This window comes from Ensifer sp. B1-9, from assembly GCF_050474445.1.
Lineage (GTDB): Bacteria > Pseudomonadota > Alphaproteobacteria > Rhizobiales > Rhizobiaceae > Ensifer.
This window is the reverse complement of the sequence record NZ_JBCHVG010000005.1, coordinates 55,566-165,977: the sequence shown is the minus strand read 5'-3', so window position 1 is coordinate 165,977 and position 110,412 is coordinate 55,566. Positions and strand designations below refer to the sequence as shown.

Sequence of the window (110,412 nt, the reverse complement as noted above, 5' to 3'; positions counted from 1 at the left end):
GCAGCATCGGCCTCTCGGCCATGGCGGGCTGCGTGCTCGCGATAGCGGGCAAGCCAGGTGGGGTCGAGCCGGTTGATCGTATCCGGGAAGGCGCGGTTCCAATCCTCGACCAGGTGCGTGTCCGCCTCGAAATGGAATTGAGTGCCATAGGCGGCGCGGCCGATGCGGAAGGCCTGATGGGTGGTGGCGGCGTTTTCGGCGAGATGCACGGCCCCATCAGGCAGTGTGAAGGTGTCGCCGTGCCATTGGAAGATCGGGAAGCTCTGGCCGACGCTGGACAGCACCGGGTCCTCGGCGCCTTCGCTGCGCACCTGGATCTGGCACCAGCCGAACTCCCTGGCGGCGCCCAGCAGATTTTCTGCGCCATAGGCCCGCGCGAGAAGCTGGCTTCCGAGGCAGATGCCAAGCACGGAGCGGCCGCTGTCGCCGAAAGCGCGCATCAGCGCGGCAAGATCAGGCAGATAGGGATAGGCGGCATCATCGAGCGCGGTCTGCTCGCCACCGAGCACGACCAGCGCATCATAACCGTCGGGCGTTGCCGGCATGGTATCGCCAAGATAGGCGCGAACGATCTCGATCTGCGCCTTGACCTCGCGAAGCGCCGTGCCGACCTGGCCGAGCTCGGTCTTCGCCATGTTTTCAACCACCAATACCCGCATCGTCACCTTCCCTTCGCCGTCGCGAACCGAGATTGACCACGAGCGCGGCCGCCGTTCAAGAGGCACGATGATCCGCGCCCCGCGCTTTGCCGCGCCCCGGTACGGGTCTTGACTTCCTGGTCAAACTTTCCGACCCTTGCGGCATCATGATGTCGACGACTTCTTCCTCTCACTGCTTCCGGGTGTGCCCGATCGCAGGAACCTGACCCCGGCCCGGATGTTTGCGCTCTCCGGGTGAGGGGAGCCCTTTCGCGTCGGCAGAAGAAATTTCAGACGCGGTGAAACGAGCGCCGAATTCCCAGAAAATCGATTCCGAGCGCGCCCGCAGGCGCCACGGCCGAACACGGCAGGTCACATCATGGCGGCATCCCGCAAGAAACTTCCCCCCATCATCATCAATGCCGAGGACCACAAGCGGCTGACGGCATTGGCCTCATCGGCGCTCGAGCGCGTGCCCGACGTGGCCGAATCGCTTCTCTCCGAGCTCGACCGCGCTCGCATCGGCGCGCCGGGCGCACTGCCGGCCGACAGCGTGCAGATGGGTTCCATCGTTGCCTTTGAAGCCGACAACGGCTTTGCCAAGCAGGTGACGCTCGTCTATCCCGGCGAGGCCGATATCGAGGCCGGGCGCATCTCGGTGCTGACGCCTATTGGAGCGGCCTTGATCGGCCTTTCCGTCGGCCAGTCGATCGACTGGCAGGACCGGTCCGGCAAGGTGCATCGCATGACCATCCGCAGCGTGACGCCCCAAGCAATTCCAGGAAAAGTGTGAAACGGTTTTCCGTCCGGAATTGCGTATTCTATGAGGGCGAACCGGCATTCCATGCCGCCAAAGGAAAAACGGGGAGGCCGGTTTTCGCCGCCTCCCCGTTTCCCTGTTCATCGTTCGATCGATCAGAACTGCTTGCCGAGCTTGGCGTCGACGGACTGGCCATTGGCGCCGCGGATGGCGAAGAAGAACAGGATCGCCGTCCAGAGGATCGACTTCTCGGCACCGAACAGGCCCTCGCCCTGCACGATGCCGTGGAAATAGACGGTGACGAGCAGAACGATCATGCCGGCGAAAGCCGCCGGGCGGGTCAGTAGCCCGATCGCAACCAGGATGCCGCCGAAGAATTCGGTGGCAGCGAGAAGCGGCGACCAGAAGACACCGGGATAGAAGCCCAGGCCTTCGACCATGCCGATCGCGCCGAAGGGATCCGTGATCTTGCCGAAGCCGTGGACAGCCAGCAGGGCACCGGCGAGTACGCGCAGCAGCGTCTCGGCAAAACCATCGAGCGGCAGATAGATCTTTTCCAGCACCGGCAGGATGGCGCGCGGGCGGGAACTGGAAACGGTGACGTCGGTCATGAAGGGCCTCTCCGGCGGTTGGGGTGCGACAATTTGTGCAATGCCGCATCTCTCGCCACGAGCGCGGATCAAAGCAAGCTACCCGCCGATAAAAACATGACTAAATTGGTTGACAATTATGTGAGCACGGCGTGAGCAACTACAGCGCCGCGCGTCTTATCGGACGCGCAAAGGTCGCCGTAGCACTTTGAATTGCTGCATGTTTTGCTAGGATTAAAGGAAACATGCAGCAAGCGCGACGACGCAGTTGTTTCCGCCAGACGCCGCCGGTATGGTCGCCGGCCCGAGACATGTCCGAGACCAAGCCATGGACCAGAAGCCGCGCATTACCATCCTCTATTGCACCCAGTGCAACTGGCTCCTGCGCGCCGGCTGGATGGCGCAGGAATTGCTGCAGACATTCGGACAATCGCTTGGCGAAGTGGCGCTCATTCCCGGTACCGGCGGAAATTTCGAAATCCGGGTCGATGACGCGCTCGTCTGGGAGCGCAAGCGCGACGGCGGCTTTCCCGGCCCCAAGGAACTGAAGCAGCGTATCCGCGATATCATCGAGCCGGAGCGCGATCTCGGCCATACGGACAGGAGCTGATCCTGGATTTCGGAATTCTCGCCGGCGTCTTTTCCGCTGCATTCCTGTCGGCCACGCTGCTCTTCGGCATGTCCGAGGCTGCGATCGTTGCCGCGGCCTTGCACGGAGAGGCGGGTCGATCCGCCCTCTTCGTCGCGGCGACGCTCGGCAACGTGCTCGGCGCCGTCGTCAATTTTGTCCTGGGGCGCTTTCTCATCCGCTTCGAAGGGCGGCGCTGGTTTCCGGTTTCGGTGGCCAGCCGGCAAAAGGCGGAAGCACTCTTTGCCCGCTACGGTCAGCCTGTGCTGCTGCTCTCCTGGCTTCCTGTCATCGGCGACCCGTTGACGCTGGCTGCCGGCCTGCTGCGTATGCCGCTGCCGCTGTTCCTGCTGTTCGTCTCGATCGGCAAGGCGGCGCGCTATGCCGTCATCCTCTACCTGACGCCCTGACGCCAGGCCGCCACAACGCTGCGGTCGCCGGCTTAGCTGTGCGCGAAGATATCCGTCTCGTCCCAGCCCAGCAGGTCGAGCTTGGAGCGCGTCGGCAGGAAGGCAAAGCAGGCGTCGGCAAGCTCCAGACGGCCGTCGCGGATGAGGCGCGCCGTCAGCTTGTCGCGCAGCGCATGCAGGTGCAGGACATCGGAAGCCGCATATTCGAGCTGCGCCGGCGACAGGATATCCGCCGCCCAATCGGACGACTGCTGCTGCTTGGAGATGTCGACGTCGAGCATCTCCTTGAGATTGTCCTTGAGGCCGTGGCGATCGGTGTAGGTCCGGGTCAGCCGCGAGGCGATCTTGGTGCAGAAGACCGGCGTCGTCGTCACCCCGAAGGTGTGGAACAGCACGGCGATATCGAAGCGGCCGAAATGGAAGATCTTCTGGCGGGCCGGATCGGCAAGCATGGAGACGAGGTTCGGCGCTTGCCTCTGGCCGGCGGCGATGCGGATCACGTCGGCGGTGCCGTCACCGGGCGAAAGCTGCACGACACAGAGACGGTCACGGCGGGGGATGAGGCCGAGCGTTTCAGTGTCGATGGCGATCGCGCCCGTATAGCGCGCAGCGTCAGCCGCGGAAATGTCGCCTTCATGGACCCGTATTGCATTCGCCATCGAAAATCCCCAGATCAAACGAAGTGGTGTCGCCTATAGCGCAAGTTTGGCGCCGGCGATACCGTTACCGTGTGCTACCAACCGGTCGCCCGTCCGAAAGTCCTGACAATGACGTCTCTTCGCTCCGCTCTCACCCTTTCGGCCCTTGCGCTGACTTTGGGGTTCTCCGCCATCCCGGCACCGGCACAGACCTACCGCGATCTGCCCGGCGTGCGCCAGATGGACCCGCTGAACGGCGGCGGCGATCATATTGTATGCGAACAGACTTTCGTCGACCGCAATTATCCGTTCGAATCGACGGCTCGCGGCCGCCCCGTCTACGACACGATCTACAATTGCCGCCGCGGTGATGGACCGGTCTTCCAGGGCAGCGATCTGCCGCCGTCGCTCTATCGGCAGAAACGCGGCCTCGGCTACTGAGGCAATCCATCGTCGGCCCCGACGGCCGCTCGTATGCTCCACGCCCCGACGACCGCGCCGCTTGGCAGGGCGCGGATTTGTTCCTAGCCTGACGGCACAAAGCGGGGCTACCTCCGGCTACGGCGCCGCGCACCCTACCGGACGCGCAAAGATCGCTGTAGCACTTTGAATTGCTGCATGTTTTCATCCCTTAATCAGTTACGATCAAAGGAAACATGCAGTGGGAGGAACCATGTCCGATACGAAGCCGCTCGCCATCAGCGCACCCGCTCCGCGCACGCTCGACCTGATCTTCACGCCGGAGGCGTTGGAGGACCTGCATCGGCGCTACCGGATTGTCGAAGCCGATCCGGACGACATCGCCGGGCTCGGCGACGCTGTCTTGTCTGAAGCGCGTTACATCATCGGCCAGCCGCCGCTCGATCACGCCACGCTGCAGCGCATGGGCCAACTCCGGGCGATCCTCAATGTCGAAAGCAACCTGATCAACAACATGCCCTACGAGGTGTTGTTCGAACGCGGCATCCATGTGGTGACCACCGGCCAGGTATTTGCCGAGCCGGTCGCCGAACTCGGCCTCGCCATGGCGCTCAACATCGCTCGCGGCATCGTCGACGCCGACCTTGCCTTCCGCGAGGGCCGCGAGCTCTGGGGCGGCGACGGCAACCGCTCGGCGCGGCTTCTCTCCGGCGCCGATATCGGCATCATCGGTTTCGGCGACCTCGGCAAGGCGCTGAACCGCGTGCTCTCCGGCTTCCGCGCCAGGATCCGCGTCTTCGACCCCTGGATGCCGGCCTCGATCCTCCGAGACAACGGCGTCGAGCCGGCGTCGCTCGATCGGGTGCTTGGCGACAGCGACTTCGTCTTCGTCGTCGCTGCGGTCACCAGCGAGAACGAAGGCTTCCTCGGCGAGAAGGCCTTTGCCCGTATGCGGCCGGGTGCCGCCTTCATCCTGCTCAGCCGCGCCGGCGTCGTCGACTTCGACGCGCTGATGGCCGCCGTCGCACGCGGCCATATCGTAGCGGCCAGCGACGTCTTTCCGGAAGAGCCCCTGCCGCTCGATCATCCGGTTCGCCGCCTGCCGGGCTTCCTGCGTTCGGCCCATCGCGCCGGCGCGCTCGACAGCGCCTTCAAGAAGATGGGCGACATGGTGCTCGAGGACATGGAGCTGATGGACCGCAACCTGCCGCCGATGCGCTGCAAGCGGGCCGAGCGGGAAACCGTCGCCCGTATGCGCTCGAAGCCAGTGTCGGTGAACTGAACCACCGATTTTTCGCGACACCTGTCGGCGGGGGCGTGCATCCCGCCGATTAACGTGTTTTATGGGATTGGCATTTAACTTCCCTTGCACACACGACCGCCATTGCAACGTTAAGGTGGTCGCCGGTTGATCGGTACGGAAGCAGAGATTCGCAATGGCAGACACGGCGCCCGGTGCTCGGCAAAGCGGAAAGCGCGATGGCTGGAACAGCTCGCTGCGGTCGCTGTTCAGCCTGGTCATGGTCGCGATGCTGATCGTCGTCTCCGCCACGCTCGTCGGGCTCGATTATCATCGCTCGCGCAATGCCGCCATTGCCGATGCCGAGGCCAACATGCGCGGCTTCATGGACCGCCTCGTCGACCGGCTGGGCGTTCTCTCGGGTGACACGACCGCCCTCGTCAATCTCGTTTCCTCGGTCGCCAACTCCTTCCTGGTACCACCGCCCGAACGCATGAACGACAAGGTCGCGGTCCTGCGCGAAGGCATCACCCGCTCGCCGCACATCGACGGGGTCTATGTCGGCTACCCCAACGGCGCCTTCTTCCACGTGGTCGACCTCAAGCAGATCGCCTGGCGCATGGCGCTCGACGCGCCGCGGGGTGCCGCCATTGCCGTGCGCTCGATGGAAAAGGATTCAAGCGGCAAACCTCTTCAGCGCGTGCTTTTCCTCGATAAGGACGGCATGCAATTTTCGGAACGGCGTCTGCCGCCCTCCAGCTTCGATCCGCGGACCCGTCCGTGGTACCGCGCCGCGGTCAATGGAACGGCAGCGGTTTCAACGGGCCCCTACGAAAGCGCTACGACCGAAACGCCCGGGATGACGATCTCGCAGGCACATCGCGGCAACCCGAAGATCGTCATCGGCGCCGACGTCGTGCTCGACACGATCACCGATTTCCTCGCCCGCGAACGGCTGACCGCCGGCTCGGTCTCGTTCATCCTCGATTCCGTCGGGCGTCCGATCATCCATTCGGACCGCGTGATGATGCGACGCATCATGGCGGCGAAAGACAAGGACGCGCCGATCGTACAGGCCGAGAGCGACCCCTTGATCCAGAGCATTCGCCTCAATCCGCCGGCGCCCGGCAAGGCCGATTTCGTCGAGGTCGGAGACCGAACCTATCTCGTCATGGTGACGCCGCTCGAATCCGCACTGCTTCTCTCCGGCAACCGCGCCGTGGTGGCGGCACCGCTCGACGAGTTGATGGCCGAGGCCAACCAGACGCTCGTGCAAGGGCTCGCGATTTCCGGCTCGGTCGTCGCGCTCGCGGTGCTCGCCTCGCTGGTGCTTGCGCATTTGATCACCAAGGGGCTCAACCAGTTGACCGCCAGCGCCAACCGGCTGCAGGATCTCGACTTCACGACGCCCATCGACGTCTCGTCCCATGTCAGCGAAATCTCCACGCTCGGCGGCGCCATGAACCGGGCGCGCGATGCGATCTTCACCTTCGCGCTTTACGTGCCCAAGGAACTGGTGCGCAAGGGCATCGAATCGGGCCAGTTCAGCGGCCGTTCCGCCTGGCGGCAGGAGGTGACGGCACTCTTCACCGACATCTACGATTTCACCACGCTCAGCGAAAAATATCCGCCGGAAGAGGTCGTGGCGATGCTGTCGGAGTATTTCGACATCTTCAGCGAGACGGTGGGAGAGCACGAGGGAACGATCATCCAGTTCCTCGGCGATTCGGTGTTCGCCATGTGGAACGCGCCGGCCGCCGATGAAAAGCACGCCGAACATGCCTGTCGGTGCGCGCTGGCCGTCGAGGATCGACTCAGCGCCTTCAACGAAACCCAGCGCAAGAAGGGGCTGCCGGAGTTTCGCACCCGTTTCGGCATCCACACCGGCACCGCCGTCGTCGGCAATGTCGGCGCCAGGGAGCGGCTACAATATACGGCGATGGGCGACACGGTGAACGTCGCCTCCCGCCTCGAGGGCATGAACAAGAACTACGACACGACGATCATGGCGAGTGGCGCCGTCGTCGCCCAGGCCGGCGCCGCGATCCGCTTCCGGCCGCTGGGCTCGGCGCAGGCGAAAGGGCGCGCCTCAGCGCTGGAGATCTACGAGGTGCTCGGCGCCGAACCGGAAGAAAAGGCACCCATGGGCACTCCGCCGATCAGCCCGGAAGAGGCTGAGGGCGGTTCTCGCGAAGGCACGTGACGTGCCTCATGGCCCGACGCTACGGCGCTGACGGGTCACCCAGCGGATACCGGCGATGACAGCAAAGGCGAGCAGCGGCCAGACGGCCCAGAACACGCCGCGCCACGTCAGCAGGTTGATGGCAAGGACCACCAGCCCCGCAAGGGCCAGCACGCCGATGCCGCGATCGACCCTCGGATTTGCCCTGAGCCAGGCGAGACCCGATAGAATGCCGAACCCGAGCAGTGGCCAAACGGACCAGAGCACACCATTCCAGGTGAGAAGGTTCAGCGCGACCAGCCCTGCGGCGATGATAGCGAGCACGGGAAGAGATCCTCGCTTGGCTGCCGCAACCGCCCCCTCGACATCCTTTGCCTCGGCCCTGGATCGGCCGGTATCTCCGCTCGCCTGGCCAGCGGAGCGTCCGAAGGCCTGGGCGCCTGGCGCCGGGCGGGCATCGGCCGTGCCGATGCGCACCGCGTAGCTCGGCACGCCGCCATCGATGTTCTTCACTTCGAGCGGTCCCAGAAAATCGAAGCCGACGGCGACCTTGTTGCGCACCTGGTCGTAGACCGTGCTGGAAATGACGATGCCGCCGGCGGGTGCTGAGGCCTGCAGGCGCGCCGCGACATTGACGCCGTCTCCATAGAGGTCATCTCCCTCGGCAATCACGTCGCCAAGATTGATGCCAATGCGAAAGAGCATCTGTTCCTCGGCAGGGCATTGGGCGTTGCGCCCCGCCAGGTCGTTCTGCACATCGATCGCCGTCCGCACGGCTTCCACGACACTCGGGAACTCGGCAATCAGACCGTCGCCCCAGGTGTTGACGACGCGCCCCTCATGCGCCTCGATCAGCCGCCCCATGGCGTCGCGATAGCGCTTCAACGTGGCGAGCGTGCCCTCCTCGTCGGCACGCATCAGCCGGGTGTAGTCCTGGACATCCGCGGATAGGATTGTCGTCAGCTTGCGACGCGTCTCAGACATCGCCTTGTCCTCGCTCGAGTTCCGCCGCCACGGCGGACAATTGCATGGTACCGCATTTGCGCGACCCGCACGCCTTCGTTGCGGATAGAATATCAATGTTGACGGTCAAGGCTTCAAGGCACGTTGCGCGAAAATGGCGACAGCGTACAACCAGAATGAGGGAAAGAGAGTGCCGCCCGGCGGGAAACCAGCTCGAATTCCGGCCAAACGCCAGAAACGAAAAAACCCCGGTTGATCGGGGTTTTTCAAAACCAAATCAAGGATTTGGCTTAGGGAATTTGGTGCCCAGAAGAGGACTCGAACCTCCACGCCTCGCGGCACAGGTACCTGAAACCTGCGCGTCTACCAATTCCGCCATCTGGGCGACGAGCGGGGGTGTAAAAGGCCAGAGCTGAAGTGTCAACAGGCTTTTTGAAGTTTTCGTGTCGGATTGAAAAAAACTCAGTTCGACGCGGTTCCTGCCCAACGGCGGATTGTGGATAGACCTCTTGAGAGCAGCGCTTCGGCAGCCTCCGACGTCTCGGCCTCGACGTAGCACCGCATCTCCGGCGCATTGCCCGAAGGCCGGAAATGGATGATCCGGCCATCGTCGAGCGTCACCCTGAGTCCATCGATGTCGCTGACGTGAGAGACGCCACCGATCGGCGACAGGAACTCCGCAAGATTTGCCGCGTCTCCGCGCAGATGGGCCATCAGCCGGGCGCTTGTTTCGACCGGAAAGTTCTCAAGCCGATCGCTGAGCGCCACAGGCAACCGGTAGGAAGCGGCGAGTGCGGAAAGCGAAAGCTTGGCCTCGGCCGCGGCGGCAAGTGCGGCAACGATCGGCAGGACGCTGTCGCGCGTGGGCAGGGCCTCGAGTGTTGTGCCGTTGACGACGAAGGGGCTCGCGGTCAGCGTCCCCCCATTGGCCTCGAAGCCGGCGACCTTCTGCGCACCCTCTTTCAGCGCCTGCTGCATGCCGGCGATGACGAAGGGCGAGCCGACGCGGGTGCGCAGAACCGAAAGCCCTTCCCTGCCCTCCAGGCCGGAGTTCGAGGTGACCGGAGTGACTGTAAGTCTGGCACCGAGGAAACCGCAGGCCATCAGGCCCAGCATGTCGCCGCGCATGGGCAGCCCGTTCTCGTCGGCGACCAGCGGCCGGTCGCCGTCGCCATCCGCCGACACGATGGCATCCAGGCGATGTTCGCGAGCCCAATCCTGGAGCCGCTCGATCGTCTCCGCCGAAACTGCCTCTGTATCAACCGGAACGAAATGTTCCGAGCGCCCAAGGGCCACGACATCGGCACCAAAGTGAGCCAGCAGTTCGGCGATCAGGTCGCGAGCGACGGTGCTATGCTGGTAGACACCGACCTTGAGTCCGGACAGCGCGCCGGCCGGCAGCAATTGCCGGTTCCTTTCCATGAAAAGCGCGGCAGCCCGGGCCGCGTGATCCTCGCCAGTGCCGGCATCGGCAACCGGGGCGATCTGATTCGCGATACCGTCGGCGATGCGGCTGATCGCAACCTCGTCCTCCTTGTCGATCTCGCCGTCCGGGCGATAGAACTTGATGCCGTTGCGATCGGCCGGAATATGCGAGCCGGTGATCATCAACCCCGCCGCCTTGTTGGCGAGACCGTAAAGCGCCAGCGCAGGGGTCGGCACCGCGCCGCAATCGAAGACACGCAGCCCCGCGCGCGACAGAGCAGCGGCGCAAACGGCCGCGATCTCAGGGCTCGAATCGCGAAAATCGCGGGCGATCAGGATGGGATCGCCGGGCTTGCTGTGCCCTGCCGCCATCAGGTGCCGGGCAAAGGCGGTCGCATAGCGGGCGGAGGGCTCTCCCTTCAGTTCCTCCGAGAGGCCGCGCAAACCACTGGTGCCAAACTTCAATTGCATCGCGTACCTCGTTGAAATGGGATTGAATCACAAAAGAACCACAGCCACACGGCCGAAGGATCGGCGCATCGTGCTGCGGGGGGATGAACGGACAGAAATCCAGCGGCTCCAGTAACGACCCGCCACGTCCGTCGCCATGAATAAACCAAGAAAAACAAACGTAATAGGGGGCAGGGACACAAGCGGAAGGCCTCGCCTTCTGAAAGTGAGGACAAAATGACGGGATTTCGCAATTTCGTTATCGGCTGCAGCTTGGCCGCCACCTCCCTGATCACCCCCATCGGGCCTGTTGAGGCAATGCCTATCCAGGCGCCCGATCTCCAGATCAAGGCACAGGGCGACGTCCAGAATGTGCAATACTACCACCGGCGCCACTGGGGCGGCGGTTGGGGCCATGGATGGGGGTCTGGCTGGGGCCCCTACTACCGTCACGGTTGGGGCGGACCGTACTATGGCTCGGGGCTGAGCTTCTACTTCGGCTCCGGCGGCTACTACGGTGGTGGTTATTATGGCGGCTATTACCCCCGCTATGGCTACTACCCACGTTACGGCTACTACCCGCGCTATGGCTACTACCGCGACTACTACCCGCGTCGCTACTACGGCGGTAACTACTACCATCGCGACCGATATGTGCACGGCGGCTCACATGTGAGCTGGTGCATGTCGCGCTACCGCTCCTACGATCCGGCAACCAACCGGTTCCTGAGCTACGGTGGGGCCTACAGGGTCTGCTACTCGCCTTACCGATAGGCGAAACGCAACGCGACGTGAGGGCGATTGCGGCTCACGCGTATCTCCGTGCGCAATCGCGGAGAGAGCTGGCTTCGTGTGGCAGGCCCGTCCCGATTTGTGGGAGACCACGGTTAAGCCGCCATTAACCGCAACGACCTAACTTTCGGAAAGCTCCACGATGCTGTCCGGGATTGAAACATGCTGCTTCCGACCCAGCAATCGACCGCCACCGCAACGACCAGCCTGGTCGGCTCGATCCTCAAGGACATCGAAAAGCGGCAGGCGGAAGAAGAAGAAAAGGCCAGAGGTGCCAAGGACGACAAGGTCCTGAAGGCGCAGGTCCAGTCCGATGGCGCCCGCAAGGCGGCCAATGACAAGATCAACGCCCATTTCTTCGATCGCACCCGGAACGATCCCAACAGCAATCGCGCGGCTCTCATTCGTCAGGTGGGAGAGTTCTTCGACCTTGACCGCGAGACGTTCAAATCCGACGCCGCCTTCGCCAGAGCGCTCGAAAACGAGATCAAGGCCCTGGATCCCGGCGATATCGCCAAGGTCGAGAAGCAGCTTGGGCTCGATAAGCTCGGCGTCTCCCTCACCGACCTGACTGAAGCGCTCAAAAATCCGGGCGGCCGGGAGAACGAGACGTTGAAGGCGGCGCTTGGAGAGACGAGCGGCAATGGGTCCCAAAGCCAGGCACAGGCTGCCAAGGCGGTGGATCGGCTGAAGAGCGCAGCGGAACCCGGGTCACTCGAGGAAGCCCAGGTCGACAGCCTGCGCAACGATCCCACCCGCAGCACCGACAAGCAGTCGCTGGTCGAACAGGACGAGCAGCTACGCGCACTCCGCCTCAAGGATGAACTGAAAAATGTCGCCGAGCGCCGCGAAACCGAGCTGCAGCCTTTGGTCCGCTTCGACGAGAACGGCCTCTACAGCCTGACGGCGCAGAGTTTCTGATCATTTCCTGCGCACGATCCCCAGCCGCGCCATGACCTCCTTGGGGATGCCGTAGCGGCGAACGGCATCGCGGCTGTCGCGCAGCCCGCAGATCTCGCGTTGGATGAAGAAGGCCCAGACGGCATCGGCTGCTTCATCGAGAAGCCGCTCGCGCAAATCCGGGACCACCTCCCCCTTTAATTCCGACAGTGCGGCAAGGGCCTTTTCCACCTTCAGCCCATGCCGGCCGAGCGCATCGGCGCGCTCGGACATGAGCTCATATTCGAGCACGTTGAAGGCGCCGGTGGTCGAGAAGGTCGGGCTCAGGGCTTTTGGGGGACGAACGGTCATCCGGAACTCCTCAGAAGTCCTGAAGATGGCGCTGTTGATGTCCACAGGCAAGGGCGGTCGACCGCCGCAGCCAGCGAAACATGGTTAAGATTTCATAAACCTCTTTCACCTAACCTCGAACATCATGCCGATTCCCCTGTCCGCGACGTTGTCGCGGTCGTTCGGCCATTGGCCTGCCGCATGCTTCTTCAAGAACATGCAGCAACCCAAAGAGCGACAGCGACCTTTGCGCGCCTCATAGGACGCGCGGCGCTGTAGACGCGCATGAGGCGCCAACCCGTAAGTGACGAAGAAAACAGTCCGCGCGCGAGCCGGAGATCGGTCCGTGTTCAAGCGTGCAACCGCGTATCGTCGGTCAACGACGATTGGTCAACCCGAGGTCAAGCGAGATGGAGACCAGAATGCTGATACCCATCCAGACGGGCCGAGCGGCAGCCGCCTCCGCAGAAGACACGAGCACCAAGACGCAGCAGCCGGCAGCGCTGTTGCCCGCCGGCCAGCGCGGTGAAGCCATACAAAAGATCCTGGACGCGCTGACCCGACATCTCTCGGGCCGCGAAATCCTCTCCAAGGACGCGTTGGTACGGCTGATGGAGGACCTGGCGCGCATCCTGAAGTTCCCGCCCCTGCCGCAGGAAGGCGGGCGGGATTTCGTTCGCCGCCTCGTCGCCTTCCTCGAATCGATGCCTGCCTCCGATCGGCTGCTGCTCGAACGTCAGCTCGGCGGGCGCAGCCTCGCCATTCGGGTCGGCTTGCTTGCGGAACTGCCGGCGATCCGCAATGGCGCGAGCGCGTCGGGCAGCACCGCCACTCCGATGCCCGCCCAGGCACGCGACGTCATCCTGCGTAACCCCTCTCTCCAGCCGGCGATGCCTCTCAACCCGGTTGCCGCACGCATGCCGGTTGCCGGCGAGGTCGCGCTGCTGCAAGCGGTGCTGCGGAAAACCTTTGGCGTCGGCAACGACACCGACGTGCTCGAACCCCGGGATGATGAATTGGACCCCGGAACGACAGAGGCGCGGCCAAAAGGCCGAAACGCAACGCCGGTCGAGCGAAGCGAAACGCGTGCGAGCACAGGCAAATCCACGTCCGCGGAAGGCACGCCGGTCGAAAACACCGCCGCCCTGCTTGCAGGCGAAGGCGAAGTCGAGGAAACATCTCCGCAAGCGGTTCCCGGGGCCGAGCCTGAGCAAACCGTCCCATCGGCCGATGCCGGGCAAGTCGAAAGCGAGGCGTCCGCGAGCGAGAGCACGGCGGCGCCGGGCGAAGCCGATGCGACAGCCGAATCCGCCGAGGACGCGGATCCCGATGGCACCTATGGGCCGATGCCGGATGCAGACGAGGAGAAGGCTGCCAAGACAGCGATGGCGGCCGGACGAGGCAATCCCGAGACCCGGCCGGTGCGGGTGCTTTTCGAGGCGATCAAGACGCTCATTCGCGACAGCGTGACCCCGCCCGGAAGCATTGCCGGCACCGAGACCAAGCCGGTGGCCGAGCACGCCGATGGAGCGGATGCGCCGACGCCCGCCTCGGCAAAGGAAAGCGCCGCGCAAGCACGCGCTATCGACGGCGCGGGCCGCCCGCGCGAGACGCCGGATGGCGGCAACACCTTGCCATCCTTGCTCGACGAGCAGGCCGAGGACGCAAAGGCAACTCAACGCACGCCTGCGGACACGCGGCCGCAAGGTGCAACAGACGAACAGACGATGCAGCAGGTCATCGCCAGACTGGTCGAAAACGGTCTGCCGCGCGAAGCCATTCCCTTTGCCATGATCCCCTACCCGCCGGCCGCCGGGGATGCGGCGGAAGCCGAAAACCTCAGCCATGAAATGCCGGGCGGATCGGAAGATCAGGCATCGGACGAAGAGCAGGGCGCAGAAGAGGGCGACGGCCACGATCAAGCGGACGGGGCGGAGCCAACGGACGAGGCCGCGCTCAACGACAGGGCGGCGGAAGCACCCGACGCCTATGACCTTTATCGCAGGCTCGGCGGCCTCGGCTGAAAGTCCAAGCCGAACAAGCATTCGGCCAAAGAAAAACCCGCGGAGATCGCTCTCCGCGGGTTTTCCAGTTCAGATGTCAGGCAACGATTACTCGTTGTTCTGGCGGTTCTTCAGAGCCGCGCCAAGGATGTCGCCGAGCGACGCGCCCGAGTCGGACGAACCGAACTGAGCAACGGCTTCCTTCTCTTCGGCGATTTCCAGAGCCTTGATCGACAGCTGGATCTTGCGGTCCTTCTTGGAGAAGTTGGTGACGCGAGCGTCGACAACCTGACCAACCGAGAAACGCTCCGGACGCTGTTCGTCACGGTCACGCGCGAGGTCAGCGCGGCGGATGAACGAGGTGATGTCTTCGTGGTTGACGAGCTTCACTTCGATGCCGCCATCGTTGATCGCGATGACTTCAGCCGAAACAACGGCGTTCTTGCGCAGTTCGCCGGAAGCGGCGGCATCGCCGACCGAGTCCTTGCCGAGCTGCTTGATGCCGAGCGAGATGCGCTCCTTCTCGACGTCGACGTCGAGAACAACAGCGCGAACGACGTCGCCCTTGTTGTACTCTTCGATGACCTGCTCGCCCGGACGGTTCCAGTCGAGGTCGGAAAGGTGGACCATGCCGTCGACATCGCCGTCGAGGCCGATGAACAGGCCGAATTCGGTCTTGTTCTTGACTTCGCCTTCGACTTCGGTGCCAGCCGGATGGCTATGCGCGAATGCCTGCCACGGGTTCTCGAGCGTCTGCTTGAGGCCGAGCGAGATACGACGCTTGGTCGGATCGACTTCGAGAACGACGACGTCGACTTCCTGGCTCGTGGACAGGATCTTGCCGGGGTGTACGTTCTTCTTGGTCCAGGACATTTCGGAGATGTGGATCAGGCCTTCGATGCCCGGCTCCAGCTCGACGAACGCACCGTAGTCGGTGATGTTCGTGACGGTACCGGAGATCTTCTTGCCGACCGGGTACTTCGCACCGATGCCATCCCACGGATCCGACTCGAGCTGCTTCATGCCGAGCGAGATGCGGTGGGTTTCCTGGTTGATGCGGATGATCTGAACCTTGACCTGCTGGCCGATGTTCAGGATCTCCGACGGATGGTTCACACGGCGCCATGCCATGTCGGTGACATGGAGCAGACCGTCGATGCCGCCGAGGTCGACGAACGCACCGTAATCGGTGATGTTCTTGACGACGCCTTCGACAACCTGGCCTTCTTCGAGGTTCTGAACGATTTCAGAACGCTGCTCGGCGCGGGACTCTTCGAGAACCGTACGGCGCGATACGACGATGTTGCCGCGGCGCTTGTCCATCTTGAGGATTTCGAAGGGCTGCGGGTTGTGCATCAGCGGGGTGACGTCGCGGATCGGACGGATGTCGACCTGCGAGCGCGGCAGGAAGGCAACGGCGCCGTCGAGATCGACGGTGAAGCCACCCTTGACCTGGTTGAAGATGATGCCTTCGACGCGTTCGCCGGCTTCGAACTTCACTTCCAGGCGCTGCCAGCTCTCTTCGCGGCGAGCCTTTTCGCGCGACAGAACAGCTTCGCCGAGCGCGTTTTCGATGCGCTCAACATAGACTTCGACTTCGTCGCCGACCTTGAGCGAGCCGTCCTTGGCCTTCGCGCCGAATTCCTTCAGAGCGATGCGGCCCTCGACCTTCAGACCGACGTCGACAACGGCGACGTCCTTTTCGATGGCCGTAACGATGCCCTTGGCAACATAGCCTTCGGCGAGATCGGTCTTCGCGAAGGATTCTTCGAGAAGGGCGGCGAAATCGTCACGGGTTGGATTGGTAGCAGACATGGAATCTCCTGCATGCATCTCATTCGAGACGCACATGCGCCGGGGGCTGGTGTTGAACAGGCCTGAACCCAGTCCGCTCCATTTGAAGGAGCAATCCGGCGCGTGGACGGAATTTCAGGCTATGCAAGAAGAGCGTTTCAAACGAGGTTTATGAAAGGGCTCTTCTTCAGATCTTCTTCATCAGGGCCGCATCGATCAAAGTCTTCGCGGCCTGAAACGCCGCCTCTATACTCATTTCGGACGTATCAAGCAAGTGCGCGTCGTTGGCCGGCCGCAAAGGACTGTCGGCGCGGCCCATATCGCGCTCGTCGCGCTTCTTCACGTCCTCGAAGATCGCCGCATAGTCGGCCGGTTGGCCGTTGCCGATGATCTCGTCATAACGTCGCTTCGCCCGCACTTCCGGCGAGGCGGTGACATAAAGCTTCACCGGCGCATCCGGGCAGACGACCGTGCCGATGTCGCGGCCGTCGAGAACGGTTCCGGGCTCGCGCAGCGAAAAGGCGCGCTGCGCCTCGACCAGCGCCCGCCGCACCGCCGGCATGACCGCGATCTTCGACGCCGCCTCGCCGATCGCGTGCGCGGAGAGGACCGAGCGATCGAGACCGGCGAGTTCGACGTCACGCGCCATCTTTTCAGCCACCGCCTCGTCGTCGAGCGGCAGGCCCGCATCCAGCAGTGCCTTGGCGGTGGCGCGATAGGTCAGCCCCGTATCGAGATGATGAAAGCCGTATTCCTCGGCGATCCGGCGCGAGAGCGTGCCCTTGCCGGCCGCGGCCGGCCCGTCGATGGCGATGGTGAACGTCATTTTCCAACCTGCATATGTATATGGTCGTCGTGCCTGGCGGCCCTGCAACCCTGAAACCTAATGGACTCGGCCTCAACGCCAAGTCTTTGCGCCAGATGCGGCTCCACGAATATCTTCTCGATACCGAAGCTGCTCCCCTCGCCGGAGAGCCAGCGGAGCGCCTCGCCGGTCCGGCCCTCCTCCAGCGACAAGGACCGCCACAGCGACTGCAAGAAGTCCAAGTCCCACCGCAAGGTCAAGAGGTCTTCGCGATCCCGGCACGGAAGAATGCTACCCGGGCGCGGCTGCTCGAAGGCGAAATAGCCGATCGGCGAACGGGTCGCCTTGTCCAGATAGCCGCCAGCGGCATCCTGATGGAAGAACGCGATATCGAGCTTCCGGCCGTCCGAATGAGACAGATGCGGGAATAGCGGAAAGCCATTGAAGAAGGGAAAATTGGCGTCGAGCGCCAAGGTCGTCGTTCCGGGGAAAGCCTGATCCATATGCCGCGACAGGGCAGCGACCGCTTCCTTCAGTTCCGGAACGACATATTGGCGGTTCAGGACGCAGAATAAAGGCGACTGCATCCTGAGCCGCGACGTGCCGGCGTCGAAACAGGGCAGCGGAACCCGGCCGAAGATCGGTGCCACGGCATGGCTAAGCGCGCTTCCCGTCGCATAGAGACCCAGAAAGAGTGCAAGAAACACGGGAATACCCGCCCTTCTTCGGCGCGTAAGACCAAGAGCAACAAGCCAGACAAGGCCGCCGATCTGCGTCAGCAGCGTCAGGAGAACGACGACCGCAATTGTCAGCAGCCATTTGAGCTTTGCCGCCAGCGTCGTCGGCTTCACGCGATCCTTGCCCCCAGCCCGGTCATCAGATCCGTGAACCCCGGAAAGCTCGTCGCAATCATCGACACGTCATCGACCTGAACCGGGTGCTCCGAGCCAAGCCCCAGGACAAGGAAGCTCATGGCGATGCGATGATCGAGATGGGTCTTCACGACCTCGCCTGAAGCAGCGCCTAATCCTTTGCCGCCGGGACGGCCGCGGACAACAAGCGAGGATTTGCCTTCGTCGCAATCGACGCCGTTGAGTTTCAGACCCGCGGCGATCGCGGCGAGGCGATCGGACTCCTTCACGCGCAGCTCATCGAGACCGCTCATGACGGTTGCGCCTTCAGCAAAGGCGGCGGCGACAGCGAGAACAGGATACTCGTCGATCATCGAGGCTGCACGCTCATCGGGCACCGTGACGCCTTTCAGTTCGGAATGGCGCACCCTCAGATCCGCCACGTCTTCTCCGCCGGCCTGCCGGATGTCGATCACCTCTATGTCGGCGCCCATCTCCTGCAAGGTCTGGACCAGGCCCGTGCGGGTCGGGTTCATCAGCACGTTGCGGATCGTGATGTCCGAGCCCGGAACGACGAGTGCCGCAACCAGCGGGAAAGCCGCCGAGGACGGATCGCCCGGCACCTCGATCTCCTGGCCGACGAGCCGGCCACGGCCTTCGAGCCGGATGGTCCGGACACCGGCGGCATCGGCCTCCACCGAGAGCTCGGCACCGAACCCGCGGAGCATGCGCTCCGTATGGTCGCGGGCCAGTACCGGTTCGATGACGGTGGTGATGCCCGGCGCATTGAGACCGGCAAGCAGCACCGCCGATTTCACCTGGGCGGATGCGACCGGCACCCGATAGGTGATCGGCGTCGGCGTCTTCGGTCCGCGAAACGTCACCGGCAGGTGATCACCGGCAGCCGCCTTTACCTGCACGCCCATCTCGCGCAAGGGGTCGAGCACGCGCGCCATCGGCCGCCGGCCGAGCGAGGCATCACCGATGAAGGTCGTTTCGAAATCATAGACGCCGGCGAGGCCCATGATGAGCCGGCAACCCGTGCCGGCATTGCCGAAATCGAGCGGCGCTTCCGGCGCAAGCAATGCGCCGTTGCCGACGCCGTTGACGATCCAGGCGTCGCCGTCCTTGCGAAGCCTGGCCCCCATGGCCTGCATGGCCCGGCCGGTGGCGATCACGTCGTCACCCTCGAGCAGGCCGGTGATGCGCGTCTCGCCGGCGGCAAGGCCACCCAGCATCAACGACCGATGCGAAATCGACTTGTCGCCGGGAATGCGGATCGATCCCTTGAGGCCGTCGGATTTGCGGGCGGTGGCGGGGCTTTGGCCCAATCCTTGCGACATGCGGTATCCTCGAAACAAGCAAGTCAGTGTCGTGCGCTCGAAGCGCACCAAAGTCGCGGCAGCACGTGAACGGCTGTCCGTTTTTATTCTTAGACCGGATAGGATTGAAGAAAACAATGCAGGCCGGCGCCTGCTTTCCGCAGCACCGCGACCACAACCCCTGCTGCATGCCTTCACAAATCACGGCGGGTGGGTATGCTTGCACGCGCCGGAACGCCCGGGACATAGGCGCTTGCAAGTTTTGTCTTTGACAGATGCTGTCAAGATGATTATGGGGACCGGCTAATCATCATAAGCTTGATACCCTTTCCACCCGCCGGCTTTCCGGCAAGCGCCGGCACGGCCGGCCATTCAAGAGGCTTTGACTGTGGCAAAACCGGAACTTGGAACAAAGCGCATCGACCCGGAAACGGGGCGCAAATTCTACGATCTGAACCGTGATCCGATCGTTTCGCCTTACACCGGCAAGTCCTACCCGCTGTCCTTCTTCGAAGAAAGCTCGGTCGCCAAGGTGCTCGAGAAGGAAGAAGAAGAAGACGTCACGGAAGTCGATGCAGAGAACACCGAAGTCGAACTCGTTTCGCTCGAGGATGCCGATGATGAGGCAGCGGGCAGCGACGACCTGCCGGATCTCGGCGACGACGATGTCGAAATCGACGGTGACGACGACGACACCTTCCTCGAAGCCGACGAGGACGAAGACGACGACGACATGAGCGGCCTCATCGGCGTGTCCGATGACGAAGAAGACGTCTAAGCGCTTCAAATGACATAGGAATGCTCCCGTCCTCGGCCTTTACGGCCCGGACGGGAGAAAATCGGCCCGGACTGAAAATAAATCCACAGGCCACGCATTTTTCGGCTTGCCATCCTCAAAAAGGGGAAGTAATAAGCCGCCACTCGCCGGGCACAACAGCCCGATGAACTTCCCGGACCGGCCTAGCCGGAACCCGATATGGGGCTATAGCTCAGCTGGGAGAGCGCTTGCATGGCATGCAAGAGGTCAGCGGTTCGATCCCGCTTAGCTCCACCAAACTTCTCCTTCGATTGAACACTCTTGGACCGTCAGGGTCCCTCGCCGCTTCCCAATTCGTCCAGCGAATCCAGGATCATGGTCAGCAGGCGGATGATGTCGGCCGACTCGAGCAGGGCGTTGCGGATTTCGCGTTCCGACCGGTTCGGCACGGAGGCGGCAATGTCGAGCAGGACATTGGTGACATCGGGCGCTTCGGTGTTCGGTTCCATGCCGGTCTGTTCGCGCATGCAGCGGATCAACGCCACTGCGCCTTCGAGCAGCCGTTGTGCCTGTAATGGGGTGAGTTCATGGACCTCATTGGCGGCACGAAACAACTGGGATCTGAAGCCCGATATCGTGGTCATCTCCCGGATGATACTCCTTTCGGCTTCAAATGAAAGTGGTGGCCACAGCCACCCGTGCAACGTTCGGATGAGCATGTTACGCGCGCGACCTTGCGCGAACACGAACAGGAGCTGATCCGCACAGCCACGCATCGGGTCAGCCGGGCCGCTCCGATGCGCGTTTATGATTTGTTAAGCATCGAAACGCAGAAGCTGATGCCCATGTTCCTGATCTCGAAAATCTTCTGGCTGGTCGCGCAGCCGCTGTCGTTCTCGTTCTTCGCCATCTTTGCCGGCCTGCTGACGACGGGTGCGGGCTTGCGCCGCACCGGCACTGTCTTTTGCGGCCTCGGCGCGCTGGTACTCTTTGTTTCGCTGTTCACCACTGCCGGCCCCTATGCCCTGCAAGCACTGGAGGATCGCTTTCCTCGCCCGGCGCCACCCGCCTCGCTCTCCTGCATCATCGTGCTCGGCGGCGCCTTCGAGAACGAAGTGATGGCAGGCCGCGGCGGCGCGGAGTTCAACCAGGCGGCGGACCGTTTCATCGAGACCCTGGCGCTCGCCAAGCGCTATCCCGAGGCACGTATCCTCGTGTCCGGCGGCGACGGCTCGTTCAGCGGCGCCTATGCCGGCGATGCCGAGGCATCGGAAAGCTTCCTCGCGGCGTTCGACGCCGGCGGCGAGCGGCTGATTCGTGAAAAGCAATCGCGCACGACCTTCGAGAACGCCCGCAACACCAAAGAATTGCTGGAGATGCACGGGCTTTCGAATTGCGCGCTCGTCACCTCCGCCTTCCACATGCCGCGTTCGGTCGGGCTCTTCCGCGCCCTCGATATCCCCGTCATCCCCTGGCCGACGGATTACCGCACCAGCGGCAAGCTTGGCCTCGGCTTCGACTTCACCCAGCCGTCGCTCAACGCCCAGCTGACGACGACGGCGGTGCGCGAATGGATCGGGCTCATCGGCTACTACCTCGCGGGCCGGACAGCCTCGATCCTGCCGGCGCCCTGAGAGTTGACGCCGGGGCACGAGATAGCCCAGCTTCAAAGCGAACCGCCGATTCTAGTCCGGAGCGCCCATGCCGATCCTCGAAATCCTCGACTATGCCGGTGTCGCCGTCTTTGCAGCGACCGGAGCGTTGTCGGCGTCACGCAAGCAGCTCGACATCATCGGCCATCTCTTCCTCGCCTCCGTGACCGGCATCGGCGGCGGCACGATGCGCGACGTCGTTTTGGGCGCGACACCGGTCTTCTGGGTTACCAATCCGACCTATCTGCTGGTTTGCGCCACGGTGGCGGTCATCCTCTTCTTCACGGCCCATCTCTTCGACTCGCGCTACCGGGTCCTTGTGTGGCTCGATGCGATCGGCCTTGCGGCCTATTGCGTCATGGGTGCTGCGAAGGGATTTGCGGCCACGGGCTCCGCGGGTGTCGCGCTCGTTACCGGCATGCTGACGGCCACCTTCGGCGGCATCTTGCGCGATCTGCTCGCCGGAGAGCCTTCAGTGCTGCTCAGGCCGGAAGTCTACGTCACAGCGGCGTTGATCGGCGCCGGCGCCTTCGTGCTTGCGACGATGGCCGGCTTGCCGCTTGCGGCGGCATCGACGCTCGGCGTGCTTTCGGCATTCGTCGTGCGCGGCGGCGCACTCAAATACGGCTGGACGCTGCCGACGGGCAAGGCGCTGCCGGGCAGAGATCCGGACGATGTGATGTGAATTGGGGCACGATCGACACGAAGCCGCGATCAACTTATTTTGAAGATCGCCCTGCGGGCCAGTTTGAAGCCTCCGCCGCTCCGGATGGAACACCGCTTCACACTTTTCCCGGAACCGTGCCGATGTCAGCGGCCGTTCTTGCGACGCAGACGGATCACGACGTCGACATGCGAAATCTCCATGCCCTCGGGCGGCGCCGGGAGATTGTCGATCTGGATGTTGCTGACGGGGATATCGAGAACCTCGTTCTGGCCCTCAATGAAGAAGTGATGATGATCCGATACGTTGGTGTCGAAATAGGTCTTGGCACTTTCGACCGCCAGGACGCGGATCATTCCGGCTTCCGTGAACTGGTGCAGCGTGTTGTAGACGGTTGCCAGCGAAACCGGCACCCCGGCCATGACGGCTTCTTCGTGCAATTCCTCGACGGTCAGATGGCGATCACCCTTGGCAAAGATCAAATCGGCGAGGGCAACGCGCTGACGGGTCGGACGGAGGCCTGAGTGGCGCAGCCTTTCTTCCGAACTCACTTCTGTTGCTTTCGTCATCAAGGGTCGTTCCATGTATCCCGGCGAAATTCACAATACTTCCGTTGCGATATAACTTTTGCGCCCCGCGCTTTCAATAGATTCTCATCCAGACATGCGTTGCAAAGCCTGAAAAACCGGTCAAACTCGGGGAAGGCTGGCAATTAACTCTGGTCGCGCCCACATTGATCCTGTAAGCGACGGCGGAACGAAAATGCCATCTGAGGCGGCGGTGACCGGGCCGGAAACGAGAAGATCCGGGTTCCCCGCGCTTCATTTCAAGCCGAACTTGCTCTAAAGCAGATCGGATAACACGTTAAGTCATTCGGGGAAGCACCTATTCATGACCACCAGACAATCCAGCTTCAGCTACGAGGAAATCCTGGCCTGCGGCCGTGGCGAGCTGTTTGGCCCCGGCAACGCGCAGCTGCCGCTGCCGCCGATGCTGATGGTTCATCGCATCACCGAGATTTCCGAAACGGGCGGCGCCTTCGACAAGGGCTTCATCCGCGCTGAATACGACGTGCGTCCCGACGACTGGTACTTCCCCTGCCACTTCCAGGGCAATCCGATCATGCCGGGCTGCCTCGGCCTCGACGGCATGTGGCAATTGACGGGTTTCTTCCTGGGTTGGCTCGGTGAGCCCGGCCGCGGCATGGCGCTCTCGACGGGCGAAGTGAAATTCAAGGGCATGGTTCGCCCCGAAACCAAGCTGCTGCAGTACGGCATCGACTTCAAGCGCGTCATGCGTGGCCGGCTCGTGCTCGGCACTGCCGACGGCTGGCTGAAGGCCGATGGCGAAACTATCTATCAGGCAACCGACCTGCGTGTCGGGCTGTCGAAGGATAAGGCCGAGTAAAGACCAGGCCTGCCTGCACCGAACGAAATAAAGAAAAGGTCAGTATCATGAGACGGGTTGTTGTCACGGGCCTCGGCATCGTTTCCTCGATCGGAAACAACGCCGACGAAGTCACGGCGTCGCTGCGCGATGCAAAGTCGGGCATCACGTTTTCTCCCGATTTCGCAGAAAACGGCTTCAAGTGCCAGGTCTGGGGCGCTCCGTCGCTCGACCCGACCGAGCTCGTCGACCGCCGCGCCATGCGCTTCCTGTCGCAGGGCGGCGCCTGGAACCACGTGGCGATGAAGCAGGCGATCGCCGACTCCGGCCTCGAAGAGTCGGTCGTTGCTCGCAACGAGCGCACCGGCATCATCATGGGCTCGGGCGGCCCGTCCACCCGCACGATCGTCGACGCCGCCGACGTCACTCGCAAAAACGTCAGCCCGAAGCGCATCGGCCCGTTCGCCGTTCCGAAGGCCATGTCGTCCACGGCTTCCGCAACGCTTGCGACCTGGTTCCAGATCCACGGTGTCAACTACTCGATCTCTTCGGCCTGCTCGACCTCGGCGCACTGCATCGGCAATGCGGCCGAGATGATCCAGTGGGGCAAGCAGGACGTGATGTTCGCCGGCGGCCACGAGGATCTCGACTGGACCATGTCGAACCTCTTCGACGCCATGGGCGCCATGTCCTCGAAGTACAACGAAACGCCGGCGACGGCATCGCGTGCCTATGACGTCAACCGCGACGGCTTCGTCATTGCCGGCGGCGCGGGCGTTCTCGTTCTCGAAGAACTGGAGCATGCCAAGGCCCGTGGCGCCAAGATCTATGCCGAGATCGTCGGCTATGGCGCGACCTCTGACGGTTACGACATGGTGGCCCCTTCGGGCGAGGGCGCGATCCGCTGCATGCGCCAGGCGCTTTCGACGGTGAAGGGCGACGTCGACTACATCAACACCCACGGCACCTCGACTCCGGTTGGCGACAGCAAGGAGATCGGCGCGATCCGCGAAGTGTTCGGCAGCAAGATGCCGCACATCCAGTCGACGAAGTCGCTGACCGGTCACTCGCTGGGTGCTGCCGGCGTGCAGGAATCCATCTACGGCCTCTTGATGATGCAGGCCGGCTTCATCGGCGAAAGCGCGCATATCAGCGAACTCGACCCCGAATTCGAGGGCGTTCCGATCGTTCGCAAACGCATCGACAACGCCAAGATCGATACGGTTCTTTCGAACTCCTTCGGCTTCGGCGGCACCAATGCCACGCTCGTTTTCCAGCGCTACAACGGATAACACGATGACGGGACTGATGACTGGAAAGCGTGGCCTCATCATGGGTGTGGCCAACAACCACTCTATTGCCTGGGGCATTGCCAAGGCGCTCGCGGCGCAGGGTGCCGAACTCGCCTTCACCTACCAGGGCGAGGCCCTCGGCAAGCGTGTCAAGCCGCTGGCCGCCGAACTCGGCTCCGACTTCCTGCTCCCCTGCGACGTCGAAGACATCGAGTCCGTCGATGCCGTGATCTCTGCGATCAAGGAGCGCTGGGGCAAGCTCGATTTCGTCGTGCATGCCATCGGCTTCTCCGACAAGAACGAGTTGAAGGGCCTCTATGCCGACACCTCGCGCGACAATTTCAGCCGCACGATGGTGATCTCCTGCTTCTCCTTCACCGAGATCGCCAAGCGCGCGGCCGAGCTGATGAACGACGGCGGCTCGATGCTGACGCTCACCTACGGCGGCTCGATGCGCGTCATGCCGAACTACAACGTCATGGGCGTCGCCAAGGCCGCGCTCGAGGCTTCCGTACGCTACCTCGCCGCCGATTACGGCGCGCGCGGCATCCGCGTCAACGCGATCTCCGCCGGCCCGATCCGTACACTTGCCGGCGCCGGCATTTCCGACGCCCGGGCGATGCTGTCCTGGCAGCAGAAGAACTCGCCGCTGCGCCGCACCGTCACGATCGACGACGTCGGCAACTCGGCTCTCTATCTGCTGTCGGATCTGTCGCGCGGCGTCACCGGCGAGATCCATTACGTCGACTCCGGCTACAACATTACCTCGATGCCGGTCCTCGACACGCTCAGGACAGCCGACACCGAGTAAGGCGTTCAAGCGGAAACGCATGACAAAGCCCACGGACTACAGCGACCTTTGCGCGTCTGATAAGACGCGCGGCGCTGTAGTCCGTGGGCTTTGTCATTGATGGGGCGGTTCAAACCAATACGAACAGCACGAACAAGGCGGCGATGACCGCCAGCACGACAAATCCCGTATGGGTGCGCCGCCCCGAATCCAGCGGCAGATGATAGAGGCTTTTCAGGAACGACATGGGCACTTCGGAGGTGGCCCCATGTCCCTCGGCATGCTTGATGTCCCTGGCGACAGCCTCGGCCGCATCCTCGGACAAGGGCGGCCTGTTCACTCCCGACGTCATCGCGCTCATCCTCCGACGAGAAACACCGACGGCGTCATGGTGGGCCCGAACAGGGGCGATGGCAACAGGCAAACTGTCGCTGCTCGCCGGCCGGAGCGAAGGCCCCAGAAAGCAAGGAGCCGGGCGAATGGCCCGGCTCCTTGCTTGATCCTCGATGGTCTTCAGCGCTTCGCCCAGAGCACCTTGAAGCGGGCGTTGCGGTAGGTTTCGCCGTATTCCCTAGCGTTCTCAGCCAGTACCTGCTCGTAGGGCAGGCCGCGATTGGCGACCAGCATCAGCTTGCCGCCCTGCTTCAGCGCCTTCAGCGCCGTCTTGATGATGGCAATGCCGAGCGCCGGCTCGGCGGCGTGGGCCTCATGGAAGGGCGGGTTCATGACGATGAGATCATACTTGTCGCGCGGCTCTTCGCTCGTCAGGTCGAACCAGTAGAAGCGCGCCGGCGTCGACGGGGCATTTGCCATCATGTTGACGCGGGCAGCCTCCAGTGCCTCGTGATCGGCCTCGAAGAGATCGACGCCCTTGAGGCCCGGCGAGGCTTCGGCAAGCTTGACGGCGAGATAGCCCCAGCCGGCGCCGAAATCGGCAGCATGGCCGTGGAAATCGTTCGGCAGGCGCGAGGCGAGCAGTTCCGAGCCCGCATCGACGCGGTCGTGCGAGAACATGCCAGGTGACGCCTCGAACAGGCCTTCGACGCGTACCGGCGCCTTGGCGAGCTTGTGCACGGCATCCGTGACATCGTCGGGGCGGGTGAACCAGAAGGCGACGCCATGATATTTCGGCAGGTGGTCGCCCTCCCACTCGAACTTGGCGATCCGCTTCTTCAGCGACTGGATGCCGTCTTCCTTGCCGCCGGCAACGACGATCAGGCCGCCCTGACGCGTGCGCTTCAACGCCTCCGCGATCCGGTCCTCGTTCTCGCCCTTGTGCTTGCCGCAGAGCACCAGCGTGACGTCGTAGTCCTCGCCGGTGATCTCCGGTGTCACATCGGCGCCTACGGCCTCCAGGGCGCGATAGAGCGGCCTCAGCGGCTGCACGGCCGCGACCGAGGCTTCGAAGCCCTGGGGCAGATTGTAGCCAGCCTCGGCGCCGAGAAAGAGAACGCGCTCGCCTTCGCCCGGCGGGTCGATCACGCCGCTATCGAACGGGTAAAACAGGGTCTTCAACGCATCTCGGCTCATCGGTCTATCCGTCTCTTCCTACAAGAAAGGGGCGCGGAGCGATCCGCCCCGCGCCCCGAATGCATTCGGGTGAAGCCTGCTTATTCGGCGGCTTCGCCGTCGCCCTTCTTCTCAGACTTCTCGGCAACGATTTCCTTGCCGGTCGCCTGGTCGACAACCTTCATCGACAGGCGAACCTTGCCGCGCTCGTCGAAGCCCATGAGCTTGACCCAGACCTTGTCGCCCTCCTTGACGACGTCGGTCGTCTTGGCAACACGCTCGGCGGCGAGCTGCGAGATGTGGACGAGGCCGTCACGGGCGCCGAAGAAGTTGACGAAGGCGCCGAAGTCGGCGGTCTTGACGACCGTGCCTTCATAGATCTGGCCAACTTCCGGCTCGGCGACGATCGAGTGGATCCACTTGCGGGCCGCTTCGATTTCCTTGCCGGACGAGGAGGCGATCTTCACGGTGCCGTCGTCTTCGATGTTGATCTTGGCGCCGGTCTTTTCGACGATTTCGCGGATGACCTTGCCGCCGGAGCCGATGACTTCGCGGATCTTGTCGACCGGGATGTTCATGACTTCGATGCGCGGAGCGAACTCGCCGAGCTGGCCGCGGCTTTCGGAGATGGCCTTGGCCATTTCGCCGAGGATGTGGAGACGGCCGCCCTTGGCCTGGTTGAGCGCGATGCCCATGATCTCTTCGGTGATGCCCTCGATCTTGATGTCCATCTGGAGCGAGGTGATGCCGGCTTCCGTGCCGGCGACCTTGAAGTCCATGTCGCCGAGGTGGTCTTCGTCGCCGAGGATGTCGGAGAGAACGGCGAAGCGCTCATCTTCCTTGATCAGGCCCATGGCGATACCGGCAACCGGCTTTGCCAGCGGAACGCCGGCATCCATCAGCGCCAGCGAGGTGCCGCAGACGGTGGCCATCGAGGACGAGCCGTTCGACTCGGTGATTTCCGAGACGACGCGCAACGTGTAGGGGAACTGTTCCGCCGTCGGCAGCATCGGGTGGATGGCGCGCCAAGCGAGCTTGCCATGGCCGATTTCGCGGCGGCCCGGGGAACCCATGCGGCCCGTTTCACCGACCGAGAAGGGCGGGAAGTTGTAGTGCAGCATGAAGTTTTCCTTGTACATGCCCGTCAAGGAATCAACGTACTGCTCGTCTTCGCCGGTGCCGAGCGTGGCAACGACGATCGCCTGGGTTTCACCGCGGGTGAAGAGCGAGGAGCCGTGGGTGCGCGGCAGAACGCCGACTTCGGCGACGATCGGGCGAACGGTTTCGAGATCGCGGCCGTCGATGCGGCTCTTGGTGTCGAGGATGTTCCAGCGAACGATCTTGGCCTGCAGGTGCTTGAAGACGGCGCCGATTTCTTCCGCCGTATGGGCCGGATTCTCGATGCCCTCGGGCAGGAAGTGTTCCTTCACCTTGGCCTTGACGGCGTCGACGGCAGCGTAGCGGGCAGCCTTCTCGGTGATCTTGTAGGCATTGCGCAGCTCGTCTTCGGCGATCGAGAGCATGGCGTTCTCGAGAGCGGAATGATCTTCCGGCTCGAATTCGCGCGGCTCCTTGGCGGCAACTTCAGCAAGCTTGATGATCGCGTCGATGACCGGCTGGAAGCCCTTCTGGCCGAAGACGACGGCGCCGAGCATGATGTCTTCCGGCAGTTCCTTGGCTTCGGATTCGACCATCAGCACCGCGTCCTGGGTGCCGGCGACGACGAGGTCGAGGGTCGATTCGTCCATCTCGTCGAGATGCGGGTTCAGAACGTACTGGCCGTTGATGTAGCCGACGCGCGCGCCACCGATCGGGCCCATGAAGGGGATGCCCGACAGCGTCAGCGCAGCCGAAGCGGCGACCATCGACAGGATGTCCGGATTGTTCTCGAGGTCATGCTGCATGACCGTGACGATCACCTGGGTGTCGTTCTTGTAGCCTTCCGGGAAGAGCGGGCGGATCGGACGGTCGATCAGGCGCGAGACGAGCGTTTCGTTTTCGCTCGGACGGCCTTCGCGCTTGAAGTAGCCACCCGGGATCTTGCCGGCGGCATAGGTCTTTTCCTGGTAGTTGACGGTCAGCGGGAAGAAGTCCTGGCCCGGCTTCGGCGCCTTGGCCGAAACGACGGTGGCGAGAACGACGGTTTCGCCGTAGGTGGCGAGAACGGCGCCATCAGCCTGGCGGGCGATCTTGCCGGTTTCGAGCTTGAGCGGACGCCCAGCCCATTCGATTTCAACCTTGTGGGTATCGAACATGTTCTGTCCTTCGTGTGCGGCGGACCTTTCCGCGGCTGTTGCAGCGCGGGTGGTCGAGGGGCCGCATGGAATGGCGCATCACGGGCAAGACAACGGGAGGCTTCACGCTTGAAATCGGCTTGTTTCCGCTTCACCGGGCCGCTCATCGGCGACGTTCCGGCAAGCAGGGCCGAAGCATCCTGCAATCCTGCCCCATGACGGGCCATCGGTTGATCCGCGAAACCGGCCCATCCGGTTCGCTGGATTCTCTCCTGAAGCCACGCTTCCTAGGCGGCCGGAGAGTTTATTCGTCGAGCGTGCACCGCTCCATAAAAAAGCCGGCGGGTCGCAAAGACCCGCCGGACAAGTCGCTTAGCGACGGATGCCCAGGGCACCGATCAGCTTGCTGTAGCGCGCTTCGTCTTTCTTCTTCAGATAGTCGAGGAGCGAACGACGGCTGGAAACCATTGCGAGCAGACCACGGCGGGAATGGTTATCCTTCTTGTGGCCCTTGAAGTGTTCGGTCAGGTTGTTGATCCGTTCGGTCAGGATAGCAACCTGGACTTCCGGGGAACCGGTATCGCCTTCGACGGTTGCAAATTCCTTGATGAGCTGAGCCTTACGCTCTGCAGTAATCGACATCGGATGATCCTTTCGATTTCGAGGATTTCGGGACGCCTTCAGCCGGGATGTCGTCCAGCTGCGGCCGTGAACGCAACGGGCATGCGCCTTTTGCTGGCGTGCCTATAAACGAAATGGATGAAAAAGGAAAGGGTCATGAACTGGCACTCCGGAAGGCCGGTGGGACGCATCAGTTGCTCGTCGGGCGCGGTCGCATCGGCGCGGATTTCTGCAGGTCGCGATTGACCGAAACGCAGTCGAGATAGGCGGAGAAAGCCCAGCCAAGCGCTCCGGCCTCGTTGGCGACCAGAGACCAGCGCTTGCCCCCGAGATTGCGCTCGCCCGCCCTCTTCACCCTCGTGCCGTTTGACAACGTCATCACGACCCGACCGTTCGGCGCGTCGCGGATATTGAGCGGCGTCCCGGTCGGGTCCGCGATGGTGCAAGCGATATCCGTACCGCGCGCCGGCCCGCCCGTCAAAAGGAGGAGCGCCGGGATCGCGGCCAGCAGAGACAAGCGACCGAACGACCGTTTCATCGCGTGCGCCCTCCCCCGGGTTGCCTTCATGACCCTTCTTCCTTCGCATCGCGGGGAATGGTGATCCGCCACTCAATGCCGTCGGCATGCATTACCCGCTCCAGTGCAGCGTTCAGCGCCATGCCGAGCATGCGCTCCAGTACCAGGGTCCCGAAGCCCTTGCGGACCGCATCCGCAGGCTTGCCCGCGAGATCTGCGCCCTCCTCCCGCCAGCGAATGGCAATGCCGTCATCCTCCAGCGACCAGCTCAGCTTGACGACCCCGGTGGTGTTGGCAAGCGCACCGTATTTGGTGGCATTCGTCGCAAGTTCGTGCAGGGCCATGCCGAGCGTCTGGGAGATCTGCGTGTCGAGCCTGAGCGCGGGGCCGGAAAGGATCATGCGTTTCGGATCGTCGGGCGTAAACGGCTGCAGCTGGTTCTGGGCGAGCTCGCGGAAATCGACGCCTTGCGCCGCGTTGGCAATCATCAGATCCGTCGAGCGCGCAAGCCCGGCAATACGCTTGCGGAAGGATTCGGCGAAGTCCGCGGCACTCTCGGCCGAATAGACCGACTGGTTCAGCATGGACTGGATGACGGTCAGCTGGTTCTTCGAGCGGTGCGCCACCTCGCGCATGAGGAAGCGGATCTCGTTTTCCGCCTTGCCGCGCGCCGCGGCGGCGCGTGCCAGCGCCGTCGAGACCTGCTCGACCTCGGAGATCATGTGCGGCCGCGATTCAATCCGTTCGCCGGCACCGAGACGGCGCGCATCCTGCGCCACCAGCTTGACGCCCTGCGACAACAGCCGCGCGATCGCCAGCGAGCCGGCGATCGCGATACCGGCGAAGAGGATGCCGCCGAGCGACAGCCAGAGGAACGACCAGACGGCCGGCGCATCGACGGTTGCGCGCGGCGCCCAGGCAATGATCCGCCATCCCGTGACGACGGAGAACTCGGTCGCGACGCGATATTCCGTGCCGTTTTCCTTGATGTTGCGGACGCCGATGCTGATCGCCGGCACCTTGTCGAGGAAGAACGGTTCGCCAGCCTTCACGGCCGCATCCGACGAGATGATGACCTTGCCTGCGCTATCGACCAGCGCTGCGTTCCAGCCGGGGGAGAGCGTATCGCGGTTGACGGCCTTGGCCATGTTCTCGGCGTTTTGCGTCAACGTCAGCACATACTCCTCGCCGGTCGACAACTTCGCCGGCAGGTAAACGTTGAACACCCATTTTCCCGCGGTCTGGCCGAAGAAGACGTTGGAGACGAGTGGCGCGCCATTGTTGGTGAAGGCGCGCTCGACGGAGTCCGGATCCGAGGCCTTGTTGAGCTTCGTGCCGAAAGGCACGCGAGTGTTGAGCAACTGGTTGTGCTTCCGGTCGATGACGATCAGGTAGGAATCCGTATCGGCAAGTGCAGTCGAGGCCCTGCCGTAGAAGGCCTCCATGTTGCCGTCTTCGATTTCTTGCGATGTCGACAGCACCTTCAGCGTCGTCAGCATGCCTTCGATGTCACGCTCGACGATACGCGTGACCGACCCGGTCGAGGCCTGCAGCAGCGCCGTGATCACCTGCTCCTGCTGATCGACGCTGCGCTTCAGTACCACGAGCGAAAAAATGAAGGCCGGAACGATGGCTACCAGCAGAAGCGATGTCAGGTAGAAGCTGAAGGGCCGGGTCAGGCGATGACGAAGGAGATCGGCGATCGCCGACAGGCCATTCGCCACCCTTCGCTTTCCTTCTTCCGACACGCCCGTCACCTCAGTCGTCCGTCTTCATTCCGAGCCAGCGGGCACAGCCGCGTTCGGCGGACGCTGTCGAAGGCGGCGTGAACGCCAATCGGGTCTGGAGCACGGCAAGGAAACGGAATCACCTCGGACGGATTAGAAGCCCATGCCGGGGATCATGCGTCAAGGATGGGGCAAAGGCAAACGCTTCCGGGCGTTTAGCCGGTGGCGAAAACACGCTTCGGCCGGAACTCGCCCTCGGCGATCTCGCCGATGGCAACCAGCTTGCCGCGTGCCGTCGCATAGGCTTCAGGCGTCGCAAGCGGAGCATCGCGGCCGCGCAGAATGATCGGGTTGCCCATTCTCAGGCGATGCGCCTGATCGTCGTTGACGGCGACATGCGGCAGGTTGGAAAGCGCCTCGCCAGTCTCGATCAGATACGCGTCGAGCGCAGCCAGGCGTTCTTCGTCACTCTCGATTTTTTCCAGCGCCACCAGATCGGCGAGCGGCACCATGTCCTCTTCGCCAAACGGCGCGACGAAGGTGCGGCGCAGCGAGGCGATATGGCCGAAACAGCCGAGGTCGCGTCCCATGTCGCGGGCGAGCGAGCGCACATAGGTGCCCTTGCCGCATTCGATTTCGAAATGCGCGAGATTGGGGGCGGCCCCCAAGAGCGTCAGGCGGTGCACCTCGACCTCGCGGGCCGGGATCTCGACCGTCTCGCCCTCGCGGGCGAGATCATAGGCGCGCTCGCCGTCGATCTTGATCGCCGAGAATTGCGGCGGCACCTGGCTGATGACGCCGGTATATTTCGGCAGCAGCGCGCGGATCGCCTCTTTGTTCGGCCGTTCGCTCGACGAGTGCGTGACCTCGCCTTCGAGATCGTCGGTCGAGCGTTCCTCGCCCCAGGCAACGGTGAATTCGTAGATCTTGCGGCCGTCCATCACGTAGGGAACGGTCTTCGTCGCATCACCGAGCGCGATCGGCAGCATGCCGGAGGCCAACGGGTCGAGCGTGCCGGCATGGCCGGCCTTCTGGGCCTTGAACAGCCACTTGATCTTCGAGACGGCTTCGGTGGAGCCGAAGTCGAGCGGCTTGTCGAGGATCAGCCAGCCTGAGATCGGGCGGCCCTTGGGCTTACGCGGTTTGGACATGAAATCTACTATTCTTCGTCTTCGCTGGTCTGGTCGAGATCGCGGCTGACTTCCGGCGAGCGCAGGAGCGCGTCGATCTTCTTGTAGTTGTCGAAGCTCGTATCGTCGCGGAAACGAACGTCGGGCATGTATTTCATCTGCCTGAGCTGCGGGCCGAGGCGGCCGCGAATGTACTTGGCATTGCGGTTGAGCGCCGCGATGACTTCGGCATGATTGGGCACGCCGAGCGGCGTGACATAGGCGGTGGCAATCTTCAGATCGGGGGACATGCGCACTTCCGAGATCGCGATGACGGTCTTTTCGATCACGGGATCGCGGACCTCGCCACGCTGCAGAACCTGGGTAATGGCGGCACGCACCTGTTCACCGACGCGCAGCATGCGCTGGGAGGGGGCAGAGGATGTGGCTTTGCTCATGGACGGTACCTCAAAAAAATGCGAGCGCCGAAGGATAACCCGGCGCCCGCATAATCTCTAATCGGACGGATCTTAAAGCGTCCGCGTGATGTGCTCGACGCGGAAGCACTCGATCGTGTCGCCGGCGCGGATGTCTTCGTAGTTCTCGAAGGCCATGCCGCACTCCTGACCGACGTTGACTTCCGAGACCTCGTCCTTGAAGCGCTTGAGGGTCTTGAGCTTGCCTTCGTGGATAACGACGTTGTCGCGAACCAGACGGACGCCGACGCCACGCTCGACCTTGCCTTCGGTGACACGGCAACCCGCGACCTTGCCGACCTTGGTGATGTTGAACACCTCCAGGATCTCGGCGTTGCCGAGGAAGGTTTCGCGGCGCTCCGGCGAGAGCAGACCGGACATCGCCGCCTTCACGTCATCCACCAGATCGTAGATGATGTTGTAGTAGCGGATCTCGATGCCGGCACGCTCGGCGGCCGAACGGGCCTGCGCGTTGGCGCGGACGTTGAAGCCGATGATCGCGGCGTCCGACGCTTCGGCGAGCGAAATGTCGGACTCGGTGATACCGCCGGCACCCGAATGCACGATGCGCGCACGCACTTCGTCGGTTCCGAGCTTTTCGAGAGCACCGGCGATCGCTTCGATCGAACCCTGCACGTCGCCCTTGATGACCAGCGGGAACTCCTTGAGACCGGAGGTCTGGAGCTGGCTCATCATCTGCTCGAGCGAACCGCGCGAGCCGGACTGGCGAGCAACCGCCTTCTCGCGGGCAAGCCGCTGGCGATATTCGGAGATCTCGCGGGCGCGGCCCTCGTTTTCGACCACGGCGAACTTGTCACCGGCAGCCGGCGTGCCCGAAAGGCCGAGAACCTCGACCGGCATCGAAGGACCGGCTTCCTTGACGTGTTCGCCCTTGTCGTTGACGAGTGCGCGCACACGGCCCCACTGATCACCTGCAACGATGATCTGGCCGGGCTTCAGCGTACCCTTCTGGACGAGGACGGTCGCAACCGCACCGCGGCCGCGGTCAAGCTCGGCTTCGACCACCGTACCTTCCGCCGTCCGGTTCGGATTGGCGCGCAGGTCGAGGATTTCGGCCTGAAGCAGGATCGCTTCCAGGAGCTTGTCGAGGTTGGTGCCGTTCTTCGCGGACACTTCCACGTCGAGAACTTCACCGCCCATGGATTCGACGAAGACTTCGTGCTGCAACAGTTCGGTGCGAACCTTCTGCGCATTCGCCGTCGGCTTGTCGATCTTGTTGATCGCCACGATGATCGGGACGCCGGCCGCCTTGGCATGGTTGATCGATTCGATCGTCTGCGGCATCACGCTGTCGTCAGCCGCAACCACCAGGATCGCGATATCGGTCGCCTGGGCACCGCGGGCACGCATGGCGGTGAACGCTGCGTGGCCGGGGGTGTCGATGAAGGTGATCTTGTTGCCGTTCTGCTCGACCTGGTAGGCGCCGATGTGCTGGGTGATGCCACCGGCTTCGCCGGCCACCACGTTGGCGTGGCGGATCGCATCGAGCAGCGAGGTCTTGCCGTGGTCGACGTGGCCCATGATCGTAACGATCGGCGGACGCGGCAGCATCTCCTCTTCGGCGTCCGAAACGTTGAAGATGCCCTCTTCGACGTCGGATTCCGAAACGCGCTTGACCGTATGGCCGAATTCGCCGGCGATGAGTTCCGCCATATCGGCGTCGATCAGATCGCCGGGCTTCATCATCTGACCTTCCTTCATCAGGTACTTGATGACGTCGACGGCGCGTTCGGACATGCGCTGCGACAGTTCCTGAATGGTGATGGTTTCCGGCAGGACGACTTCGCGCGAGATCTTCTCGCGGGTTTCCTGCATCTGGCTGCGCTTGAACTTCTCCTGGCGGCGACGCATGGCCGACAGCGAACGGTTGCGCTGGCCGCCGTCCTCGTCGACCGCAGCCGTCAGCGTCAGCTTGCCCTGGCGGCGGCCGTCGTCGCCCTTCGGGCGGGCCGGAACCTTGGCAGGCTCAGGACGCACGACCTTGCCGCGCGCCGGACCGGCATTGCTGCGCGAGCCGCGATCGTCGTCTTCGTCATCGCTGCGGCGACCACGGGCGGCAACGCCCGCAGGTGCCTGCGGCGCGGCGGCAGGTGCCGGACGCGGCGATTGCGGACGATTGTCGGGGCGACGCTCGGCGACCGGCGCCGGTGCAGCGGCGGCTGCAGCAGCCGGGCGCTCCGCGACCGGTTCGGCCGGCTTCTCGGCAACGGCGCGCGCAGCTTCTTCAGCGGCGCGGCGCTCGGCCTCCTCCTTCTCGCGGAGGATCCGTTCTTCTTCCTCGCGCTTACGGCGGGCTTCGTCCTCGGCGCGGCGCTTGGCTTCCTCGGCATCGCGGATCTGGGCTTCGGCCAGGGCGCGACGACGGGCTTCCATCTCACCGGCGGAGAGATCGTTCAGGACGACGCCGACGCGCGGGCGGTTCTGCTCCTGGCGCGGCTGATGTGCCTGCGGCTGTGGCGCCGGACGGCCCGAAGGCTGCGGCTGTTGAGGACGCTGCTCCGCCGGACGCGCGGCCGCACTCACGGGCGTGATCGGACGCTCGTCCTTGGGCCGATTGAAAGAAGTCGGGCGCTTTCTGGTTTCGACCACGACCGCTTTGGTGCGGCCGCGGCCCATGTCCTGACGCACCGTTCCCTGCTGAACCCCATGGGGCTTCAGGGTCAGCGTCTTCTTGCCTGCTACGCTGATGGTCTTGTCGTCTTTGTCGTCGGTCATTCCGTTCCGTTCCTAGCGATCAGGCCCGGATGCGTATCACCCGACCCCGTCTTCCAATTTGTCTCAAACAATACCCGCGATGCCGGCACTCGCCGGTGACGCGCGTCATTGCTGTGGCTTGCCAGCGCCGCCTTCGGCCCGGACCGGGACGGATCCTCGGTACTTTTCGAGCATGATTGCGCGCTTCACTACACCCTCACCCGCCTGCCCTGCAAGCGCTGCGGCATGGATAAAAGCATTACTTCCCAAAAGGCCCTCCATTTCCGCCCCGGTGAAGGGACGGAACGAAGGTATTTCCGTTTCGTCGTCGGCCACGAAGCTCATCGCCTTGCGGGCCTGGTCTATCTTGCGCACGCCGTCGGCCGCAGCATCGGCCGCATGGAACACGGCAAGCGCCGCAAGGCCGCGCACGGCCTGCTCCGTCTTCGTCGCGCCGGAGATGAACTGGGCGGCCTTGCGCGCCATGTTCATCATGCCGGCCAACTGCTCGGCGAGCAGCCGGTCGACGTCGTCGGCAAGCGTCGCGTCGGCCTTGACGTCCGCCTTCAGGGCGCGGGCGAAGAACTTCTTCGCCACCGCCTTTTCGACGAGCGCCCGCTCGGCCTTCACCCAGCAGCCGCGCCCCGGAAGCTGCCGCTTCAGATCGGGAACGACGCGACCGTCGGGCCCGGCAACGAAGCGGATCAGTTCGTCGGGCGAACCGCTTTCACGGGTGACGATGCAGGTCCGCGTGCTGCCGTTCCGATCCTTCGGCCCCCTATCGGTGGGCAGGACGTCGGCATCATCAGAGGCGATCATCGTCCTCAGGCGTCCTGCTCGGCGCCTTCGGCAACGTCGATCGGCTCTTCGCCTTCGGCCTCATCGCTTGCCAGATCCTCTTCCGTGATCCAGCCGGCCGCCAGGCGGGCCTGAACGATCATGGCTTCGGCTTCGGCGCGCGAAACGTCGAACTTCGAGAAGGTGCCCTCGAAGCGCTTGGTCTCGCCGTCCTTGCGCTCGCTCCAGCCGACGAGATCGTCGGCGGCGCAACCGGCAAAGTCCTCGATCGTCTTGATGCCTTCTTCGCCAAGCGCAACGAGCATCTGGCTCGTCAGGCCGTCGATCGAGCGCAGCTCGTCGGCAACGCCGAGTTCCTTGCGCTTGGCATCCATTTCCGCTTCGAGCTTGTCGAGGAACTCGCGCGCACGGGTCTGGATTTCGGTTGCTGTCTCCTCGTCGAAGCCGTCGATCGACGAGATTTCGTCGAGATCGACATAGGCGAGCTCCTCGACGGCGGCAAAGCCTTCGGAAGCCAGAACCTGGCCGACCATTTCGTCGACGTCGAGTGCTTCCATGAAGAGGTTGGTGCGCTCGGTGAATTCCTTCTGGCGACGCTCGCTCTCTTCCTGCTCGGTGAGGATGTCGATGTCCCAGCCGGTCAACTGCGACGCGAGGCGAACGTTCTGGCCGCGACGACCGATGGCGAGCGACAGCTGCTCGTCCGGAACGACCACTTCGATGCGCTCCGCATCTTCATCGAGAACGACCTTGGCCACTTCTGCCGGCTGCAGCGCATTGACGATGAACGACGCCGGATCCTGCGACCACGGAATGATGTCGATCTTTTCGCCCTGCAGTTCGCCAACGACCGCCTGAACGCGCGAGCCGCGCATACCGACGCAGGCGCCGACCGGGTCGATCGACGAGTCGTTCGAGACCACCGCGATCTTGGCGCGCGAACCGGGATCACGGGCAACCGACTTGATCTGGATGATGCCGTCGTAGATCTCGGGCACTTCCATGGTGAAGAGCTTCACCATGAACTGCGGATGGGTACGCGACAGGAAGATCTGCGGGCCGCGCTGCTCGCGGCGAACGTCGTAGACGAAGGCGCGGACGCGGTCGCCGTAACGCATGTTTTCACGCGGGATCATCTCGTCACGGCGGATGATGCCTTCGCCACGGCCGAGGTCGACGATGACGTTGCCGTATTCGACGCGCTTGACCGTACCGTTGACGATCTCGCCGACGCGATCCTTGAATTCGTCGAACTGGCGATCACGCTCGGCTTCGCGGACCTTCTGCACGATGACCTGCTTGGCAGACTGGGCGGCGATACGGCCGAAGTCCATCGGCGGCAGCGGATCGGCGATGAAATCGCCGAGCTTGGCATCCGGATTGCGATCGCGAGCAAGCTCGAGCGGGATCTGCGTGGAGTAATCGTCAGCCTTCTCGACGACTTCCAGAAGACGCTGCAGGCGGATTTCACCGGTCTTCGAGTTGATGTCGGCGCGGATGTTCGATTCCGACCCATAACGCGAGCGGGCGGCCTTCTGGATCGCATCGGCCATTGCGGCCAGAACGATCTCGCGGTCGATCACCTTTTCACGCGCGACGGCATCCGCGATCTGCAGAAGCTCGAGCCGGTTAGCACTGACTGCCATGTCTTGTCTCCGTTTGGGTTGCAGGGGGCTTCACGCTCCGCCCGACTTATTCCTCAATAGGTGAATCTTCGTCTTCGAAATTCTCGTTCGCGGCGCGCGCAGCCTTCGCCTTCTTGTCGGCCGTCAGCGCATCGCGGATCAGATCGTCGGTCAGGATCAGCCGCGCTTCGGAAAGCGTGGTGAACGGGATGACGACAACAGGTTCCTCACCGTACGCAGGCTGGTCGCGCTCGAGCCGGAAACCATCGTCGTCGACGGAAACGATCTTGCCGCGGAACCGCTTGCGGCCATCGACCAGAACCGACGTCTCGCATTTCAGCAGGTGACCCTGCCAGCGGAAGAAGTCGGACTTGCGCACCATCGGGCGGTCGATGCCCGGCGACGACACTTCGAGATGATACGCCTTGTCGATCGGATCTTCCACATCGAGCACCGGCGAAATGGCCTTGGAGATCTCTTCGCAGTCCTCGACGGTCATGGTGCCGTCGTTGCGCTCGGCCATGATCTGCAGTGTCAGTCCGTTCTGGCCGGACATGCGCACACGCACCAGGCGATAGCCCATCGGCACGATAACCGGCTCGATGATATCTGCGATGCGCTGGTCGAGACCGGTTTCGGTGATCAGGCGCGGTTCATTTGCATTTTCAGCCGTTGTCGTATCGGACAAACGATCATCTCCTCATCGGACCGGCTAATAAAAAAGAGCGGGTCCTGACGGGCCCACTCTTCATCTACCGATCAAGAATTTGAGGCTCATATACGCTTCATCGCCGCAAATTGCAAGGCGTTGGGCCGTGTGCTCCAAATGCCTCGATCCGCGCGCAGCCGACGATCTTCGATGACAGGGTCAGTTTCAGCGGGTGGCACTTCGCGTCCTCCGGCCTATAACAGGAATCGAACCGCTTCGAAACGACAATCAAGGACGAGAGAGAAGACGAGGTGCCCCACCGTATTTCGCCGCTTGCACCCTTCAAGCACGACATCTTCCGCACGATCTGGATTGCGAGCCTCGCATCCAATTTCGGCGGCCTCATCCAATCGGTCGGCGCCGCCTGGCTGATGACCTCGATCTCCTCATCGGCGAACATGGTGGCGCTGGTGCAGGCATCGACCTCGCTGCCGATCATGCTCTTCTCGCTCGTCTCGGGCGCGCTTGCCGACAATTTCGATCGACGGCGGATCATGCTGGTGGCGCAATGTTTCATGCTGCTCGTCTCGGCGCTTCTGACGATCTGTGCCTATGTCGGGCTGATCACGCCCTGGCTGCTCCTGCTCTTCACCTTCCTCATTGGCTGCGGTACGGCGCTCAACAACCCATCCTGGCAGGCCTCAGTCGGCGACATGGTCCCGCGCGACGACCTGCCGGCGGCAGTGGCGCTGAACAGCATGGGCTTCAACATCACCCGCAGCGTCGGCCCCGCCATCGGTGGTGCGATCGTTGCAGCGGCCGGCGCCGCGGCCGCCTTCTTCGCCAACACGCTCAGCTATTTCGCGATCCTTTTCGCGCTGCTGCGTTGGCGACGGGAGGTGCCGACGAACACCCTGCCGCGCGAGACGCTGGGCCGCGCCATATCCGCGGGCCTGCGCTATGTCGCCATGTCGCCCAACATCGGCAAGGTACTGCTGCGCGGTTTCCTCTTCGGCCTCTCGGCAAGCGCGATCCTCGCACTCCTGCCGCTCGTCGCCCGCGACCTCGTTCAAGGCGGGCCGCTCACCTACGGCCTGATGCTCGGCGCCTTCGGCCTCGGCGCGATCGGCGGGGCGCTGCTCAGTGCACGCCTGAGGGAGAAGCTGTCGAGCGAGGCGATCGTCCGCATCGCCTTCACCGGCTTTGCCGCCAGCGCGGCGATCACGGCGCTCAGCACCTATGCCTGGCTGAGCTGTTTCGTGCTGCTCGTGTCCGGTGCCTGCTGGGTGCTGGCGCTGTCGCTCTTCAACACGACCGTGCAGCTTTCGACGCCGCGCTGGGTCGTCGGGCGGGCCCTGTCGCTCTACCAGACGATGACCTTCGGCGGCATTGCCGGCGGCAGCTGGCTCTGGGGCACGGCCGCCGAACAATACGGCGCCGCCAACGCGCTGATGGGCTCCTGTCTCCTGATGTTCGCTGGCGTCGTGGTCGGTTTCCGGCTGCCCTTGCCGGAGTTCACTTCGCTGAACCTCGATCCGCTCAACCGCTTCAACGAACCGCCGCTCGAGCTCGATCTGAAGCCGCGCAGCGGCCCGATCGTCATCATGATCGACTACGAGATTGCCGATGACGACATCCCGGAGTTCCTGACGACCATGGCCGAACGCCGGCGCATCCGCATCCGGGACGGCGCGGGGCATTGGGCACTGATGCGCGACCTCGAAAACCCGACCACCTGGACCGAGACCTACCACGTGCCGACCTGGGTCGAATATGTGCGCCACAACCAGCGCCGCACCCAGGCCGACGCCGCCGTCGGCGACAAGCTGACGGCGCTGCACAGCGGCGCGGCACCGCCGCGGGTGCACCGAATGATCGAGCGCCAGACGATCGTGCCGACCCACTACGAGCGCTACAAGCGTCAGGTCAATGTCGACATGCACTGAGGTTCTTCGCCAGCGCCTGCACCGGCATCGACCGAGACGACAGAAAGAGGCCTTGCGCCGCAGGGCCTCTTTCGTGTTGGCGGTTCCGCGTCCGGCTGGAACGACCTAGCGCAGCTTCGCCTTCAGCGAAGCATCGGGGAAGCAGGTGGCGGCAAGGCCGCTCTTCGCCTGCCAGTCGCCGAGCGAGCGACGCGTCTTGTAGCCGGGAAGACCATCGACCTTGCCGACATCGTATCCCTTGGCAACCAGCGCCTTCTGCATGGCGAGAACGTCCGAGCGCAGCATGTTGCCGACGTCGCCCCAGTCGCCACGAAACGCGCCGCCGCCGGTGGCGATGCGGTCGGCGAGGTTGCCGATGAACAGCGCGTAGAGGTCGGAGTTGTTGTACTCCTTGAGCACGTAGAAGTTCGGCGTGACGATGAACTCCGGCCCGTGCCGGCCTGCCGGCACCAGCATCATCGAGGATGCCGCAAGCTCGTGCGACGGGAACCCCTTGCCGGAGATCCGTGTGATGCCCTTGTCGGCCCAGTCCGAGATCGGCCGAGCCAGGTCCGGCCCTTCCTGCGCGCAGGAAACGGCTTCGGGGATCGATACTTCAAAGCCCCAGTCGCGGCCGCGCTGCCAGCCTTTCTTGACGAGATAGTTGGCGATCGAGGCCAGGCTGTCCGGCACCGAATTCCAGATGTCGCGGCGGCCGTCGCCGTCGAAATCGACGGCATATTGCAGGAAGCTCGACGGCATGAACTGCGGCTGACCCATGGCGCCGGCCCAGGAGCCGCGCATCGCCGCCTCGTCGACGTCGCCGCTGTCGAGAATGTGCAGCGCCGCGATCAGCTCGCGCCGGAAGAGGTCGGGCCGGGTCGACATGAAGGCCTTGGTCGCCAAGACGTCGACGACCGGATAGGGGATCTTGGCCCGGCCGAAGCCGGATTCTCTGCCCCAGATCGCCACCACCACCGAGCCGGGAACGCCATAGGTGCGTTCGATCTTCTTGAGGGTCGAGGCATGGGTGGAGGCAAGACTGCGGCCGGTCGCCGCGAGACCCTGCAAGCGCTTTTCCGAAAAGTAGCTGCCGGGCGAGGAGAACTCCGCCTGGCTCTGCTTCTGCTCCTTCGGCTTCGGAAAACCGGGCGGCGCCAGATCCGGCAGATCCCAGTTGAGCTTCACCTCGGAAAACGCCGCCTTGAACGAGCCGGCAGAAATGCCTGCCTGCTTCGCTTCCGGCCACAGATCATTCTGGAGCCAGGTGCGGAACTGAGCTTCGACATCCGCCTTGGTGGCGGCGTGAGCGGGAAGGTGAAGGGCAAGGAACGCGGCGACGGCTGCGAGGAGGGGAGCACGGCGCTTGCCCCCCTCACGACCAGCAAACCACGAGTAAACACGAGATTTCAAACGCATCTGCATCCCTTCAGATCGACGTGCGGGCGCGAAGTGCTGCCGCCAGCGTGCCTTCGTCGAGATAGTCCAGTTCGCCGCCGACCGGCACGCCATGGGCGAGCCGGGTGATCTTCACCTCCATGCCCTCGAGCTGGTCGGTGATGTAGTGCGCCGTTGTCTGGCCCTCGACCGTCGCATTGACGGCGATGATCAGTTCGCGAACGCCGCCATTGGCGACGCGCTGGACGAGCCCCTTGATGTTGAGATCGTCAGGACCGACGCCGTCGAGCGGCGAAAGCGTGCCGCCGAGCACATGGTAGGCAGCATTCAGCGCCCCCGCCCGTTCCAGCGCCCAGAGATCGGACACGTCCTCGACGACGATGATCACCGATTGGTCGCGTCGCTCGTCGGAGCAGACGGTGCAGGGATCGATCGTATCGACATTGCCGCAGCAAGAGCAGATCCGGACCTTGCGATGCGCCTCGCCCATCGCATCGGCGAGCGGGCCCAGCAACTGGTCCTTCTTCTTGACGAGATGGAGGGCGGCGCGCCGGGCCGAACGCGGCCCGAGCCCCGGGACCTTTGCCAGGAGCTGGATGAGTTTTTCGATTTCGGGGCCGGTGACTCGTTTTGCCATGCCGCGCTTTTAGCCCATATCGGCCCCGAACGGAATCGTCTTCGAAGCGCCAGGGCGACGCCTTTCAGGGTATCTCCGGCGTCTGTGGTCGCAAGCCTTGCCCTTGGCGACGAGCTCGCTCTCGTGCGGAGCCAAAGCGGCTATGTCTGCCCAGGCTGGATAGGTGGACCAGGGCGCTTACCGCCCAGCAACCTCTTCGAGGGCGAAGACGATCAGAACGGCAGCTTCATGCCGGGCGGGATCGGCAGGCCGGCGGTCAGCTCGCGGGTCTTTTCCGCCTGGACGGCTTCGGCCTTGTCCTTGGCGTCCTTGTGGGCCGCAACGATCAGGTCTTCGAGGATCTCGACATCATCTTCCTTGAAGAGCGAGGGGTCGATCTTCAGGCTCTTGAGGGTGCCCTTGCCGTCGAGGCGAACGGTCACCAGACCGCCACCGGACGTGCCGTCGACTTCGAGTGCGGCGATCTCCGCCTGCATCTTCTCCATCTTGGCCTGCATTTCCTTGACCTTGCCCATCATCCCCATGATGTCGCGCATCGTCGTCTCCTGTTGTTCTGTTTCTGCTCGCAGACGGGACTATTCGATGTCGTCGCCAGGGACGATATCGCCATCGGCGGATTCGGCTGTCGCCGGAGCAACGCTCTCGGCCTCTTCTTCGACGGCGCGAATGCGCACGTCGGTGATCTTTGCGCCCGGGAACCGGGCGAGAATGGCGGCAACGTCCGGATCCTGGCGCGCATCGTTGACGCGCTGCTCCTGCGCCCGCTGTTCGGCTTCGATCAACGTCGGCTCGCCGCGCTCGCGGCTGTAGCTGACGATCCAGTGGATGCCGGTCCATTCCTTGAGCTTGACGGCAAGCTCGCCGAGCAGCGTCTTCGGCGCGTCGTCGGAGACGTTGACGTCGAGGCGGCCGGGTTCGATATGCACGAGCCGCAGGAAGCCGCGCACCAGCGTCTTCAGCTTGATGTCGCGGTTCTTGGCACAAAGTTCGGCGATATCCGCGATCGAATTGACCGGAACCGACGGCTGCGGCTTGGCGGCCGTAACGGCCGTCGGCCGCTCCTCGATGCGGCCGACCGTGACCGGCTGGGACGCCGCATCCGGCACGGCACGCAGCATCGTCGCGCCATTGCTCGTCGGGCGCTGAGCCGGCATCGCCTGGGTGGCCTGCGCCGAAACCGGGCCTGAGGCCGAGGCCTGTGCTCCGCCGCCACTGCCGCCGGCCGGTCCCGGGCGGGCACCACCGCCTTCGCCACCGGAAAGCTCGAGCAGACGCCGCGCAGCCTCTTCCGGCGCCGGCAGATGTGCGGCATGTGCCAGCCGGATCAGCACCATTTCGGCAGCCCCCGCCGGGCGCGACGAGCTTTCGGCTTCCGGGATGCCCTTCAGAAGCATCTGCCAGATGCGCGAGAGCGCCGTAACGGCGACGCTTTCGGCGAAGATGGCGCCGCGGGTGCGTTCGATCTCGCTCAGCGACTGATCGTTGACCGCATCCGGTACGTATTTCATCCGCGTAACCAGATGGGTGAAATCGGCAAGGTCGGTCAGCACGACCGTCGGATTGGCTCCGGCCTCATACTGTGCGGTGAATTCCTGAAGCGCCGCAGCAACGTCGCCTTTGACGATATGGTCGAAGAGATCGACGATACGGGCGCGGTCGGCAAGGCCGAGCATGGAGCGCACGGTCTCGACCTCGACCGCGCCGCCGCCGTGCGCAATCGCCTGGTCGAGCAGCGAGAGGCCGTCGCGCGCGGAGCCCTCGGCGGCACGAGCCACCATCGCAAGCGCCTCGGGATCGAAGGAAACGCCTTCCTTGCCGAGGATCGTCGAGAACAGGCCGACGAGATCGGAGGCGCTGATGCGGCGCAGATCGAAGCGCTGGCAGCGCGACAGGACCGTGATCGGAACTTTTCGGATTTCGGTGGTGGCGAAGATGAACTTCACGTGCTCAGGCGGCTCTTCGAGCGTCTTCAACAGGCCGTTGAAGGCCTGGGTCGAGAGCATGTGCACTTCGTCGATGATGTAGACCTTGTAGCGCGCCGATACCGGGCGGTAGCGCACCTGCTCGATGATCTCTCTGATGTCATCGATACCGGTATGCGAAGCGGCGTCCATTTCGATGACGTCGACATGGCGGCCGTCCATGATCGCCTGGCAATGCTCGCCCGGCACGCGCAGGTCGATCGTCGGCCTGTCGGTGTCCGATGTCTTGTAGTTCAGGGCACGGGCGAGGATGCGGGCAGTGGTGGTCTTGCCGACCCCGCGCACGCCGGTCAGCATGTAGGCCTGCGCGATGCGCCCCGTTTCAAAAGCGTTGGTGAGCGTGCGCACCATCGGCTCCTGGCCGACCATCAGGTCGGAGAAATCCTTGGGGCGGTACTTGCGCGCCAGAACACGGTAGGCGGCCGGTTTCTCAACGGATGAAATGGACGTGTCGTCGCTCATCGACCCTGCCGCTGTTCGAACTCTTGTCCCGACAGGACGGAAAAGGTGGGAGGCTGGCACGATGACCCGTGCCGGGGCTCGTTAGGGCTGCTTCCTTCCGGACCTGACCCGGTTGGCGAGTGGCTCGTCCACCACCAACCTCCCGGCTTCCATATCGGCAATATCGAAAGCAAATGCAAGCCAAGCCATCAAAAAACTGATATCGATATGCAAAACAAGGCGAATCCGTTGTCTTGCCTGAGGAGAATGCGTTGGCGACCTTCACCCTTGACGACCGGCTCGAACGCGACGGCATCCCGATCGCCTCGATCGGCCTTTGCCAGATGCGGCTGATGAATGACCGTCGCTGGCCCTGGCTCGTGCTCATTCCGCAGCGTGAAGGCATTTCGGAAATCTTCGACCTGACCCCGCTCGACCAGACGATGCTGACCTTCGAGACGACGATGGCGGCAACCGCCCTCAAGAAGGTCACCGGCGCCGAAAAGATCAATATCGGCGCATTGGGCAATATCGTCCGGCAGCTACATGTGCATATCATTGCCCGCAACGACGGCGACCCGAACTGGCCGGGGCCAGTCTGGGGCTTCGGCAAGTCGGAGCCGTGGGACGAGAAAGAACATCAGGCCTTCGCAGCGCGCATTCTGGAAAACCTCTGAACATGACGAAATCGATCTTTGACCTTCGTAGCCCGCATCCGGAGCCAAGCACCCTCGTCGCCTTTTCCGAAAACCACCTCGACCGCCAGTCCGAGCATCGCGCCGACGATTGTGTCGAAGTGGCGCTCAAGCACCCGGGCGCCCATTTCCTGGCCTTCTCGGGACCGAAGCTGATCGTCAAGCACGACGAGAAGATCATCGACCCGCTGTTCGCCCCCTACGAACTCGAAGGGCTCGAGCCGATGCTCGACGAGACGATCCTGCTCGGCTACCTGCCGAACGGCGAGCCACGGCTTGCGGTGCCGACCGGCCTGACCGAAGAGACAATCACTGAGCCCTTCAAGATTGCCGACGGCCGCACGCTCTACCGCCAGCAGATGCTGCCGGAGGAGTTGCTCGGGCAGTTCGCGCAGGCCTCGAGCCTGATTACCTGGAACGCCAACAACCGCTTCTGCGGCCGCTGCGCCGGTCCGATGGAAGGCGCAGCCGGCGGCTACCGTCGCGTCTGCACCGCCTGCGGCCATATGGTCTTCCCGCGGACCGACCCGGTCGTCATCATGATGACGATCGACCTCGAACGCGATCTCTGCCTGCTCGGCCGCAGCCCGCATTTCGCCCCGGGCATGTATTCCTGCCTCGCCGGTTTCGTCGAGCCCGGCGAGACGATCGAAAACGCGGTGCGGCGCGAAACGCTCGAGGAGTCCGGCATCCATATCGGCCGGGTGCGCTACCATGCCTCGCAGCCCTGGCCGATGCCGCACACGTTGATGATCGGCTGCTATGCCGAGGCGAAATCGACCGTCATCAAGCGGGACGAGCAGGAGCTGGAGGACGTGCGCTGGTTCACCCGCGAGGAAACGATCGCGATGCTCGAACGCTCGACCGGCGTTGCCGATACCGGCGACGAGCATATTCCGCCACCGAAGGGTGCGATTGCGCACCAATTGATGCGCGACTGGCTCGCCTGGGGCGAACGGGCGTGACGGAATCAGGATGGCGATAGGAGGCGTTCGGCTTGTCCCGCTCCGAACGATTGCTCGATCTTCTGCAGGTGCTGAGGCGCTACCGCCAGCCGGTAAGCGGCCAGAAGCTGGCGGAAGAAACCGGCGTCAGCCTCAGAACGCTCTATCGCGACATCGCCAGCCTGCAGGCCCAGGGCGCCCATATCGAGGGTGAACCGGGCCTCGGATATGTGCTGAAACCGGGCTTCATGCTGCCGCCGATGATGTTCTCGGCCGAGGAAATCGAGGCACTGGTGCTCGGATCGCGCTGGGTCTCCAAGCGCACCGACGACGATCTCGCCGGGGCCGCAGCGAACGCGCTTGCGAAGATCGCCGCGGTGCTCCCGGCCGAGCTTCGCGACGAGCTGGACAGCTCGACCCTGCTCGTCGGGCCGAGCCCGCCGGCCACCAACGGCATCGACATCGCCGCGCTCAGGCGGGCGATCCGCAACGAACGCAAGGTGGAACTCAGCTACGTCGACAACGATGGCAGCGAAACGGAGCGGACGATCTGGCCCTTTGCGCTCGGTTTCTTCGAAAATGTCCGCATGGTCATGGCCTGGTGTGAACTCCGCCTGGATTTCCGGCACTTCCGCGCCGACCGCATGCGCCGGATGACGGTCACCGAGGCACGCTACCCCCGCCGCCGCCAGGTGCTGATGAAGGACTGGCGCGCCAGCCAGAATATTGCCGCGCCGAACCGACAGACGGTCGGCTCCTGAGGCGCGCTGCACGATACTGACAGAAATTGGCGGCGGCCGACCCTAGCCTGCAACTCCCGCAACAAGGAGGCAGAGCATGGCCAAGGCAAATCTGATCGTACTTTATGTCAAGGACCCGCTGGCAAGCGTCGAGTTCTACCGCAAGGTCTTCGAACAAGAACCGCGCGTCGTCTACCAGACCTTTTCGTCCTTCGAGCTACCCGGCGGCTTCACGCTCGGGCTCTGGGCCGAACATACGGTCGCGCCGGAGCCGACGGCATCGGGCCATCGTTCGGAACTGGCATTCATGGTGGAGGATGAGGGAGCGGTGCGCGCGCATTACGACAAATGGAAAGCGGAAGGGCTGCAGATTGCGCAGGCATTGACCGAGATGGATTTCGGTCCGACTTTCGTTGCGCTCGATCCGGATGGTCACCGGCTGCGCGTCTGCCTCTACGATTCGTGACGGGGAAGGCAGCGGCGCGCATCCCGCCGACCGCTGCAGCGCCGCACATCTCGCGGGATGTGCAAAGGTCGCTACAGCATTTTGAAGTGCGGCGGGATGCGCGAATGGTACGGATTAGCGGCCGTAAACGGCGGCGTGAATCTGCGAACGGGACAGACCGATATCGCTCAGTGCATGGTCGTCGAGAGCATTCAGCTCGCGGATCGCACGGCGGGTCTTCGCATATTCCATGATCTTCTGACGGATCTTCATCTTTAACACTCCTTACTTGAACGGACGTTAGATAGGCATTTGCCTAAATTTTGTGTACCGCCGCGATTGCAAGTTAGGCATGCGCCAGACGCGTAGCCGGTTAACGAATATTTGCCGCTTTCGTCAGCGGCAACGAGATCGCGAAGCCAATGATTCGCACCGGAAATCCGGGCGAAATTCACCTGCCGCAAGCAATCACAAATATAGCAGAAAACGTTAGCCAGCCTGCAGTCAGGAAGGCGCTAAATGCGGCGGCAGAGTCAAGCATAGGCTATAACAGGTCAGAAATGAGGCATTTGCAGACCTTGCTCGCCCGTTGGACCAAGCTACGGCGAGAGGCGCCATGCTCCCTTCGTGTCACCGGACACGCGAGGGCACTCGTCCAGCGCGTGCCCTCACTTCAGAGGTTTCTTGAACCGGTGGAACGGCTTGGCTCAGAGAACGCCGCGCATCGGATGCGCCTTGTAGGTGCCGAGGATACGCACCTTCTCGGAGAAGAAGCGAAGCTCATCCATGGCGTGACGCACGCCGATATCGTCCGGATGCCCTTCGATGTCGGCATAGAACTGCGTGGCCACGAACTTGCCGCCGAGCTGATAGCTCTCGAGCTTCGTCATATTGATGCCATTGGTCGCGAAACCGCCCATCGCCTTGTAGAGTGCGGCCGGGATGTTGCGGACATTGAAGACGAAGGTGGTGATGATCAGCTCGTCGTCGCTGCTGCGGGCGATGCGCTGTTCTTCGCGGGAAAGCACGACGAAGCGGGTGACATTGCTTTCGGTATCCTCGACGTTCTCGGCGATGATCTCGAGGCCATAGAGGTCGGCGGCAAGCCGCGGCGCAAGCGCGGCCATCGAGCGGTCGCCTTTTTCGGAGACGAGCTTTGCCGCACCCGCCGTGTCGCCGGCGACAACCGGCTTCCAGCCATTGGAGCGCACGATCTTGCGGCACTGGCCGAGCGCGTGGATGTGGCTGTGCACCGTGCGGATTTCATCCCGCGTCACGCCAGGCAGCACCATCAACTGGAAGCGGATCGGCATGAAATATTCGCCGACGATGTGCAGCCGCGATTCCGGCAAGAGGTGATGGATGTCGGCGACGCGGCCGGCGATCGTGTTCTCGATCGGGATCATCGCGAGGTCGGCGTCACCGTTCTCGACTGCGACGAAGGCATCCTCGAAGGTCTGGCAGGGCAACGGTTCCATCGACGGGAACATGTCGCGGCAGGCCATGTCGGAATTGGCGCCGTAGTCGCCCTGGAAGGAAATCCTGTTGGTCTTGACGGTCACGGTAGCTTCCTTCTCAGGCTTATTCGGAGTGGCGGGCGGAAAGGATACGGCGGGCTTTTTCCAGCTCCACCGGCGTGTCGACGCCGAGCGGAACCGAATCGACGATCTCGACATCGATGCGCATGCCGGCTTCGAGGGCGCGTAGCTGCTCGAGCGATTCGCGGCGCTCCAAGGTGGAAGGTTGAAGCGCGACGAAGCGCTCCAGCGCCCGGCGGCGATAGGCATAGAGGCCGATGTGATGATAAAGCGGGCCCTGACCATAGGGCGCGGTCGCGCGGGTAAAATAAAGTGCGCGCAGCCGCGATTCGCTAAGCGGCGAGCCGACGACCTTGACGATGTTCGGGTTGGTCTTTTCGCCCTCTTCGGTGATTGGCACCGTCAACGTCGCGATATCGGTGCCGGGGTTTTCAAGCGGGTTCAACGCGGCGCGGATCGACGCGGGCTCGACCGTCGGCAGGTCGCCCTGCACGTTGATGACGATCTCGGCTTCGCCGTCAGGGTCGGCCTTCAGCAGCGCCTCATAGATCCGGTCGGAACCGGACTGGTGGTCGATGCGGGTCATCATCGCCTCGAAGCCGGCCGCGCGCACCACGTCGAAGACCTGCTGATCGTCGACGGCGACGACGACCCGGCCGACATCCGCTTCCCTGGCGCGGGTGGCAACCTGAACGATCATCGGCAGGCCGCAAATGTCGGCGAGCGGCTTTCCGGGCAGGCGTGTCGAGGCCATGCGCGCCGGAATGAGCACGATGGCTTTACCTGAATTTTCGCGATTCATGAACTGGCCTTCAAAAACCCCGCTGAAAGTGTCAATAAGTCTCAGTTAGGGGCCGATAATCACTGTTGCAACGCAGAGCCAAAAGACATAGGTTCCGCGCGATTTCAAGATAGGCCGGGTTTTTGTTTGCGCCGGTGGCAAAGGGAGCGTTTGCAGATGAATTCATATGTGAACATGGGCGTGGGTGCCTTTCTGGGGACGGTCTTCGTTCTGATGTCCGTGTCCATTGCATCGGAAGGCATTTTCCATTCCGAAGCTCCCGAGAAGGAAGGCTTCACGATCGTCGCCGAAGAAGGCACGGCTGAAGCCAATGCCGGCGGTGGCGGCGAAGAAGCCGAAGTCGATATTAAGCCGCTGCTCCTCAAGGCCGATGCATCTGCCGGTGCTGCCGTGTTCAAGAAGTGCGCAAGCTGTCACACCGCCGAGAAGGGCGGCCCGAACAAGGTCGGACCGAACCTTTGGGGCGTCGTCAACCGTCCGATCGCCTCGCATGAAGGCTTCAGCTACTCAGCCGGCATGAAGACCTTCTCCGAAGGTGGCAAGGTCAACTGGGACTACGACCACCTCAGCTTCTTCATCGAAGCTCCGAAGAAGCATGTTCCGGGCACCGCCATGGGCTTTGCCGGTCTGAAGAAGCCGGATGAGCGCGCCAACCTGATCGCCTGGCTGCGCGAGCAGGCCGATTCTCCGGCTCCGCTGCCGGATGCTGCCGGCGGCGCTGCCGAAGGCCAGGCCGCTCCGGCCACGGAATCCAAGCCTGCCGAGGGCCAGCCGGCACCGGCGCAATAAGCTGCGCGGCTGGAAACAGTTCAAAAGGCCCGGCCCCGCCGGGCCTTTTTGCATTTGCAGGGCACGGCGACGCCATGCTCCCAAGCGAGATGGCGAGGATTTTCGCTCCCCCCGAGGAAACACACTCCCGAATTTCCTGAGCAGTTACACCAGTAGATAGGCCCATACCGAAACGCTGATGACGCCGAGCGCGGTCGTCAATGTGATCGTCGAGGAGGCGAGCGCGTGGCCGACGTTGAAATGGTTGGCGATCAGCCAGGCGTTTACGCCTGTCGGAACCGCCGATGTCAGCACCAGCGCCGTCGTCCAGTTGTCATTGAGACCAAGCAGGTGACAACTGGTGAAGACGACCCCCGGCATGATGAGGAGCTTCAGAACACTCGTAAAGGAGGCAAGGCCGAGATTGCCGGCAAGGCCGTACTTGTCGAGCGCCATGCCGATCGAGACCAGCGCCGCCGGTGCCGCCATCGCGGCAAGCTGGTCGACGACGGTCTTCACCGGTCCGCCGAGCGGCTGGCCGATGAGATGAAAGGCAGCGCCGCAAGCAAGCCCGATGACCAGCGGATTGCGCACCAAATTGCGGCCGACGCCGGCGAGAAGCTGCAACGGGTTTTGCCCTGGCTTGCCGCTCGTGCGGCGCTCGGCACGCTCCATCAGCAGCGTGCCGGCGATCATCATCACAGGCAGATGGACGGACAGCAGGATCGAAATGGCGACAATGCCCTCCTCGCCGACGATGCGCGAGACCAGCGGCAGACCGATGAACACGGTGTTGGCGAAGGCCGAGGAGACGCCGGCCAATACGCCCATGCGCGCATCGCGGCCGAAAATGAGCATCGCCGCCAGATGCCCGGCCGTCCAGGTCACCGCGACGCCGGAGAAATAGGCGACCCAAAGCGGCCACGGCGAACCGTCCTTGAAATCGGCCTCCGCAATCGTGCGGAACAGCAGAATGGGAACCGCGACGCGAAAGACGAAGTCCCCGAGCGCCTCGCCGACAGCCGGTTTCAGATAGCCTGACCGAACCAAAAGCCAGCCGGCAAGGATCAGGATGAAGATGGGCAGGACGTTCTGGAAAATGTCGGACATGCGCGGGCCTTGGGATGGGACTGCCAGCAATAACCGGGTTCACGCCAGGATCGCAAGCGCGCGGCGGCAGCCGTTTTGAAGGGAACCTTCGCAAGACCGCAGGCGTTCGGGAAGACGATGAGGAAGGTGCCATGCCGCCAGAGAAGCCCATTTATGCCCATAGGGACGACGATCCGCATCTCACGGATGACGCGCTCGCCGACAAGGTGCGGCGTTTCATCGGCTATGCGACGATGATCGACACCAGCGCAGTCTCCGTGATGGCACTCGGCGAGATCGTGGTGCTGACCGGTGTGGTGGCGAGTGAGGCGGACGTCATCTGTGCCGGCGATGCGGCCGCATCGGTGGCCGGCGTTGCCAGCGTCGAGAACCGGCTGACCGCGAGGCCGGACACGGCAGACTAAGTCGAAAGCCAACCCCCTGTCCGCAATCCCCAGGACAACTTTCGGGCGAAACGCTATCGATCCATCCGCAGACACATATTTCGATCGATTCGAACGGAAGTTGGAAATGGGACTGAGGGCCAGGGCTTTCGGGTGATTGCGCAGCTGGGTTGTCGAAACCTGGCCTCAATGCTAAACACGTCGACGTTTGATCGACGAATAACATTTCGGATGACCGCATGAGGACCGACGAGTCAGCAACCAGGTAGGCCGCAACAACGGTTGAAAAGTTGTTGCGGCGTCTGTCGGCTCATACTTCCAAGATCGATGAAGTGGCAGATCGCCGCCGAATGTTCCCCATTTGCGCGGATGTTTCATCATGCCCGATCATAATTCACCCACCTGGTCCTACAGGCTACCGGCGGCGCTGCTGCTGATGGCGCCCTTCGATATCCTGGCGTCACTCGCCATGGACATCTACCTGCCCGTCGTGCCTCAGATGCCTCGTATTCTCGGCACATCGCCGGCAATCGTCCAACTGACGCTCAGCCTCTACATGCTCATGCTTGGCTTCGGACAGGTTCTCTTCGGCCCGCTTTCCGACCGCTTCGGCCGCCGTCCGGTGCTTCTCGGTGGCGCGACCTTATTTGCACTGACGTCGTTGCTGCTGGCGGTCACCACCTCGGCGCCGGTCTTCGTGACACTCCGGCTCGTCCAAGCGGCGGGCGCCTCGGCGGCGCTGGTCGCGACTTTCGCGACGGTGCGGGACGTCTACGGCGCCCGTCCGGAAGGCGTCACCATCTACGGCCTCTTCAGCGCCATGCTCTCCTTCGTTCCGGCGCTCGGACCGATTGCCGGCGCGCTGATATCAGGCGCCTTCGGCTGGCAGGCGATCTTCCTGACGCTCGGTGTGCTCGGCCTTGCGGCGCTCGGCCAGGCGCTGCCGCGCTGGTCGGAAACCCGGCCTGTTCCCTTCGGCAACGGGAAGCCCAGCTTCGCGCCTGTTCTCAGGAGCGGCGCATTCTGGACCTATACGCTCGGCTTCAGCACGGCGATTGGTGCGTTCTTCGTGTTCTTCTCGACCGCGCCGCGCCTGCTCATCGATCGCGCCGGCTATTCGCAGTTCGGCTTCAGCCTGGCCTTTGCGAGTGCGGCAGTGGTGATGATCCTGACCACGCGCTTTGCCAAGGGCTTCGTCGCCCGTTACGGGATCGCGGGCTGCCTCGTGCGCGGCATGGCCGTGATTATGCTCGGAGCGCTGTTGCTGGCCGCCGGCGAAGCTCTCACCATACCCTCGTTCGCAAGCTTCGTGCTGCCCATGTGGGTGATCGCCATCGGCATTGTCATGACCGCCTCGGTAACCGCGAACGGCGCGCTGAAGGCCTTCGATGCGGTCGCCGGAACGGCTGTGGCGCTCTACTTCTGCATCCAAAGCCTGATCGTCGCCCTCGTCGGCACCGGCGCCGTGCTGCTTCTCAGGGGCGATACGGCCTGGCCGCTCGTCGGCTATTGCCTGGTGATGGCGACGGTCACGCTGCTGGCGCTGGCGTTCCTGAACCGGCGTGAAAGGCAATAGCTCAACGTGCCTCCCGGAGCGGTTGCCCGCTCCGGGAGGCATTCAGCCGACCGGCCCGGCGGCTTCCGGAGAGACGAGAAGATGCCCCTTGACCTCGCCCCTGGGACAGGCCCCAGACTTGTCCCATGACCGAATCTTATTTCCTCGCAGGCCGCTTCGGCGCCGCCACAAGACTGTCGCCGAAGGCGCTCCGGCTCTATGCCGAACAGGGCCTGCTCGTGCCCGCCCATGTCGATCCCTCGACCGGCTATCGCTACTACGCCGCCGAGCAAGCGGGCCGCGCCCGGCTGATCGCAAGACTGCGGCAATTGGGTCTGCCGATCGCCCGGATCGCGCGCCTGATCGAGCTTCAGCCCGAGGTGCGCCTCACCGAACTGCGCGCCTGGCTGGCGGTGCAGGCCAAACGGCTCGAGGAACAGAGCGAACTGGTAGAGGCGATCGCCAGGCAATCGAACGGCGGTGACGATCCGTTGTTGAGAGACGTTCGTATCCGCGACGTCGCGCCTTCGAAGGTCGTCTATCGTCAAGGCCACGTGACGGTCGATGCGCTCGAAGCCTTCACGGAAAGTGCCGAAGCGGAGATCCGGAGCTACCTTGCACAATGCGGCATGGACGACGGCGGACCGATGACGCTGCATTTCCACGAACCCGTCAATCATGACGGCAGAGGCCTCGTCGAGGTCGCGATGGGCTATATCGGCAGCCTGGAACCTTCAGGCGATCTGCGTATCCGCCTTCAACCGGCAGCGCGCGAGGCGTATCTTCCCGTACCCGAGCCGTTCGAGACCTTTCCGGCAGTGCTTCGCATCTATGACGCGATCGAGGCCTGGTTCGACCAGAGCGACGATCTGAGTTGCTTCGGCAGCCCTTACGAAATCTATCCCGGCAGTGGCGGCGCCCGTTTCGACGTCGCCTATCCCCTCGTGCCCTAAGACAAACCGCTTCACCCGCTCCTGTATCGATCAAGGGTTCCACCCCATGCAGCACGTTCCCTATGTGGGCTCCGGCCCCTATTGCTACGCCAATTCCTTCGCCATGATGTTCGGCCAGGAGGCACCCTCAACCGCGGCCATCGAGTTCGCCACCGGCAGCCCCTTCGGCATGCAGCTCATCGGCGGCTCGCTGCCGTTCTTCGACCCCTATGGCTGGGACCCGGAAGCCGGGTTCGACGGCGCGCTGGCCGCACTCGGCTGGACCTCGCAGGTCAGCAAGGGGGACGATGCCGAGGACGCGCTTTCTCGCCTCCGCTCGGCGCTGAAGGATGGCCCGGTCTGGGTCGGTCCGGTGGAAATGGGACATCTCCGCCATCAGCCCGGCATGACCGGGCCGATCGAGGCCGACCACTATGTCGTGATTCTTGCGCTCGACGAGAAGCGGGTGCTCATGCACGACCCGCAGGGTTATCCCTATGCCTCGCTGCCGATCGCTGACTTCATGGCGGCCTGGAGCGCGAAGACGCTCAGCTATGGCCGCTCTTTTACGTTGCGGTCAGGCTTCTCTCGCGTGGCAGAGGTTTCGGAGGCAGACGCGATCCGGGCCTCGGTACCGGCCGCGATCCACTGGCTGTCGATGGTGACGGACCGGCCGGTGCCGCCTGAAAGCCTCGGCAACGCCGACGCGGCCGAAGCGCTGGCAGCGCGGATCGAGGACGGCTGCGACCGGGGCCTGCGGGCGCATCTGATCCACTTCGCCGTTCGCGTTGGCGCCCGCCGTGCGGCCGATGCAGCGACCTGCCTCGGGCGGATCGGCTTTGCCCAGTCTGCCGCCATTGCGGGCGAACAGGCGCAACTCATCGGCGCGCTGCAATACCCGCTGGTCTTGCGCAGGGATGCGGAAGCCGCGGAAATCCTGCGCCGGCTGGCGCCGACCTACGATCGGCTGCTCGACGCCCTGCAAGGCGGAGACTGACCCCTCGGACGGCGGGCCGGAGACGGAAAACCGCGTCGCACTTTTCCTGGAATTGCATTTGAAGCTACGCAATTCCGGACGGAAAACCGCATCGCACTTTTCCTGGAATTGCTCCATTTGAAGCGACGCAATTCCGGACGAAAAAACCGCATCGCACTTTTCCTGGAATTGCTCCATTTGAAGCGACGCAATTCCGGACGAAAAAACCGCATCGCACTTTTCCTGGAATTGCTCTAGGCGATAAGCTCGGAGAAGCTCTTCGGCCGCTCTGCCTTGGTACCGCGCACGGCCGCGTAGTGAAGGCCGACGACACCGTTGTCGTAGTGTTCGCTGCCGACGAGCTGCAGTTCGTTCTTTTCCCTGAGCCGGGCGAACCACGGTTCACCGGGCGAAACGACGGGATAGACGAAGAAGTGATAGCGATCGACCAGCCCGAGGCCGATCACCGTCTGTGCCAGGCTGGCGCCGCCCGAGAGATGGATATCGGCGCCGGGCCCAGCCTTCAGGTCCATCAGGTAGCGGGCGAGCGCCGCGTCGTCGGCAGCCACGACCTGCTCGGCATTGTGCCAGCGGCTGATCGCATGCTCGCCGGTGCGGGAGAACACGAGCTTGCGGTAATCGTGCATGCGTCTGGCCATGGTGCGATTGGTCTCTCCGCTTGCTTCATCCTCAAGCGCGCCCGGCCAATAACCGACCATCTCCTCATAGGTGGTGCGGCCGACGAGCACCGTGTCGTAGCCGGCATAGAGCCGGTCGATCGCCCGGTATTGCGCGTCGACCACCGTGCCCATCCAGGCGAGCGGATCGTCCAGGCGGCCATTAAGCGTCGTCATCATCTGCAGGACGATGTTGCGCATGTCATCGCCTCCTCAATGGGTTTGTTCGACGAGGCGGGCCAGTTGCTCCGCCACCGTTCCCCAGCCGTCGTGGAAACCCATCTCCTCGTGCATGTCACGATCGGCCTTGCTCCGGTGCATCACGTGGGCGGCATATTGTGTTCCGGCCGGATGATCGCTGAGCGTGATGATGGCCGTCATGAAGGCATTTTCCGCCGGCCGCCAGCCAGCGACCAGCGCGTCCGTGAAGACGATGCGCGAGAGTTCGTCCACCGCGAGGAAGCACGCATTGATATGCGGCACGAAATCGCCGCCGCCTTCGCTGATCCGGGTCACGAAGCTGCCGCCCGGCTTCAGATCCATGTCGATCACCTTGCATATGGCCGGCGCCGGCACCCACCATTGCTCAAGCCGGGCCCGATCGGTCCAGGCGCGCCAGACGGTCGCGCGCGGCGCCTTGATGATGCGCGCCATCGTCAGGTCGAGTTTGGGGTCTGGGGAGCGGGTCATGTCATTCCTCCTCGTGTTCAGTGACGAATTTTTCCAGCCGATCAGCACGGCCTTCCCACAGTGCGCGCTGCGCCGAGAGCCAGGTCTCGACCACGGCGAACTGCGCCTTCTCGATGGCGCAGGTGCGCACCCGGCCTTGCTTGTGCGTGCGGATCAGGCCGCTGTCTTCCAGGTAATGGATGTGCTTCATGAAGGATGGCAGCGCCATGTCGAAGGGGCGGGCGAGATCGCTGATGCTCGCCGGGCCGCCGCCAAGCCGCGCCAGCACGGCGCGCCGGGTCGGGTCGGCGAGCGCCTGAAAGATCACGTCCAATCGCTCTGAATACTGTTCCATAAGGCTAAGTATCACAAGCAAACACTTAGCGCAATGGCTAACCATTTAAGTTCGACCCGACAGGCTCCGGGCCAATTTATCACACGCGCCGTACCGTCGACCGCAGGTCGAGAGCCGAGGCCGTTTCCCCATTCCCGCGGATATGTTTTACTTGTTGCACCTTGCGAGATCGACACGGTCAGAGGCCAAAGCTCGAATGATGCGTTTTCTTGTATTCGCGGTCGCCGCGCTCATCGCATTCGACGGAAATGCGGCAGAGCAGAACTTCCCCGCCGATGGCGGTCTGATCTATTTCAACATGCCGACCGGCAACATCGGTTGCCAATACACGCCAGCCGGTGGCTCCGATGTCTATACCCCCGAGGACGGCGGCCCGGAACTTGGCTGCGATCGCATCGAACCGACCTATCAGAGGTTCATCCTGGGAAAGGCGGGCAAGGCCCGACGCTTCCAGAATGCCGGCGATACAGCATGCTGCGACGGCTCACATATCCTGAGCTACGGCAACAGCTGGAAGAAGGGGCCGTTTAGCTGTCGGTCCAGCAAAACGGGGCTTAGCTGCGTGCGCAGTGACGGCCACGGTTTCTATATCAGTCGATCGAGGACCGACGTCTATTAGAGCGACGGCGGGAAAGGCACATACGGTTTGCCGCGCGCCGCTGACTTCTGAAGGACGGCCAGGGCGAGTGTTTGGTCGCAAGGCGCTCAAACGTTATTGAGGTGCGCAACGGCCCGCCGCAGCACGCGGGCTCGATCCCGGCAGAAGATCAGCGCTCGCCGATCTCCTGCAGAAAAGTCTCCAGCACGCTGCGGCTCTGTGCCAGCTTTTCCGCCTTCTCTTCGACGAGGCGAATCTGTTGGCGCAGGGTAACGCGCAGTTCGTCGCAGGGTTCAAAGATCGGGCCTTCGCCGCGCACGCAGGGCAGGAACTGCAGGATCGTCGCAAGGGTCATGCCGCCGGCACCCAGGAGCTTGATGCGCTCGACGGTTCTCACTTCCGCCAGATCATAGTCGCGATAGCCGCTTTCGGTGCGCTCTGGCTTCAAAAGCCCCTCGGCCTCGTAGTAACGCAGCATCCTTATGCTGATGCCGGTGCGTTTCGACAGCTCGCCTATTTTCATTCCGTTCCCTTCGCCATGCCCTTGACTCTGACAGCACTGTCAGACCTTAGACCTTTTGGCTCCTTCATGTGAACACACCAGGAGCAAGAACGTGACGAACGAAACCAGCCTCTATCCGGCAGCGCTCAACGGCCGACCAGCCAATGTCGCCGACCTTATCCCCTTGGCCTTTGCCGGCTTCGCGCACTTCACCGCGATCCAGGTCCGGGATCGCAAGATCAGAGGCCTGGACCTGCATCTGAAGCGCCTTAACAACGCCTCGCTCGCCTTCTTCGGCCACGCATTGCCCGACGAGGATCTGCGCGCCCACATCAGGCAGGCGATCGACGCCGGTCCCGCGGACCAGTCGCTGACGGTCACGGTCTTTTCGCCGCACGGCGAATTCACACCCGACAGCATGGATGTGGAGCCCGCGGTTCTGGTGCGCACCGCAGCCCCTTCGAATGGCCCGACCGGGCCGCTGCGGCTCGCGGTGGTGGAACATGAGCGGCCGCTTGCCAATTTCAAGCATGTCGGCGAATCCGGAAAGACCTACTATCTGCATCAGGCCGCGCGCGACGGCTTCGACGACGCCGCCTTCATCGACCGGCATGGGCGCCTCAGCGAAGCAACGATCTGGAATCTCGTCTTCTGGGACGGCGAAGCGGTCATCTGGCCCAAGGCCGAGATGTTGACCGGCACGATGATGGGTACGGTTCAGCGGCAGCTCGAGCGCCTCGGTGTGCCGCAGCACCACGAGGAGATCACCCTTAGCCGGCTCAAGGGATTTTCCGGTGCGGCGGTCATGAATTCGTGGACACCGGGTATCGCGGTCAGCGCCATTGGTGCTACGGCAATGCCGGAGGCAAAGGCGTTCCCGGATCTGTTGCATCAGGCGCACGCGGCGGAACCGGCGGAATCCGTTTCGTAACCATGCCATAGCCCTGCTACGGGTCAGGCCTCGATATCGCCGTTGCGAATGGCGACTTTGACGGCTTGGGCGGTGGTCGCGACGCCGAGGCGGCGCCGCGCCCGGCGCAGCTGGTTCTCGACGGTCCGCTCCGACACGCCGAGCGTTGCGGCGATCCAGCCAGCATCGACAGCCTCGCCGTCACCGAACCGATCACCTTCGACCCAGTGGATCCGCTCGACCACGTCGCCGCGCGCCGAGGAGGCGAAGAACAGGACGAAGCGCGCGGCCCTCGATGGCGAAGGCAGCGCGGAATGCGGCATCGACCGAGACCATGCTCACCCTGCCGCCACCTCCTTCAGGAGTGCTGTGGCTGCGAGCTTTCCGAGCGCGTTGCCGGCAAGCGGACTGTCGCCGGTCAGCATCTTGCGATCCTGGTGCGTCGCGCCGGAAATGTCCTTGTTCACGATCTCGAAGCCAATCCCCTTCAGCTTCTCGCCGAACTTCCAGGTCAAGTGACCGGGCATATAGCCGATGTCGGGGGTCTTGGCGTCGAGATCATCGGGGAAAGCGCAGATCTTGTAACCGGCAAAGATCGGACTGTCGCCGACTGCGAGAAGGGCCGCCGGCCCATGACAGAGCGAGATCATGAACTTGTCCCTGGCGACGGCCCATTCGAGCACGGCCTTGACGTCCCTGCTTTCCGGCAGACCGATCAGCGCTCCATGGCCGCCGGGAACGAACACGCCGATATAGTCGGAATCGTCCCCCAGCGCCGTCTCGATCACATCGGAAAGCTTGAGCGGCTTCTTGAATTGATCGCGATACTTCGCAAAGAAACCCTTCACCTCCTTGTCCTCGGACGGCATCGCCCAGAACTCGAATTTGACCGGATTGCCCGACAGCGTTGCGACGTCGAAGGCAAAGCCGGCCTTGTCGAGGTGGTACATCGGCAGAAGCGTTTCCACCGGGTGGTTCCCGGTCGAGAACATCGTACCGTTATCGGTCAACAGATACCGCTCATCCGCCCCGATCATCAGAATCTTCCAGCGCCCGCCTTTGTAGGGGTTCGGATAGTCCGCACCGCTCAAGTCGGACTTCGGCGATGTGAACTGGCTCAGCGAATAGGGAGAGGGAAAGTATGCATTGTCCTCGGCGGGGTCCGGGGTCGGGCGCTTGTCGTCGGATTGCGGGTTGGCCATGACATCTTCCGTCGTTCGCACTTGATCACGGTCCAAATTAAGGGACCGGTTTCCGAAAACAATGAGGGTTTCCCCCAATGAAAGAAGTACGCGCGCGGCCGAGGGTCGATCCGGCCGGATGGCAATGGCGAGGCGTTCTTCTCACCGCTTGCGGGCGACAATATAGGGACGGTTGTCGTTACCCTTCGTCGCGTGGTTTTCAATCTGCAGAATCTCGAAACCAGCGGCCGTCATCTCTTGGCTCAGTTCGATCTGCCTGAAAATTCCGGCATAGGGCGCTTTTCCGAGTGCCCGCATCGCCGGCAACAACGCCAAACGGATCAGCGGGTTCATCTCTCCGACACAGGGTGTCTTGGAGATGAACAGTCCCCTTGAGGCAAGCAGGGCGTGGATGTTGCCAAGCGTGCCCGAGAGGTCGCGCACGAGATGGAGATAGTTGAAGCCCAGAACCGCATCGTATTGCACGCGCTCGGCCGCGAGCGCTTCGGCCGTCGCGATGCGGAAGGCGAGGTTCGGCACCAGGTCGACGCCGTACCTCTCGCTCGCAATTGCGATCATCGCGGCGGAAAAATCGGTCGCAAGATAGTCCCGCACATCGCCGGCGAGGCGAAACGCCGTCGTCCCCGTGCCGCAACCGAGCTCCAGCACACGGTCATCGGGCAGAAGCAGGGCGCGGGTGCGGTCGAGCGTGCGCTCATATCCGGCCGGGTCCGCGATCGCGCCCTTGGCGTATCGCCGCGACGTCCGGTCCCAGAAACGTGCGTCGCTCGCGGTGCTCATGCAGGCTGCCCCCCAGATCGCAACCAGACGTTCTCGGCACGTGGTCGAAGCCGGGACCATGCTGGTCAAGGGATTCCGCCTACCGCGCGGCCGTCAACAGATGGCGGAGAATGGATCGTCGATCGGCGGAGAAGCCTCTCAAGCCAGACGAACCCAGTCGACGGTTTCAAGCACATAGGGCGCGAAGAGAAAGTCGCGGATCGCGGCGATCTCGTCTTCGCGCCAGTCGAGAAGGACGAAATGTGCCGGCTTCTCCACGGGACCGCCGCTGTCGAAAACCAGCATCACCGGGCGGCCCTCGATCGCCCCGAGGGCGAAACGCCACTTCGTCTCCTCGGCATAACGGGTGAAATAACGGCCAATGCCCTCGCGTCCCTCCAGCTTCAGCCTGTTGACCAGCTCGAGCTTGACGTCTTCGGCCAGCATGGCGCGGATCGTGTCGAAGTCGCCGCCCTGGAACAGGCGCACATAGGTCGCCATCTTCTGCCGGTTGGCATCGGACATCAGCGGCAGCCGCATGTCATCCGGGCGCTCCGCCAGTTGCCGGAGCGCTGCCCGCCCGCGCTGAAGCGCCGATTTGGCCGCCGCCGGCGTGCAGTCGGCAATATCGGCGATTTCTTCGACAGAGTGTCCGAGCACGTCCTTGAGGATCACCGCGCAGCGCTGAAGTTCGGGCAGTTGCAGAAAGGTTTGAAAACCGACCGCAACGATGTCCGCTTCAGGCAAGGGTGCGTCTTCCATGTCATCGAGCAGCGGAACGACCTTGTGCCGGGATCGACGGCGCAGGAAATCGAGGCTGGTATTGTGGGCGATGCGAAGCAGCCAGCCTTCGAGATTGTCCACGACCGCACCGTCCGCCCGCGCCTGCAGGGCCTTGATGAGCGTATCCTGCAGCGCATCTTCGCCGTCCACGGCCGAGCCGGTCATGCGCGCGCAATAGCGATGCAGCCGCGGCCTGAACTCCCGCAGGCGGTCCTCGAAGTCATCCACGTTCATGTATCGAGCTCCATTGGCGCATCTCCAAGCGTCAGCCCATCGGCGACGGCGGCACGATAGCGCGGGTTCGAGGGAATGTCCGCCGCCTTCCGGCCGCGTCAGCGGGCGCCGGCGGCGGATCGATATCACCTGTTATCGCTGAACACGGCCTCGCCCAGGATCGACTCGAGGCTTGCGAGCTCGAGGATCTGCGGAAAATACGCCTTCATCCGGGCATCGGCCCGCATCGCCTCGACGGCCGCGGGCGTCTCCCATTCCGAGTAGATGATGACGCTGGTCCCGTCCCTGGCGGCGATCAGCCTGCTCGTCCGCCAGCCGCCAAGCGTGCTGATGACGGTTTCGATGTTGCGCTTCAGAAGCGCGATCAGTTGCGCCTGCTTGCCGGGTTCGACCTTCAGCAGATTGACGAGGGTGACAGGTTCGGTGGCCATCAGCATATCTCCTTTGCTACGGACACAGCAAAGACGAACTGGAGAAGCCAAACGGATCGCGCGAACGTAATATTTTCGCGGCGGAGCCAAAACAGATCGATATTCTCGCAAGACAACTCGCCTTCACACCACCGTTTCCGGTGTACTCCCTTGGCAGGGGAGCGCCTTCGACCACTTGTCCGGCCAGCGATGATCGGTGGAGAAACAGGCGCCGGCGACGTTTGCCGATGTACGCGACGATGGGACACAAATCGCCGTTGGGTCGTGTTGGGTGACATCCGAAAATAATGGGGAGAAATGGCGGACAGAGAGGGATTCGAACCCTCGATACGCTTTCACGTATACACGCGTTCCAGGCGTGCGCCTTCAACCACTCGGCCACCTGTCCATCCGTCAGCAGCCGACGGTCAATCCGGCTGGATGGGAAGGGCGAGGCCCTTCGGTGCCAGCCGGCGTGAACCGGCGGACGCGCGTCTATATACCGATGATTTGCCTGGGATCAACTGCTTTCTGACAGATTGTTGACATCTTATGAAACGAGCGCCCCGTCGTCCCCATTGTGCGTGCCGGCCGGCACGCCTATCTCTTGCGCCGGGACGAGCGACACGCTCCCGGGCAGGTCCAGATGCCGCATCGGCCAGCGGTCAGATCACCGCATAATTTCGCCGCCGGGTCTTGTCCGAGACCCATGCGATCGAGGAAGATGCCCGCCGGGCAACGCGCCGGCCGATGGGACGAAGGGAAATTAGATCGATGCGGTTTCTACTGAGACTGGCGAGCGCCGTCGTGTTGTTTGCCGCCGTGCTTGCAGGCGTTGTCGATGCGATCCAGTCGGTCGCCGCATCGGAACTGGTCATGACCTCGCTCGGCGACGATCTGGAGGCGCTTGGCGCCGATACGGCGAGCTGGATCCAGCTTGCTGAGCGTTCCGATACGGCGCCGACGATCTGGCATTTGATCCTGCATTGGGTCCTGATGCAGCCGGCCTTCGCCGTGCTGGCGCTGCTCGCGCTCATTCTGTGGATGGCCGGATACAAGAAACGGCCGGCGGCTGGCCGCTTCGCCGCCTGATTTTCGCGGGGTTCGCCGCCGCGCCGACGAAAGGAGTAGGCTGATGTTCCTGATCGACATGTTCAACAAGAAGACGATCATGCCCGATGCGCAGACCGCGCTGCCGGGTCGCGACGAGGCGATCCCGACGGCAGAGACGCATTTCGTTTCCGGCCGGCCGCTGAAAGGCCCCTACCCCGAAGGCACGAAGAAGATCCTGCTCGGCATGGGCTGCTTCTGGGGCGCCGAACGGCTGCTCTGGAACATTCCCGGCGTCTATGTCACGGCCGTCGGTTATGCCGGCGGGCTGACGCGGAACCCGACCTATCAGGAGACGACCACCGGGCTCACCGGCCATGCCGAAGTGGTGCTGGTCGTCTACGATCCCGCGAAGGTTCCGCTTGCGACCCTGCTCAAGACCTTCTTCGAGGAGCACGACCCGACCCAGGGCATGCGCCAGGGCAACGATATCGGCACCACCTACCGCTCGGCGATCTATACCTATGACGACGAGCAGTTGGCGGAAGCCAAAGCTGCGCGCACGGCCTTCCAGTCGGCGCTGAAGCACGCCAACCATGGCGGCAGGATCACCACGGAGATCGGCAAGGCCGGCCCGTTCTACTTCGCCGAAGACTATCATCAGCAATATCTGGCGAAGAACCCGAACGGCTATTGCGGCCTGCGCGGCACCGGGGTGAGCTGCCCCATTGGCCACTAGACGGCAAACATGAGATCGCTTCGTTTCGGCCAGAGCGGGATGCCGGCAAATAAACAAGCACACATTTCCTGATCCCGTTCTGACGCCTCGGTAGCGCTCAGGGCAGCGCAAACGCAAGAGGAACGCGCACAACCCTGAGGCCGCGCCGGATGGGCGCGCACACTTGCCCGCGTCATCAAAAGCGCAACAGAACCGGTGCCTTAAGGGCAGCGGCATCTGTGGCTTCAATTTTTACCATCTGAAAAATTTTGAGTGTTTTTTTGCCGTGGCCGTGCAAGGATGCGCCACCCTAGCCCCAAGGAGAAGGGGGTGGGTTCCGCAGACAGGCTTCCGTCAGGCAGCCGGCGGGAGGACCCAATAAGATCAATAGCGACAACAGGGCTGCACGATGAAAAAAACAATTCTCGGTCTCTTTGCCTTTTCGATGATGTCCGCCACGGCACTGGCCGCCGACATCAAGCCGGCGATCATCTACGATCTCGGCGGCAAGTTCGACAAATCCTTCAACGAGGCTGCCTATAACGGCGCCGAGAAGTTCAAGACGGAATCGGGTGTCGAATACCGCGAGTTCGAAATCGCCAACGACGCCCAGCGCGAACAGGCGCTGCGCCGCTTTGCCAGCGACGGCAACAGCCCGATCGTCATGGCCGGCTTCAACTGGGCAGCTTCGCTCGAGAAGATCGCCCCTGAATATCCGAACACCAAGTTCGCGATCATCGACATGGTCGTCGAAAAGCCGAACGTCAAATCGGTCGTCTTCAAGGAACAGGAAGGCTCCTACCTCGTCGGCGTTCTCGCCGGCCTCGCTTCCAAGTCGAAGACCGTCAGCTTCGTCGGCGGCATGGACGTTCCGCTGATCCACAAGTTCGCCTGTGGTTACGTCGGCGGCGCCAAGTCGACCGGTGCTGACGTCAAGGTTCTGGAAGCCTACACCGGCACGACGCCGGACGCCTGGAACGACCCGGTCAAGGGTGGCGAAATCGCCAAGTCGCAGATCGACCAGGGTTCGGATGTCGTCTACCACGCTGCCGGCGGCACCGGCGTCGGCGTTCTGCAGGCAGCAGCGGATGCAGGCAAGCTCGGCATCGGCGTCGACTCCAACCAGAACGGCCTGCAGCCGGGCAAGGTCCTGACCTCGATGCTGAAGCGCGTCGACGTCGCCGTCTATGAAGCCTTCAAGGCGGCCAAGGACGACAAGTTCGAATTCGGCATTTCCAACCTCGGCCTCAAGGAAGACGGCGTCGGCTATGCGCTCGACGACAACAACAAGGCGCTGATCACGCCCGAGATGCTCGACGCGGTAGAAAAGGTGAAAGCCGAAATCATCGCCGGCAAGGTCGAAGTTCACGACTACATGAGCGACGAGTCCTGCCCCTACTAAGAGCAGCGCTTGGGTAACGAAAAAGGCCGCTGGTTCGTTGCACCGGCGGCCTTTTTGTTTGCTCCGGCTTTTGCGGCTACGCTCAATAGTGCGGCGGCCGAGTAATCGCCGGCGCGTCGAGCGATTGTTCCTCCAGCGTCAGGAAGCGCTCGGTCAGCCGGTCGAGCTTGGCGCGCGTCTGCTCCACCACCTTCCATTGCTCGGCGAGCTGATCGGAAAGTTCCTCGATGGTCTTGGCCTGATGGGCGACCGTTTCTTCGAGATGGGTGATCCGTTCGTCCGTCTTGTTCATCTGCATCACTCCGTCCTGCCATGCGCCGGCCTGCGCGCAGCACAATGGGATTTTGCCGGCAGATTGGCCACAGCCGGCATGATGTCAAGCAAGAGCGTCTCAGGCCTTCGCCGCAGCACTGCCCGACAGCGAAAATCCGGGGTCCTTTGCCGAAAGCCGCTTGTGCAGATGCACCATCAGACCGGCAGCAAAAAGCGGCGTCAGCAGGTTGACGACGGGCACCGCCAGAAAGGCCGCAAGCAGAAGGCCGGCGAGGAACACGGTGGAGCGGTGCTTCTCGCGGAAGAGCCGCGCCTGCGCCGGTGCACGATAGCGCATCGCCGCGAACTCGAAGAATTCGCGCCCGAGCAGGTAGCCGTTGACCAGAAAGAAGGCGACCAGATTGACGCCCGGAACGAGCAGCAGGAAGAGTGCCACCAGGTTGCCGAGGATGACGACGCCGAGGAACTTCACCGAGCCGGCGATCGCCTCGCCAAGCGGCAAAGGCCGCCCCTTGGGCTCGTTCGGATAGTCCCGCTTCTCGATCACCTCGGCAACGTCGTCGAGGAAGAAGCCGGCAATCAGCGCGGTGACGGGCGCGAGCAGCAGAGCAAGCGCAAGCGCCAACCCGAGGCTTGCAAAGATGCCGAGAACGAATGTCAGCCAGCCGGCCCAGACGGGCGTGCCCGGCATCAGCGTATCGATCCACGGCAGCGCCAGCCAGACGAACAGTTCGCGCAGGGCAAACCAGAGCGCCACGAGCGCCAGGATCGTCAGGCCGAGCACCTTCCAGAAAACCGACCTCGTCTCGGGCGCAAGCAGATTGGCGAGCGCAAGCCGTGCCGCATCCAATATCATCATCGCTCTCCAGTGTCGGCCAAGGTTCGATGAGGCATGTAGGCAGAGGCGTTGCGGCCGGCAAGGCGTGCCCGGCCTGCGCATGGTCTTTATGCAAGATTCATGGGTCTCGCCTATGTGGAGCATGGAAAACGCCAAGGGCGACGATATGCTAGGGGATAGGCGCGGTTGCCCGTGGCAGACAATAACGGCGGTACGCGGAGGATGACATGACAGAACAGAAGACACTCGCCAGCCTTTCCGTGCTCGTTCAGAGCGGCAGGCTGGACCCCGTCGACCTCGCCAAGGAAACCTATGCGGCCATAGACGCGCATGGCGACTATGCCATCTTCGTCGAACTGACGACTGAGCGCGCGACGCGCGATGCGGACGCCGCCTCGAAACGCCTCAGGGCGGGACGTTCGCTCGGGCTGCTCGACGGCCTGCCGGTTGCGTGGAAGGACTTGTTCGACATGGCCGGCAGCGTCACGACCGCCGGCTCGACGGTGTTGCAGACAAGCGCGCCGGCAGGGAGCGACGCTCCGGTCGTCGCCGCCATTGCCGCCGCCGGCATGGTCAGTGTCGGCCGCACCAATATGAGCGAGTTCGCCTTTTCGGGCCTTGGCATCAACCCGCATTACGGCACGCCGAGGAACCCAGCGGCCACGGACGTCGAACGCATTCCCGGCGGTTCGTCGTCAGGCTCTGCGGTCGCGGTCGCGGCCGGACTGGTGCCGGTGGCGATCGGCACCGATACCGGTGGCTCCGTCCGCATTCCCGCGGCGATGACCGGCATCGTCGGCTACAAGGCGACACGCGGCCGCTACGCGATGAAGGGCGTCTATCCGCTGGCCGAAAGCCTGGATTCGCTTGGGCCGCTTTGCCATACGGTTCAGGATGCGGTCTGGGTCGACGCCGCCATGCATGGGCTGACGGCGCCGACGGTGCGCCGCGCCGACCTCTCGGGTGTCTCGCTGGTGATCCCGGAAACGGTGGTCTTCGACGATGCAGAGACAGAAGTCGTGGAAGCCTTCGAGGACGCCATCCGGCGACTCGAAAAAGCCGGTGTTGCCATCACCCGCCGCGCCTTCCCGGCCTTTTCGGCGATCTTCGGGCTGATGGCGCGTCATGGCGCCCTGGTGACGGCGGAGGCCTATGCCCTTCACCGCGAACGACTTGCCGGTCCCGAAGCCAATGCCATGGACCCGCGCGTGGTTGCCCGCACGCGGCTCGGCGAAAAGATCACCATGCCCGACTACATTGCCTTGCTCGACGCGCGCGACCAGCTGATCCACGAGACGGTCGACAGCCTGAAGCCGAACGAGCTCATCGCCCATCCGACGCTGCCGCATGTGGCGCCGCCGATCGCGCCGCTGATCGAGGACGACGAGCTGTTCTTCAAGACCAATGCCAAGACGCTCCGCAACACGTCGATCGGCAATTTCCTGGATTTCTGCGGCATCTCCATTCCCTGCGGTACCGGTGCGGCGGAAATGCCCGTCGGCTTCCAGCTTGCAGCCCCGCATCACCAGGACGACAGGCTGCTTTCGGTGGCGCTTTCGGCCGAAGCGATCATCCGGGGTGAGGCATGATCGTCTGCTTCGATATCGGCGGCTCGGCGATCAAGGGCGCGATCGTCCATTCGCGCGATCGGATCTTCCCGTTGCCGCGACGGACGACGCCGCTCAACAATTTCCGCCAGTTTGTGCAGGTGCTCGAATCAGTGCTCGACGAGGCGGGCGGGCACCCGGACTGCGTCGCGATCTCGATCACCGGCGTCATCGATCCCGAGACGCGGCAGATCAAATGCGCCAATATCCCCTGCATCGACGGGCGTGAACTGGTCGCCGAACTGGAAGCGGCCCTGCATCTGCCGGTGAAGATCGCCAATGACGCCGATTGTTTCGCGCTCGCCGAAGCCGGCGCCGGCGCCGGCCGTGGCCATCGTATCGTCTTTGGCGCCATCCTTGGTACCGGGGTCGGCGGCGGCCTGGTGATCGACGGCCGGCTGATCAATGCGGATGGCGGCTTTGCCGGCGAATGGGGACACGGCCCGGCGATCGCGGCGCAGGCCGGTCATCCGCCGATCGCCATTCCCGCCTATGACTGCGGCTGCGGCCAGAAGCGCTGCGTCGATACCGTCGGCGGGGCGCGCGGGCTGGAGCGGCTGCACCAGACCGCGCATGGCAAGACGCTTTCGAGCCATCAGATCATTGAGGCCTGGCGGGCGGGCGACGCCGAGGCGAAGCGTACGGTTGAGCTTCTCGTCGATCTCGTCAGCTCGCCGCTGGCGCTCGTCATCAACATCACCGGCGCGACGGTCGTGCCGGTCGGCGGCGGCCTTTCCAATTCCGAGGAATTGCTTGCTGAAATCGACGGAGCGGTCCGTAGTCGGATTCTGAGGCAATTCGATCGGCCGCTGGTGGTGCGGGGCGAGTGCCGGGTCGAGCCCGGCCTGATCGGCGCGGCACTGCTCGGACTGGGAGAGGAAACGGCATGAACGGCATCAAGCTCGAAGTCTGCGTCGATGATGCCGAGGGGATGAAGGCGGCCATCGAGGGCGGTGCCGACCGCATCGAGCTCTGCGCAGCGCTTTCCGTCGGCGGCCTGACACCCAATCCCGGACTGATGGCTTTGGCCGGTCCGCCGCCAGTGCCCGTTTACGCGATGATCCGCCCCCGCCCCGGCGATTTCGTCTTCTCCGCCGCAGACCTCGATGTCATGCGTCGTGACATCGACGCGGCGCGCGCCGCCGGTCTGGCGGGCGTCGTGCTCGGCGCCTCGCTTGCCGACGGTCGCCTCGATGCCTCAATGCTCATCAAGCTCACCGGCCACGCAGCCGGCCTCGGCATGACGCTGCACCGCGCCTTCGATCTCGTGCCGGATTTTGCCGAGGCGATGGAGGTGGCGGCGGAACTCGGCTTCGAACGCATCCTGACCTCTGGCGGCGCCAAGAGCGCGCCGCAGGCGATCGATCGATTGTCCGAAATCGTCGGTCTCGCCAAGGGCAGGCTGTCGATCATGCCGGGGTCCGGCGTCACGCTCGATACGGTCGATGGCCTTCTCGACCGGCTGACCGTCGGCGAGGTGCATTCCTCCTGCTCCGTTCATGATCCGGCTCAGGATCGGCGGCTGGTCGAGATGGGTTTCGTCTCGGCCGATCGGCGGCGCACCGATCTAGAAACGGTCCGGGCGATGAAGGCAAGGCTTTCGGCGCGCTGAAACAACATCACCGAAGTGAAAAAACCCCGGACAGGCTTTGCGCTGTCCGGGGCTTTTGTCTGACGGCGTGACGATCAGGCGGCGTAGACCTGAACGCCGCCAATCCAGGTGGAGCCCATGCCGAGCTCCGGCGTCAGCAGCACGAAATCCGCGTCGGCGCCGGCCTTCAGCCGTCCTTTGTGAGTGGCAAGCCCCATGGCATCGGCCGGATAGGCGGAAGCCATGCGCAAGGCTTCTTCCACCGGCAGGCCGAGCTTCTCGTGCACGAAGCGGACGGAGGAGAGCATGTCGATGTCGGCGCCGGCGAGCGTGCCGTCCGCAAGCGTCAGCCGGCCGCCCTCGCGCAGGATCTCGCGGCCGTTCAACTGGAAGCTGGTCATGTCGGTGCCGATCGGCGACATCGCGTCGGTGACAAGGAAGATCTGGCCCGGACCGGTCTTGGCGCGAAGCGCCACGCCCATCGAGGCCGGCTCGACATGGTAACCGTCGGCGATGAGGCCCGCATGCAGCGTGCCGGTGGCAAGCGCCGCGCCGACGACGCCGGGTTCGCGATGACCGAGACCGCTCATGGCGTTGAAGAGGTGGGTCACCGTCCTGGCGCCTGCTCTTGCATAGGCAACGGCGGTCTCGTAGCCGACATCGGTGTGGCCGAGGCTGACGACGACGCCGGCATCGGCCAGCGCCCGCACCTGCTCCCTGGTGGCGTTTTCCGGCGCCACCGTCACCATCAAGACGCCGAGCGCTTTCGCGCAATCGAGCATTTCCGCGAGATCGGCATCGTCCATCGGACGGATCAGTTTCGGATCATGGGCACCCTTGCGCGCGACCGAGAGATGCGGGCCCTCGAGATGCAGCCCGAGGAAACCGGGCACGCGTGCGGCCTTGGCATCAAGGCCCGCCTTGATGGTGGCGCTTCTGACTTCACGCGTATCGGTGATCAGCGTCGGCAGCAGTGCGGTGGTGCCGAACTTGGCATGCGCCGAACAGATCTGCCGGATGCCCTCGACGCTGGGCTCCTCATTGAGAAGCGCGCCGCCGCCGCCATTGACCTGCAGGTCGATGAAGCCCGGTACGAGCAGCATGCCATGCGCATCGATCCGTTCGGCATCGGCAGGAACATCGGCCGATGCCACGATCGCCTTAACGCGGCCGGCCTCGATCACGAGGGCACAGCCATCGTGCCATTCAACACCGTCGAACAGGCGAGCGCCGGTGATTGCCTTCCTCTCGCTCATCTCGTCTCCGTTACCTTCTTGAGGCTTGCCGGCGCATCGGGGTTGAGACCGCGCGAGCGCGACCAGGCTTCGACGAAGCCGTAGAACGGCAGGATCAAGGTCAGCGCGTCCGTGATCGGATGGCCCGTCTCGACGAACGGCAGACGCTTGGCCTTGGCCGCACGGCTCGACGTAACATGAACCACTGCGCCTTTTTCCGCCATACCGTCGGCGATGCCGGCGACCGAGGTTTCCGCCGCATCGCGAGCTGCGAGCGTCAAGACCGGGAACTTGGCGCCGACGAGCGCCACCGGTCCGTGCAGCACTTCCGCCGCGGAATAGGCTTCCGCGTGCATGCCGGAGGTTTCCTTGAACTTCAGCGCCGCCTCGCTGGCAATCGCCAGCGCCGGGCCGCGGCCGAGCACGTAGAGCGATTCCGCCTCGCCGAGATCGTCGGCAAAGGCCTGCCAGTCGAGCTTCACCGCCTTGGCAAACTGGTTCGGCAGGTCGGCAACCGCCCGCTTAAGCGCGGCGTCACCGGTCCATTCGCCGAGCACGGCAAGGCCGGCAACAATCGAATTGACGTAGGACTTGGTGGCCGCGACCGCGATCTCGGGGCCAGCCAGAATGTCGAGCGGGTGGGTGCAGGCCTCGGAAATTGGCGAGGGCAGCGTGTTGGTGAGCGCAATCGAGACGGCCCCGGCGTCGGTCGCGGCCTTAGCCATGGCGACGATGTCAGGGCTCTTGCCCGATTGCGAAATTGCGATCGCCGCCGCACCGCCGAGCTTCAGCTTGGCGCCGTAGATCGAGGCGAGCGACGGGCCGAGCGAGGCGACCGGCCGGCCGGCCTGCAGCTCGATCGCATATTTCAGGAAGAGCGCCGCGTGGTCGGATGAGCCGCGGGCGATCGTCACCAGGAAGGCCGGATCCTTGGCGCGCAGAGCAGCGCCGGCGGCCTTCAACTGATCGGCGGAACGCTCGAGCAAGCGCTGGGCGGCTTCGGGTATTTCGTCGATTTCTCGGCGCATGTTGGTCTGCATGGTCAATTCCTTTCTGCGGGCGGTCGCTTTAGGATTCCGACAGCGTCAGTTCCGCGACAAAATCATAGGCATCGCCCCGGTAGAGCGAGCGGGTGAATTCGACGACACGTCCCGATGCGAGATAGGAGACGCGTTCGATGGAAAGGCCGGCCGAGCCGACGGCAACGCCGAGCATCGAGGCATCCGGGTCCTTAATGTTGCAGGCGGAGATGCGCTGAACGGCCCGAACCGGACGCGAGCGCGTCTTGTCGAGCGCGGAATAGAGCGACGAGGTGACGGCTTGCGGATCCGGCAGGAACTCCGCCGAGATGCTGGCACGCTCGATTGCGAGCGGCATGTCGTCGGCAATGCGCAGGCGCCCGAGGCGGGCGACCAATGCATCGGCCGGCAGGCCCAGCGCCATCATCTCGTCCGGCGAAGGATGGAACAGGCCGCGCTCCAGCCAGCGCGCGTGGGTATTGAGCCCGCGGCGCGCCATGTCCTCGGTGAACGAGGTCAGCCGCGACAGCGACTGCTGCACCTTCGATACCGGCTTGACGACGAAGGTGCCGGAACCATGGCGGCGCACCAGCAATCCGTCGCGCACCAGATCGTCCACCGCCTTGCGCACGGTGACACGGCTGATGTTGGCGTAGTCGGCGAGATCACGCTCCGGCGGCAAGGCATCGCCGTGATTGAGCTTGCCCGATTGGATCGCCTCTTCGAGCGACTGCCGAAGCTTGAGATAGAGCGGCCCCGCGCCTCCGGACTGCAGACCCTCGAGCGGCAGAATGGATGCGAGCTGATGCGTCATGCGCCTGCCCTCGCCTGGGAGCCGAAGCGCTGGGCGGCAAGTGCGACCGCGCCGGTCAATGCGTCCGCTTCCGCCTCGACGAGCAGCGCCTGATGCCGCTCGGCAAGCCAGGGACGATAGAGCGGAGCCAGTCCGCCCAGCAGGCACAGCCGCTCGCATCCCCTGGCGACGACCACGTCGAGCGCCTCATCCACGGTGACCGCCGCCGCCTTCAGCAGTCGCACGGCAACGGGGTCGCCGGCGGCAGCGCCTTCGAAGACGCGCGGCGCATAGCGGCCGAATTCGCCCGGCTTGGCAAGGCGGGCGAAATCGACGACATCGCGCGGGTCGTTGTTGAATTCAGCCATGACGCTGTCGGTAACGGCGGAGGCCTCGTGGATATTGTCGAAGGCGAGCAGGCTTTCCTGCAGAAGGGCATGTCCGATGCGCGCGCCGCTGCCGTGATCGCCGATGGTGAAGCCCCAGCCGCCGACATAGCTGACGGTTTCGCCCTGGCGCAGGATATAGATGGTGCCGGTGCCGAGGATGGCGACCGCGCCGTCCTGGTTGCCGAGTGCGCCCTGCAGTGCGATCAAACCGTCCGATTCGATATCCGCGGCAGCGAAGGGCAGACGACGCTTCACATAGTGCACGGCGTCGCCGACATTGTGTCCGGCCACCCCGACGATCGCCTTCGTGACGGCAATGCTCTCAGGATCGAGGCCGGCCTCTTCGAATGCAGCGCGCGCGGCTTCGCCAATATTGGCGAGCGCGGTCTCCGGGTCGGTCAGGATGTTGGCGGCGCCGGCCTTGCCGCGCCCGAGAATGCGCCCATCTGCCGTTGCGACGGCCGCCCGGCAGCTCGTCCCGCCACCATCGATTCCAATCAGGTAATTTGTCATGAGCACCTCCGCCCACTGAGGATACCAAAAAAATACCAATAACCAAGTCCGAATCGACCAGCACTTTCGTTTTCGTCCCAATACATTGAAATTTAAGCGCTAATTTAGACAACCAGTTTTTTCAGGTGCCAAAAGTTAAATTCCGCTGGACAATTGGTATTTTTTTGGCATTAATTTCAACCGAGAGGAGACACGACCCATGCCGTCAGCAAAGACCGAAGAGCGTCACGACAACGCCAAAGGCCTGGATCTCATGCATCCGGCGCTGGCGCTGCGGCTGCTCGCATCCGGCCAACAGGCGGCCGCCAAGAGCGTCGATGCGGCAATTGAGTCGATCTCTGCAGCCGCCTCCATCGCCGCCGAAGCACTTTCTTCAGGCCACCGCCTCGCCTATGCCGGCGCCGGCAGTTCCGGCCTGATGGCGATGGCCGATGCGCTCGAGCTGCCCGGCACCTACGGTATTGCCCAGGAGCAGATCGTTATCCTGCTTGCCGGGGGCGCTGCCAGCCTCAGTGATCTTGCCGGCGGCTATGAAGACGATATGGACCTTGCCCGCGAGGACGTGCGCAAGGCCGGCATCGATGCAGGCGACTGTCTCGTTTCCGTTTCCGCCAGCGGCTCCACCCCTTATGCGCTTGCCGCCGCCGACGAGGCCCGCAAGCTCGGCGCGAAGGTGATCGCCGTCGCGAACAACCCGGGTGCCGCGCTCTTTAGCGGTGCCGATGTCTCGATCCTCCTGCAAACGCCGCCGGAAGTGGTCTCAGGCTCGACCCGCATGGGCGCCGGCACGGCACAGAAGATCGCCTTCAACATGTTCTCGACGCTGGTCGGCATCCATCTCGGCCATGTGCTCGACGGCCATATGGTCAACCTGCGCGCCGACAATATCAAGCTGCACGGCCGCGCCATCCGCATCGTCACCGACATTACCGGCGTCAGCGCCGCCGAAGCCGGCCGGCTGATCAACATGGCCTCAGGCTCGGTCAAGGTCGCGATCCTTCTCGCCTCGGGCGCGAAGGACGTGGCGGCTGCCGACGCCGCGCTGAAAGAGGCCAAACAGAACCTGCGCCGGGCGATCGGCATCGTCTCGGCCTAAATGAACTTTGGGATCTGAACCGCGCCAACGCGGCGCCTATAAAAAGGGAGAACCTGCATGACCCGTACAACAATCAAAGGCCTGCTGCTCGCTTCGAGCATTCTCGGCACGGCCGGTCTGGCGCACGCCGAGGACGTGACGCTGACGATCGAAAGCTGGCGCAACGACGACCTGGCGATCTGGCAGGAAAAGCTGATCCCGGCCTTCGAAGCGAAGAACCCGGGCATCAAGATCAAGTTCGCCCCGACGGCGCCGACCGAATACAACGCGGCGCTGAACGCCAAGCTCGACGCCGGATCTGCAGGCGACCTCATCACCTGCCGCCCGTTCGACGCCTCGCTCGAGCTCTTCAACAAGAAGCACCTCACCGACCTGACCGCGCTGCCGGGCATGGAGAACTTCTCGCCGGTCGCCAAGTCCGCCTGGACCACGGACGATGGCAAGACGACCTTCTGCGTGCCGATGGCTTCGGTCATCCACGGCTTCATCTACAACAAGGACGCCTTCGACCAGCTCGGCATCCAGGTCCCGACGACCGAAGCAGAATTCTTCGCCGCACTCGACAAGATCAAGGCCGACGGCAACTACATCCCGATGGCGATGGGCACCAAGGACCTCTGGGAAGCCGCAACCATGGGCTACCAGAACATCGGCCCGACCTATTGGAAGGGTGAAGAGGGCCGCGCTGCCCTGATCAGGGGCGAACAGAAGCTGACCGACGAGCCGTGGGTCGAGCCCTACCGCGTCCTTGCCAAGTGGAAGGACTATCTCGGCGACGGCTTCGAAGCCCAGACCTATCCGGACAGCCAGAACCTCTTCACGCTCGGCCGTGCCGCAATCTATCCGGCCGGCTCCTGGGAGATCGGCCTGTTCAACACCCAGGCCCAGTTCAAGATGGGCGCCTTCCCGCCGCCGGTGAAAAACGCCGGCGACACCTGCTACATCTCGGACCACAACGACATCGGCATCGGCCTCAATGCCAAGAGCGCACATGCCGAACAGGCCAAGACCTTCCTGACCTGGGTCGCTTCGCCTGAATTTGCCGAAATCTACGCCAATGCGCTGCCGGGCTTCTTCAGCCTGAATTCGCAGCCGGTGAAGATGGCCGATCCGCTCGCTCAGGAATTCGTCTCCTGGCGTGAAAAGTGCAAGCCGACGATCCGTTCGACCTACCAGATCCTGTCGCGCGGCACGCCGAACCTGGAAAATGAAACCTGGGTCGAATCGGCCAATGTGATCAACGGCACGGATACGCCGGAGGTTGCTGCCGAGAAGCTGCAGAAGGGCCTCGACGGCTGGTACAAGCCGGCGAAGTAAGACGTAAGCGCAACAGGTTCCCTCCCCTTCGGGGGAGGGTCGGCCCTACGGCACGCCCCCCGTGTCCTTCCGGACGCAGAATGGTCGCCGTAGCACTTTGAAGGCTGCATGTTTGTCCTTGGGACATTTGCAGCAAGGCCGGGCGGGGCGGCATGCCGCATGAGGCACTCCCCCAGCCGAAGCGTCACAGGCCTCCCTTCTTGGGAGGCCACCGACGCAGTCGTTTGCAAAAGAACGCGATAGACTTAACCTTCGTCATGAAGCCCAAAACGGGCAGATGGCACACGGCGAGACCGGCCGTGTGGCGTCGGTGCGCATCGTGATTGTCTGGGGACCGGTCTTCTAGAAACGGATGGACCAATGAGTGACGCTCTTTCAGTGCAAGACGGACAGCCGACCGCAAGGCGGCCGAAGCGCTGGCACATCCTCGTTTTCCTGCTGCCGGCCTTCCTGATCTACTCGGCGGTCATGATCCTGCCGCTGATCGAAACACTCCGGCTGTCGCTGTTCAACACGGTGGACGGCCAGCCGGCCTTCGTCGGGCTCGCCAACTTCCAGACATTGTTCGGCGACGAGCGCTGGGCCCACGACTTCTGGAACGCGCTGAAGAACAACGTCATCTTCTTCATCATCCACATGTGCGTCCAGAACCCGATCGGTGTCGCGCTCGCCGCGATGCTGTCGATCCCGAAACTGCGCTTCGTCACCTTCTACCGCACGGCAATCTTCCTGCCGACGCTCTTGTCCTTCGTGATCGTCGGCTTCATCTGGAAGCTGATCCTGTCGCCGATCTGGGGCGTGTCGCCCTGGATGCTCGATCTCGTCGGCCTGAAGTCGCTGTTTGCCCCCTGGCTCGGCAAGCCCGGTTCGGCGCTCATCGCCGTGTCGCTGATCTCGGTCTGGCAGTATGTCGGCATCCCGATGATGCTGATCTACGCGGCCCTGCTCAACATTCCGGATGAGGTGATCGAGGCCGCCGAATGCGACGGCGTCACCGGCTGGAGCCAGTTCTGGAAGATCAAGCTGCCGCTGATCCTGCCGGCCATCGGCATCATCTCGATCCTGACCTTCGTCGGCAACTTCAACGCCTTCGACCTGGTCTACACGGTCCAGGGCGCGCTTGCCGGTCCCGATGGGTCGACCGACATCCTCGGCACGCTCCTCTACCGCACCTTCTTCGGTTTCCAGCTCCAGCTCGGTGACCGCTCCATGGGCGCGACGATCGCCACGGTGATGTTCCTGATCATCCTCGCCGGCGTCTCGCTCTACCTCTTCGTCATCCAGCGCCGCATGCGCCGCTACCAGTTCTGAGGAGATCGGAGATGTCGAAAGCACGCAATTCCATCTTCCGCACCGGCTTCGTGCATGTGGCGCTGATCGCCTACACGCTTGTGTCGCTGTTCCCGGTGTTCCTGACGATCATCAACTCCTTCAAGGATCGCAACGCGATCTTCCGGGCGCCGTTGACGATCCCGACGCCGCAGACCTTCAGCCTGATCGGATACGAAACCGTTCTCGGCCAGGGGGATTTCGCCACCTATTTCCAGAACAGCTTCATCGTCACGGTCGTCTCGATCGCGCTGGTGCTGCTCTTCGGCGCGATGGCCGCCTTCGCACTGTCGGAATATCGCTTCCGCGGCAACACGGTGATGGGTCTCTATCTCGCGATCGGCATCATGATCCCGATCCGGCTCGGCACCGTCGCCATTCTCCAGGGCATGGTCGCCGCCAACCTGGTCAACACGCTGACAGCGCTGATCCTGGTCTATACGGCGCAAGGCTTGCCGCTCGCGATCTTCATTCTCTCGGAGTTCATGCGAACGGTTTCGGATGATCTCAAGAACGCCGGGCGCATCGACGGGCTGTCGGAATACTCGATCTTCTTCCGCCTGGTGCTGCCGCTGGTGCGGCCGGCCATGGCGACGGTTGCAGTCTTCACGATGATCCCGATCTGGAACGACCTCTGGTTCCCGCTGATCCTGGCGCCGGCGGAAGCGACCAAGACGGTGACGCTCGGCTCGCAGATCTTCATCGGCCAGTTCGTCACCAACTGGAACGCAGTGCTGGCGGCGCTCTCGCTCGCCATCCTTCCGGTCCTCGTTCTCTACGTCATCTTCTCGCGGCAACTGATCCGCGGCATCACGGCAGGAGCAGTCAAGTGAGCGCAAGCAGCAAACCGGTCCGGGTCCTCGTCGCAGGACTCGGCAACATGGGGCGCAGCCATGCGCTCGCCTATCACAACAATCCCGGCTTCGAGATCGTCGGCCTCGTCAACCGCTCGAAGGTGCCGCTGCCGGAGGAGCTCCGCGGTTATGAGATCCATCCGGATTTCAACACGGCGCTTGCCGAGCTGAAACCGGATCTCTGCTCGATCTGCACCTATTCGGACAGCCATGCCGATTTTGCGGTCATGGCCTTCGAAGCCGGTGCCGACGTTTTCGTCGAGAAGCCGCTTGCAACCACGGTTGCCGATGCCGAGCGCGTCGTCGCGGCTGCGAAGAAACACGGCCGCAAGCTGGTGATCGGCTACATCCTGCGCCATCACCCCTCGTGGATCCGGCTGATTGCCGAAGCGCGCAAGCTCGGCGGTCCGTACGTCTTCCGCATGAACCTGAATCAGCAGTCGAGCGGCCCGACCTGGGAGACGCACAAGTCGCTGATGAAGACGACCTCGCCGATCGTCGATTGCGGCGTGCACTATGTCGACGTCATGTGCCAGATCACCGACGCCAAGCCGGTGGAAGTGCGCGGCATGGGGCTTCGCCTCTCCGACGAGATCGCGCCCAACATGTACAATTACGGCCATCTGCAGGTGATCTTCGAGGACGGTTCGGCCGGCTGGTACGAGGCCGGCTGGGGCCCGATGATCTCGGAAACGGCCTTCTTCGTGAAGGACGTGATGTCGCCGAACGGATCGGTGTCGATCGTCATGGACCAGAATGCGAAGTCCGACGACATCGACATGCACACCAAGACCGCGGTGATCCGCCTGCACAGCGCCGAAACCGGCCCGGACGGGCGGTTCCTCAAGACTGACGAGGATCTGAAGATGGACGGCGAGCCCGGTCACCAGGAACTCTGCGACCGCGAGCAGGCCTATGTGCTGAAGGCCATTCGCGAAGACATCGACCTCGACCGTCACATGAACGATGCCGTCCAGTCGCTGCGCATCTGCCTCGCCGCAGATGAAAGCGTACGCACCGGCAGACCAGTCAAACTCTAAGGGGGCAACCAGGTGGGATCGCTTCAACTCAAATCCATCCGCAAGGCCTATGGTAGCCATGAGGTGCTGAAGGGCATCGACCTCGAGGTGAAGGACGGCGAGTTCGTCATCTTCGTCGGCCCGTCCGGCTGTGGCAAGTCAACCTTGCTGCGCACCATTGCCGGTCTCGAAGACGCGACCTCCGGCAGCGTCCAGATCGACGGCACCGAAGTCGGACACGTGGCACCGGCCAAACGCGGCATCGCCATGGTGTTCCAGTCCTATGCGCTCTATCCGCACCTGACGGTGAAGGACAATATGGGGCTCGGCCTGAAGCAGGCCGGCGCTCCGAAGGCCGAGATCGACAACAAGGTCGGCAAAGCGGCGAGCATGCTGTCTCTGGACCCCTATCTTGCCCGGCGCCCGGCCGAGCTTTCAGGCGGCCAGCGCCAGCGCGTCGCGATCGGCCGCGCGATCGTGCGCGAACCGAAGCTCTTCCTGTTCGACGAGCCGCTTTCCAACCTCGATGCGGCACTGCGCGTCAACACCCGGCTCGAGATCGCAAGGCTGCATCGCAGCCTCAAGGCAACGATGATCTACGTGACCCACGACCAGGTGGAGGCGATGACGCTCGCCGACAAGATCGTCGTGCTGAACGCCGGCAAGATCGAGCAGATCGGCTCGCCGATGGATCTCTACAACCGCCCCGCCAACGTCTTCGTCGCCGGCTTCATCGGCTCGCCGCAGATGAACTTCATCGAGGGCGCGCGGCTCGGCGACGCCGGCGCCAAGACGATCGGCATCCGGCCCGAGCACATGGCGCTTTCGCGCGAGAGCGGCGACTGGAAGGGCAAGGTGATCCACGTCGAGCACCTCGGCGCCGACACGATCGTCTACATCGATTCCGAACAGGCCGGCACCATCACCGTCCGCCTCTTCGGCGAGCATCGCTACGCACCTGACGACATCGTCTATGCGACGCCGATGGTCGGCAGCATGCATCGTTTCGGCGACGACGACCGCGTTCTCGCCTGATCATTTTGGGGCCGGCGCCCCATCACAGCTACGTGAAAATCAGCCGCCACAAGGGCTAAATCCCTGTGGTGGCTGAATTATTTTTTTGACTCCATGGCCCGCATCGCGCTGTTGCACTGCAACGCGAATTAACATACATTTGTGTTTGTATATTAGCTTTCCGGTATTTGCCGAACCTGATACCGGTTCCGCTCCCCTTCACTTCCGGACCGCACGGGCACCTTGCGAGATGCATCTGTCGCCTGCGGTCACCGAATATGGACATCGCTATGCGCATGAACCGACCGACACTGGCCGCCGCCTTGGCAACTGTGATTCTTCTTTCCGGCTGCCAGAAAGAGGAAGCACAACAGGGCGCTGCCGCATTCCCACCGTCCGCCGTCGCGGTCTTCACGACCAAGGCCGAAACGTTGCCGATCACCAACGAGCTGCCCGGCCGCATCGCCGCGACCCGGGTCGCCGAGGTCCGCCCGCGCGTCTCCGGCATCGTCGTCGAGCGCGTCTTCCAGCAGGGATCCAAGGTCAATGCGGGCGACGTGCTCTACCGCATCGATCCGGCTCCCTTCCGCGTGCAGGTCGAAAAGGCAGAGGCCACGCTGCGGCGCGCCCAATCCATCCGCGTCCAGGCCCAGCAGAAGGCCGACCGCCAGGAACAGCTGAAGAAGGCGAATGTCGTCGCCGCACAGCAGTTCGACGATGCGGCCGCCCTGCTCGCGACCGCCGACGCCGATGTTGCGATCGCCGAAGCCGGGCTCGCCGCAGCCAAGCTCGACCTGCAATATGCCGACGTGACGGCACCGATCAGCGGCCGCATCGGCCGTGCGCTGATCACCGAAGGCGCCCTCGTCAGCACCAACAGCTCGGAAAATCTCGCGACGATCCAGCAGCTCGATCCGCTCTATGCCGACTTCACCCAGTCGGCGACCGACCTCATTCGCCTGCGCAAGGCGCTCGAGGACGGCAAGATGATGAGCGGCGACGACGAGGAAGCCGAAGTGCAGCTCGTGCTCGACGACGGCACGGCCTACGAGCACAAGGGCAAGCTCCTGTTCTCCGAAGCGGCCGTCGACGCGACGACCGGCCAGGTGACGCTGCGCGGTGAATTCCCGAACCCCGACAACGACCTGCTTCCGGGCATGTATGTCCGCGTGCTCGTGCAGCAGGGCGTCGAGAAGGACGCGATCACCGTTCCGCAGCAGGCCGTCCAGCGCAACAATGCCGGCCAGTCGCAGGTCTATGTCGTAGGCGCCGACAACAAGGTCGAGTTCCGCAACGTGACGCTCGGCCGCACGATCGGCACCCGCTGGCAGGTGACCGCCGGCCTCAAGGCCGGCGAGAAGGTCATCGTCGAAGGCTTCCAGAAAATCGGCCCGGGCGCACCGGTCGAACCGACGGACTGGAACCCGGAGGCCAAGCCGACCGCCGAAGCGGCGCAGACGACGGCATCTGCCGACGAGAAGCCTGCCGAAGTTACAAAGTGAGTTTGATTGATGCCTAGCTTTTTCATCGACAGGCCTATTTTTGCCTGGGTGGTGGCGATCTTCATCATGGTCGCCGGCGTCATTGCGATCCCGCTTCTGCCGGTATCGCAATATCCCGACGTCGCGCCGCCGCAGATCTCCATCAACACGAGCTACCCCGGCGCCTCGTCGCAGGACACCTATCAGAGCGTCACCCGATTGATCGAAGACGAGCTCAACGGCGTCGAAGGTCTGCTCTACTTCGAGTCGACCTCGAGCGCCTCCGGCTCCGTCGAAATCAGCGCCACCTTCGCGCCCGGCACCGATCCGGGACAGGCGGCGGTCGACATCCAGAACCGCGTTCGCCGCGTCGAACCGCGCCTGCCCGATTCGGTCAAGCGCCAAGGCGTTCAGGTCGATGAAGCCGGCTCCGGCTTCCTGATGATCGTGGCCCTGACCTCGACCGATGGCTCGATGGACGCCATCGGTCTCGGCGACTACCTGAGCCGCAACGTTCTGAGCGAAATCCAGCGTGTGCCCGGCGTCGGCCGTGCGCAGCTTTTCGCCACCGAGCGCTCGATGCGAGTCTGGCTCGATCCGGACAAGATGCTGGGCCTCAACCTGACGGCCGCCGATGTGACGGCTGCGATCACGGCGCAGAACGCCCAGATCGCCTCCGGCTCGATCGGCGCGCAGCCGAATCCGATCACCCAGCAGATCAGCGCGCCCGTCGTCGTCAAGGGCCAGCTGGAAAGCGCGGAAGAGTTCGGCGCGATCGTGCTTCGCGCCAATCCGGACGGTTCGTCCGTCCGCCTGCGCGACGTCGCCCGCATCGAGATCGGCGGCGAAAGCTACGCCTTCTCGACGCGGCTGAACGGCAAGCCCTCGGCGGCGATCGCCGTCCAGCTCTCGCCGAGCGGCAACGCCATGTCGACCTCGGCGGCCATCAAGGCACGCATGGACGAATTGGCGAAGTTCTTCCCGCAGGGCCTCGAATATTCGGTTCCCTACGACACCTCGCCCTTCGTCGCCGTTTCCATCGAGAAGGTGCTTTCGACGCTCGTCGAAGCGGTCGCGCTGGTGTTCATCGTGATGTTCCTGTTCCTGCAGAACATCCGCTACACCATCATCCCGACGCTTGTCGTGCCGGTCGCTTTGCTCGGCACCTGCGCCGTGATGCTGGCGATGGGCTTCTCGATCAACGTTCTGACCATGTTCGGCATGGTGCTGGCGATCGGCATCCTCGTCGACGATGCGATCATCGTCGTCGAAAACGTCGAGCGCATCATGTCCGAGGAAGGGCTGACGCCGAAGGAAGCGACCCGCAAGGCGATGAGGCAGATCACCGGCGCCGTCATCGGCATCACGCTGGTGCTGGCCTCGGTGTTCATTCCGATGGCCTTCTTCCCGGGCGCCGTCGGCGTGATCTATCGCCAGTTCTCGCTGACGATGGTCGTCTCGATCCTGTTCTCGGCGCTTCTTGCGCTATCGCTGACGCCGGCACTCTGCGCGAGCTTCCTGAAACAGGTGCCGAAGGGCCACCACCACGCCAAGCGCGGCTTCTTCGGCTGGTTCAACCGCAGCTTCGACAAGACCTCGCACGGCTATAGCGGCATCGTGAAGCGCCTGGTGCACCGGACCGGCCGCTACATGATCGTCTATGTCGCGGTGCTCGCCGGCCTCGGCTGGCTGTTCATGAAGCTGCCGTCGTCGTTCCTGCCGGACGAAGACCAGGGCTTCGTGATCGTCATGATGCAGCTGCCGTCGGAAGCGACCGGCAACCGCACGACCGAGGTGGTGGAGCAGGCGGAGAAGATCTTCGGCCAGGAACCGTCTGTCGAACGCATCATCGCGATCAACGGCTTCTCCTTCTTCGGCACCGGCCAGAACGCGGCGCTCGCCTTCGTGACGCTCAAGGACTGGAAGGAGCGTGACGCCAACAACGCCGCGCAGTCGATCGCCATGCGGGCGACGATGGCGATGAGTCAGATCAAGGACGCGATCAGCTTCGCGCTGTCGCCGCCGGCGATCCAGGGCCTCGGCACCACGGGCGGCTTCTCGTTCCGCCTGCAGGACCGCGGCGGTCTCGGCCAGGCGGCGTTGTCGCAGGCTCGTGACCAGCTTCTCGGCATGGCGGCGGAGAGCAAGGTGCTCGCCGGCGTCCGCTTCGAGGGCATGCCGGATGCGGCCCAGGTCAGCGTCAACATCGACCGAGAGAAGGCCAACACCTTCGGCGTGACCTTCGCCGACATCAACTCGACGATCTCGACCAACCTCGGCTCGTCCTACGTCAACGACTTCCCCAATGCCGGGCGCATGCAGCGCGTGACGGTACAGGCGGACGAAGGTCAGCGCATGCAGACCGCCGACCTCCTGAACCTCAACGTCCGCAATGCCAATGGCGGCATGGTGCCGCTGTCGGCCTTCGCGACGGTGGAATGGGTCAAGGCGTCGACGCAGACGATCGGCTATAACGGCTATCCCTCGGTCCGCATCAGCGGCGAGGCGGCACCCGGCTATTCGTCCGGTGACGCGATCGCCGAGATGCAGCGTCTCGCCGGACAGCTTCCGGCCGGCTTCGGCTACGAATGGACGGGGCAGTCGCTGCAGGAAATCCAGTCCGGCACCCAGGCACCTCTCTTGATCGCGCTCTCGTGCCTCCTGGTGTTCCTGTGCCTTGCGGCGCTCTACGAGAGCTGGTCGATCCCGGTTGCGGTGATCATGGTCGTTCCGCTTGGCGTCATCGGCGCCGTGCTGGCGGTCACCATGCGCGACATGCCGAACGACGTGTACTTCAAGGTGGGTCTGATCGCGATCATCGGCCTTTCGGCGAAGAACGCGATCCTGATCATCGAGTTCGCGAAGGAACTGCGCGAGCAGGGCAAGTCGCTGATCGACGCGACGCTGGAGGCGGCACATCTTCGCTTCCGGCCGATCCTGATGACGTCGCTGGCCTTCACGCTCGGCGTTCTGCCGCTCGCGATCGCCACCGGTGCCAGCTCCGGCAGCCAGCGCGCCATCGGCACGGGCGTCATGGGCGGGATGATCTCGGCAACGGTGCTCGCCATCTTCTTCGTTCCGGTATTCTTCGTGTTCGTCACGAAGATCTTCGGACGAAAGAAGGTGGAAAACACACCGACAGCCGCAGAAAACCCGACACCCGCCGAGTAAGATGACACTACAGCGCCGCGCGTCTTACTCAGACGCGCAAAGGTCGCTGTAGCATTTGGAAATGCTGCATGTTTTTGTCCTTAAATCGGAGACGATTAAGGAAACATGCAGTAGACGGCCCGCCGAACATCGCTGTCGGCGGGCCGTCTGATGAGGAGGAATGAATGCGCCGAACAAAAGCCGACGCAGAAGTAACCCGGCAGAAGATCCTCTGCGCCGCCGAGCGCGTCTTCTACGAAAAGGGTGTCTCGAACACGACGCTCGAAGAAATCGCCAGGGCTGCGGGCGTGACGCGCGGTGCCATCTACTGGCACTTTGCCAACAAGACGGACCTGTTCCTCGCGCTGCACGATGCCGTGCCCTTGCCGCAGGAAGACATGATCGCCCGCGAAATCGAAGCGGAGGCGGCCGATACGCTTTCCATCCTCGAAGGCGCCATGGGCGACTGGCTGGATGCTCTCGCCGCCGACGAACAGCGTCAGCGCATTCTCACGATCATGCTGCGCACCAATTACGATGGCGACATGAGCGAGGTCCTGACCCGCCAGAAAGAGCTCGACGAGCGCCACAATGTCCTCCTGGAACTCGCTTTCTCCCGCGCGCTCGCCAAGGGACAGATGCACGAGACCTGGACGCCGGCCTCGGCAACCAGAACGCTGCACTGGATGATGCTCGGGCTCTGTACCGAGTGGCTGCTTTTCGGCCGCCGCTTCGATCTGACCGCCGAGGGACGCGAAGGCTTGAGCCGGCTCTTTGCCAGCTTCCGCGCGCCGGCCGTCACCGCCACCGCGGTTGCCGCACGCCCATAACAGATTGGACCGGCACCCATGCGGGTACCGGCCAATCAGGCGCCTTTCGAAGCCCTCTAGCTGAAGACCACGGTCTTGTGACCGTTGAGCATGACACGCCGCTCCAGGTGCAGCTTGACGGCACGCGCGAGCACGCGGCTTTCGATATCGCGGCCGGTGGCGACGAAGTCCTCGGCCGTCAGCGCATGGCTGACACGTTCGGTTTCCTGCTCGATGATCGGACCTTCGTCGAGGTCGGGCGTGACGTAATGCGCCGTCGCACCAATCAGCTTCACCCCGCGCTCATGCGCCTGATGATAGGGCTTGGCGCCCTTGAAGCTCGGCAGGAAGGAATGGTGGATGTTGATCGCCTTGCCGTAGAGGCGCTTCGACAGATTGTCGGAGAAGACCTGCATGTAGCGGGCGAGAATGACGAGATCGGCGCCAGTCTCCTGCACGAGGCGCAAGAGCCTCTCCTCCTGCTCGGCCTTGTTGTCCTTCGATACCGGCCAATAGTGATAGGGCAAACCTTCGGCCTCCGCCGTGCGTCGGCTGTCCTCGTGGTTGGAGACGATGGCGACGACTTCCGCGTTCAGCCAGCCGACACGGATCTGGTAGAGCAGGTGCAGGAGCGCATGGTCGAACCTGGAGACGAGCACGAGGATCTTCGGCTTTACCGTGGCGTCCGCCAGGACCGTCCGCATCTGGAAACGCTCGACGGCCGGGGCCAGCGCCCGCTCGACATCGGTTGCCTGAACGCTCGCCGCAACCTGAAAGGCGATGCGCATGAAGAAGCTGTTGGTCCTGGTATCCCAGAACTGGTTGCTCTCGGCGATATTGGCGCCGAGGCCGGCGAGTTCGGTGGTGACGGCCGCAACAATGCCGGGTTTGTCGTCGCAGGACAGGACAAGAATGAAGGTCTTCGGCGCCATGATCTCCTCCGATTGCAGCCGTTCCGGATGGGGCTTCAAGCCCCTTCCCAACCGCTGCCTATGAGGAGTTGAACGCGCCGGCAATCGTTCCGGCTGCGACAGCCGGCGCTTTCTATCATCCTGATGGAAAGGCGCCCGAAAGCATTAAATGCCCTCGGACGCTGCAAGAATCATCGCAGGCGATTTTGAGGCTTCCCGAGGGAATTCCCTCAGGAAATGCACTGGAATGGCGAATGGAGAGCCGCTTCAGCATTTCCTGGAGTTGGTTTTCCTTCTCGCAACTCCGGACGGAAAACCGCTGCGCACTTTTCCTGGAGTTGCTTTTCCTTCTCGCAACTCCGGACGGAAAACCGCTGCGCACTTTTCCTGGAGTTGCTTTAGTGCGCCTCGTCCCAGTTGGTCGCGGCCCGTGCGTCGACCTTGAGCGGCACCTTCATGTCGAGCGCCGGCATGGCGGCATTTTCCATCACCGAGACGACGATCGGAATGGTCCTTTCGACCTCGGCGTCCTCGACCTCGAAGATCAGTTCGTCGTGCACCTGCAGCAGCATGCGGGCCGAAAGCTTTGCCTCGGTCAGCGCCGGCTCCATCTTCACCATGGCGCGGCGGATGATGTCGGCGGCCGAGCCCTGGATCGGCGCGTTGATCGCGGCGCGTTCGTTGAAGGCGCGATGCGACGGGATCGACGAGCGGATGTCCGGATAATGCGCGCGGCGGCCGAAGATGGTCTCGACGTAACCGTGTTCGCGAGCAAAGGCCTTGGTGCCCTCCATGTAGTCGCGAATGCCGGGGAAACGCTCGAAGTAGCGCTTGATGTAATCGCTCGCCTCTGAGCGTTCGATCGACAGCTGGTTGGCGAGGCCGAAGGCCGAGATGCCGTAGATGATGCCGAAGTTGATCGCCTTGGCGCGCCGGCGGATTTCGCCCGGCATGCCCTCGACCGGCACGCCGAACATTTCCGAGGCCGTCATCGCGTGGATGTCGACGCCGTCGGCGAAGGCCTGGCGGAGCTGCGGAATGTCGGCGACATGGGCGAGCACGCGCAGTTCGATCTGGCTATAGTCGGCGGAGACGAGCTTATGGCCCGGCGTCGCGATAAAAGCCGTGCGGATCTTGCGGCCTTCGGTGGTGCGCACCGGAATGTTCTGCAGGTTCGGATCCGAAGACGACAGGCGCCCGGTCGTCGTGGCGGCAAGCGCATAGGACGTGTGCACGCGCTTCGTCTCGGGATGAACAAAGCCCGGCAGCGCGTCGGTGTAGGTGGACTTGAGCTTGGTCAGCTGCCGCCAGTCGACGATCTTTCGCGGCAATTCATGCCCTTCGGCGGCCAGGTCTTCCAGCACCTGGGCCGAGGTCGACCATTGGCCGGTCTTCGTCTTCGACCCGCCGGCAAAGCCCATCTTGCCGAACAGGATATCGCCCAACTGCTTCGGCGAACCGATGGTGAAGGTTTCGCCGGCGAGCTTGTAGATCTCGTCCTCCAGCGCTGCCGCCCCTTGCGCCAGTTCGCCCGAAAGCCGTGACAGGATCTGGCGATCGATGGTGATGCCGCGATCTTCCATGCGCGCGAGCACCGCGACCAGCGGTCGCTCCAGGCGCTCATAGACGCGCGTCAGCCCCTTGGCGGCCAGCCGCGCCTTCAAGACGTGCCAGAGCCTCAGCGTGACGTCCGCATCCTCGGCCGCGTAGGCCGTTGCCTTGTCGATATCGACGAAGTCGAAGGTCAGCGACGACTTGCCGGTACCGGTAATGTCCTTGTAGGCGATCGGCTTATGGTTCAGCCAGCGCTCGGAGAGCGAGTCCATGCCATGGGTGCCGTTGCCGGCATCGGCGACATAGGACATCAGCATCGTGTCGTCGAAGCTCTCGACGATGATGCCGTGCCGCTTCATCACCAGGTAATCGTATTTCAGGTTCTGCGCGACCTTGAGGACGGACGGATCCTCGAGCAGGCGCTTCAAGCGGCTCAGCGCCTCCCCAACCGGGATCTGGTTTTCGGCAAGCCCGCCGCCCAGGAGGTCGCCGATACCGGTCTTGTGGATCAGCGGCACGTAGGCCGCCCGGATGGCGGTGCCCGTCGGGTTCGCCCGATGGTCGGCGATCGCCAGCGAGAAGCCGACGAGATCCGCCTGCATGGCATCAAGCGAGTTCGTTTCCGTGTCAAAACCGACGACGCCCGCTTCCCGCGCGGCTGATATCCACTGGTCGAGAACCGCGACATCGCGGATCGTCACATAGGCACTGTGATCGAACGGCGCCTTGGCAAAGATTTCCGCCCGTGCCGCGGCCAGCGCCTGCGGTGTCGCATCGGTCGCGATCGGTTCGCCGGCGCGCGACAGCACAGCCGCCGCTTCGGCCGCCTCGCCCCGCGCTGCTGCCTTGGCGGCGGACGCCTCGCTGACAGCCGCCGCTTCGCCCTTGTCAAGGTCGGGCCCCCGCGCCTCGGCACCCCATTCGACCGGCACGTTGGCGGCTTCGACGGCGTCCGCATCCGTGCCCGTCGCCGCGGCGACGCGGCGCGTCAGCGTGTTGAATTCCATCGCCTTGAGGAAGGCGATCAATTTCGGCCCGTTTTGCGGCTCCAGGCTCAACTCTTCCAGCGGAACATCGAGCGGCGTGTCGGTCTTGAGCTCCACGAGCTGGCGCGACAGGCGTGCGAGATCGGCATTGGCGATGATGTTTTCGCGGCGCTTGGCCTGCTTGATTTCGCCGGCGCGGGCAAGCAGCGTATCGAGGTCGCCGAATTCTTCCAGCAGCTGCGCCGCCGTCTTTGGACCGATCCCGGGAATGCCGGGAACGTTGTCGGTGGAATCACCGGTCATCGCCTGGAGATCGATCATCTTCTCCGGCGGTACGCCCCACTTTTCGACGACCTCGGGGATCGAGATCTGCTTGTCCTTCATGCTGTCGTACATCGACACGTTCGGGGTCACGAGCTGCATCAGGTCCTTGTCGGAGGAGACGATGGTGACGCCGGCCCCGGCCTGCTCTGCGAGCCTTGCATAGGTGGCGATCAGGTCGTCCGCCTCATAACCTTCCTTTTCGATGCAAGGCAGGTTGAAGGCGCGGGTCGCGTGACGGATCAAACCGAACTGCGGAATGAGATCTTCCGGCGGCGCAGTCCGATTGGCCTTGTACTGATCGTAAAGCGCGTTGCGGAACGTCTTCGAGGAATAGTCGAAGATGACGGCGAAATGGGTTGGCGTGACCCCGACGGACGTATCGCGCGCGTCGGTGAGCAGCTTCCACAACATGTTGCAGAAACCCGATACCGCGTTGACCGGGAGGCCATCGGATTTGCGGTTGAGCGGCGGGATGGCGTGGAACGCCCGGAAGATGAATCCGGAGCCGTCGACGAGGAAGAGATGATCACCGTTTTTCATGGGCAAATGGATAGCGCGGGGTGAGGCAAAGGTCCATTGCGGTTTTCCCGCCGAACACTACATTCTCGTCTCGGAAACAAGGCGTCGAACCTCTACCACCAATTGTACCGGCGAAGCGGATTTCGCCATTCGCAAGGGGTGGCGAGAGAGCGTCGCGTTTTCACGGAAACGTTACGTATTTGTAATGTCCGATTCGTGCCGCCTATCCTTGAAAAGCCACATTTGACTCCTCAAATCTTACCCAACGGCACCGAGTGATGCCGTCTTCTGGTGATTGGCCTGTCCCCCGCCCGCACCAGATGAGGACAAAGGCCTTATCCCCCTCTCCGGGCCTTTGTCCCGTTTTCAGGAAACCGTCACGGCGCCGCCTCCGCGCCGTGACGGTTTTTTGCTTTCCGGCCACAGCCTGCGGCTTTCCGGCCAGGGTCTGCGATCAAGTCCGCTCAATTCAAGGTGAGCGCCGGCTTTCCCTACAGCGGCAGGCGTCTTACCAGACGCGCAAAGGTCGCTGCAGCACTTTGATTTGCTGCATGTCTTTGTCCTTAAATCGAAGTCGACTAACGGAGACATGCGGTAGGGTTCATCGCCTGCATTGTAACTTGTCTTCATGGCGCTTCGAGCGTACCGATAGGCATGGCCTTCAATCGGATGGAATCTGCGACCTATCTGGCCAGCCTGCTGGCGAAGAGCTTTTCGCGCGCCCTGCACGAGCGCGGCCAGAAGCTCGGGTTCGCGCCGGGACAGTTTCCCATTCTGCTGGAGCTTTGGGCCGAAGAAGGCCTGACGCAGAAGCAACTGCTTGATCGCCTCGACATCGAACAGGCGACGATGGCCAACACGCTCTCGCGCATGGAGCGCGACGGGCTCATCGTCCGCCGCAAGCATCCGCAGGACAAGCGCTCGCAGCAGATCTTCCTGAGCGAGCGGGCGAAGGAGATGGAGGCAGCGGCCAAGGAAGCAGCCCTTGCAGCCGACCAGTCGCTGCTCTCCGGCCTCAGGAATTTCGAGCGCGAGCTGATGCTCGAATATATGCGCATGGCGCTTGCCAACGTGGCGCGTGGCGATGGCCGCGCCTGACGCCTCGCACCGTCCCTGATCGATCCATCAAAATATTTGGCTTAAAGAGGATGGCCTTAGGCTTTAAACCAGAGCGCGTACCTCCGGTGGCTTTGCGCGCCTGAAGGCGCAGCGTCGAATGCCCGCCGGTCGCTGCCGCTCTACCGCGCCGCGCGTCTTATCAGACGCGCAAAGGTTGCTGTAGAACTTTGATTTGCTGCATGTCTTTGTCCTTAAATCGAAGTCGATTAATGGAGACCATGCAGGAGAATGTCGCTCGCGTGATTTCGTGCGCAAATCGATTTCGATTTGGCGATTCATGCAGTAGGTTCCGGCCAAACGAAGCAAGGATATGCATGATGGCAGATATCACCCCCGTTCTCGAACGCGCAGACGCCAACCTGCCGAAGAGCCTCGACCGGCTTTTCGATCTCGTTCGGATCAAGTCGATCTCGACCGACCCGGCCTTCAAGGCGGAATGCCGCAAGGCGGCCGAATGGCTGGTGGCGGAACTCAACAGCCTCGGCTTCACCGCCTCGGTGCGCGACACCCCCGGCCATCCCATGGTCGTCGCCCATCACGACGGCGCCAAGCCGGATGCGCCGCACGTGCTGTTCTACGGCCACTACGACGTCCAGCCGGTCGACCCGCTCAATCTCTGGGACACGGATCCTTTCGAGCCGGGCATCAAGGAAATCGAACCCGGCCGCAAGGTCATCACCGGCCGCGGCACGGCTGACGACAAGGGCCAGCTCTTGACCTTCGTCGAGGCGGTGCGCGCCTATAAGGACGTGCATGGCGGCCTGCCCTGCCGCGTCACCATTCTGTTCGAGGGCGAAGAGGAATCCGGCTCGCCGTCGCTGAAGCCCTTCCTCGAGGCCAATGCCGCCGAACTCAAGGCCGACTATGCCCTCGTCTGCGACACCAGCATGTGGGACCGCGATACGCCGGCCATTTCCGCGGGCCTGCGCGGCCTCGTCGGCGAAGAGGTCATCGTCAAGGCGGCCGACCGTGACCTGCATTCCGGCTACTTCGGCGGTGCCGCCGCCAACCCGATCCGCATCCTCACGACCATTCTCGCCGGCCTACACGACGAGAACAGCCGCGTGACACTCCCCGGCTTCTACGAAGGCGTCGAAGAGACCCCGGCCCAGATCAAGGCTGCCTGGGAAACACTCGGCCAGACGGCGGAGAAATTCCTCGGCGAAATCGGCCTCTCGATCCCGTCGGGCGAAAAGAACCGCTCGGTGCTGGAACTGACCTGGGCCCGCCCGACGGCGGAAGTCAACGGCATCACCGGCGGCTATACCGGCGAAGGCTTCAAGACGGTGATCGCGGCAGAGGCTTCGGCGAAGGTTTCCTTCCGCCTCGTCGGCAACCAGAACCCGGAAAAGATCCGCGAAGCGTTCCGCGCCTATGTCCGCTCCAAGGTTCCGGCCGATTGCTCGGTCGAGTTCCACGCCCACGGCGGTTCGCCGGCCATCCACCTGCCTTACGAATCGCCGCTGCTCAACACGGCCAAGGTGGCACTTTCCGACGAATGGCCCAAGCCGGCCGTCATCATCGGCATGGGTGGCTCGATCCCGATCGTCGGCGACTTCCAGAAGATGCTCGGCATGGAATCGCTGCTGGTCGGCTTCGGCCTTTCCGACGACCGCATCCATTCGCCGAACGAGAAGTACGAGCTGCAGTCCTACCACAAGGGCATTCGTTCCTGGATCCGCATCCTGGATGCGCTGTCAGCCTGAGACGGTCGGGGCGGGATCGCAAAATGTGCGCGGATTTCCGTCCGCATCCCGCTCAACCGACTTGATCCAGGGCCGCGGCGGAACGATCCGCCGCGGCCTCATCGATAGGGTTGCGCACTCGCGATGATGCAGCCCCCACGGGCAATCCGTCTGCCGATGCGCATGCGTTGCTGTTCGACTGCCGTCCCGCCCGCGTTTTACCGTTTCCCCTCCACCGTTTCCCGGCGGTTTCTCCGTTTTCGGCAGGCCCTCAATCCTTGACCTCGGGGGTCTCAGGTGCTTCCTTTTTGTGAAACAAATCACAAAGGGAAATCGGATCGTTGGCAAGGGTAAGGACCGAAGCGTCGCGCTGCGGGCGTGACGCTATGACAAAGCGGCTCATAAAACAGAACGTCTCCGCTTGGAGAACCACTCCGGCAGCCGCAACAGAAATGTCCTCAGAGCGCCTTGCCCACATCCTCACACCAATCGCGGCAGCGGTATGAAGAGGCTGCAGACCTATTTCTGGCCCGTTGTCGGCCTTCTCGCGATCCTCTTTTCGGTGAATGCGCTTTATCACGAGCTTCGCGGCCTTTCGCTCGACGAGTTCATCGCGAGCTTCAATGCCATTTCGTTCAGGAGCTGGCTGTTGGCGATCGGCTCGACGCTGGTCGCCTATGCGGCGCTTGCGGCCTACGACCGACTGGCGCTCGACCATCTCGGTCACCGCATCTCGATCTGGTTCATCACTCTCTGCTCGTTCACGACCTACGCGCTTTCGCACAATCTCGGTGCATCGGTCTTTTCCGGCGCCGTCGTGCGCTACCGGGCCTATCGCTCCAAGGGGCTTTCTCCGGGTGAAGTCGGCGTGCTCGTCGCCTTCTGCTCCTTCACCTTCACGCTCGGCACGCTGGTGCTTTCCGCCATCGTCCTTCTGGTGCGGCCCGACATCATCGAACGCTTCGCCGAATTCCTGCCGGTCGAAATGTCGCTGACGACCGGCGTGCTCATTCTCGTCGTCATCGGGCTTTATGTCATCGGCAGCCTCGTCGGGCTTCCGTCGTTCCGGACGCGCTGGTTCCAGCTTCACTACCCGAAGCCGAAGATCGTCTTCCGGCAATTGGTGATCGCGCCGGTGGAACTGATCGGCGCCGCCGGGATCATCTATTTCGCGCTGCCGGAAACCGGAAACCCGGGCTATGTCGTCATCCTCGGCATCTTCCTCGCCTCGTTCTCGGCGGCACTGCTCTCGCATGCGCCGGGCGGGATCGGCGTGCTCGAGCTGATCTTCATCGCGGCGCTGCCGGAGATGGATCCGGCCGACGTTCTCGCCGCCCTCGCGATCTTCCGCCTGCTCTACCTGGTCATCCCCTTTGTCCTGGCGTTGGTGGTGATCCTCGTCTTCGAGCGGGCGCGCTTCGTGGCACAACGCCATCCCCCTGGAGGGACCGACCTTCCGTAAAGCATGTCGCGCAAGGAGACATGCGGTAAGCTTCAGATTGCAGGAATTGCATCGAAATGCGGAAGGCGGAAGGCGGACGCCTTTGCGCGGCTTGCTTCAGGGCGCGTTGCAGACGGCCGGCAGCGCCTGCTCGAGCGGCCCCTTCACTTCCTCAAGCCGCGCCGCCTCGATCTGGTAGGGCGTGAAGGGCGGCACCTGCAGCGAGGGGTTGATGATGCGCGTAACGTAGCAGCCGGCGAAGAACCGGACCCGCGCGCGCTTCTCGATGGATTTCACCGCTACCGGGACCGCGGAATAGATGCTGCCGGCACCGGCTTCCGTCTTCACCTTGCCGATCCTCACCTCGACGGACACCGTGCGATCATAGCCGCGGGTGAAGGACTTGAAGCCGCCGACGGGTTTCGATTCGCCGAAATAGCCGTAGGCGCGGGCATATTCCTTGCGGTTGATGGCGTTGTAGAGAGAGCGGACGAGGGTTGCCCCATCGGAGCGATCGTCGACATAGGCGACGCCTTCTTGCGCCAGGGTCTCGCCGTTCAAGGCTGCGAATGCGCCGAGCGCGAGGACGGTGGATCGAAGCTGCATGGCAACCCTCCTTTGTCGTGCGATAGCCAAGCACAACAATAAGGCGAAGCCATAGCAAGATTCGCCGCCTGCCGGTTTCCTTAAATCGTCTCCATGCCGATACTTGCGAGAACCCACCGCGGCGCCAATGGCGCACGACAGATGCGACATGCAGGGAAACACGACTGCCTTCGAGACATGAAAAGAGCCCCGTGTGGGAGGAGGTACACGGGGCTCTCGAACTTGATCGGCGACTGGGAGGAGGAATGCCACCGATCCGCATCGGGCGCCGCGGGAGGAGGTGCAGCGCTTCGATAAGTCATATAATAATCATGCAACGCAGCAAATTCAAGTCATTATTTTTGCATTGCACAAAATCGTGAAGGCGAGCGCGCTTGGCGCGATCTTGAGCTTCTCGCCCGCGCCCGAGTCGCGGATTCCCTCGCTAGAAACCGACGCTCGAAAGCCAGGCATGGCGCGGTAACCGGCCGGAAACCATCAACCCTTGATGGCATTTTACTTTCCTTCAGCTTTTCGGATATACGACTACCAATAAGCAAAAGATATATTTTACTCTCGTTAATTGCAGGATTTCAGATGAAATTGTTGCTCCAGATCCCCACCGCAATCATCGTCGTCCTGATCCTCGCGACCTGGGTTGCCAGCCTGCGCCTCGTGGTGCTGCCGCCTGGTTCCCTCAAGCTGAGGGCGATGACGGCGCTGGTTTATCAGGGGCACGGCTACCGCCTGGTCGATAGCCCACGCGCCATGTGCGGCCGGCAAGCCTATCCCGCGAAGGATTGCGAGGAAGTGACGACAAACCATCTGGGCAAACGGGTCCTGCTTCGGTTTCCCTATAGCCAATGGCTCTACGACTTTACCGCGCCCGCTGCTGCGGGATCGAGCGTGGCGGTCGAAGATACGCCGCTGCGTACCTCGATCCAGTAACCGCGACCTTACTTGGCTCGTCAACACAATGGGGCGCGCGTCACCACTACGACCCGACACCGCCTGAACGCAAGCTGTTGAAGACCATGCGTATTTCACGATCGGCTTCTTAACTCCCCCTTAAATTGCCGTATTTAAAGTTCACCCGGTCGCCGGGGCGGATGGGCGCAGAGTGCCGGTACCGCCGTCGAGATCGAAGTCGCCGTCGCGGTTGAGCCAAGCAGCCCCCGCAGATGGCAGAGGGACAAATCCAAACGGCATGGCAACAAACGGCAGGTCAGGACAGCGGATCGAGCCATCGTTCGGCGGAGACGAGGACGACGATGACGATTTTCGCGTCGAGGCCAGCGATCGTGTGACCAGCAGCCGCAAGGCGCCCCGCGGCAAATCTTCGGGCAGCAGCAAGAAGGGCAACGGCAAGAAGAAGGCAGCCGGCAAGCGCGGCAGCGCACGGCGCAGCTCCGGCGGCGGTGGCTTCATCGGCCTTGTCCGCACGCTGTTCTACTGGTGCATCGTGCTCGGCATCTGGGGCGCCATGGGCGTCGGCGGCCTCGTGCTCTACTACGGCGCGCGCATGCCGAGTGCCGATAGCTGGTCGATCCCCGAACGGCCACCGAACGTCAAGATCCTTGCGGTCAGTGGCGACGTCATCGCCAACCGCGGCACCACCGGCGGCGAAGCGCTGTCGCTCGAAAACATGTCGCCCTATATCCCCCAGGCCGTCATCGCCATCGAGGACCGTCGCTTCTATTCGCATTTCGGCATCGATCCGCTGGGTCTCGCCCGCGCCATGCTGACGAACCTCACCACCGGCCGCATGGCGCAGGGCGGCTCGACCCTGACGCAGCAGCTTGCCAAGAACCTGTTCCTCTCACCGGAGCGCACGCTCGAGCGCAAGGTGCAGGAAGTGCTGCTCGCCTTCTGGCTCGAGCAGAAATATTCCAAAGACCAGATCCTGGCGATGTATCTCAACCGGGTGTTCTTCGGCTCAAACGCCTATGGCGTCGAAGCCGCCTCGCGGCGCTATTTCAACAAGTCGGCGCGCGACGTGAACCTCGGCGAGGCCGCATTGCTGGCGGGTCTGCTCAAGGCTCCCTCCCGCCTGTCGCCGGCCCGCGACCCGCAGGCGGCTGAAGAGCGCGCCCAGGTCGTTCTCGGCGCCATGCGCGAGGAAGGCTACGTCACCGACAGCGAGATCAAGACGGCGATGTCGCAGACACCGACCAAGGCGAAGAGCTACTGGTCCGGCGCCGAACACTATGTCGCCGACATGGTGATGGACCAGCTTCCCGGCATGATCGGCGAGATCAAGGAAGATCTCGTCATCGACACGACGATCGACCTCGACCTCGAAAAGAAGGCCGAGGAGGTGATCGGCGCCACGCTTGATGCCGACGGCAAGAAGCTCGACGCTTCGCAGGCGGCGCTCGTCTCGATCGACGGCACCGGCGCCATCCGGGCGCTCGTCGGCGGCAAGGACTATGCCGAGAGCCAGTTCGACCGCGCCTCCAGGGCGAAGCGGCAGCCGGGCTCGGCCTTCAAGCCATTCGTCTATGCCGCCGCGATGGAAATCGGCCGCACGCCGATGTCGATCCGCAACGACGGTCCGGTCCGTATCGGCAACTGGACGCCTGAGAATTACGACCAGAAATATCGCGGCGAGGTGACCCTCGCCGATGCGCTCGCCAACTCGCTGAACACCATCGCCGCCCAATTGGTGATGGAGGTCGGGCCGCAGAACGTCGTCAAGGTCGCCCACCGCCTCGGCATCGATTCCGAGATGCAGGCCAATGCCTCGATCGCGCTCGGCACATCCGAAGTCAGCCTCGTCGAGCTGACCTCGGCCTACGCGCCCTTCATGAATGGCGGCTTCAAGGCGACGCCGCATGTGATCCGCCGCATCTCCAAAGCGGACGGCACGGTGCTTTACGAGAATACCTACGACAACCCGCCGCGCGTGCTCGACCCGGCAATCGTCAGCGAAATGAACCAGATGATGGCCAGGGTGCTGACCAAGGGCACCGGCAAGAAGGCGCAGCTCAAGGGCTGGGAGGCGGCCGGCAAGACCGGCACGACGCAATCCTTCCGTGACGCGCTGTTCGTCGGCTACACCTCGAACCTGACGACCGGCGTCTGGTTCGGCAACGACGACGGCAAGTCGATGAAGAAGGTCACCGGCGGCGGCCTGCCGGCCAAGGCCTGGCACGATTTCATGATGGCGGCCCACGAAGGCCTCTCGCCCTCGCCGCTCTTCGGCACGACCGGCGTGCAGCCGGTCTTCGACGAAGGCGTGGGCGCACCGGCCGGCGACTTGGTCTCGGGCGATCCGGAAGCGTTTCCGGAAGCACCTGTCGGGGTCGATGGCGCCGTCGCGGTCGGCCAGCGTCCTGTGGACCAGGGCGGCGCATGGGGCGGCCAGAGCGCGGACGAGAGCAATGGCGGCCTCGTCCCACCGGCCGATGTCGGCCAGGCGACGGGTGCCACGCGCCGCACGACCCTCTTCGACATTTTGACCGGCGGTTGAGCCGGCGCGCGACCGGCGCCACAAGCGTGCGACTGGCGCCTTTCTCACCGGCGGCGGATGGCCCATTTCCAGCTAGGCAAATCCCGCACTTGCATTTGCCCCCAAACGCCCCGCAGAATGCCTTGCAGTCCGAAACGCCGGTCCTTATATACGCCGCATCGGCGCAGTCTCGGCTGCGAAGAAATCCTGAGACCATCCCGTTAGGGGCTGTCTTACGAATGCCTGACCGGGTTCCGACAGTCCGCTGCAAGGAGAGAACGACATGGCTAAAGTTATTGGTATTGACCTGGGAACGACCAACTCCTGCGTCGCCGTCATGGACGGAAAAGATGCGAAGGTGATCGAAAACGCAGAGGGTGCGCGCACGACCCCCTCGATGGTGGCATTCAGCGACGACGGCGAACGTCTCGTCGGCCAGCCGGCCAAGCGCCAGGCCGTCACCAATCCGGAAAACACGCTTTTTGCGATCAAGCGCCTGATCGGCCGGACCTTCCAGGACCCGACCACGCAAAAAGACAAGGGCATGGTTCCTTACAAGATCATCAAGGCTGACAATGGCGACGCCTGGGTCGAAGCGCACGGCAAGGATTATTCGCCGTCGCAGATCTCCGCCATGATCCTCCAGAAGATGAAGGAAACGGCCGAATCCTATCTCGGTGAAAAGGTCGAAAAGGCCGTCATCACCGTTCCGGCCTACTTCAACGACGCTCAGCGCCAGGCAACCAAGGATGCCGGCAAGATCGCCGGTCTCGAAGTTCTGCGCATCATCAACGAGCCGACCGCGGCAGCGCTGGCCTATGGCCTCGACAAGAAGGACGGCAAGACGATCGCCGTTTACGACCTTGGCGGTGGTACCTTCGATATCTCGGTCCTGGAAATCGGCGACGGCGTCTTCGAAGTGAAGTCGACGAACGGCGACACCTTCCTCGGCGGTGAAGACTTCGACATGCGTCTTGTCGAGTATCTTGCCGGCGAGTTCAAGAAGGAACAGGGCATCGACCTGAAGAACGACAAGCTCGCCCTTCAGCGCCTCAAGGAAGCCGCCGAAAAGGCCAAGATCGAACTGTCCTCGTCGCAGCAGACCGAAATCAACCTGCCGTTCATCACGGCTGACGCTTCCGGTCCGAAGCACCTGACGATGAAGCTGTCGCGCGCCAAGTTCGAAAGCCTCGTCGACGACCTGATCCAGCGCACCGTCGCACCGTGCAAGGCAGCCCTCAAGGATGCCGGCGTTTCGGCTGCCGAGATCGACGAAGTCGTTCTCGTCGGCGGCATGAGCCGCATGCCGAAGGTTCAGGAAACCGTGAAGCAGCTGTTCGGCAAGGAGCCGCACAAGGGCGTGAACCCGGATGAAGTGGTCGCCATGGGTGCTGCCATCCAGGCCGGCGTTCTGCAGGGCGACGTCAAGGACGTCCTGCTGCTCGACGTCACTCCGCTGTCGCTCGGCATCGAAACGCTCGGTGGCGTCTTCACCCGCCTGATCGAGCGCAACACGACGATCCCGACCAAGAAGTCGCAGACCTTCTCGACCGCCGACGACAACCAGTCGGCCGTGACGATCCGCGTCTCCCAGGGTGAACGCGAAATGGCCGCCGACAACAAGCTGCTCGGCCAGTTCGACCTCGTCGGCATTCCGCCGGCACCGCGCGGCATGCCGCAGATCGAAGTCACCTTCGACATCGACGCCAACGGCATCGTGCAGGTTTCGGCCAAGGACAAGGGTACCGGCAAGGAACACCAGATCCGCATCCAGGCATCCGGCGGTCTTTCCGACGCCGACATCGAGAAGATGGTCAAGGACGCCGAGGCCAATGCCGAGTCCGACAAGAAGCGCCGCGAAGGTGTCGAAGCCAAGAACCAGGCCGAAAGCCTGATCCACTCCAGCGAGAAGTCGCTGAAGGACTACGGCGACAAGGTTTCGGAAACCGACCGCAAGGCGATCTCCGACGCGATTGCTGCGCTGAAGACCGCCGTCGAAGCCTCCGAGCCGGACGCCGAAGACATCAAGGCCAAGACCAACACGCTCATGGAAGTTTCCATGAAGCTCGGCCAGGCGATCTACGAAGCACAGCAGGCTGAAGCGGCTCACGCGGATGCCTCAGCAGACGCCGCCCGCGATGGCGACGTCGTCGATGCCGACTACGAAGAAGTCAACGACGAGGACGACCGGAAGCGTTCGGCCTAAGTCTTCAAACAGACGAAAAGCCCGGGTTCGCCGGGTTTTTTGTTGCCTGCACAGCCCGGCGCGACGGACAAACATGGCGACAGGCGCCGCCACCCGCTGCAAACGTTACTTTTCCGACAAAAAACCGCGTCTACCGCCGTTCGGGCTATGGTATCGCGCTTCAAGGTTTACTAAATCGGTGGCAAGGTAAACGGGCAGCCGCCGAGCCTTCGCGCTGGCACGCCTTGTCAATAGGACAGTCTTCGACGAATGAAACGTGATCTGTACGAAACGCTTGGGGTTGCCAAGAACGCCGATGAGAAGGAGCTGAAGAGCGCCTTCCGCAAACTCGCGATGAAGTATCACCCGGACAAGAACCCCGGCGACGCGGCAGCAGAGAAGACCTTCAAGGAAATCAACGAAGCCTACGAGACGCTCAAGGACCCGCAGAAGCGCGCGGCGTACGACCGTTACGGTCACGCGGCCTTCGAGCAAGGCGGCATGGGCAACGGCTTCGGCGGCGGCGGTGCCGGCGGCTTCTCCGACATCTTCGAGGACATCTTCGGCGAGATGATGGGCGGCGGACGCCAGCGGCGCTCATCGGGCGGCCGCGAGCGCGGCGCGGATCTTCGCTACAACATGGAGATCTCGCTCGAAGAAGCCTTTAGCGGCAAGACCGCGCAGATCCGCGTCCCGACTTCGATCACCTGCGACGTCTGCAGCGGCTCCGGCGCCAAGCCCGGCACGAGCCCGAAGACCTGCGGCACCTGTCACGGTTCCGGCCGTGTGCGCGCCGCCCAGGGCTTCTTCTCGATCGAGCGCACCTGCCCCACCTGCGGCGGACGCGGCCAGACGATCACCGATCCCTGCGGCAAGTGCCATGGCCAGGGCCGCGTCACCGAAGAGCGCACGCTCTCGGTCAACATTCCGGCCGGCATCGAGGACGGAACTCGCATCCGCCTTTCCGGCGAGGGCGAGGCGGGGCTTCGCGGCGGACCGGCGGGCGACCTCTACATCTTCCTCTCGGTCAGACCGCACGAATTCTACCAGCGTGATGGTGCCGATCTCTATTGCAGCGTGCCGATCTCGATGACGACGGCCGCCCTTGGCGGCAAGTTTGACGTGACGACGCTCGACGGCACCAAGTCGCGCGTGACGGTTCCCGAGGGTACCCAGGCCGGCAAGCAGTTCCGCCTCAAGGGCAAGGGCATGCCGGTGCTGCGCTCGGCCCAGTCCGGCGACCTCTACATCCAGATCCAGATCGAGACGCCGCAGAAGCTGACCAAGCGCCAGCGCGAACTGCTGCAGGAATTCGAGCAGATCTCGTCCAAGGACAACAATCCGGAATCGACGGGCTTCTTCGCCCGGATGAAGGATTTCTTCGACACGCTGAGCGAATAAGGCGCTCCGAGCGTTCCCAAAGCGACCTTGCGCGCCGGAAATGGCGCGCGACGTTGTGCGCTTTACGTCATGGCTGCAAGCTGCCACAGCCCGGCCATGACGAGCGCCACCCCGGCGACACGGGACAAGAGCCGGCCGCCGGGAACGACCTTTTCGGCGAGCACGAAAATGGCGATCGCCGCGATCCAAAATACGTTCATCACCCCGCCGACGAACAGAAGCGCCATCAGCGCCCAGCAGCAGCCAACGCAATAGAGGCCATGCTGCAGCCCGAGGCCGAAGGCAGCGCCTGCCTCGCGGCGGAAACCGCCGTGGCTCTGGATGAAAAGCAGCGGCGCCCGGCATTGCCGGAGGCACCGCTCCTTGAGCGGCGTCCACTGGAGCAGGCCGACGGCAATCAGGACAACGCCGCTCATCGCCTGGCTGGCGCTCGAAAGCATCGGGGTGAGCAGCAGAGCGTGGTCCAGGAGCCATTGCCCGAGAACGGCAATCAGCGCGAACAGGGTCCAGGCCAGCAGATAGCCGCCAGCGAAGTAGCTGGTCGCGGCGAAGGGCTTTCCCTGCTCGGCCGCCTGGCGGCCGACGCGGGCATAGAGCAGGATCATCGGCGTTGCCGACGGCACCATCATGCCCACCATCATCGCGGCCCACATGACAAAGGCGTAGGCAAAGGTCGCCGTGGTCCAGGGACCGGCCGCCGCAGTCGCCATTGACGTCATGGATTTATCTTGCGCCTCCGGGGGCATATTCATCGGCATGTCCATGGGCATATCCATGTCCATGCCAGACCCCATATCCATGCTGCCGGAAGACGCGGGTGCCGTAGCCGTGGCCATGGCCGACGCCAGCCACAGGATGTAGAGCCAACTGACTGCCGTCAACGTGACCAGTGCCACCACGACGATGGCGCGATCGCGTCTCAGCAGAGTTTCGAGCGTCGTATCCCTCATGGCGTCAGTGGATCACGCCGCTTTCAGTCAGGTGTGTTCTGGCAAAATGGGCGTGCGAGTCCGCGAGCGCCAAAGTCAGCGGGCCCTTCGTGTCGGCCCATCCGCGTCCGACTTCGCAGAGATCATATTCAAAACCCTGCGGGAGATTGATGCGAGCCTGGTGGGCGATACCGGTCACCGGGTTGAGGATCGGCTCGCCGCGCGCGGTGATCCAGCCGGGCACATTCAGCCGTGCCGTGCGCCCGCTCACATCGACGTCGAAGTCGATCTCGGCAAAGACCGGATCGTACATGGTCTCGAAGGTGGTCGCGAAGACCTGGAAGAAGGTTGCGCCCGGCTCGGTATCCTCACCGCTCATGATGCGCAGCAGCGCATTGCGCTGCGGCTCCGAGGCGCGGATGTCGATGATCGGCACCACCTGCCCCCGCCCCTCATGGATCGCGCCCGGCCAGGCGGCGATCAGGCCGCAGCGAAGCCCGTCGAGCCGCGTCTCACCGTGATAGCCTTCCTCGATCTCGAAGGCGCCGATGGCACTGCAATGACCTTGTGTCGGCAAAGCATTGAACTGGCAGGGGCAGCCATAGGCACAGTTGCAATGAATGAACTCGCGCCCCTTCATCATCCATCTGACACTCGTCATCGTCTCCTCCCGGGATCTGATCGGTGTTCGTCTCGCGGCTCCGCCGCGAACGGATGCATTCCATTAGACCGCAGAAATATACTCTCCTCCTATCCCATTGCCAACGGAGGCAAGCACGACAGCGCCGCGGATCCGGTGGGACACGCGGCGCTTGAAGAGAGTGCGCTGGCCGTTCAGATCGCTGGCACCAGCACGATCACAGCGTCGCCATGCCGCCGTCAACGATCAACTCGGCGCCGACGGTGAAGGTGGCTTCGTCGGAGGCGAGGAAGACGACCGCCTTGGCGATCTCGCTCGGGTCGCCGAAGCGGCCAAGCGGGATCTGCGCGGCGATGGCATCCACAACCTGCCTGTTTTCCTCGGGCGTCGGGGCGTGACCATCATGGAGCGGCGTGCGGATCGGACCGGGGCTGACGGCATTCACCCGGATGCCGCGGCCGATGAGCTCGCCGGACAGCGTGCGCGCCAGCGAGAGAAGTCCCGCCTTGGTCAGCGCATAGACGCTCGACGTCGGCATGCCGATATGGGCGTTGATCGAAGTGTTGAGCACGACCGAAGCCCGCTTCGAGAAAACAGGCAGCAGCGCCTGGATCAGGAAATACGGTCCCTTGAGGTTGATGGCGAGCGAACGGTCAAAACTTTCTTCGTCCCACTGTTCGATCGGCTGCAGCTTGGCGATGCCGGCATTGACGAACAAGATATCGAGCGTGCCGAAGGCGGCGCGGATCTTTTCGGCGACCGCCGCTTGACCGGCGACATTACCGGCATCCGCCTCGATGATGAGGGCCGCCTCGCCAAGGATCGCACGAGCTTCGGCGATGTTCTTCGGATTGGTGCCGGTCACGGCGACCCTTGCGCCTTCGGCAATGAACTGGCGCGCGGTTTCGAGGCCGATGCCGCTGGTGCCGCCGGTGATCAGTGCCGTCTTGTTCTCTAAACGTGACATGATGAAAGTCCTCTTGCTGGGTTGAAGAAGAGGTCGGTTCGATTGGCTGGAACCGTCGTCCTCGGATGCTGAGAAATATGGCGGAACACGATCGTTCGGATTAGTCTTCCAATTCTGGAACTCGAATTCGGAAAAGCCGAACGATGATGAAAATCGAAGGAATAGCCGCCTTTGTTGCGGTCGCCGAAGCCGGCTCGATCAGCGAAGCGGCGCGGCGCCTGCGTCTGTCGAAATCCGTCGTCAGCGAAAGGGTTGCAGAGCTGGAGCGGACGCTCAACGCCACGCTGCTCCATCGCACGACGCGTAAGCTGACGCTCACCGAGGATGGCATCGCCTTCCGCGAGCGTGCCGTCCGGATCGTCGGTGAGGTGCAGGCCGCTGCCAGCGATCTTGCCGAACGCCGCGGGCTCCTGACGGGACCGCTCAGGATCGCTGCGCCTGTCAGTTTCGGCCGCCGGCATCTCGGTCCAGCACTCTATCCGTTCCTGGCGCGCCATCCGGAAATCGAACTGACGCTCGATCTCGACGACCGCCGGGTGGACGCGGCGTCGGAAGGCTATGACGCGATCGTCCGCCACGGCGTGATCGCCGATTCTCGCCTGGTCGTCTGGAAGCTTGCGGGAAGCCGGCGTCTGCTCGTCGCCGCGCCGGATTATCTCGGGCGCCACGGCACGCCGGCTTCGCTTGCCGACCTCGGAGGCCATCGCGGCATCTTCTACACCAATCGCGGCGCGGCCGACTGGCGGTTCGAGGGACCTTCAGGGGCAACGGTCGTCCGGGCGCGCCTGGCGCTCGGCATGAACAATGGCGACATGATGCACGATGCCGCCGTCGCCGGACTTGGCATCGCGCTGCTGCCCGCCTTCATCGCCGGTCCCGCGGTGCGCGAAGGGCAACTGCGCGAGATCGATGTCGGGCTGCGCCCGGAGCCCGAATTCATCTATATGGCTCATCCGGAAGGCCGACGGGTCTCGGCCAAGCTCCGGGCCATCGCCCAACATCTGAAGGAAGCGTTCGGCGATCCGCCCTATTGGGATCCGTGACGCATTCCTGCAACCTCGGCGCAATCGTTGCCGGCGATGGTTCCTCACCGATTGCCGATCAAGTCTCGTCAGAAGCTTGATCGACGCCGGCTGGCATCCTCTCCACCTTTGCAACCAAAGATTGGCTTCCTATCTTTTCATCATGCGGACCTTCTTTCTGAACTGGATCGTCGTCATGACGCTTTGCACCACCGCCCATGCGGGTTCCCCTTCCACGGCCCCGACCGATGCCGAAATCCTGGATATTCTGACCGACCGCATCGACAAGCAGCAACAGTCGATCGGCATCGTCGTCGGCATCACCGACGCCAATGGCCGGCGCATCGTCGCGCACGGCCATCCCGCCAAAGGCGACCGGCGTCCCGTCGATGGGCGCACCGTGTTCGAGATCGGCTCGGTCACCAAGGTATTCACCGCACTGCTGCTCGCCGACGCGGTCGAGAGAGGTACGCTCGGCCTCGATATGCCCGTCTCGACATTGCTGCCGTCCGGCGTGACCATGCCGGAGGACAAGCAGGTTCCGATCACGCTGGCAGACCTGGCGACGCACATGTCGGGCTTGCCGCGGCTACCGAGCAACCTGGCGCCGGCCGACATCACCAATCCCTATGCGGACTACGACACCACCAGGCTCTACAGCTTTCTCTCCGGCCACAAACCGCTGCGCCGCCCGGGCGTCGAGCACGAATACTCCAATCTCGGCGCGGGGCTTCTCGGCCACGTGCTGGCGCTGAAGGCCGGGCTTTCCTATGAGGATCTTGTCGGAAGACGCATCGCCAAGCCGCTCGGCCTCAAGGATACGGCCATCACGCCGCAGCCCGACTGGTCCGAACACCGGGCAACGGGCCACGATGCGGCACTGGAGCCGGTGAGAGACTGGGATCTCAACGCGCTGCAGGGGGCCGGTGCCCTGCGCTCCACCGCGGAAGACCTGCTGATCTTCCTCGAGGCCGCCATGGGGAAAACGCAATCACCATTGGCGTCCGCCTTCGCCACCCTGCTGGCGACACGCCAGCCGCTCGGCGAGGACGCGGGCGAGCAGGCGCTGGGCTGGGTGATTTCCGGTAAGGGCGACGAGCGGGTGATCTGGCACAATGGCGGCACTGGCGGCTATCGATCCTTCGTCGGCTACCGTCCGTCGACCGGGATCGGCGTCGTCGCCCTGTCGAACACGTCGACCGAAGTGGGCGTCGACGATATCGGCCAACATCTGCTCAACCGGAACGTCCCGCTTGCGCCCGCCGCCGTCCGGCGCACTGCCATAACGGTCGATCCGGCGACCTACGATGCCTATCTCGGCACCTACAGGCTGGCGCCAGGTTTCGACCTGACGATCTTCCGTGATGGCAATCGGCTGTTTGCCCAGGCAACCGGCCAGGACCGGCTTGAAATCCTTCCGGAGGCCGAGCATCGGTTCTTTGCGAAGCTCATCGATGCGCAGATCAGCTTCACGCTCAACGGCACCCGCGCCGAAAGCCTGACCTTGCATCAGGGCGGGCGGGACAGCCCTGCGCCGCGCGTAGAGAAATGATGCATATCTCCCGCCCCAAAAGGCGGGAGATGGTCCCTGTATCGATCAGAACAGCAGATCGATCGTGAAGTAGGCGAGGGCCGAGATCGCCGCTGCCGCCGGCATGGTGATGAACCAGGCAATCACGATATTGCCTGCAAGCCCCCAACGCACGGCCGAGACGCGCCGCGCCGCGCCGACGCCGATGATCGCGCCGGTGATGGTGTGCGTCGTCGAAACCGGAATGCCGAGCCAGGTGGCGGCAAAGAGCGTGATCGCTCCGCCCGTTTCGGCACAGAAACCCTGCATCGGATTGAGCCTGGTGATCTTCGAGCCCATGGTGTGAACGATGCGCCAGCCGCCGAACAGCGTGCCGAGCGCGATCGCCGCCTGGCAGGTGATCACGACCCAGAAGGGAACGTAGAACTCCGAACCGAGATACCCTTGCGAGAAGAGCAGAACGGCGATGATGCCCATGGTCTTCTGCGCGTCATTGCCACCGTGACCGAGAGAATAGAGCGACGCCGAGACGAACTGCATCACGCGGAAGGTGCGATCGACGGCAAAGGGCGTCTGCCGCACGAACAGCCAGGAGACGATCAGCACCAGCATCAGCGCCAGGAAAAAGCCGATCGCCGGCGACATGAAGATGGCGCCGACGGTCTTGAGAAGACCAGTCCAGACGATGGAATTGAAGCCCGTGCTGGCAAGGCCGGCGCCGACAAGGCCGCCGATCAGCGCGTGCGACGAGCTCGACGGAATGCCGAACAGCCAGGTGACGATGTTCCAGACGATCGCCCCCATGAGCGCCGAGAAAATCACCAGCGGTGTCACGATGCCGGGATCGATGATGCCCTTGCCGAGCGTCTCGGCCACGTGCAGACCGAAGAACAGGAAGGCGATGAAGTTGAAAAAGGCCGCCCATAGGACCGCATATTGCGGCCTGAGCACCCGCGTCGAGACGATCGTCGCGATGGAGTTGGCCGCATCGTGCAAGCCGTTCAGGAAGTCGAAGAACAGCGCGATGGCGATCAATCCCGCGAGCAACGGAAAGGCGAGCGTCGCATCCATCAGACGTTCTCGATCACGATGCCGCTGATTTCATTGGCAACGTCCTCGAACCGGTCGATGACTTTTTCCAGCTGGCCATAGATCTCGCTGCCGACGATATAGGCCATCGCGTTGCCCGTGCCGTAGCGGTGGAACAACTCCTTGAGGCCTTGCTCGTGCAGTTCGTCGGAATGTCCCTCGATGCGGGTGACCTCCTCGGCGATGGCGATAAGGCGGTCGTGATTGGCGCCGATGCGATCCAGCAGCGGGACAGCCTCGGCAATCAGGTGCGCAGCCCGGCCGACGATCGCGCCCATTTCGCGCATGCCGGGTTCGAAGCTCTTCTGTTCGTAGAGCCTGATCGTCTTGACCGTCTTGTGCATCATGTCGATGGCGTCGTCCATCGACTGGATCAGGTCCTTGATGTCGCCGCGGTCGAAGGGCGTGATGAAGGAGCGACGGACTGCCAGCAGCACTTCGGCAGTGATGTGGTCCGCTTCATCTTCGAGCGCGACGATGCGGTCGCACTGTTTCTCCATGTCATCGCCGCCGGCAAGCAGCTTGTCGAGCGCCTCGGCGGCGC

General features: G+C 63.3%; 106 protein-coding genes, 3 tRNA genes and 1 other RNA gene (2 of these 110 running past the window's edge). 52 read left to right on the top strand and 58 right to left on the bottom strand.

What is annotated here, in order from left to right:
• Positions 1–659 carry the 5' portion of a type 1 glutamine amidotransferase gene (locus tag ACQ5BM_RS10735; protein WP_429810764.1) on the bottom strand. Its footprint begins 97 nt before the window's first position, so only the first 659 of its 756 coding nucleotides appear in the window; it begins with the start codon at positions 657–659; the stop codon falls past the left edge of the window.
• A gap of 358 nt (positions 660–1,017) precedes the next feature.
• Here ACQ5BM_RS10735 and rnk point away from each other — a divergent pair, with 358 nt between their 5' ends.
• A complete protein-coding gene (gene rnk, locus ACQ5BM_RS10730; protein WP_429810763.1) occupies positions 1,018–1,431 on the top strand; it encodes a nucleoside diphosphate kinase regulator in 414 nt (137 codons plus the stop codon).
• A 122-nt stretch (positions 1,432–1,553) separates the two neighbouring features.
• Here rnk and ACQ5BM_RS10725 read toward each other — a convergent pair whose 3' ends face one another.
• On the bottom strand, positions 1,554–2,009 hold the full coding sequence (locus ACQ5BM_RS10725; RefSeq protein ID WP_429810762.1) for a DoxX family protein: 456 nt from the start codon (positions 2,007–2,009) through the stop codon (positions 1,554–1,556).
• 307 nt (positions 2,010–2,316) lie between these two features.
• On the opposite strand from ACQ5BM_RS10725, the gene ACQ5BM_RS10720 reads away from it, so the two are divergent.
• Both ACQ5BM_RS10720 and ACQ5BM_RS10715 read left to right on the top strand, forming a co-directional pair.
• Positions 2,317–2,598 carry a SelT/SelW/SelH family protein gene (locus ACQ5BM_RS10720; RefSeq protein WP_173515196.1) on the top strand — a complete coding sequence of 94 codons (282 nt, stop codon included), beginning with the start codon at positions 2,317–2,319 and terminating at the stop codon, positions 2,596–2,598.
• 83 nt (positions 2,599–2,681) lie between these two features.
• Positions 2,682–3,026 carry a YqaA family protein gene (locus ACQ5BM_RS10715; RefSeq protein WP_429811151.1) on the top strand — a complete coding sequence of 115 codons (345 nt, stop codon included), beginning with the start codon at positions 2,682–2,684 and terminating at the stop codon, positions 3,024–3,026.
• A gap of 32 nt (positions 3,027–3,058) precedes the next feature.
• On the opposite strand, the gene ACQ5BM_RS10710 is transcribed toward ACQ5BM_RS10715, so the two are convergent.
• Positions 3,059–3,685 (bottom strand): ribonuclease D, encoded by a 627-nt coding sequence (locus tag ACQ5BM_RS10710; protein WP_429810761.1) that lies wholly within the window; start codon positions 3,683–3,685, stop codon positions 3,059–3,061.
• A gap of 108 nt (positions 3,686–3,793) precedes the next feature.
• Here ACQ5BM_RS10710 and ACQ5BM_RS10705 point away from each other — a divergent pair, with 108 nt between their 5' ends.
• The 3 genes from ACQ5BM_RS10705 (at position 3,794) to ACQ5BM_RS10695 (ending at position 7,527) form a co-directional block, all read left to right on the top strand.
• Entirely contained in the window at positions 3,794–4,105 is a 312-nt protein-coding gene (locus tag ACQ5BM_RS10705; RefSeq protein ID WP_429810760.1) for a hypothetical protein, read from the top strand.
• Positions 4,106–4,337: 232 nt separating this feature from the next.
• The gene (locus tag ACQ5BM_RS10700) at positions 4,338–5,366 is read left to right on the top strand and encodes a hydroxyacid dehydrogenase (protein WP_429810759.1); all 1,029 of its coding nucleotides are present in this window, start codon (positions 4,338–4,340) and stop codon (positions 5,364–5,366) included.
• A gap of 154 nt (positions 5,367–5,520) precedes the next feature.
• On the top strand, positions 5,521–7,527 hold the full coding sequence (locus ACQ5BM_RS10695; RefSeq protein ID WP_429810758.1) for an adenylate/guanylate cyclase domain-containing protein: 2,007 nt from the start codon (positions 5,521–5,523) through the stop codon (positions 7,525–7,527).
• Between the two features lie 6 nt (positions 7,528–7,533).
• Here the strand turns inward: ACQ5BM_RS10695 and ACQ5BM_RS10690 are convergent, their stop codons facing one another.
• From ACQ5BM_RS10690 to ACQ5BM_RS10680, 3 genes are all read right to left on the bottom strand, one after another.
• Entirely contained in the window at positions 7,534–8,490 is a 957-nt protein-coding gene (locus ACQ5BM_RS10690; RefSeq protein ID WP_429810757.1) for an adenylate/guanylate cyclase domain-containing protein, read from the bottom strand.
• Positions 8,491–8,769: 279 nt separating this feature from the next.
• Positions 8,770–8,854 (bottom strand) — tRNA-Leu (locus ACQ5BM_RS10685).
• Between the two features lie 77 nt (positions 8,855–8,931).
• Complete coding sequence (locus ACQ5BM_RS10680; protein ID WP_429810756.1) at positions 8,932–10,365, bottom strand: phosphomannomutase; 1,434 nt, start codon at positions 10,363–10,365, stop codon at positions 8,932–8,934.
• A 297-nt stretch (positions 10,366–10,662) separates the two neighbouring features.
• On the opposite strand from ACQ5BM_RS10680, the gene ACQ5BM_RS10675 reads away from it, so the two are divergent.
• Together ACQ5BM_RS10675 and ACQ5BM_RS10670 are read left to right on the top strand one after the other, a co-directional pair.
• On the top strand, positions 10,663–11,118 hold the full coding sequence (locus ACQ5BM_RS10675) for a BA14K family protein (protein WP_429810755.1): 456 nt from the start codon (positions 10,663–10,665) through the stop codon (positions 11,116–11,118).
• 180 nt (positions 11,119–11,298) lie between these two features.
• A complete protein-coding gene (locus ACQ5BM_RS10670) occupies positions 11,299–12,057 on the top strand; it encodes a hypothetical protein (RefSeq protein WP_429810754.1) in 759 nt (252 codons plus the stop codon).
• On the opposite strand, the gene ACQ5BM_RS10665 is transcribed toward ACQ5BM_RS10670, so the two are convergent.
• Positions 12,058–12,387, bottom strand: coding sequence for a DUF6665 family protein (locus ACQ5BM_RS10665; protein ID WP_429810753.1), 330 nt, complete (start codon positions 12,385–12,387; stop codon positions 12,058–12,060). It lies immediately after the preceding gene.
• 401 nt (positions 12,388–12,788) lie between these two features.
• Here ACQ5BM_RS10665 and ACQ5BM_RS10660 point away from each other — a divergent pair, with 401 nt between their 5' ends.
• The gene (locus tag ACQ5BM_RS10660; RefSeq protein WP_429810752.1) at positions 12,789–14,390 is read left to right on the top strand and encodes a hypothetical protein; all 1,602 of its coding nucleotides are present in this window, start codon (positions 12,789–12,791) and stop codon (positions 14,388–14,390) included.
• Between the two features lie 87 nt (positions 14,391–14,477).
• Here the strand turns inward: ACQ5BM_RS10660 and rpsA are convergent, their stop codons facing one another.
• The 4 genes from rpsA to aroA form a co-directional block, all read right to left on the bottom strand.
• Complete coding sequence (gene rpsA, locus ACQ5BM_RS10655) at positions 14,478–16,202, bottom strand: 30S ribosomal protein S1 (protein ID WP_173518052.1); 1,725 nt, start codon at positions 16,200–16,202, stop codon at positions 14,478–14,480.
• Between the two features lie 148 nt (positions 16,203–16,350).
• Positions 16,351–16,989 (bottom strand): (d)CMP kinase, encoded by a 639-nt coding sequence (cmk, locus tag ACQ5BM_RS10650; RefSeq protein WP_429810751.1) that lies wholly within the window; start codon positions 16,987–16,989, stop codon positions 16,351–16,353.
• Positions 16,986–17,819, bottom strand: a complete 834-nt coding sequence (locus tag ACQ5BM_RS10645; protein WP_429810750.1) for a hypothetical protein — start codon at positions 17,817–17,819, stop codon at positions 16,986–16,988. Before ACQ5BM_RS10645 ends, cmk begins: the two co-directional genes overlap by 4 nt.
• Positions 17,816–19,162 (bottom strand): 3-phosphoshikimate 1-carboxyvinyltransferase, encoded by a 1,347-nt coding sequence (aroA, locus tag ACQ5BM_RS10640; RefSeq protein WP_429810749.1) that lies wholly within the window; start codon positions 19,160–19,162, stop codon positions 17,816–17,818. Before aroA ends, ACQ5BM_RS10645 begins: the two co-directional genes overlap by 4 nt.
• A 367-nt stretch (positions 19,163–19,529) precedes the next feature.
• Between aroA and ACQ5BM_RS10635 the strand changes: the two genes are divergently transcribed.
• A complete protein-coding gene (locus tag ACQ5BM_RS10635; protein WP_429810748.1) occupies positions 19,530–19,919 on the top strand; it encodes a TIGR02300 family protein in 390 nt (129 codons plus the stop codon).
• Between the two features lie 200 nt (positions 19,920–20,119).
• A tRNA-Ala gene (locus tag ACQ5BM_RS10630) sits at positions 20,120–20,195 on the top strand.
• 32 nt (positions 20,196–20,227) lie between these two features.
• On the opposite strand, the gene ACQ5BM_RS10625 is transcribed toward ACQ5BM_RS10630, so the two are convergent.
• Positions 20,228–20,674: a hypothetical protein gene (locus ACQ5BM_RS10625; RefSeq protein ID WP_429810747.1), complete on the bottom strand. Its 447-nt coding sequence runs from the start codon at positions 20,672–20,674 to the stop codon at positions 20,228–20,230.
• Positions 20,675–20,743: 69 nt separating this feature from the next.
• On the opposite strand from ACQ5BM_RS10625, the gene ACQ5BM_RS10620 reads away from it, so the two are divergent.
• Positions 20,744–21,532, top strand: a complete 789-nt coding sequence (locus ACQ5BM_RS10620; RefSeq protein ID WP_429811149.1) for a YdcF family protein — start codon at positions 20,744–20,746, stop codon at positions 21,530–21,532.
• A 67-nt stretch (positions 21,533–21,599) separates the two neighbouring features.
• On the top strand, positions 21,600–22,235 hold the full coding sequence (locus ACQ5BM_RS10615; RefSeq protein WP_429810746.1) for a trimeric intracellular cation channel family protein: 636 nt from the start codon (positions 21,600–21,602) through the stop codon (positions 22,233–22,235).
• Positions 22,236–22,360: 125 nt separating this feature from the next.
• On the opposite strand, the gene irrA is transcribed toward ACQ5BM_RS10615, so the two are convergent.
• Positions 22,361–22,783, bottom strand: a complete 423-nt coding sequence (gene irrA, locus ACQ5BM_RS10610) for an iron response transcriptional regulator IrrA (RefSeq protein ID WP_429810745.1) — start codon at positions 22,781–22,783, stop codon at positions 22,361–22,363.
• 322 nt (positions 22,784–23,105) lie between these two features.
• On the opposite strand from irrA, the gene fabA reads away from it, so the two are divergent.
• From fabA to fabI, 3 genes are read left to right on the top strand one after another with little or no spacing between them, the layout of a single operon-like run.
• On the top strand, positions 23,106–23,621 hold the full coding sequence (gene fabA, locus ACQ5BM_RS10605; RefSeq protein ID WP_173515178.1) for a 3-hydroxyacyl-[acyl-carrier-protein] dehydratase FabA: 516 nt from the start codon (positions 23,106–23,108) through the stop codon (positions 23,619–23,621).
• Between the two features lie 47 nt (positions 23,622–23,668).
• On the top strand, positions 23,669–24,892 hold the full coding sequence (gene fabB / locus ACQ5BM_RS10600) for a beta-ketoacyl-ACP synthase I (protein WP_429810744.1): 1,224 nt from the start codon (positions 23,669–23,671) through the stop codon (positions 24,890–24,892).
• 4 nt (positions 24,893–24,896) lie between these two features.
• Positions 24,897–25,703 carry an enoyl-ACP reductase FabI gene (gene fabI / locus ACQ5BM_RS10595; protein ID WP_429810743.1) on the top strand — a complete coding sequence of 269 codons (807 nt, stop codon included), beginning with the start codon at positions 24,897–24,899 and terminating at the stop codon, positions 25,701–25,703.
• A 109-nt stretch (positions 25,704–25,812) separates the two neighbouring features.
• Here the strand turns inward: fabI and ACQ5BM_RS10590 are convergent, their stop codons facing one another.
• From ACQ5BM_RS10590 to rimP, 12 genes are all read right to left on the bottom strand, one after another.
• Entirely contained in the window at positions 25,813–26,034 is a 222-nt protein-coding gene (locus ACQ5BM_RS10590; protein WP_429810742.1) for a hypothetical protein, read from the bottom strand.
• Between the two features lie 161 nt (positions 26,035–26,195).
• Positions 26,196–27,212 (bottom strand): class I SAM-dependent methyltransferase, encoded by a 1,017-nt coding sequence (locus tag ACQ5BM_RS10585; protein WP_429810741.1) that lies wholly within the window; start codon positions 27,210–27,212, stop codon positions 26,196–26,198.
• 80 nt (positions 27,213–27,292) lie between these two features.
• On the bottom strand, positions 27,293–29,446 hold the full coding sequence (gene pnp / locus ACQ5BM_RS10580) for a polyribonucleotide nucleotidyltransferase (protein ID WP_173515173.1): 2,154 nt from the start codon (positions 29,444–29,446) through the stop codon (positions 27,293–27,295).
• A 351-nt stretch (positions 29,447–29,797) separates the two neighbouring features.
• Positions 29,798–30,067 (bottom strand): 30S ribosomal protein S15, encoded by a 270-nt coding sequence (rpsO, locus tag ACQ5BM_RS10575; protein WP_173515172.1) that lies wholly within the window; start codon positions 30,065–30,067, stop codon positions 29,798–29,800.
• A 169-nt stretch (positions 30,068–30,236) separates the two neighbouring features.
• On the bottom strand, positions 30,237–30,584 hold the full coding sequence (locus ACQ5BM_RS10570) for an SH3 domain-containing protein (RefSeq protein WP_429810740.1): 348 nt from the start codon (positions 30,582–30,584) through the stop codon (positions 30,237–30,239).
• 26 nt (positions 30,585–30,610) lie between these two features.
• The gene (locus tag ACQ5BM_RS10565; protein WP_429810739.1) at positions 30,611–32,320 is read right to left on the bottom strand and encodes a sensor histidine kinase; all 1,710 of its coding nucleotides are present in this window, start codon (positions 32,318–32,320) and stop codon (positions 30,611–30,613) included.
• A gap of 185 nt (positions 32,321–32,505) precedes the next feature.
• A complete protein-coding gene (gene truB / locus ACQ5BM_RS10560) occupies positions 32,506–33,441 on the bottom strand; it encodes a tRNA pseudouridine(55) synthase TruB (RefSeq protein ID WP_429810738.1) in 936 nt (311 codons plus the stop codon).
• Positions 33,442–33,449: 8 nt separating this feature from the next.
• On the bottom strand, positions 33,450–33,857 hold the full coding sequence (gene rbfA, locus ACQ5BM_RS10555) for a 30S ribosome-binding factor RbfA (RefSeq protein WP_429810737.1): 408 nt from the start codon (positions 33,855–33,857) through the stop codon (positions 33,450–33,452).
• Between the two features lie 72 nt (positions 33,858–33,929).
• Entirely contained in the window at positions 33,930–36,611 is a 2,682-nt protein-coding gene (gene infB, locus ACQ5BM_RS10550) for a translation initiation factor IF-2 (RefSeq protein ID WP_429810736.1), read from the bottom strand.
• A gap of 105 nt (positions 36,612–36,716) precedes the next feature.
• Positions 36,717–37,409 (bottom strand): RNA-binding protein, encoded by a 693-nt coding sequence (locus ACQ5BM_RS10545; RefSeq protein WP_429810735.1) that lies wholly within the window; start codon positions 37,407–37,409, stop codon positions 36,717–36,719.
• Between the two features lie 5 nt (positions 37,410–37,414).
• Entirely contained in the window at positions 37,415–39,034 is a 1,620-nt protein-coding gene (gene nusA / locus ACQ5BM_RS10540; RefSeq protein ID WP_429810734.1) for a transcription termination factor NusA, read from the bottom strand.
• 46 nt (positions 39,035–39,080) lie between these two features.
• Positions 39,081–39,701 carry a ribosome maturation factor RimP gene (gene rimP, locus ACQ5BM_RS10535; RefSeq protein ID WP_173515164.1) on the bottom strand — a complete coding sequence of 207 codons (621 nt, stop codon included), beginning with the start codon at positions 39,699–39,701 and terminating at the stop codon, positions 39,081–39,083.
• Positions 39,702–39,973: 272 nt separating this feature from the next.
• Between rimP and ACQ5BM_RS10530 the strand changes: the two genes are divergently transcribed.
• Positions 39,974–41,608, top strand: a complete 1,635-nt coding sequence (locus tag ACQ5BM_RS10530; RefSeq protein WP_429810733.1) for an MFS transporter — start codon at positions 39,974–39,976, stop codon at positions 41,606–41,608.
• 105 nt (positions 41,609–41,713) lie between these two features.
• Here ACQ5BM_RS10530 and ACQ5BM_RS10525 read toward each other — a convergent pair whose 3' ends face one another.
• The 5 genes from ACQ5BM_RS10525 to ffs form a co-directional block, all read right to left on the bottom strand.
• Positions 41,714–43,006 (bottom strand): lytic murein transglycosylase, encoded by a 1,293-nt coding sequence (locus ACQ5BM_RS10525; protein WP_429810732.1) that lies wholly within the window; start codon positions 43,004–43,006, stop codon positions 41,714–41,716.
• Positions 43,007–43,016: 10 nt separating this feature from the next.
• Positions 43,017–43,622, bottom strand: coding sequence for a recombination mediator RecR (gene recR, locus ACQ5BM_RS10520; RefSeq protein ID WP_429810731.1), 606 nt, complete (start codon positions 43,620–43,622; stop codon positions 43,017–43,019).
• A gap of 212 nt (positions 43,623–43,834) precedes the next feature.
• Positions 43,835–44,158 carry a YbaB/EbfC family nucleoid-associated protein gene (locus ACQ5BM_RS10515; RefSeq protein WP_029742357.1) on the bottom strand — a complete coding sequence of 108 codons (324 nt, stop codon included), beginning with the start codon at positions 44,156–44,158 and terminating at the stop codon, positions 43,835–43,837.
• Between the two features lie 39 nt (positions 44,159–44,197).
• Positions 44,198–46,066, bottom strand: coding sequence for a DNA polymerase III subunit gamma/tau (locus ACQ5BM_RS10510; RefSeq protein ID WP_429810730.1), 1,869 nt, complete (start codon positions 46,064–46,066; stop codon positions 44,198–44,200).
• Between the two features lie 45 nt (positions 46,067–46,111).
• Positions 46,112–46,209: signal recognition particle sRNA small type (ffs, locus tag ACQ5BM_RS10505), an RNA gene on the bottom strand.
• A gap of 108 nt (positions 46,210–46,317) precedes the next feature.
• Between ffs and ACQ5BM_RS10500 the strand changes: the two genes are divergently transcribed.
• The 4 genes from ACQ5BM_RS10500 to ACQ5BM_RS10485 all read left to right on the top strand — a co-directional run bounded on the left by ACQ5BM_RS10500 (position 46,318) and on the right by ACQ5BM_RS10485 (position 48,890).
• On the top strand, positions 46,318–46,722 hold the full coding sequence (locus ACQ5BM_RS10500) for an HIT family protein (protein ID WP_429810729.1): 405 nt from the start codon (positions 46,318–46,320) through the stop codon (positions 46,720–46,722).
• Positions 46,723–46,724: 2 nt separating this feature from the next.
• The gene (gene nudC, locus ACQ5BM_RS10495) at positions 46,725–47,705 is read left to right on the top strand and encodes an NAD(+) diphosphatase (RefSeq protein WP_429810728.1); all 981 of its coding nucleotides are present in this window, start codon (positions 46,725–46,727) and stop codon (positions 47,703–47,705) included.
• A 32-nt stretch (positions 47,706–47,737) separates the two neighbouring features.
• Positions 47,738–48,445, top strand: coding sequence for a helix-turn-helix transcriptional regulator (locus ACQ5BM_RS10490; RefSeq protein WP_429810727.1), 708 nt, complete (start codon positions 47,738–47,740; stop codon positions 48,443–48,445).
• 76 nt (positions 48,446–48,521) lie between these two features.
• Positions 48,522–48,890 carry a VOC family protein gene (locus ACQ5BM_RS10485; RefSeq protein ID WP_429810726.1) on the top strand — a complete coding sequence of 123 codons (369 nt, stop codon included), beginning with the start codon at positions 48,522–48,524 and terminating at the stop codon, positions 48,888–48,890.
• Positions 48,891–49,004: 114 nt separating this feature from the next.
• Here ACQ5BM_RS10485 and ACQ5BM_RS10480 read toward each other — a convergent pair whose 3' ends face one another.
• The 3 genes from ACQ5BM_RS10480 to ACQ5BM_RS10470 form a co-directional block, all read right to left on the bottom strand.
• Entirely contained in the window at positions 49,005–49,142 is a 138-nt protein-coding gene (locus ACQ5BM_RS10480) for a DUF1127 domain-containing protein (RefSeq protein WP_173515153.1), read from the bottom strand.
• 434 nt (positions 49,143–49,576) lie between these two features.
• Complete coding sequence (locus tag ACQ5BM_RS10475; protein WP_429810725.1) at positions 49,577–50,431, bottom strand: prephenate dehydratase; 855 nt, start codon at positions 50,429–50,431, stop codon at positions 49,577–49,579.
• Positions 50,432–50,450: 19 nt separating this feature from the next.
• The gene (locus ACQ5BM_RS10470; protein WP_429810724.1) at positions 50,451–51,209 is read right to left on the bottom strand and encodes a 3-deoxy-manno-octulosonate cytidylyltransferase; all 759 of its coding nucleotides are present in this window, start codon (positions 51,207–51,209) and stop codon (positions 50,451–50,453) included.
• Positions 51,210–51,365: 156 nt separating this feature from the next.
• Between ACQ5BM_RS10470 and ACQ5BM_RS10465 the strand changes: the two genes are divergently transcribed.
• Positions 51,366–51,998 (top strand): c-type cytochrome, encoded by a 633-nt coding sequence (locus ACQ5BM_RS10465; protein WP_429810723.1) that lies wholly within the window; start codon positions 51,366–51,368, stop codon positions 51,996–51,998.
• Positions 51,999–52,142: 144 nt separating this feature from the next.
• Here the strand turns inward: ACQ5BM_RS10465 and ACQ5BM_RS10460 are convergent, their stop codons facing one another.
• Positions 52,143–53,087 carry an AEC family transporter gene (locus ACQ5BM_RS10460; RefSeq protein ID WP_429810722.1) on the bottom strand — a complete coding sequence of 315 codons (945 nt, stop codon included), beginning with the start codon at positions 53,085–53,087 and terminating at the stop codon, positions 52,143–52,145.
• A 131-nt stretch (positions 53,088–53,218) separates the two neighbouring features.
• Between ACQ5BM_RS10460 and ACQ5BM_RS10455 the strand changes: the two genes are divergently transcribed.
• The 4 genes from ACQ5BM_RS10455 to ACQ5BM_RS10440 all read left to right on the top strand — a co-directional run bounded on the left by ACQ5BM_RS10455 (position 53,219) and on the right by ACQ5BM_RS10440 (position 56,954).
• The gene (locus ACQ5BM_RS10455; RefSeq protein ID WP_429810721.1) at positions 53,219–53,491 is read left to right on the top strand and encodes a BON domain-containing protein; all 273 of its coding nucleotides are present in this window, start codon (positions 53,219–53,221) and stop codon (positions 53,489–53,491) included.
• A 358-nt stretch (positions 53,492–53,849) separates the two neighbouring features.
• Positions 53,850–55,046: a CmlA/FloR family chloramphenicol efflux MFS transporter gene (gene cml / locus ACQ5BM_RS10450; RefSeq protein ID WP_429810720.1), complete on the top strand. Its 1,197-nt coding sequence runs from the start codon at positions 53,850–53,852 to the stop codon at positions 55,044–55,046.
• Positions 55,047–55,171: 125 nt separating this feature from the next.
• The gene (locus tag ACQ5BM_RS10445) at positions 55,172–55,978 is read left to right on the top strand and encodes a MerR family transcriptional regulator (protein WP_429810719.1); all 807 of its coding nucleotides are present in this window, start codon (positions 55,172–55,174) and stop codon (positions 55,976–55,978) included.
• A gap of 46 nt (positions 55,979–56,024) precedes the next feature.
• On the top strand, positions 56,025–56,954 hold the full coding sequence (locus ACQ5BM_RS10440) for a hypothetical protein (RefSeq protein WP_429810718.1): 930 nt from the start codon (positions 56,025–56,027) through the stop codon (positions 56,952–56,954).
• 233 nt (positions 56,955–57,187) lie between these two features.
• Here the strand turns inward: ACQ5BM_RS10440 and ACQ5BM_RS10435 are convergent, their stop codons facing one another.
• The 3 genes from ACQ5BM_RS10435 to ACQ5BM_RS10425 are packed head-to-tail and all read right to left on the bottom strand — an operon-like array spanning position 57,188 to position 58,634.
• Complete coding sequence (locus ACQ5BM_RS10435) at positions 57,188–57,811, bottom strand: dihydrofolate reductase family protein (RefSeq protein WP_429810717.1); 624 nt, start codon at positions 57,809–57,811, stop codon at positions 57,188–57,190.
• Positions 57,812–57,823: 12 nt separating this feature from the next.
• Positions 57,824–58,300 carry an SRPBCC family protein gene (locus tag ACQ5BM_RS10430; RefSeq protein WP_429810716.1) on the bottom strand — a complete coding sequence of 159 codons (477 nt, stop codon included), beginning with the start codon at positions 58,298–58,300 and terminating at the stop codon, positions 57,824–57,826.
• Position 58,301: 1 nt separating this feature from the next.
• Positions 58,302–58,634, bottom strand: a complete 333-nt coding sequence (locus tag ACQ5BM_RS10425) for an ArsR/SmtB family transcription factor (protein ID WP_429810715.1) — start codon at positions 58,632–58,634, stop codon at positions 58,302–58,304.
• Between the two features lie 196 nt (positions 58,635–58,830).
• Between ACQ5BM_RS10425 and ACQ5BM_RS10420 the strand changes: the two genes are divergently transcribed.
• The gene (locus ACQ5BM_RS10420) at positions 58,831–59,253 is read left to right on the top strand and encodes a DUF6636 domain-containing protein (RefSeq protein WP_429810714.1); all 423 of its coding nucleotides are present in this window, start codon (positions 58,831–58,833) and stop codon (positions 59,251–59,253) included.
• A gap of 148 nt (positions 59,254–59,401) precedes the next feature.
• Here the strand turns inward: ACQ5BM_RS10420 and ACQ5BM_RS10415 are convergent, their stop codons facing one another.
• On the bottom strand, positions 59,402–59,755 hold the full coding sequence (locus ACQ5BM_RS10415) for a MerR family transcriptional regulator (RefSeq protein ID WP_429810713.1): 354 nt from the start codon (positions 59,753–59,755) through the stop codon (positions 59,402–59,404).
• A gap of 91 nt (positions 59,756–59,846) precedes the next feature.
• On the opposite strand from ACQ5BM_RS10415, the gene ACQ5BM_RS10410 reads away from it, so the two are divergent.
• Positions 59,847–60,665, top strand: coding sequence for an aminotransferase class IV family protein (locus ACQ5BM_RS10410; protein ID WP_429810712.1), 819 nt, complete (start codon positions 59,847–59,849; stop codon positions 60,663–60,665).
• Between the two features lie 23 nt (positions 60,666–60,688).
• Here ACQ5BM_RS10410 and ACQ5BM_RS10405 read toward each other — a convergent pair whose 3' ends face one another.
• The 6 genes from ACQ5BM_RS10405 to ACQ5BM_RS10380 all read right to left on the bottom strand — a co-directional run bounded on the left by ACQ5BM_RS10405 (position 60,689) and on the right by ACQ5BM_RS10380 (position 64,441).
• Entirely contained in the window at positions 60,689–60,967 is a 279-nt protein-coding gene (locus tag ACQ5BM_RS10405; protein WP_429810711.1) for a response regulator transcription factor, read from the bottom strand.
• A 15-nt stretch (positions 60,968–60,982) separates the two neighbouring features.
• Entirely contained in the window at positions 60,983–61,846 is an 864-nt protein-coding gene (gene hchA / locus ACQ5BM_RS10400; RefSeq protein WP_429810710.1) for a glyoxalase III HchA, read from the bottom strand.
• 141 nt (positions 61,847–61,987) lie between these two features.
• Positions 61,988–62,626 carry a class I SAM-dependent methyltransferase gene (locus tag ACQ5BM_RS10395; protein ID WP_429810709.1) on the bottom strand — a complete coding sequence of 213 codons (639 nt, stop codon included), beginning with the start codon at positions 62,624–62,626 and terminating at the stop codon, positions 61,988–61,990.
• A 138-nt stretch (positions 62,627–62,764) separates the two neighbouring features.
• Positions 62,765–63,622, bottom strand: coding sequence for a sigma-70 family RNA polymerase sigma factor (locus ACQ5BM_RS10390; RefSeq protein WP_429810708.1), 858 nt, complete (start codon positions 63,620–63,622; stop codon positions 62,765–62,767).
• 125 nt (positions 63,623–63,747) lie between these two features.
• Positions 63,748–64,053 carry a putative quinol monooxygenase gene (locus tag ACQ5BM_RS10385; RefSeq protein ID WP_429810706.1) on the bottom strand — a complete coding sequence of 102 codons (306 nt, stop codon included), beginning with the start codon at positions 64,051–64,053 and terminating at the stop codon, positions 63,748–63,750.
• Positions 64,054–64,351: 298 nt separating this feature from the next.
• Positions 64,352–64,441 (bottom strand) — tRNA-Ser (locus ACQ5BM_RS10380).
• Between the two features lie 365 nt (positions 64,442–64,806).
• On the opposite strand from ACQ5BM_RS10380, the gene ACQ5BM_RS10375 reads away from it, so the two are divergent.
• The 3 genes from ACQ5BM_RS10375 (at position 64,807) to ACQ5BM_RS10365 (ending at position 67,202) form a co-directional block, all read left to right on the top strand.
• Positions 64,807–65,124, top strand: a complete 318-nt coding sequence (locus ACQ5BM_RS10375; RefSeq protein WP_429810704.1) for a hypothetical protein — start codon at positions 64,807–64,809, stop codon at positions 65,122–65,124.
• A gap of 43 nt (positions 65,125–65,167) precedes the next feature.
• Positions 65,168–65,821 carry a peptide-methionine (S)-S-oxide reductase MsrA gene (gene msrA / locus ACQ5BM_RS10370; RefSeq protein WP_429810702.1) on the top strand — a complete coding sequence of 218 codons (654 nt, stop codon included), beginning with the start codon at positions 65,168–65,170 and terminating at the stop codon, positions 65,819–65,821.
• 388 nt (positions 65,822–66,209) lie between these two features.
• Positions 66,210–67,202, top strand: coding sequence for a BMP family lipoprotein (locus tag ACQ5BM_RS10365; protein WP_429810700.1), 993 nt, complete (start codon positions 66,210–66,212; stop codon positions 67,200–67,202).
• Positions 67,203–67,284: 82 nt separating this feature from the next.
• Here ACQ5BM_RS10365 and ACQ5BM_RS10360 read toward each other — a convergent pair whose 3' ends face one another.
• On the bottom strand, positions 67,285–67,494 hold the full coding sequence (locus ACQ5BM_RS10360) for a SlyX family protein (RefSeq protein WP_173515137.1): 210 nt from the start codon (positions 67,492–67,494) through the stop codon (positions 67,285–67,287).
• A gap of 99 nt (positions 67,495–67,593) precedes the next feature.
• Positions 67,594–68,331 carry a sulfate transporter family protein gene (locus ACQ5BM_RS10355; protein WP_429810698.1) on the bottom strand — a complete coding sequence of 246 codons (738 nt, stop codon included), beginning with the start codon at positions 68,329–68,331 and terminating at the stop codon, positions 67,594–67,596.
• Positions 68,332–68,540: 209 nt separating this feature from the next.
• Here ACQ5BM_RS10355 and ACQ5BM_RS10350 point away from each other — a divergent pair, with 209 nt between their 5' ends.
• Genes ACQ5BM_RS10350 through ACQ5BM_RS10340 form a run of 3 tightly spaced genes read left to right on the top strand, consistent with a single transcriptional unit; the run spans position 68,541 to position 71,532 of the window.
• A complete protein-coding gene (locus tag ACQ5BM_RS10350; RefSeq protein WP_429810696.1) occupies positions 68,541–69,902 on the top strand; it encodes an amidase in 1,362 nt (453 codons plus the stop codon).
• On the top strand, positions 69,899–70,810 hold the full coding sequence (locus ACQ5BM_RS10345; protein WP_429810694.1) for an ROK family protein: 912 nt from the start codon (positions 69,899–69,901) through the stop codon (positions 70,808–70,810). Before ACQ5BM_RS10350 ends, ACQ5BM_RS10345 begins: the two co-directional genes overlap by 4 nt.
• Complete coding sequence (locus tag ACQ5BM_RS10340; protein ID WP_429810692.1) at positions 70,807–71,532, top strand: copper homeostasis protein CutC; 726 nt, start codon at positions 70,807–70,809, stop codon at positions 71,530–71,532. The genes ACQ5BM_RS10345 and ACQ5BM_RS10340 overlap by 4 nt, the downstream gene beginning before the upstream one ends.
• 74 nt (positions 71,533–71,606) lie before the next feature.
• On the opposite strand, the gene nagA is transcribed toward ACQ5BM_RS10340, so the two are convergent.
• Genes nagA through ACQ5BM_RS10320 form a run of 4 tightly spaced genes read right to left on the bottom strand, consistent with a single transcriptional unit; the run spans position 71,607 to position 75,460 of the window.
• Positions 71,607–72,767 carry an N-acetylglucosamine-6-phosphate deacetylase gene (gene nagA, locus ACQ5BM_RS10335; protein WP_429810690.1) on the bottom strand — a complete coding sequence of 387 codons (1,161 nt, stop codon included), beginning with the start codon at positions 72,765–72,767 and terminating at the stop codon, positions 71,607–71,609.
• Entirely contained in the window at positions 72,764–73,786 is a 1,023-nt protein-coding gene (locus ACQ5BM_RS10330) for an SIS domain-containing protein (protein ID WP_429810688.1), read from the bottom strand. The genes nagA and ACQ5BM_RS10330 overlap by 4 nt, the downstream gene beginning before the upstream one ends.
• Before the next feature lie 28 nt (positions 73,787–73,814).
• On the bottom strand, positions 73,815–74,579 hold the full coding sequence (locus ACQ5BM_RS10325) for a GntR family transcriptional regulator (RefSeq protein ID WP_429810686.1): 765 nt from the start codon (positions 74,577–74,579) through the stop codon (positions 73,815–73,817).
• Positions 74,576–75,460, bottom strand: a complete 885-nt coding sequence (locus ACQ5BM_RS10320; protein WP_429810684.1) for a BadF/BadG/BcrA/BcrD ATPase family protein — start codon at positions 75,458–75,460, stop codon at positions 74,576–74,578. The genes ACQ5BM_RS10325 and ACQ5BM_RS10320 overlap by 4 nt, the downstream gene beginning before the upstream one ends.
• A 199-nt stretch (positions 75,461–75,659) precedes the next feature.
• Here ACQ5BM_RS10320 and ACQ5BM_RS10315 point away from each other — a divergent pair, with 199 nt between their 5' ends.
• The 9 genes from ACQ5BM_RS10315 (at position 75,660) to ACQ5BM_RS10275 (ending at position 87,550) form a co-directional block, all read left to right on the top strand.
• Positions 75,660–76,556, top strand: a complete 897-nt coding sequence (locus ACQ5BM_RS10315; RefSeq protein WP_429810682.1) for an N-acetylmuramic acid 6-phosphate etherase — start codon at positions 75,660–75,662, stop codon at positions 76,554–76,556.
• 57 nt (positions 76,557–76,613) lie between these two features.
• Complete coding sequence (locus ACQ5BM_RS10310; RefSeq protein ID WP_429810680.1) at positions 76,614–77,873, top strand: ABC transporter substrate-binding protein; 1,260 nt, start codon at positions 76,614–76,616, stop codon at positions 77,871–77,873.
• A 360-nt stretch (positions 77,874–78,233) separates the two neighbouring features.
• Positions 78,234–79,184: a carbohydrate ABC transporter permease gene (locus ACQ5BM_RS10305; RefSeq protein ID WP_429810678.1), complete on the top strand. Its 951-nt coding sequence runs from the start codon at positions 78,234–78,236 to the stop codon at positions 79,182–79,184.
• An 11-nt stretch (positions 79,185–79,195) separates the two neighbouring features.
• On the top strand, positions 79,196–80,035 hold the full coding sequence (locus ACQ5BM_RS10300) for a carbohydrate ABC transporter permease (RefSeq protein WP_429810676.1): 840 nt from the start codon (positions 79,196–79,198) through the stop codon (positions 80,033–80,035).
• Positions 80,032–81,096 (top strand): Gfo/Idh/MocA family protein, encoded by a 1,065-nt coding sequence (locus tag ACQ5BM_RS10295; protein WP_429810674.1) that lies wholly within the window; start codon positions 80,032–80,034, stop codon positions 81,094–81,096. Before ACQ5BM_RS10300 ends, ACQ5BM_RS10295 begins: the two co-directional genes overlap by 4 nt.
• 12 nt (positions 81,097–81,108) lie before the next feature.
• Complete coding sequence (locus tag ACQ5BM_RS10290) at positions 81,109–82,110, top strand: ABC transporter ATP-binding protein (RefSeq protein ID WP_429810672.1); 1,002 nt, start codon at positions 81,109–81,111, stop codon at positions 82,108–82,110.
• A 257-nt stretch (positions 82,111–82,367) separates the two neighbouring features.
• A complete protein-coding gene (locus tag ACQ5BM_RS10285; RefSeq protein ID WP_429810670.1) occupies positions 82,368–83,591 on the top strand; it encodes an efflux RND transporter periplasmic adaptor subunit in 1,224 nt (407 codons plus the stop codon).
• Positions 83,592–83,600: 9 nt separating this feature from the next.
• Positions 83,601–86,741 (top strand): multidrug efflux RND transporter permease subunit, encoded by a 3,141-nt coding sequence (locus tag ACQ5BM_RS10280; protein WP_429810668.1) that lies wholly within the window; start codon positions 83,601–83,603, stop codon positions 86,739–86,741.
• Between the two features lie 164 nt (positions 86,742–86,905).
• The gene (locus tag ACQ5BM_RS10275; RefSeq protein WP_429810666.1) at positions 86,906–87,550 is read left to right on the top strand and encodes a TetR family transcriptional regulator; all 645 of its coding nucleotides are present in this window, start codon (positions 86,906–86,908) and stop codon (positions 87,548–87,550) included.
• Positions 87,551–87,606: 56 nt separating this feature from the next.
• Here ACQ5BM_RS10275 and purU read toward each other — a convergent pair whose 3' ends face one another.
• Positions 87,607–88,461, bottom strand: a complete 855-nt coding sequence (gene purU, locus ACQ5BM_RS10270) for a formyltetrahydrofolate deformylase (protein ID WP_429811147.1) — start codon at positions 88,459–88,461, stop codon at positions 87,607–87,609.
• A 377-nt stretch (positions 88,462–88,838) separates the two neighbouring features.
• A complete protein-coding gene (polA, locus tag ACQ5BM_RS10265) occupies positions 88,839–91,844 on the bottom strand; it encodes a DNA polymerase I (protein ID WP_429810664.1) in 3,006 nt (1,001 codons plus the stop codon).
• A 633-nt stretch (positions 91,845–92,477) separates the two neighbouring features.
• Between polA and ACQ5BM_RS10260 the strand changes: the two genes are divergently transcribed.
• The 3 genes from ACQ5BM_RS10260 to ACQ5BM_RS10250 all read left to right on the top strand — a co-directional run bounded on the left by ACQ5BM_RS10260 (position 92,478) and on the right by ACQ5BM_RS10250 (position 96,089).
• A complete protein-coding gene (locus ACQ5BM_RS10260; protein WP_429810662.1) occupies positions 92,478–92,921 on the top strand; it encodes a MarR family winged helix-turn-helix transcriptional regulator in 444 nt (147 codons plus the stop codon).
• Positions 92,922–93,256: 335 nt separating this feature from the next.
• On the top strand, positions 93,257–94,648 hold the full coding sequence (locus tag ACQ5BM_RS10255; protein WP_429810660.1) for a M20/M25/M40 family metallo-hydrolase: 1,392 nt from the start codon (positions 93,257–93,259) through the stop codon (positions 94,646–94,648).
• A 481-nt stretch (positions 94,649–95,129) separates the two neighbouring features.
• Positions 95,130–96,089, top strand: a complete 960-nt coding sequence (locus ACQ5BM_RS10250; RefSeq protein ID WP_429810658.1) for a lysylphosphatidylglycerol synthase transmembrane domain-containing protein — start codon at positions 95,130–95,132, stop codon at positions 96,087–96,089.
• Between the two features lie 96 nt (positions 96,090–96,185).
• Here the strand turns inward: ACQ5BM_RS10250 and ACQ5BM_RS10245 are convergent, their stop codons facing one another.
• A complete protein-coding gene (locus tag ACQ5BM_RS10245; RefSeq protein ID WP_429810656.1) occupies positions 96,186–96,674 on the bottom strand; it encodes a hypothetical protein in 489 nt (162 codons plus the stop codon).
• A gap of 576 nt (positions 96,675–97,250) precedes the next feature.
• On the opposite strand from ACQ5BM_RS10245, the gene ACQ5BM_RS10240 reads away from it, so the two are divergent.
• The 4 genes from ACQ5BM_RS10240 (at position 97,251) to dnaJ (ending at position 103,690) form a co-directional block, all read left to right on the top strand.
• Positions 97,251–97,601, top strand: a complete 351-nt coding sequence (locus ACQ5BM_RS10240; protein ID WP_429810654.1) for a hypothetical protein — start codon at positions 97,251–97,253, stop codon at positions 97,599–97,601.
• A 259-nt stretch (positions 97,602–97,860) separates the two neighbouring features.
• The gene (locus ACQ5BM_RS10235) at positions 97,861–100,125 is read left to right on the top strand and encodes a transglycosylase domain-containing protein (protein WP_429810652.1); all 2,265 of its coding nucleotides are present in this window, start codon (positions 97,861–97,863) and stop codon (positions 100,123–100,125) included.
• 262 nt (positions 100,126–100,387) lie between these two features.
• On the top strand, positions 100,388–102,310 hold the full coding sequence (gene dnaK, locus ACQ5BM_RS10230; protein WP_429810650.1) for a molecular chaperone DnaK: 1,923 nt from the start codon (positions 100,388–100,390) through the stop codon (positions 102,308–102,310).
• A gap of 249 nt (positions 102,311–102,559) precedes the next feature.
• A complete protein-coding gene (dnaJ, locus tag ACQ5BM_RS10225; protein WP_429810648.1) occupies positions 102,560–103,690 on the top strand; it encodes a molecular chaperone DnaJ in 1,131 nt (376 codons plus the stop codon).
• 62 nt (positions 103,691–103,752) lie between these two features.
• On the opposite strand, the gene ACQ5BM_RS10220 is transcribed toward dnaJ, so the two are convergent.
• The 3 genes from ACQ5BM_RS10220 to ACQ5BM_RS10210 all read right to left on the bottom strand — a co-directional run bounded on the left by ACQ5BM_RS10220 (position 103,753) and on the right by ACQ5BM_RS10210 (position 106,226).
• Complete coding sequence (locus ACQ5BM_RS10220; RefSeq protein WP_429810646.1) at positions 103,753–104,640, bottom strand: DUF2182 domain-containing protein; 888 nt, start codon at positions 104,638–104,640, stop codon at positions 103,753–103,755.
• Between the two features lie 4 nt (positions 104,641–104,644).
• Complete coding sequence (locus tag ACQ5BM_RS10215) at positions 104,645–105,280, bottom strand: DUF1326 domain-containing protein (protein ID WP_429810644.1); 636 nt, start codon at positions 105,278–105,280, stop codon at positions 104,645–104,647.
• A 196-nt stretch (positions 105,281–105,476) separates the two neighbouring features.
• Positions 105,477–106,226, bottom strand: a complete 750-nt coding sequence (locus ACQ5BM_RS10210) for an SDR family oxidoreductase (protein ID WP_429810643.1) — start codon at positions 106,224–106,226, stop codon at positions 105,477–105,479.
• Between the two features lie 143 nt (positions 106,227–106,369).
• Here ACQ5BM_RS10210 and ACQ5BM_RS10205 point away from each other — a divergent pair, with 143 nt between their 5' ends.
• Together ACQ5BM_RS10205 and ACQ5BM_RS10200 are read left to right on the top strand one after the other, a co-directional pair.
• Positions 106,370–107,269, top strand: coding sequence for a LysR family transcriptional regulator (locus ACQ5BM_RS10205; protein WP_429810641.1), 900 nt, complete (start codon positions 106,370–106,372; stop codon positions 107,267–107,269).
• Between the two features lie 121 nt (positions 107,270–107,390).
• The gene (locus ACQ5BM_RS10200; protein WP_429810639.1) at positions 107,391–108,800 is read left to right on the top strand and encodes a serine hydrolase; all 1,410 of its coding nucleotides are present in this window, start codon (positions 107,391–107,393) and stop codon (positions 108,798–108,800) included.
• Positions 108,801–108,845: 45 nt separating this feature from the next.
• Here the strand turns inward: ACQ5BM_RS10200 and ACQ5BM_RS10195 are convergent, their stop codons facing one another.
• Together ACQ5BM_RS10195 and ACQ5BM_RS10190 are read right to left on the bottom strand one after the other, a co-directional pair.
• Positions 108,846–109,850 carry an inorganic phosphate transporter gene (locus ACQ5BM_RS10195; RefSeq protein WP_429810637.1) on the bottom strand — a complete coding sequence of 335 codons (1,005 nt, stop codon included), beginning with the start codon at positions 109,848–109,850 and terminating at the stop codon, positions 108,846–108,848.
• Positions 109,850–110,412, bottom strand: partial view of a DUF47 domain-containing protein gene (locus ACQ5BM_RS10190; protein ID WP_429810635.1) — the 3' portion only. It continues 82 nt past the right edge of the window; the window shows 563 of its 645 coding nt (coding positions 83–645); the start codon falls outside the window, past its right edge — the gene reads right to left on this strand; it ends in the stop codon at positions 109,850–109,852. The genes ACQ5BM_RS10195 and ACQ5BM_RS10190 overlap by 1 nt, the downstream gene beginning before the upstream one ends.

Excerpts from the sequence above, each read along its gene's own strand:
- rnk (WP_429810763.1), top strand. The coding sequence starts at position 1,018 with ATGGCGGCATCCCGCAAGAAACTTCCCCCCATCATCATCAATGCCGAG.
- ACQ5BM_RS10725 (WP_429810762.1), bottom strand. The coding sequence starts at position 2,009 with ATGACCGACGTCACCGTTTCCAGTTCCCGCCCGCGCGCCATCCTGCCG.
- ACQ5BM_RS10720 (WP_173515196.1), top strand. The coding sequence starts at position 2,317 with ATGGACCAGAAGCCGCGCATTACCATCCTCTATTGCACCCAGTGCAAC.
- ACQ5BM_RS10710 (WP_429810761.1), bottom strand. The coding sequence starts at position 3,685 with ATGGCGAATGCAATACGGGTCCATGAAGGCGACATTTCCGCGGCTGAC.
- ACQ5BM_RS10705 (WP_429810760.1), top strand. The coding sequence starts at position 3,794 with ATGACGTCTCTTCGCTCCGCTCTCACCCTTTCGGCCCTTGCGCTGACT.
- ACQ5BM_RS10700 (WP_429810759.1), top strand. The coding sequence starts at position 4,338 with ATGTCCGATACGAAGCCGCTCGCCATCAGCGCACCCGCTCCGCGCACG.
- ACQ5BM_RS10695 (WP_429810758.1), top strand. The coding sequence starts at position 5,521 with ATGGCAGACACGGCGCCCGGTGCTCGGCAAAGCGGAAAGCGCGATGGC.
- ACQ5BM_RS10690 (WP_429810757.1), bottom strand. The coding sequence starts at position 8,490 with ATGTCTGAGACGCGTCGCAAGCTGACGACAATCCTATCCGCGGATGTC.
- ACQ5BM_RS10680 (WP_429810756.1), bottom strand. The coding sequence starts at position 10,365 with ATGCAATTGAAGTTTGGCACCAGTGGTTTGCGCGGCCTCTCGGAGGAA.
- ACQ5BM_RS10675 (WP_429810755.1), top strand. The coding sequence starts at position 10,663 with ATGCCTATCCAGGCGCCCGATCTCCAGATCAAGGCACAGGGCGACGTC.
- ACQ5BM_RS10670 (WP_429810754.1), top strand. The coding sequence starts at position 11,299 with ATGCTGCTTCCGACCCAGCAATCGACCGCCACCGCAACGACCAGCCTG.
- ACQ5BM_RS10665 (WP_429810753.1), bottom strand. The coding sequence starts at position 12,387 with ATGACCGTTCGTCCCCCAAAAGCCCTGAGCCCGACCTTCTCGACCACC.
- ACQ5BM_RS10660 (WP_429810752.1), top strand. The coding sequence starts at position 12,789 with ATGCTGATACCCATCCAGACGGGCCGAGCGGCAGCCGCCTCCGCAGAA.
- rpsA (WP_173518052.1), bottom strand. The coding sequence starts at position 16,202 with ATGCATGCAGGAGATTCCATGTCTGCTACCAATCCAACCCGTGACGAT.
- cmk (WP_429810751.1), bottom strand. The coding sequence starts at position 16,989 with ATGACGTTCACCATCGCCATCGACGGGCCGGCCGCGGCCGGCAAGGGC.
- aroA (WP_429810749.1), bottom strand. The coding sequence starts at position 19,162 with ATGTCGCAAGGATTGGGCCAAAGCCCCGCCACCGCCCGCAAATCCGAC.
- ACQ5BM_RS10625 (WP_429810747.1), bottom strand. The coding sequence starts at position 20,674 with ATGCGTGGCTGTGCGGATCAGCTCCTGTTCGTGTTCGCGCAAGGTCGC.
- ACQ5BM_RS10620 (WP_429811149.1), top strand. The coding sequence starts at position 20,744 with ATGTTCCTGATCTCGAAAATCTTCTGGCTGGTCGCGCAGCCGCTGTCG.
- ACQ5BM_RS10615 (WP_429810746.1), top strand. The coding sequence starts at position 21,600 with ATGCCGATCCTCGAAATCCTCGACTATGCCGGTGTCGCCGTCTTTGCA.
- irrA (WP_429810745.1), bottom strand. The coding sequence starts at position 22,783 with ATGACGAAAGCAACAGAAGTGAGTTCGGAAGAAAGGCTGCGCCACTCA.
- fabA (WP_173515178.1), top strand. The coding sequence starts at position 23,106 with ATGACCACCAGACAATCCAGCTTCAGCTACGAGGAAATCCTGGCCTGC.
- fabB (WP_429810744.1), top strand. The coding sequence starts at position 23,669 with ATGAGACGGGTTGTTGTCACGGGCCTCGGCATCGTTTCCTCGATCGGA.
- fabI (WP_429810743.1), top strand. The coding sequence starts at position 24,897 with ATGACGGGACTGATGACTGGAAAGCGTGGCCTCATCATGGGTGTGGCC.
- ACQ5BM_RS10590 (WP_429810742.1), bottom strand. The coding sequence starts at position 26,034 with ATGACGTCGGGAGTGAACAGGCCGCCCTTGTCCGAGGATGCGGCCGAG.
- ACQ5BM_RS10585 (WP_429810741.1), bottom strand. The coding sequence starts at position 27,212 with ATGAGCCGAGATGCGTTGAAGACCCTGTTTTACCCGTTCGATAGCGGC.
- pnp (WP_173515173.1), bottom strand. The coding sequence starts at position 29,446 with ATGTTCGATACCCACAAGGTTGAAATCGAATGGGCTGGGCGTCCGCTC.
- rpsO (WP_173515172.1), bottom strand. The coding sequence starts at position 30,067 with ATGTCGATTACTGCAGAGCGTAAGGCTCAGCTCATCAAGGAATTTGCA.
- ACQ5BM_RS10570 (WP_429810740.1), bottom strand. The coding sequence starts at position 30,584 with ATGAAACGGTCGTTCGGTCGCTTGTCTCTGCTGGCCGCGATCCCGGCG.
- truB (WP_429810738.1), bottom strand. The coding sequence starts at position 33,441 with ATGTCCAAACCGCGTAAGCCCAAGGGCCGCCCGATCTCAGGCTGGCTG.
- rbfA (WP_429810737.1), bottom strand. The coding sequence starts at position 33,857 with ATGAGCAAAGCCACATCCTCTGCCCCCTCCCAGCGCATGCTGCGCGTC.
- infB (WP_429810736.1), bottom strand. The coding sequence starts at position 36,611 with ATGACCGACGACAAAGACGACAAGACCATCAGCGTAGCAGGCAAGAAG.
- ACQ5BM_RS10545 (WP_429810735.1), bottom strand. The coding sequence starts at position 37,409 with ATGATCGCCTCTGATGATGCCGACGTCCTGCCCACCGATAGGGGGCCG.
- nusA (WP_429810734.1), bottom strand. The coding sequence starts at position 39,034 with ATGGCAGTCAGTGCTAACCGGCTCGAGCTTCTGCAGATCGCGGATGCC.
- ACQ5BM_RS10525 (WP_429810732.1), bottom strand. The coding sequence starts at position 43,006 with ATGCGTTTGAAATCTCGTGTTTACTCGTGGTTTGCTGGTCGTGAGGGG.
- recR (WP_429810731.1), bottom strand. The coding sequence starts at position 43,622 with ATGGCAAAACGAGTCACCGGCCCCGAAATCGAAAAACTCATCCAGCTC.
- ACQ5BM_RS10515 (WP_029742357.1), bottom strand. The coding sequence starts at position 44,158 with ATGCGCGACATCATGGGGATGATGGGCAAGGTCAAGGAAATGCAGGCC.
- ACQ5BM_RS10510 (WP_429810730.1), bottom strand. The coding sequence starts at position 46,066 with ATGAGCGACGACACGTCCATTTCATCCGTTGAGAAACCGGCCGCCTAC.
- nudC (WP_429810728.1), top strand. The coding sequence starts at position 46,725 with ATGACGAAATCGATCTTTGACCTTCGTAGCCCGCATCCGGAGCCAAGC.
- ACQ5BM_RS10485 (WP_429810726.1), top strand. The coding sequence starts at position 48,522 with ATGGCCAAGGCAAATCTGATCGTACTTTATGTCAAGGACCCGCTGGCA.
- ACQ5BM_RS10480 (WP_173515153.1), bottom strand. The coding sequence starts at position 49,142 with ATGAAGATCCGTCAGAAGATCATGGAATATGCGAAGACCCGCCGTGCG.
- ACQ5BM_RS10470 (WP_429810724.1), bottom strand. The coding sequence starts at position 51,209 with ATGAATCGCGAAAATTCAGGTAAAGCCATCGTGCTCATTCCGGCGCGC.
- ACQ5BM_RS10465 (WP_429810723.1), top strand. The coding sequence starts at position 51,366 with ATGAATTCATATGTGAACATGGGCGTGGGTGCCTTTCTGGGGACGGTC.
- ACQ5BM_RS10460 (WP_429810722.1), bottom strand. The coding sequence starts at position 53,087 with ATGTCCGACATTTTCCAGAACGTCCTGCCCATCTTCATCCTGATCCTT.
- ACQ5BM_RS10455 (WP_429810721.1), top strand. The coding sequence starts at position 53,219 with ATGCCGCCAGAGAAGCCCATTTATGCCCATAGGGACGACGATCCGCAT.
- cml (WP_429810720.1), top strand. The coding sequence starts at position 53,850 with ATGCCCGATCATAATTCACCCACCTGGTCCTACAGGCTACCGGCGGCG.
- ACQ5BM_RS10445 (WP_429810719.1), top strand. The coding sequence starts at position 55,172 with ATGACCGAATCTTATTTCCTCGCAGGCCGCTTCGGCGCCGCCACAAGA.
- ACQ5BM_RS10440 (WP_429810718.1), top strand. The coding sequence starts at position 56,025 with ATGCAGCACGTTCCCTATGTGGGCTCCGGCCCCTATTGCTACGCCAAT.
- ACQ5BM_RS10435 (WP_429810717.1), bottom strand. The coding sequence starts at position 57,811 with ATGCGCAACATCGTCCTGCAGATGATGACGACGCTTAATGGCCGCCTG.
- ACQ5BM_RS10430 (WP_429810716.1), bottom strand. The coding sequence starts at position 58,300 with ATGACCCGCTCCCCAGACCCCAAACTCGACCTGACGATGGCGCGCATC.
- ACQ5BM_RS10425 (WP_429810715.1), bottom strand. The coding sequence starts at position 58,634 with ATGGAACAGTATTCAGAGCGATTGGACGTGATCTTTCAGGCGCTCGCC.
- ACQ5BM_RS10420 (WP_429810714.1), top strand. The coding sequence starts at position 58,831 with ATGATGCGTTTTCTTGTATTCGCGGTCGCCGCGCTCATCGCATTCGAC.
- ACQ5BM_RS10415 (WP_429810713.1), bottom strand. The coding sequence starts at position 59,755 with ATGAAAATAGGCGAGCTGTCGAAACGCACCGGCATCAGCATAAGGATG.
- ACQ5BM_RS10405 (WP_429810711.1), bottom strand. The coding sequence starts at position 60,967 with ATGCCGCATTCCGCGCTGCCTTCGCCATCGAGGGCCGCGCGCTTCGTC.
- hchA (WP_429810710.1), bottom strand. The coding sequence starts at position 61,846 with ATGGCCAACCCGCAATCCGACGACAAGCGCCCGACCCCGGACCCCGCC.
- ACQ5BM_RS10395 (WP_429810709.1), bottom strand. The coding sequence starts at position 62,626 with ATGAGCACCGCGAGCGACGCACGTTTCTGGGACCGGACGTCGCGGCGA.
- ACQ5BM_RS10390 (WP_429810708.1), bottom strand. The coding sequence starts at position 63,622 with ATGAACGTGGATGACTTCGAGGACCGCCTGCGGGAGTTCAGGCCGCGG.
- ACQ5BM_RS10385 (WP_429810706.1), bottom strand. The coding sequence starts at position 64,053 with ATGGCCACCGAACCTGTCACCCTCGTCAATCTGCTGAAGGTCGAACCC.
- ACQ5BM_RS10375 (WP_429810704.1), top strand. The coding sequence starts at position 64,807 with ATGCGGTTTCTACTGAGACTGGCGAGCGCCGTCGTGTTGTTTGCCGCC.
- msrA (WP_429810702.1), top strand. The coding sequence starts at position 65,168 with ATGTTCCTGATCGACATGTTCAACAAGAAGACGATCATGCCCGATGCG.
- ACQ5BM_RS10365 (WP_429810700.1), top strand. The coding sequence starts at position 66,210 with ATGAAAAAAACAATTCTCGGTCTCTTTGCCTTTTCGATGATGTCCGCC.
- ACQ5BM_RS10360 (WP_173515137.1), bottom strand. The coding sequence starts at position 67,494 with ATGAACAAGACGGACGAACGGATCACCCATCTCGAAGAAACGGTCGCC.
- ACQ5BM_RS10355 (WP_429810698.1), bottom strand. The coding sequence starts at position 68,331 with ATGATATTGGATGCGGCACGGCTTGCGCTCGCCAATCTGCTTGCGCCC.
- ACQ5BM_RS10350 (WP_429810696.1), top strand. The coding sequence starts at position 68,541 with ATGACAGAACAGAAGACACTCGCCAGCCTTTCCGTGCTCGTTCAGAGC.
- ACQ5BM_RS10345 (WP_429810694.1), top strand. The coding sequence starts at position 69,899 with ATGATCGTCTGCTTCGATATCGGCGGCTCGGCGATCAAGGGCGCGATC.
- ACQ5BM_RS10340 (WP_429810692.1), top strand. The coding sequence starts at position 70,807 with ATGAACGGCATCAAGCTCGAAGTCTGCGTCGATGATGCCGAGGGGATG.
- nagA (WP_429810690.1), bottom strand. The coding sequence starts at position 72,767 with ATGAGCGAGAGGAAGGCAATCACCGGCGCTCGCCTGTTCGACGGTGTT.
- ACQ5BM_RS10330 (WP_429810688.1), bottom strand. The coding sequence starts at position 73,786 with ATGCAGACCAACATGCGCCGAGAAATCGACGAAATACCCGAAGCCGCC.
- ACQ5BM_RS10325 (WP_429810686.1), bottom strand. The coding sequence starts at position 74,579 with ATGACGCATCAGCTCGCATCCATTCTGCCGCTCGAGGGTCTGCAGTCC.
- ACQ5BM_RS10320 (WP_429810684.1), bottom strand. The coding sequence starts at position 75,460 with ATGACAAATTACCTGATTGGAATCGATGGTGGCGGGACGAGCTGCCGG.
- ACQ5BM_RS10315 (WP_429810682.1), top strand. The coding sequence starts at position 75,660 with ATGCCGTCAGCAAAGACCGAAGAGCGTCACGACAACGCCAAAGGCCTG.
- ACQ5BM_RS10310 (WP_429810680.1), top strand. The coding sequence starts at position 76,614 with ATGACCCGTACAACAATCAAAGGCCTGCTGCTCGCTTCGAGCATTCTC.
- ACQ5BM_RS10305 (WP_429810678.1), top strand. The coding sequence starts at position 78,234 with ATGAGTGACGCTCTTTCAGTGCAAGACGGACAGCCGACCGCAAGGCGG.
- ACQ5BM_RS10300 (WP_429810676.1), top strand. The coding sequence starts at position 79,196 with ATGTCGAAAGCACGCAATTCCATCTTCCGCACCGGCTTCGTGCATGTG.
- ACQ5BM_RS10285 (WP_429810670.1), top strand. The coding sequence starts at position 82,368 with ATGGACATCGCTATGCGCATGAACCGACCGACACTGGCCGCCGCCTTG.
- ACQ5BM_RS10280 (WP_429810668.1), top strand. The coding sequence starts at position 83,601 with ATGCCTAGCTTTTTCATCGACAGGCCTATTTTTGCCTGGGTGGTGGCG.
- ACQ5BM_RS10275 (WP_429810666.1), top strand. The coding sequence starts at position 86,906 with ATGCGCCGAACAAAAGCCGACGCAGAAGTAACCCGGCAGAAGATCCTC.
- purU (WP_429811147.1), bottom strand. The coding sequence starts at position 88,461 with ATGGCGCCGAAGACCTTCATTCTTGTCCTGTCCTGCGACGACAAACCC.
- polA (WP_429810664.1), bottom strand. The coding sequence starts at position 91,844 with ATGAAAAACGGTGATCATCTCTTCCTCGTCGACGGCTCCGGATTCATC.
- ACQ5BM_RS10260 (WP_429810662.1), top strand. The coding sequence starts at position 92,478 with ATGGCCTTCAATCGGATGGAATCTGCGACCTATCTGGCCAGCCTGCTG.
- ACQ5BM_RS10255 (WP_429810660.1), top strand. The coding sequence starts at position 93,257 with ATGATGGCAGATATCACCCCCGTTCTCGAACGCGCAGACGCCAACCTG.
- ACQ5BM_RS10250 (WP_429810658.1), top strand. The coding sequence starts at position 95,130 with ATGAAGAGGCTGCAGACCTATTTCTGGCCCGTTGTCGGCCTTCTCGCG.
- ACQ5BM_RS10245 (WP_429810656.1), bottom strand. The coding sequence starts at position 96,674 with ATGCAGCTTCGATCCACCGTCCTCGCGCTCGGCGCATTCGCAGCCTTG.
- ACQ5BM_RS10240 (WP_429810654.1), top strand. The coding sequence starts at position 97,251 with ATGAAATTGTTGCTCCAGATCCCCACCGCAATCATCGTCGTCCTGATC.
- ACQ5BM_RS10235 (WP_429810652.1), top strand. The coding sequence starts at position 97,861 with ATGGCAACAAACGGCAGGTCAGGACAGCGGATCGAGCCATCGTTCGGC.
- dnaK (WP_429810650.1), top strand. The coding sequence starts at position 100,388 with ATGGCTAAAGTTATTGGTATTGACCTGGGAACGACCAACTCCTGCGTC.
- dnaJ (WP_429810648.1), top strand. The coding sequence starts at position 102,560 with ATGAAACGTGATCTGTACGAAACGCTTGGGGTTGCCAAGAACGCCGAT.
- ACQ5BM_RS10220 (WP_429810646.1), bottom strand. The coding sequence starts at position 104,640 with ATGAGGGATACGACGCTCGAAACTCTGCTGAGACGCGATCGCGCCATC.
- ACQ5BM_RS10215 (WP_429810644.1), bottom strand. The coding sequence starts at position 105,280 with ATGACGAGTGTCAGATGGATGATGAAGGGGCGCGAGTTCATTCATTGC.
- ACQ5BM_RS10210 (WP_429810643.1), bottom strand. The coding sequence starts at position 106,226 with ATGTCACGTTTAGAGAACAAGACGGCACTGATCACCGGCGGCACCAGC.
- ACQ5BM_RS10205 (WP_429810641.1), top strand. The coding sequence starts at position 106,370 with ATGATGAAAATCGAAGGAATAGCCGCCTTTGTTGCGGTCGCCGAAGCC.
- ACQ5BM_RS10195 (WP_429810637.1), bottom strand. The coding sequence starts at position 109,850 with ATGGATGCGACGCTCGCCTTTCCGTTGCTCGCGGGATTGATCGCCATC.